General features: G+C 70.7%; 93 protein-coding genes, 1 tRNA gene and 3 pseudogenes (1 of these 97 running past the window's edge). 56 read left to right on the forward strand and 41 right to left on the reverse strand.

The window, feature by feature from the left end; genetic code table 11:
- Positions 1-197: 197 nt before the first annotated feature.
- On the reverse strand, positions 198-1,001 hold the full coding sequence (locus H537_RS0133730; RefSeq protein ID WP_029001411.1) for an IS5 family transposase: 804 nt from the start codon (positions 999-1,001) through the stop codon (positions 198-200).
- Positions 1,002-1,361: 360 nt separating this feature from the next.
- On the opposite strand from H537_RS0133730, the gene H537_RS55190 reads away from it, so the two are divergent.
- Positions 1,362-2,531: a PEP-CTERM sorting domain-containing protein gene (locus H537_RS55190; RefSeq protein ID WP_211235133.1), complete on the forward strand. Its 1,170-nt coding sequence runs from the start codon at positions 1,362-1,364 to the stop codon at positions 2,529-2,531.
- Positions 2,532-2,962: 431 nt separating this feature from the next.
- Here H537_RS55190 and H537_RS47055 read toward each other — a convergent pair.
- The 3 genes and pseudogenes from H537_RS47055 to H537_RS56080 all read right to left on the reverse strand — a co-directional run.
- Positions 2,963-3,987: pseudogene (locus tag H537_RS47055) on the reverse strand (IS110 family RNA-guided transposase).
- Between the two features lie 121 nt (positions 3,988-4,108).
- On the reverse strand, positions 4,109-4,447 hold the full coding sequence (locus H537_RS56075; protein ID WP_043461257.1) for a phosphatase PAP2 family protein: 339 nt from the start codon (positions 4,445-4,447) through the stop codon (positions 4,109-4,111).
- A 16-nt stretch (positions 4,448-4,463) separates the two neighbouring features.
- A pseudogene (locus tag H537_RS56080) lies at positions 4,464-4,595 on the reverse strand (hypothetical protein); the annotation flags it as partial.
- A gap of 41 nt (positions 4,596-4,636) precedes the next feature.
- Here H537_RS56080 and H537_RS0133755 point away from each other — a divergent pair.
- Entirely contained in the window at positions 4,637-4,912 is a 276-nt protein-coding gene (locus H537_RS0133755) for a type 2 periplasmic-binding domain-containing protein (RefSeq protein WP_043461259.1), read from the forward strand.
- Positions 4,913-5,161: 249 nt separating this feature from the next.
- Here the strand turns inward: H537_RS0133755 and H537_RS0133760 are convergent.
- Positions 5,162-5,246 (reverse strand) — tRNA-Leu (locus H537_RS0133760).
- A 242-nt stretch (positions 5,247-5,488) separates the two neighbouring features.
- On the opposite strand from H537_RS0133760, the gene H537_RS53785 reads away from it, so the two are divergent.
- The 3 genes from H537_RS53785 (at position 5,489) to H537_RS0133775 (ending at position 7,337) form a co-directional block, all read left to right on the forward strand.
- Positions 5,489-5,659: a hypothetical protein gene (locus tag H537_RS53785; RefSeq protein ID WP_156902114.1), complete on the forward strand. Its 171-nt coding sequence runs from the start codon at positions 5,489-5,491 to the stop codon at positions 5,657-5,659.
- Between the two features lie 358 nt (positions 5,660-6,017).
- Positions 6,018-6,356: a DUF4148 domain-containing protein gene (locus H537_RS0133770; protein ID WP_029001414.1), complete on the forward strand. Its 339-nt coding sequence runs from the start codon at positions 6,018-6,020 to the stop codon at positions 6,354-6,356.
- A 156-nt stretch (positions 6,357-6,512) separates the two neighbouring features.
- A complete protein-coding gene (locus H537_RS0133775) occupies positions 6,513-7,337 on the forward strand; it encodes a PEP-CTERM sorting domain-containing protein (RefSeq protein ID WP_238446911.1) in 825 nt (274 codons plus the stop codon).
- Between the two features lie 91 nt (positions 7,338-7,428).
- Here H537_RS0133775 and H537_RS47065 read toward each other — a convergent pair whose 3' ends face one another.
- The 3 genes from H537_RS47065 to H537_RS0133790 form a co-directional block, all read right to left on the reverse strand.
- Positions 7,429-8,718, reverse strand: coding sequence for an NRAMP family divalent metal transporter (locus H537_RS47065; protein ID WP_051244129.1), 1,290 nt, complete (start codon positions 8,716-8,718; stop codon positions 7,429-7,431).
- 138 nt (positions 8,719-8,856) lie between these two features.
- On the reverse strand, positions 8,857-9,039 hold the full coding sequence (locus H537_RS0133785; RefSeq protein WP_156902116.1) for a hypothetical protein: 183 nt from the start codon (positions 9,037-9,039) through the stop codon (positions 8,857-8,859).
- A gap of 293 nt (positions 9,040-9,332) precedes the next feature.
- Positions 9,333-9,629: a hypothetical protein gene (locus H537_RS0133790; RefSeq protein ID WP_029001417.1), complete on the reverse strand. Its 297-nt coding sequence runs from the start codon at positions 9,627-9,629 to the stop codon at positions 9,333-9,335.
- Between the two features lie 50 nt (positions 9,630-9,679).
- Here H537_RS0133790 and H537_RS49980 point away from each other — a divergent pair, with 50 nt between their 5' ends.
- Positions 9,680-13,231: a response regulator gene (locus tag H537_RS49980; protein WP_051244134.1), complete on the forward strand. Its 3,552-nt coding sequence runs from the start codon at positions 9,680-9,682 to the stop codon at positions 13,229-13,231.
- A 20-nt stretch (positions 13,232-13,251) separates the two neighbouring features.
- On the opposite strand, the gene pdxR is transcribed toward H537_RS49980, so the two are convergent.
- Positions 13,252-14,757, reverse strand: coding sequence for a MocR-like pyridoxine biosynthesis transcription factor PdxR (pdxR, locus tag H537_RS0133800; protein ID WP_029001418.1), 1,506 nt, complete (start codon positions 14,755-14,757; stop codon positions 13,252-13,254).
- 109 nt (positions 14,758-14,866) lie between these two features.
- On the opposite strand from pdxR, the gene pta reads away from it, so the two are divergent.
- Both pta and H537_RS0133810 read left to right on the forward strand, forming a co-directional pair.
- Positions 14,867-15,910 carry a phosphate acetyltransferase gene (gene pta / locus H537_RS0133805; protein WP_029001419.1) on the forward strand — a complete coding sequence of 348 codons (1,044 nt, stop codon included), beginning with the start codon at positions 14,867-14,869 and terminating at the stop codon, positions 15,908-15,910.
- Complete coding sequence (locus H537_RS0133810) at positions 15,907-16,668, forward strand: TSUP family transporter (RefSeq protein ID WP_029001420.1); 762 nt, start codon at positions 15,907-15,909, stop codon at positions 16,666-16,668. The genes pta and H537_RS0133810 overlap by 4 nt, the downstream gene beginning before the upstream one ends.
- A 99-nt stretch (positions 16,669-16,767) precedes the next feature.
- On the opposite strand, the gene sorB is transcribed toward H537_RS0133810, so the two are convergent.
- From sorB to H537_RS0133835, 5 genes are all read right to left on the reverse strand, one after another.
- Positions 16,768-17,109 (reverse strand): SorB family sulfite dehydrogenase c-type cytochrome subunit, encoded by a 342-nt coding sequence (sorB, locus tag H537_RS47075; RefSeq protein ID WP_043461261.1) that lies wholly within the window; start codon positions 17,107-17,109, stop codon positions 16,768-16,770.
- Between the two features lie 11 nt (positions 17,110-17,120).
- Complete coding sequence (gene sorA, locus H537_RS0133820) at positions 17,121-18,347, reverse strand: SorA family sulfite dehydrogenase catalytic subunit (protein ID WP_029001421.1); 1,227 nt, start codon at positions 18,345-18,347, stop codon at positions 17,121-17,123.
- 248 nt (positions 18,348-18,595) lie between these two features.
- Positions 18,596-20,284: a cobaltochelatase CobT-related protein gene (locus H537_RS0133825; RefSeq protein ID WP_043461263.1), complete on the reverse strand. Its 1,689-nt coding sequence runs from the start codon at positions 20,282-20,284 to the stop codon at positions 18,596-18,598.
- Positions 20,284-21,234 (reverse strand): AAA family ATPase, encoded by a 951-nt coding sequence (locus tag H537_RS0133830; protein WP_029001423.1) that lies wholly within the window; start codon positions 21,232-21,234, stop codon positions 20,284-20,286. Before H537_RS0133830 ends, H537_RS0133825 begins: the two co-directional genes overlap by 1 nt.
- Positions 21,235-21,273: 39 nt before the next feature.
- Positions 21,274-22,080, reverse strand: a complete 807-nt coding sequence (locus H537_RS0133835) for an IclR family transcriptional regulator (RefSeq protein WP_043461265.1) — start codon at positions 22,078-22,080, stop codon at positions 21,274-21,276.
- Between the two features lie 146 nt (positions 22,081-22,226).
- Here H537_RS0133835 and xsc point away from each other — a divergent pair, with 146 nt between their 5' ends.
- The 12 genes from xsc (at position 22,227) to H537_RS0133895 (ending at position 36,787) form a co-directional block, all read left to right on the forward strand.
- The gene (gene xsc, locus H537_RS0133840) at positions 22,227-24,032 is read left to right on the forward strand and encodes a sulfoacetaldehyde acetyltransferase (RefSeq protein ID WP_029001425.1); all 1,806 of its coding nucleotides are present in this window, start codon (positions 22,227-22,229) and stop codon (positions 24,030-24,032) included.
- Positions 24,033-24,138: 106 nt separating this feature from the next.
- Positions 24,139-25,170 carry a YeiH family protein gene (locus tag H537_RS0133845; protein ID WP_029001426.1) on the forward strand — a complete coding sequence of 344 codons (1,032 nt, stop codon included), beginning with the start codon at positions 24,139-24,141 and terminating at the stop codon, positions 25,168-25,170.
- Positions 25,171-25,278: 108 nt separating this feature from the next.
- Positions 25,279-25,683 carry a nuclear transport factor 2 family protein gene (locus H537_RS0133850; protein ID WP_029001427.1) on the forward strand — a complete coding sequence of 135 codons (405 nt, stop codon included), beginning with the start codon at positions 25,279-25,281 and terminating at the stop codon, positions 25,681-25,683.
- Positions 25,684-25,695: 12 nt separating this feature from the next.
- On the forward strand, positions 25,696-27,135 hold the full coding sequence (locus H537_RS0133855; RefSeq protein WP_029001428.1) for an NAD(P)/FAD-dependent oxidoreductase: 1,440 nt from the start codon (positions 25,696-25,698) through the stop codon (positions 27,133-27,135).
- Between the two features lie 125 nt (positions 27,136-27,260).
- Positions 27,261-28,301, forward strand: coding sequence for a taurine ABC transporter substrate-binding protein (tauA, locus tag H537_RS0133860; RefSeq protein WP_029001429.1), 1,041 nt, complete (start codon positions 27,261-27,263; stop codon positions 28,299-28,301).
- Between the two features lie 82 nt (positions 28,302-28,383).
- The gene (locus H537_RS0133865; protein ID WP_029001430.1) at positions 28,384-29,208 is read left to right on the forward strand and encodes a taurine ABC transporter ATP-binding protein; all 825 of its coding nucleotides are present in this window, start codon (positions 28,384-28,386) and stop codon (positions 29,206-29,208) included.
- 61 nt (positions 29,209-29,269) lie between these two features.
- Positions 29,270-30,097: an ABC transporter permease subunit gene (locus tag H537_RS0133870; RefSeq protein WP_029001431.1), complete on the forward strand. Its 828-nt coding sequence runs from the start codon at positions 29,270-29,272 to the stop codon at positions 30,095-30,097.
- Between the two features lie 285 nt (positions 30,098-30,382).
- A complete protein-coding gene (locus H537_RS0133875) occupies positions 30,383-31,570 on the forward strand; it encodes an MFS transporter (protein WP_259375255.1) in 1,188 nt (395 codons plus the stop codon).
- Between the two features lie 143 nt (positions 31,571-31,713).
- Positions 31,714-32,718, forward strand: a complete 1,005-nt coding sequence (locus tag H537_RS47080) for an acyl-CoA thioesterase (RefSeq protein WP_169517143.1) — start codon at positions 31,714-31,716, stop codon at positions 32,716-32,718.
- Positions 32,719-32,813: 95 nt separating this feature from the next.
- Positions 32,814-34,052 (forward strand): SGNH/GDSL hydrolase family protein, encoded by a 1,239-nt coding sequence (locus H537_RS0133885; protein WP_029001433.1) that lies wholly within the window; start codon positions 32,814-32,816, stop codon positions 34,050-34,052.
- A gap of 71 nt (positions 34,053-34,123) precedes the next feature.
- The gene (locus tag H537_RS47085; RefSeq protein ID WP_156902118.1) at positions 34,124-36,424 is read left to right on the forward strand and encodes a DNA topoisomerase; all 2,301 of its coding nucleotides are present in this window, start codon (positions 34,124-34,126) and stop codon (positions 36,422-36,424) included.
- A gap of 114 nt (positions 36,425-36,538) precedes the next feature.
- Complete coding sequence (locus tag H537_RS0133895; protein ID WP_029001434.1) at positions 36,539-36,787, forward strand: ribosome modulation factor; 249 nt, start codon at positions 36,539-36,541, stop codon at positions 36,785-36,787.
- 37 nt (positions 36,788-36,824) lie between these two features.
- Here H537_RS0133895 and H537_RS0133900 read toward each other — a convergent pair whose 3' ends face one another.
- Both H537_RS0133900 and H537_RS47090 read right to left on the reverse strand, forming a co-directional pair.
- Complete coding sequence (locus tag H537_RS0133900; protein ID WP_029001435.1) at positions 36,825-40,640, reverse strand: PAS domain-containing protein; 3,816 nt, start codon at positions 40,638-40,640, stop codon at positions 36,825-36,827.
- 111 nt (positions 40,641-40,751) lie between these two features.
- Positions 40,752-43,043 (reverse strand): heavy metal translocating P-type ATPase, encoded by a 2,292-nt coding sequence (locus H537_RS47090; protein ID WP_051244143.1) that lies wholly within the window; start codon positions 43,041-43,043, stop codon positions 40,752-40,754.
- A 90-nt stretch (positions 43,044-43,133) separates the two neighbouring features.
- On the opposite strand from H537_RS47090, the gene cadR reads away from it, so the two are divergent.
- Entirely contained in the window at positions 43,134-43,583 is a 450-nt protein-coding gene (gene cadR, locus H537_RS0133910; protein WP_029001436.1) for a Cd(II)/Pb(II)-responsive transcriptional regulator, read from the forward strand.
- On the opposite strand, the gene H537_RS0133915 is transcribed toward cadR, so the two are convergent.
- The 5 genes from H537_RS0133915 to H537_RS53790 form a co-directional block, all read right to left on the reverse strand.
- A complete protein-coding gene (locus tag H537_RS0133915; protein ID WP_029001437.1) occupies positions 43,539-43,979 on the reverse strand; it encodes a hypothetical protein in 441 nt (146 codons plus the stop codon). The two genes, cadR and H537_RS0133915, sit on opposite strands and share 45 nt — an antisense overlap.
- Before the next feature lie 113 nt (positions 43,980-44,092).
- Positions 44,093-44,488, reverse strand: coding sequence for a response regulator (locus H537_RS0133920; RefSeq protein WP_029001438.1), 396 nt, complete (start codon positions 44,486-44,488; stop codon positions 44,093-44,095).
- Positions 44,485-45,942, reverse strand: coding sequence for a DUF7125 family protein (locus tag H537_RS47095; RefSeq protein WP_051244147.1), 1,458 nt, complete (start codon positions 45,940-45,942; stop codon positions 44,485-44,487). The genes H537_RS0133920 and H537_RS47095 overlap by 4 nt, the downstream gene beginning before the upstream one ends.
- On the reverse strand, positions 45,939-48,782 hold the full coding sequence (locus H537_RS49985) for an ATP-binding protein (RefSeq protein ID WP_051244150.1): 2,844 nt from the start codon (positions 48,780-48,782) through the stop codon (positions 45,939-45,941). The genes H537_RS47095 and H537_RS49985 overlap by 4 nt, the downstream gene beginning before the upstream one ends.
- A gap of 157 nt (positions 48,783-48,939) precedes the next feature.
- A complete protein-coding gene (locus H537_RS53790) occupies positions 48,940-50,223 on the reverse strand; it encodes a replication initiation protein (RefSeq protein WP_156902119.1) in 1,284 nt (427 codons plus the stop codon).
- A 569-nt stretch (positions 50,224-50,792) separates the two neighbouring features.
- Between H537_RS53790 and H537_RS47105 the strand changes: the two genes are divergently transcribed.
- The 9 genes and pseudogenes from H537_RS47105 to H537_RS0133975 all read left to right on the forward strand — a co-directional run bounded on the left by H537_RS47105 (position 50,793) and on the right by H537_RS0133975 (position 59,413).
- A complete protein-coding gene (locus H537_RS47105; protein WP_043461269.1) occupies positions 50,793-51,986 on the forward strand; it encodes a ParA family protein in 1,194 nt (397 codons plus the stop codon).
- Between the two features lie 173 nt (positions 51,987-52,159).
- On the forward strand, positions 52,160-53,134 hold the full coding sequence (locus H537_RS47110) for a ParB/RepB/Spo0J family partition protein (RefSeq protein WP_169517144.1): 975 nt from the start codon (positions 52,160-52,162) through the stop codon (positions 53,132-53,134).
- Positions 53,135-53,556: 422 nt separating this feature from the next.
- Positions 53,557-53,652, forward strand: a pseudogene (locus H537_RS56940) (type II toxin-antitoxin system Phd/YefM family antitoxin); the annotation flags it as partial.
- A gap of 143 nt (positions 53,653-53,795) precedes the next feature.
- Positions 53,796-54,245 (forward strand): PIN domain-containing protein, encoded by a 450-nt coding sequence (locus H537_RS56085; RefSeq protein ID WP_029001440.1) that lies wholly within the window; start codon positions 53,796-53,798, stop codon positions 54,243-54,245.
- Positions 54,246-54,516: 271 nt separating this feature from the next.
- Positions 54,517-54,765, forward strand: coding sequence for a hypothetical protein (locus H537_RS56090; protein ID WP_043461272.1), 249 nt, complete (start codon positions 54,517-54,519; stop codon positions 54,763-54,765).
- On the forward strand, positions 54,762-55,532 hold the full coding sequence (locus H537_RS54690; RefSeq protein ID WP_238446904.1) for an ATPase: 771 nt from the start codon (positions 54,762-54,764) through the stop codon (positions 55,530-55,532). The genes H537_RS56090 and H537_RS54690 overlap by 4 nt, the downstream gene beginning before the upstream one ends.
- 302 nt (positions 55,533-55,834) lie before the next feature.
- Positions 55,835-57,109 carry a 3-methyl-2-oxobutanoate dehydrogenase (2-methylpropanoyl-transferring) subunit alpha gene (locus H537_RS47120; protein ID WP_051244156.1) on the forward strand — a complete coding sequence of 425 codons (1,275 nt, stop codon included), beginning with the start codon at positions 55,835-55,837 and terminating at the stop codon, positions 57,107-57,109.
- A 1-nt stretch (position 57,110) separates the two neighbouring features.
- On the forward strand, positions 57,111-58,124 hold the full coding sequence (locus H537_RS0133970) for an alpha-ketoacid dehydrogenase subunit beta (RefSeq protein WP_029001442.1): 1,014 nt from the start codon (positions 57,111-57,113) through the stop codon (positions 58,122-58,124).
- Between the two features lie 2 nt (positions 58,125-58,126).
- Entirely contained in the window at positions 58,127-59,413 is a 1,287-nt protein-coding gene (locus tag H537_RS0133975; RefSeq protein WP_029001443.1) for a dihydrolipoamide acetyltransferase family protein, read from the forward strand.
- Between the two features lie 88 nt (positions 59,414-59,501).
- Here the strand turns inward: H537_RS0133975 and msuE are convergent, their stop codons facing one another.
- From msuE to H537_RS47125, 9 genes are all read right to left on the reverse strand, one after another.
- Positions 59,502-60,071 (reverse strand): FMN reductase, encoded by a 570-nt coding sequence (msuE, locus tag H537_RS0133980; RefSeq protein WP_043461274.1) that lies wholly within the window; start codon positions 60,069-60,071, stop codon positions 59,502-59,504.
- 144 nt (positions 60,072-60,215) lie between these two features.
- Positions 60,216-61,412: a c-type cytochrome gene (locus H537_RS0133985; RefSeq protein WP_029001445.1), complete on the reverse strand. Its 1,197-nt coding sequence runs from the start codon at positions 61,410-61,412 to the stop codon at positions 60,216-60,218.
- 12 nt (positions 61,413-61,424) lie between these two features.
- Positions 61,425-62,228, reverse strand: a complete 804-nt coding sequence (locus H537_RS0133990) for an ABC transporter ATP-binding protein (protein WP_029001446.1) — start codon at positions 62,226-62,228, stop codon at positions 61,425-61,427.
- Positions 62,222-63,265, reverse strand: a complete 1,044-nt coding sequence (locus tag H537_RS0133995) for an ABC transporter permease (RefSeq protein ID WP_029001447.1) — start codon at positions 63,263-63,265, stop codon at positions 62,222-62,224. Before H537_RS0133995 ends, H537_RS0133990 begins: the two co-directional genes overlap by 7 nt.
- A 10-nt stretch (positions 63,266-63,275) precedes the next feature.
- Positions 63,276-64,301, reverse strand: a complete 1,026-nt coding sequence (locus H537_RS0134000; protein ID WP_043461276.1) for an ABC transporter substrate-binding protein — start codon at positions 64,299-64,301, stop codon at positions 63,276-63,278.
- Between the two features lie 121 nt (positions 64,302-64,422).
- Entirely contained in the window at positions 64,423-65,355 is a 933-nt protein-coding gene (locus H537_RS0134005; RefSeq protein ID WP_029001449.1) for a LysR family transcriptional regulator, read from the reverse strand.
- A 131-nt stretch (positions 65,356-65,486) separates the two neighbouring features.
- The gene (locus tag H537_RS0134010) at positions 65,487-67,103 is read right to left on the reverse strand and encodes a rhodanese homology domain-containing protein (RefSeq protein WP_051244160.1); all 1,617 of its coding nucleotides are present in this window, start codon (positions 67,101-67,103) and stop codon (positions 65,487-65,489) included.
- The gene (locus tag H537_RS0134015; RefSeq protein ID WP_238446913.1) at positions 67,103-67,645 is read right to left on the reverse strand and encodes a cysteine dioxygenase family protein; all 543 of its coding nucleotides are present in this window, start codon (positions 67,643-67,645) and stop codon (positions 67,103-67,105) included. The genes H537_RS0134010 and H537_RS0134015 overlap by 1 nt, the downstream gene beginning before the upstream one ends.
- 79 nt (positions 67,646-67,724) lie before the next feature.
- The gene (locus H537_RS47125; protein ID WP_084151164.1) at positions 67,725-68,960 is read right to left on the reverse strand and encodes an acyl-CoA dehydrogenase family protein; all 1,236 of its coding nucleotides are present in this window, start codon (positions 68,958-68,960) and stop codon (positions 67,725-67,727) included.
- A 173-nt stretch (positions 68,961-69,133) separates the two neighbouring features.
- Between H537_RS47125 and H537_RS0134025 the strand changes: the two genes are divergently transcribed.
- Both H537_RS0134025 and H537_RS47130 read left to right on the forward strand, forming a co-directional pair.
- Positions 69,134-70,240, forward strand: coding sequence for an LLM class flavin-dependent oxidoreductase (locus H537_RS0134025; protein WP_029001452.1), 1,107 nt, complete (start codon positions 69,134-69,136; stop codon positions 70,238-70,240).
- A gap of 156 nt (positions 70,241-70,396) precedes the next feature.
- Positions 70,397-73,324 carry a response regulator gene (locus tag H537_RS47130; protein ID WP_084151165.1) on the forward strand — a complete coding sequence of 976 codons (2,928 nt, stop codon included), beginning with the start codon at positions 70,397-70,399 and terminating at the stop codon, positions 73,322-73,324.
- 25 nt (positions 73,325-73,349) lie between these two features.
- On the opposite strand, the gene H537_RS56095 is transcribed toward H537_RS47130, so the two are convergent.
- A complete protein-coding gene (locus H537_RS56095; protein WP_051244165.1) occupies positions 73,350-74,450 on the reverse strand; it encodes a PEPxxWA-CTERM sorting domain-containing protein in 1,101 nt (366 codons plus the stop codon).
- A gap of 292 nt (positions 74,451-74,742) precedes the next feature.
- Here H537_RS56095 and H537_RS0134040 point away from each other — a divergent pair, with 292 nt between their 5' ends.
- Positions 74,743-77,127: a bifunctional diguanylate cyclase/phosphodiesterase gene (locus H537_RS0134040; protein WP_211235136.1), complete on the forward strand. Its 2,385-nt coding sequence runs from the start codon at positions 74,743-74,745 to the stop codon at positions 77,125-77,127.
- A gap of 73 nt (positions 77,128-77,200) precedes the next feature.
- A complete protein-coding gene (locus H537_RS55205) occupies positions 77,201-80,203 on the forward strand; it encodes a PAS domain-containing hybrid sensor histidine kinase/response regulator (protein WP_211235137.1) in 3,003 nt (1,000 codons plus the stop codon).
- 12 nt (positions 80,204-80,215) lie between these two features.
- On the opposite strand, the gene H537_RS0134050 is transcribed toward H537_RS55205, so the two are convergent.
- Complete coding sequence (locus H537_RS0134050) at positions 80,216-81,115, reverse strand: LysR family transcriptional regulator (RefSeq protein ID WP_029001454.1); 900 nt, start codon at positions 81,113-81,115, stop codon at positions 80,216-80,218.
- 99 nt (positions 81,116-81,214) lie between these two features.
- Between H537_RS0134050 and H537_RS0134055 the strand changes: the two genes are divergently transcribed.
- The 6 genes from H537_RS0134055 to H537_RS47145 all read left to right on the forward strand — a co-directional run bounded on the left by H537_RS0134055 (position 81,215) and on the right by H537_RS47145 (position 88,632).
- Positions 81,215-82,174, forward strand: coding sequence for a tripartite tricarboxylate transporter substrate binding protein (locus H537_RS0134055; RefSeq protein WP_029001455.1), 960 nt, complete (start codon positions 81,215-81,217; stop codon positions 82,172-82,174).
- Positions 82,175-82,188: 14 nt separating this feature from the next.
- A complete protein-coding gene (locus H537_RS0134060; protein ID WP_029001456.1) occupies positions 82,189-84,318 on the forward strand; it encodes an acetate--CoA ligase family protein in 2,130 nt (709 codons plus the stop codon).
- Positions 84,311-85,087 carry an enoyl-CoA hydratase/isomerase family protein gene (locus tag H537_RS0134065; protein WP_029001457.1) on the forward strand — a complete coding sequence of 259 codons (777 nt, stop codon included), beginning with the start codon at positions 84,311-84,313 and terminating at the stop codon, positions 85,085-85,087. Before H537_RS0134060 ends, H537_RS0134065 begins: the two co-directional genes overlap by 8 nt.
- A gap of 10 nt (positions 85,088-85,097) precedes the next feature.
- Entirely contained in the window at positions 85,098-86,543 is a 1,446-nt protein-coding gene (locus H537_RS0134070) for an aldehyde dehydrogenase family protein (protein WP_043461280.1), read from the forward strand.
- A gap of 4 nt (positions 86,544-86,547) precedes the next feature.
- A complete protein-coding gene (locus tag H537_RS0134075) occupies positions 86,548-87,360 on the forward strand; it encodes an enoyl-CoA hydratase (RefSeq protein ID WP_029001459.1) in 813 nt (270 codons plus the stop codon).
- Between the two features lie 219 nt (positions 87,361-87,579).
- Positions 87,580-88,632, forward strand: coding sequence for a cyanophycinase (locus H537_RS47145; protein WP_169517145.1), 1,053 nt, complete (start codon positions 87,580-87,582; stop codon positions 88,630-88,632).
- 42 nt (positions 88,633-88,674) lie between these two features.
- Here the strand turns inward: H537_RS47145 and dkgB are convergent, their stop codons facing one another.
- The 8 genes from dkgB to H537_RS53805 all read right to left on the reverse strand — a co-directional run bounded on the left by dkgB (position 88,675) and on the right by H537_RS53805 (position 97,120).
- Complete coding sequence (gene dkgB / locus H537_RS0134085; protein WP_029001460.1) at positions 88,675-89,481, reverse strand: 2,5-didehydrogluconate reductase DkgB; 807 nt, start codon at positions 89,479-89,481, stop codon at positions 88,675-88,677.
- A 44-nt stretch (positions 89,482-89,525) separates the two neighbouring features.
- Positions 89,526-90,728, reverse strand: a complete 1,203-nt coding sequence (locus H537_RS0134090; RefSeq protein ID WP_029001461.1) for an MFS transporter — start codon at positions 90,726-90,728, stop codon at positions 89,526-89,528.
- A 104-nt stretch (positions 90,729-90,832) separates the two neighbouring features.
- The gene (locus tag H537_RS47150) at positions 90,833-91,780 is read right to left on the reverse strand and encodes a LysR substrate-binding domain-containing protein (RefSeq protein WP_084151169.1); all 948 of its coding nucleotides are present in this window, start codon (positions 91,778-91,780) and stop codon (positions 90,833-90,835) included.
- Between the two features lie 19 nt (positions 91,781-91,799).
- Positions 91,800-92,480 carry a cellulose biosynthesis protein BcsS gene (gene bcsS / locus H537_RS0134100; RefSeq protein WP_156902120.1) on the reverse strand — a complete coding sequence of 227 codons (681 nt, stop codon included), beginning with the start codon at positions 92,478-92,480 and terminating at the stop codon, positions 91,800-91,802.
- 59 nt (positions 92,481-92,539) lie between these two features.
- On the reverse strand, positions 92,540-93,667 hold the full coding sequence (locus tag H537_RS0134105) for an acyltransferase family protein (protein ID WP_029001463.1): 1,128 nt from the start codon (positions 93,665-93,667) through the stop codon (positions 92,540-92,542).
- A 40-nt stretch (positions 93,668-93,707) separates the two neighbouring features.
- A complete protein-coding gene (locus H537_RS47155; RefSeq protein ID WP_084151171.1) occupies positions 93,708-95,843 on the reverse strand; it encodes a glycosyltransferase family 2 protein in 2,136 nt (711 codons plus the stop codon).
- Positions 95,844-96,213: 370 nt separating this feature from the next.
- Positions 96,214-96,555 carry a hypothetical protein gene (locus H537_RS53800; RefSeq protein ID WP_156902121.1) on the reverse strand — a complete coding sequence of 114 codons (342 nt, stop codon included), beginning with the start codon at positions 96,553-96,555 and terminating at the stop codon, positions 96,214-96,216.
- A gap of 409 nt (positions 96,556-96,964) precedes the next feature.
- Positions 96,965-97,120 (reverse strand): hypothetical protein, encoded by a 156-nt coding sequence (locus H537_RS53805; RefSeq protein ID WP_156902122.1) that lies wholly within the window; start codon positions 97,118-97,120, stop codon positions 96,965-96,967.
- A gap of 101 nt (positions 97,121-97,221) precedes the next feature.
- Here H537_RS53805 and H537_RS56100 point away from each other — a divergent pair, with 101 nt between their 5' ends.
- Entirely contained in the window at positions 97,222-97,974 is a 753-nt protein-coding gene (locus H537_RS56100) for a PEP-CTERM sorting domain-containing protein (RefSeq protein WP_238446905.1), read from the forward strand.
- A 170-nt stretch (positions 97,975-98,144) separates the two neighbouring features.
- Here H537_RS56100 and H537_RS50445 read toward each other — a convergent pair whose 3' ends face one another.
- Positions 98,145-98,489, reverse strand: a complete 345-nt coding sequence (locus H537_RS50445) for a hypothetical protein (RefSeq protein WP_064736097.1) — start codon at positions 98,487-98,489, stop codon at positions 98,145-98,147.
- A gap of 277 nt (positions 98,490-98,766) precedes the next feature.
- On the opposite strand from H537_RS50445, the gene H537_RS49995 reads away from it, so the two are divergent.
- The 15 genes from H537_RS49995 to H537_RS0134195 form a co-directional block, all read left to right on the forward strand.
- Entirely contained in the window at positions 98,767-99,912 is a 1,146-nt protein-coding gene (locus H537_RS49995; protein ID WP_156902123.1) for a BON domain-containing protein, read from the forward strand.
- A 190-nt stretch (positions 99,913-100,102) separates the two neighbouring features.
- Positions 100,103-100,606 carry a hypothetical protein gene (locus H537_RS0134130; protein WP_029001466.1) on the forward strand — a complete coding sequence of 168 codons (504 nt, stop codon included), beginning with the start codon at positions 100,103-100,105 and terminating at the stop codon, positions 100,604-100,606.
- Between the two features lie 73 nt (positions 100,607-100,679).
- Positions 100,680-101,636 (forward strand): LysR family transcriptional regulator, encoded by a 957-nt coding sequence (locus H537_RS0134135; protein ID WP_029001467.1) that lies wholly within the window; start codon positions 100,680-100,682, stop codon positions 101,634-101,636.
- Between the two features lie 197 nt (positions 101,637-101,833).
- A complete protein-coding gene (locus H537_RS0134140; protein WP_029001468.1) occupies positions 101,834-103,300 on the forward strand; it encodes an aldehyde dehydrogenase family protein in 1,467 nt (488 codons plus the stop codon).
- A gap of 25 nt (positions 103,301-103,325) precedes the next feature.
- Positions 103,326-104,291: a tripartite tricarboxylate transporter substrate binding protein gene (locus H537_RS0134145; RefSeq protein WP_043461288.1), complete on the forward strand. Its 966-nt coding sequence runs from the start codon at positions 103,326-103,328 to the stop codon at positions 104,289-104,291.
- 10 nt (positions 104,292-104,301) lie between these two features.
- Positions 104,302-105,363 (forward strand): maleylacetate reductase, encoded by a 1,062-nt coding sequence (locus H537_RS0134150; protein ID WP_029001470.1) that lies wholly within the window; start codon positions 104,302-104,304, stop codon positions 105,361-105,363.
- A 159-nt stretch (positions 105,364-105,522) separates the two neighbouring features.
- The gene (locus H537_RS0134155) at positions 105,523-106,896 is read left to right on the forward strand and encodes an alkaline phosphatase PhoX (protein ID WP_029001471.1); all 1,374 of its coding nucleotides are present in this window, start codon (positions 105,523-105,525) and stop codon (positions 106,894-106,896) included.
- 77 nt (positions 106,897-106,973) lie between these two features.
- A complete protein-coding gene (locus tag H537_RS0134160; protein ID WP_029001472.1) occupies positions 106,974-107,687 on the forward strand; it encodes a TetR/AcrR family transcriptional regulator in 714 nt (237 codons plus the stop codon).
- 119 nt (positions 107,688-107,806) lie between these two features.
- On the forward strand, positions 107,807-109,063 hold the full coding sequence (locus tag H537_RS0134165) for an alpha/beta fold hydrolase (RefSeq protein ID WP_029001473.1): 1,257 nt from the start codon (positions 107,807-107,809) through the stop codon (positions 109,061-109,063).
- A 31-nt stretch (positions 109,064-109,094) separates the two neighbouring features.
- Positions 109,095-109,973: a VOC family protein gene (locus H537_RS0134170; protein ID WP_029001474.1), complete on the forward strand. Its 879-nt coding sequence runs from the start codon at positions 109,095-109,097 to the stop codon at positions 109,971-109,973.
- A gap of 40 nt (positions 109,974-110,013) precedes the next feature.
- Positions 110,014-111,693 carry an AMP-binding protein gene (locus H537_RS0134175; protein ID WP_029001475.1) on the forward strand — a complete coding sequence of 560 codons (1,680 nt, stop codon included), beginning with the start codon at positions 110,014-110,016 and terminating at the stop codon, positions 111,691-111,693.
- Positions 111,690-112,169 carry an acyl-CoA thioesterase gene (locus H537_RS47170; protein ID WP_043461290.1) on the forward strand — a complete coding sequence of 160 codons (480 nt, stop codon included), beginning with the start codon at positions 111,690-111,692 and terminating at the stop codon, positions 112,167-112,169. The genes H537_RS0134175 and H537_RS47170 overlap by 4 nt, the downstream gene beginning before the upstream one ends.
- Positions 112,166-113,311, forward strand: coding sequence for an FAD-dependent monooxygenase (locus tag H537_RS0134185; RefSeq protein WP_029001476.1), 1,146 nt, complete (start codon positions 112,166-112,168; stop codon positions 113,309-113,311). The genes H537_RS47170 and H537_RS0134185 overlap by 4 nt, the downstream gene beginning before the upstream one ends.
- 31 nt (positions 113,312-113,342) lie before the next feature.
- Positions 113,343-114,326: a Bug family tripartite tricarboxylate transporter substrate binding protein gene (locus H537_RS0134190; protein ID WP_238446906.1), complete on the forward strand. Its 984-nt coding sequence runs from the start codon at positions 113,343-113,345 to the stop codon at positions 114,324-114,326.
- Positions 114,327-114,348: 22 nt separating this feature from the next.
- Positions 114,349-114,784, forward strand: partial view of a maleate cis-trans isomerase family protein gene (locus tag H537_RS0134195; RefSeq protein WP_029001478.1) — the 5' portion only. The gene runs 320 nt beyond the window's last position; the window shows 436 of its 756 coding nt (coding positions 1-436); its start codon is at positions 114,349-114,351; its stop codon lies beyond the right edge, outside the window.

Genomic DNA, 114,784 nt, shown 5'->3' on the forward strand with positions numbered 1-114,784 from the left:
GCCTACAGGGCTTGCCCATCAAGCGAGCCGTATACATGCGTGCAGACCAGTTCCATCACAACGTAGAGCTTGCAAAAGGCGTCGGCTCCATACATGCGGAAAAGTACGAGATCCCCGTCCATGGCCGTGCACGCCACCGGCAAAAGAGGCGGGTCCTGACAATTTCCACGGGACTTTAGAAGCTCTAACTTTTTGCCCTACGAAGGCAGCAAATGGTTCCAGCAAATGAGCGCGCAACCCAGGGTCAGAAAGGCCTGATGGATGTCGGCACGCCGCTCAAAGCGCGTGTGCAGCCGACGCATCTGGTGCAACCACGCGATCGTGCGCTCAACCACCCAACGTTGCTTTCCCAGACCGGAGCCATGAGGCGTGCGACGACGGGCAAGGCGAGGCCGCACGCGCAGGGCTCGCAGCCAGCGCCGGTGTGGCTCCGAGTCGTAGGCGCGGTCGCCCAGCAGCGCCTTGGGACGGCGGCGCGGGCGGCCACGCTTGCCGCGCACCGGCGGCACCGACTGAACGAGCGGGCGCAGCTGCGTGCTGTCGTGGCGGTTGGCACCCGTGATGTGCGCGGCCAGCGGCACGCCTTGCCCGTCAGTGAGGATGTGGTGCTTGCTGCCTTTTTTGCGCCTGTCCACAGGGCTTGGCCCCGTTTGCTCGCCTGCATGAACAGCACGCACCGAAGACGAGTCGATCACGGCACGGGACCAGTCAATGCGATCGGCCCCGCGCAGCCGGGCCAGCAGCTCAGCATGCAGCTTGTCCCACACACCCGCAGCATGCCAGTCGCGAAGGCGGCGCCAGCAAGTCATCCCGCACACGCCCATCTCAACGGGCACGTCCTCCCACTGGATGCCAGTCTTGAGGACAAAGACGATACCGGTCAGGCACCGCCGCGGGTCGGCCGGCTTGCGACCCGTGTGGTCCTTGCGGCGCGGTTTTGGCGGTGGCAGCAACGGCTCGATCACAGCCCAGAGTTCGTCATCAATCAGCGGCCTTGCCATGGTGGAACCTCACCCAGTAGACGCTCTCACTGGCATGCCAGCATCTACCATGCCCGCAAAAAGTTAGGGCTTCTTAACTGAACTTTAGGCGCCGAGGCGCACCCATCTGCACGGGAAGTGCGTCCACCCCGGGCAATGATTGAAAAGTCACTGTGACGTTTTGCGCCGAGTATTCAGCGCTGCGTGGCGATGCACGATCTGCAAAGTATTAAGTGAAATATCAGTATCAAATGACGGAACTGAGCCAGCTTATTCGAGGGCTGGCTGTTGGCGAGCGTGAAAAATAGACTGGCACCTTGCACCGGAGTTTCCTCTGGATGGGTATGCCCGCATGGCGGGCTTCATTGGATGGAGGTGCCAATGGTTGCACGTCATAGTCTGGTGGGCCTGGCCATTTCGGCTGCGCTGGCCCTGGTTGCGGCGGATGCCCAGGCTCAATTGCGTTATCGGCTCAAAGTTTTGAGCTTTGGGGTTCCTGTCGGCGAGGAAGAATTTTTCAACCCTGCCGCCATCAACAACCTCGGTGCGGTGGCCGGCACGGGGTACCGTGAGGGCGATGAGTGGTACGACCTCAACGCCATCGCCCACGTCGCCCTGGGCAAGACTGCAGTGCCCTTGCTGGGTGCCGAGGCGTTCACTGAATCTCAAGCCTACGGGATCAACGACCGCAACCAGATCGTCGGCAGTTACAGGCTGCCGGATACCGGCGACCGTGTTCCGTATCTTTACCAGGGTGGCCACTATCGGAATTTGCGCGTCGAAGACACGAAGGGCGATGACTTTGCGACGGATGTCAACGCCTCGGGCCAGGCCGTGGGACGCGCCAACGGACGAGCCTTCCTCTTCGACGGCGTGCGTTCGCGGTATATCGACGTGCCCGGTGCCGTCTCTTCGCAAGCCCTTGCGCTCAACGATCATGGGTCCGTGGTGGGCTCCGCTACCTTCAACGCGCCCGGTGGCGACTACGAAGACCGTGCCTTCGTGTACGACGGCCGTGAGGTGAGATTGCTGAGCAGCCCGCCGAATTCGCAGCCTGCTCAAGTGGTCACCATCAACAATCCCGGGCAAATGGCCACCATCGCCTACAACCCCGATGACAACGCCACCCGGTCCTTCATCTACGAGGCCGACGGCCAGGTGACGCAGATCGCCAGCCTGGCCACGCCGCCCGGGGAGCGGGAAGTGACCACCGTGACCGGCCTGAACAACCGGGGCTGGGCCGTGGGCCGCTCTGTCGGCAGCAATTGCACCGAATCGACCTGCTTCGAGGCCTTCCTGTGGCGCGACGGCAAGACCGTCAGCCTCAACGACCTCCTCGTGCCCTGGCAGGCCAAGCGTTGGCACCTGTCAGATGCCGTGGCCATCAACGACCGCGGGCAGATCACGGGCCGGGCATCGTTCGACTTCCTTGCCTTCGACACCTACGTGCTGACGCCCGTGCCCGAGCCGCAAGGCTGGGCGCTGTTGCTGGCCGGGCTAGGGCTCGTCGGCATGGTGGCGCGACCGCGGCAGCACCGTCCGGTGCCATAGCAAGGTCCCTTCAATGCCCTAGCAACAAGGGCCAGGCCTCTGCGGGCGCCGCTGAATCGGCTGTCCGTCCCGCTGGAAAGCCCTCATTCCCGCCGCCCGGGGCAGGGTAGACAGACTTTCCGTGCATGTATGGAGCCGACGATTTTGCAAGCCCTACGTTGTGATGGAACTGGTCTGCACGCATGTATCGGGCTCACTTGATGGGCAAGGCTGATTGCATGCCCGCAGCCTCGATAAGATCCGCGCATCCCGTCCTCAGCAAATTGGCGGCCTGATTGCTCAGCCGGCGCCGAAAACAGGTTCTCGGGATGCTGGTCTGACCGATCCGTCATCACGTGGCGTAGAACGTCGCAAACCTGCGCTGGGTGTGTTCCTTCTTGAGGTAATTGCTGCTGCCGGCCGTGTCCGAAGTCGGCGTGGCGGTGCCGAACTCAGGCGGCACCAGAACGCACGTACTCGCGATCGCTGCTGAGCAGCGACTGGCTCATCCTGGCGTTCTTGTTGGCCAGGGCGACCGCGGCACGGAGGTAGCCCCGGCGCGCGATGAGCTCGCACAGCCACCTGCTCTGCGCGTCGGCCTTGCCCGCGGCATACCTGAGCACCGATCTGGCGCCGTGGATGAGCAATGTCCGCAGGTAGCTGTCGCCGCGCTTGCCGATGCCGAATAACCGCGACTTGCCGCCCGACGAATACTGCCTCGGCACCAGACCGAGCCAGGCCGCCAGGTGCCGGCCGTTCCTGAATTTGCTGGCATCGCCAACAGCCACCACGATGGCAGTGGCCGTCACGGCGCCCACGCCGTCGATGGCGCTGATCTTCTTGCACAGCGCCGAACTGCGCATGAACGCCTTGATCTTCTGATCCGCCTCAGCGATGCGCGCCTCGACGCTGCGCAGGTGCTCTAGCAAGTCCATCAGCAGGTCGCAGCAGAACTGTGTGAGCTCAGCGTTGTCACTAGACAGCACAGCCAGCATCGCACGGTGAAACGCCGCCGGCGACTGCGCGATGATGATTCCGCGCTCCGCCAGGACGCCACGCATCTGGTTGATGATGGCGGTCGATTGATGCACCAGCAACTGACGCAGCCGGTGCAGTGCCTGCATGTCATGCTGCTCCTCCATCTTGACAGCCACGAAACGCATGGCCGGGCGGCTGGCGGCCTCGACAATGGCTTCTGCGTCGTTGCGATCGTTCTAGTTGATCTTCACGAACGGCGCGACGTACTGCGGGCTGATCAGCTTGGCTTCGATGCTCATCGCCTGTAGGCAGCGCGCCCAATGGTGCGCCGAGCTGCACGCCTCCATCACGACAAGCCGCGGCTTGAGCTGCGCGATGGCAGCCAGCAGTCCTGGACGGCAGACCTTGGAGCGGTGCAGCACCCCAGGCGGTTGCGGCGGGTTCCGTGCAGCTGGAAAACGTGCTTCGCCAGATCGATTCCAAGGACGTCGACTTCCATGATGGGCCTCCGTACCGAAGTCTGGAAATCCGGCAACAACTCCGCCCGAAGAAATGAGGCGTCGGCTCCATCACAGTAGATGGGTGCGGTAACTGCCATTTTTCAATGGCCGGACAAGCAATTACGGTGTCCACGCCAAGTCTGGCGCCGTGGCATCGTTGCCGTCGATGTCACCGTTGCGGAACGCGGTGGGCGGACGCCAGAATCCGTAGTGATGCTTCGCGTCGAACACGGCCACCAGCGTATCAGCCATGGCCATGTAGGCCCGTGCGAACAGCCTGGCGTTCTGCACCGGCGTGCGTTCGCCACGAGCCGCGAAGTCGCGCAGGATGGGGTTGCATGTCGGCGCCCCGGTGAGCGTACAGAACTGCGCAACAGGGGCTTCCGACTTCGGGGCGTGGGCCACCGCTGTTGCCGACATGCCGCGGCGCGCGGCGCCACTGGTGTACCAGGTTGGCATTGCGGCCGTGGGCCTGGGCCACAGCTGCCACCGACGCACCAGGCTCTTTGCAGGCCGCCAGCACGGCTGCCTTGAGCTCGGCGCCATGGCGCAGCCGGGGATTGTTCCTTGTACATAGACGTCCATCAACCGGTTTGATGGAAAGCATCGTTGGCGTCTGGCTTCAGCTACTCAAGATGGGAGAACTGGATGCTTACGTCCCGGCGCATCGAGGTCACGGTGTTCAGCTTCGCGGCCGTGCCGCACCTGGTGGTAGAGACGGGCAGCGTGGGCACCGTGCACACCCGGCTGGCGCACCCTGCGCAACGGTCGTTACCGCTGAAACTTTCTCGTGAGCTCGTACCCGTGCTCAAGATGCAGCAGGCGGTTCAATGGCACAAGTGCCGCACGCAGGCTCCCGCTCTGGTCTGGCTGCATGATCTGCTGCGTCAGTCGGTGCTGCTTACGGACGCACGGGCAGCTTGACAAGCCACTGCAAGGCAAGACGTTTGACGCGTTCGGCCGATCATCCCGATTGAGGATACGTCCGGCGTCATGGGTGTCATGGCCGCTGCCTGGTGCAGGGATCAACGTGCTGGGGCTGATGCTCGATCCGCGGCCGGTCTGCCAAACCTGGTGAACTGGCTGGATGTCAACGCCGACCCGCTGCACTGGAGCCAGCGCATGGCCTGATCGGCTGCACTTCGCGCAGCTCTGGGCTCGACTGCCGGATGCTGGTGCGCCTGGCCGGACTCGAACCGGCACGAGTTTCCTCACTGCCCCCTCAAGACAGCGCGTCTACCAATTTCGCCACAGGCGCGTGGGCCGGCCTGGAGCCGGCGGCTGAGATGCTGGCAGGGGCCGCGCCCGTTGAGACGCAGCGGCCTGACCAAGGCGCGAATGATACCCGAAGATGTCGATGCCGTTGAGGCCACATCGGTGCCCGTGTCGATTCGCGTGCATCGAGCGTCAGCCACCGCGGTGTCTGCTGAAGCAGCAGCTGACGCGAGCGCTGAGCCTGCTGGAGCGCGTCCAGCAAAGCGACCGTCGGGCCGCCGAGTCGTGTACCTCGCACTGCCGCTGCAGCAGCGCGCCTTGATGCCGCACCACCTCGAAGAGGAAGACACCGTGCTGTTGCCGCACACCGCTTGGCTGCTGATGGCAGAAAACTGGTCAAGCGTGGCGTCCCGGATGTCAACGGTGGTCGAACAGAAGCCGGCCGGCCGCCGTTGAGTAGCAGCACAAGAGCGCCTGGTGCGCTGCAGTCCGGAAGGCCAGCTTCGCATCGCAGGGCGTTGGCGGCATGTCGGCCACGAGAGGCGCGTCCGCGCCCGTACAGCCCGCGCAGGCGGCAAAAAAAGCCCCGGTCCTTGCGGAGCCGGGGGCTGTGAGGAAAGTCATCAATGAAGCGTAGCTGCGCTCCCGCAAGCTACGTCGCCATCTTGCCCGCCATGGCCGGCAAGGCCGTTGTGGGAATCCACAGGGTGCCGGAAAGGTATCCCTGCTCTCGCCGCCTGATTGCGCCAGCTCCCGCTGCAACTCCTACAGTGTGGGCAGCCGACTTCATACGAAAGCCGGCGAGGAGATGCCCATGAAGCTCTACATCCCGATGGCAGCGCTGGCCGTGGCTCTGGCTTCCACGGCAGTCTGGGCACAAGACCGGCCGCTCACGCGCGCCGAAGTGAAAGCCGAGCTCGAACGCGCACGCGCCGACGGCTCGCTGCAAAGGCTCAACAGCGATTACTCCAACTGGTGGGAAGGCACGAGCCAAGGCGCCACTCCAGCGGGCGCTGCCGGCCGCAGCTTCGACAGCGGCGCACCGGCCATGCAGGGCGCCAAGTCCCGCGCCGAGGTGAGGGAGGAACTGCGCCGTGCCCGCGACAGCGGTGAGCTGGAGAACCTTCGGGATAGCTACGTAGGGGGCCACTGAGCCGGCCGCCCGGCCGATGTGAGGCCGGGCGTTTCGGCCCGGCACGGGAAGTCCCTTGCATACGCGTTCGATCGATGAGGAACCGGCCGGCGCGCTGCTGCGGATGGCTTGAGGAGTTGTCCCACGAAAGCCTTGTCGTGGAGCCTGGCCGCCTTGGTGCTTCAAGGCGCGCAACCCCTGCCCGCGCAGGCCGCCCTGCCCTCCTACCGCATCGATCTCCTCGACGCCGCGCCCGCCGGTTTCACCTTCGGGCCCGCGTCGATGAACGACCGCGGCGCCATCGCCGGCCTGGCGACCGACAACAGCACCTTGCAGCAGCAGCTGGCGCTCTACCGCGGTGGCCGCTTCGAGTTCCTGGGCGCGCTGGACAGCCTGGGCGGCTTCAGCGACCTGCGCGAGGTGAACAACCGCGGCGAGGTGGTGGGCCACGTCTTCCGCAGCGAAGGGGTGCGGCCCTTCATTTACAGCCGCGGGCAGCTGTCGCTGCTGCCGCTGCCTGAAGACGCGCGCGGCCAGGCCCGGGTGCTGGACATCAACAACGCCGGCCAGCTCTTCGTCGGCTATTCGATCGACCGGGACAAGGACGCCAATGACGAATGGGGCGCCTATGTCTACGACAGCGGCCGCTACACCCTGGTGTCGGGCGGCAACTACTTCGGCGTGGACATGAACGAGAAGGGCCGGGCGGTCGGTGACTTCTTCGACGAGTCCGGCGACCCGATGATCTACGGCGCCAACCTGTTCGCCAGCGGCCAGTTCGCCACGCTCGACAGCCTCAAGCGCCCGAGCGACGTGCCGTGGCAGCTGCTGCAGACCTTCGCCATCGACAACCGCGGGCGCGTCCTGGGCTTGGGCAGCATCGCGGACAACGAGTACCGCTTCTTTCTCGCCACGCCGGTACCCGAGCCCGGGACCCTGGGCCTGATGCTGGCCGGCAGCACGCTGCTGGCTGCAGCCCACCGCCGCCGGCGCCCACGCTGAACCGGCAGCCCCGGCCCAGGCCGTCCCGGGCCGGACGCATCCAGAGACAAACTTGTGAAACGGTGGCGAGCGTCGAAGGTGCCGCCGGGCCTCACAGCGCCAGGCTCACCGCCGCCACCGCGAGCAACGCCGTGGTGAACCAGCCCAGGGCCTGCAGGCCGCGGCCCACCGTGAAGCCTCCCAGCAGCTGCTTCGAGCGCGCTGTCCACATCAGCGCCACAAGCAGCGGCACCGACACCACGCCGCTGATGATCGACGTGAGCACCAGCGCGCGCATGGGATTCACCTGCAGCAGCGTCATGGCGACACCCAGCGCCACGGCCAGCAGCATGACGAGGTAGAAGCCGCGGGCCGCGCGGAAGCGCCGCTCCAGGCCCCGCCGCCAGCCCAGGCCCTCGGCCAGCGCGTAGGCGGCGCTGCCCGCCAGCACCGGAATCGCCAGCAGCCCCGTGCCGATGATCCCGGCCGCAAACAGTGCAAAGGCCCCTGGACCCGCCAGCGGCTGCAGCGCCTGCGCCGCCTGTGCCGCGGTGTCGATGTCGCGTATGCCGCTGGCGTGCAGCGTCAGCGCCGTGGTGAGCACGATGAACCAGCCGATGCCGTTGGAAATGGCCATGCCCACCCCGGTGTCCAGCGCCGAACGCGAGAACTGGCGGCGCGCCTGCTGCGGTGCGGCCCGGATCGGCCGCTCATCCGGCGCAGCGCGCTGCTCCTCGACTTCCTGCGCCGACTGCCAGAAGAAGAGGTAGGGGCAGATGGTGGTGCCCAGCACGGCCACGAGCATCTGCGCGTACTCGCGCGAGAACTGGACCTGCGGCACCAGCGTGCGCCGCAGCACCTCATCCCAGGGCACGTTCACGGTGAATGCGGCGGCCACGTAGGCCAGCACGCTCAGCGTGAGCCATTTGAGGTAGCGCACGTAGCGGCTGTAGGGCACGGCCACCTGCAGCGCCACGGACACGGCGCCCATCCCCACGGCCCAGGCCTCGGCACGGCCAGGCAGCAGCAGCGTGGCGGCCTCGCCCATGATCATCAGGTCGGCGCCGATGGTCACCGCGTTGGTCAGGAAGAAGGCCAACAGCAGCGGCCACAGCAGCCAGCGCGGCAACACGCGCGCGAGGTTGGCGGCCAGCCCCCGGCCCGTCACCCGCGCCACGCGCGCGCAGATGGACTGCACCGCCACCATCAGCGGGTAAGTCAGGCCCATGGGCCACAGCATGGCCATGCCGAACTGCGCGCCGGCCTGGGCGTAGGTCCCGATGCCGCTGGGGTCGGCATCCGAGGCGCCGGTGATCAGGCCGGCAGCGAAGCGGCTGCGCTGGGTGGGCGCGCCGTCCGGCGGATCCGTCGCCGTGGCAAGCAATTGGGGTCGGGAAGCCATGCCCCGACTCGGCAACCGGAAAACCTGGGAAGGATTCCGAGCCTTGCGGGGTCAAACCGGCGTCATCTCATCCGCCCGCGCCCGCCTCACCTCAACGCTTGCTGCTGGCGCACGGCCGAGTGCCGGCCCTGCCCCAGGCTACGCCAGGCAGCCGTCCGGATGGCCGCAGCCGGCATTCATTGCCAGCGCGTCAGCCCTGCGATAGGACTCCAGGCGCGCGGCGAGGAAAGCCCGCTCTTCAACGGGCAGGTGCTGCTCACGCAGCTGATGCTCAAGCGCACTCAGCGCCGCGGCGGAGATGCGCTGCAGCTTGCGGCGCACGATGGATTCGACGCCGCAGCCGGCTTTGATTTCTGGTTCTTGCATGCGTGTACTGCGCGGGACCGATGAGCACCGGCACGGCCAATTCGACCAAGGTACTGAACCGGTCATGGAAAGCGTTCAAAGAGGAGTTTGGTCAGCTCGGCCGTTGCGCCGAGCGCTGACGTCACTGGATCGGCCTGGCCACACGAAGCTCATATCGTGCAGCCTGGAAAACCGTGAATTCTTGCCGCCATTGCCAACCTGGTCTATTCGGGGTTCCCTGGGGACACCGTACGGTGGCAGGTTGCCCTTCAAGCCGTGCGCAACGGCGCCTTCACGCTGAAGACGCTACCCCGGCCAGGCGGCCCGACCGCCTGGTGACGGCGCTGCACGCAAGCCGCCTCGATCTGCGGCGGCGCCTGTTTCATCAGCACCTGCCCCAGGCCGATGACGGCGTTGAGCGGCGTGCGGATCTCCTGGTTGGCCTCCAGGGCCGTGACGTCGCCGGTCCATCGGTTCCAGGCATCGAGCAGCGTTACTCCATCACGTTGCACCGTCTGGCCGCATCGCTGGAGCGGCTCAGCCCAGGCGGCGCTGCCGTGCGGCATCGACAATTCCTCAAGCCCCAAAGCCAGAAATCCCAGGCCTTTTCGCGACCATGACGTTCAACCGCCCCTCGCCCGCCCGCATTCTCCTTGTCGAGGACGAAGGCCTTGCCGCCCTTGAGCTGCAGCGGCTCCTCCAGGACCTGGGCTACCAGGTGGCTGGAAGAGCCCACGGCGGCGCGCAGGCGCTGGTGCTCGCGGCGAAGCTGCAGCCGGACCTGGTGCTCATGGACATCGACCTGCAAGCCCCCCTGGACGGCGTACAGGCGGCACTGCAGCTGCGCCAGGGCGATGCCCCGCCCGTAGTACTCCTCACGTCGCAGCTTGACCCCGACACGGTGGCCCGGGTGGCGCGGGCCGCACCCCACGGCCTGCTGACTCGGCCTTTCACGGCGGAGGCACTGCGGGCGGCCATCGAAGTCGCCCTGGCGCGCGCACGGCAGGAGAGGCACGCCACGGCCGAGCGGCAACAGGCCCAGGCGCAGCAGGCACGGCAGCTGCGCCAGGCCAACGAGGCGCTGCAGGTCCAGGGCCGGCACCTGGCCAATCTCAACGAAGCCTTGTGGCAGTCCGTGAACGGCACCGAGCCGGCCGCGGCGCCGGCGCCGGTACCCCTGGACGACCCGAGGCGGCTGGCGGCGCTGGCGCGCACGCAGCTCATGGACTCCGCGCCCGAGGAAGTCTTCGACGGCTTCACGCGGCTGGCCGCGGCCTCTCTGCAAGTGCCGGTGTGCCTGGTGAGCCTGGTGGACGACCGGCGCCAGTTCTTCAAGAGCGCCGTGGGGCTGCCCCCGCCCTGGGACACGCTGCGCCAGACGCCGCTGTCCCACAGCTTCTGCCAGCACGTGGTCAACTCGGGCGCGCCGCTGGTGGTGGAGGACGCGCTGCTGGACCCGCGCGTGCGCCACAACGGTGCCGTGCACGACTTGGGCGTGCGCGCCTACCTGGGCGTGCCGCTCGCCACGCCCGACGGCCAGGTGCTGGGCAGCTTCTGCGCCATCGACAGCCACACGCACCACTGGAGCGAGCACGACCGCGAGCTGCTGGAGCGCATCGCGCAGTCCGTGCTCGCCAGCATCGCGGTGCGCATGCAACTGCGCGCGCTGGAGCAGCGCGTGCAGGAGCGCACGGCGCAGGTGCGGGCGACGGAAACCAGGTACCGCGGCCTGTTCGACTCCATCGACGCGGGCCTGAGCATCATCGAGGTGCTGTTCGACGAGCACGACAAGCCCACCGACTTCCGCTTCCTGGAGGTCAACCCGGCCTTCGAGCGGCAGACCGGCCTTCGTGGCGCCGTCGGACGGCGCATGCGCGAGATCGTGCCGGCCCACGAGGACCACTGGTTCGAAGCCTACGGCCGCATCGCCCTCACGGGCGAGCCCATGCGCTTCGAGAACGAGGCGGCGCAGCTGCAGCGCTGGTACGAGGTCTACGCCTACCGGCACGGGGAACCGCAGCAGCGGCAGGTGGCCGTGCTCTTCAACGACATCACCGCACGGCGGCAGGCCGATGTCCAGCTCCAGGCGCTGGCCGCGACCCTGGAGCAGCGCGTGCAGGAGCGCACGGCCGAGCTGATCGCGGCACGCGACGCCGCCCATGCCGCCAGCCGGACCAAGAGCGCCTTCCTGGCCAACATGAGCCACGAGATCCGCACGCCGATGAACGGCATCATCGGCATGACCGAAGTGGTGCTGGACGGCAAGCTCGACAGGGACCAGCGCGAGCTGCTGGGCGTGGTGCGCGAGTCGGCGCAGTCGCTGCTGTCGGTCATCAACGACATCCTGGACTTCTCCAAGATCGAGGCCGGCCACCTGGACTTCGAGCACATCGGCTTCGACCTGCACGAGCAGGTGATCGCCACGGTGCGCACGCTGGCCGAGCCGGCACGCGAGAAGGGCCTGGCGCTGGAGTGGGTCATCGCGCGCGACGTGCCGCGCCGCGTGGTGGGCGACCCGCACCGGCTGCGCCAGGTGCTGCTGAACCTGCTGAGCAACGCCGTGAAGTTCACGCTGCACGGCGGCGTGACGCTGGTCGTTTCGCGCCGTCCCGAAGCCGAGAGCGAGGCCGGGCAGGGCTGCGTACTGCACCTGCGCGTGCGCGACACCGGCATCGGCATTGCGGGCGACAAGCTCCAGGCCGTGTTCGAGCCGTTCACGCAGGCCGACGCGTCGACCACGCGTCGCTTCGGCGGCACCGGGCTGGGACTGGCCATCTGCCAGCGCCTGGTGAGCCTGATGGGCGGCGAGCTGTGGGCCGAGAGCGAGCCGGGCCAGGGCAGCACGTTCCACTTCACGACCCGCCTGGGCCTGCAGGGCAGCGTGGAGGACGAGCTGCTGCGCGACGACGGCGCGGGCGAGCCGATGCCGCGCGTGCTGATCCTCGATGCGGCCCCGATGCAGGACGGCACCCTGCTGGCGACGCTGGCGCAGTGGCGGCTCAAGCCCGTGGCCGTGGCCGAGCTGGCGGAAGCGGTGCGGCTGATGGAGTCGACGGCGCGGCACCACCGCGCGATCCAGAGCGTGCTGGTGCGGGCCTCGATGCTGTCGCTGCAGCCGCTGCGAGACCTGGGGCAGCTGCTGCCGCGGCTGTGCGGCACCGCCGCCCACGGCCGCCCGGTCATCCTGCTGGAGGACGAGGCCCTGCCCGAGGCGCAGCGCAGCCTGTTCAAGGTGGCTATCGCGTGGCCCGGGGTGCCCTCGGCGCTCTTCGATGCGATGACCACGTTCGAGGGCTTCACCCACAGCGCCCTGGGCAGCGGCGACGCGGCAGCCACGGGCAGCGTGGGCGGCGCACCGGCACGGCACCGCATCCTGCTGGCCGAGGACAACCTGATCAACCAGCGGCTGGCCGTCCGGCTGCTCGAAGGCCTGGGGCACGAGGTGGTGGTGGTCGGCCATGGGCAGGAAGCCGTGCAGCGTGTGCAGGCCGAAGACTTCGACCTCGTCCTGATGGACGTGCAGATGCCGGTGATGGGCGGCTTCGAGGCCACGACCGCGCTGCGCGCCCTGGAGGCCCCGCTGGGCCGGCACACGCCGATCGTGGCGATGACGGCGCATGCCATGGCAGGCGACCGCGAGCGCTGCCTGGCGGCCGGCATGGACGGCTACCTCAGCAAGCCCATTTCCAAGGCCGAGCTCGCGCGCGCGGTGCAGGAGCACGCCCGGCGCCGCAAGGCGCCCCGGCAGGACGAAGCGGCGCCTTGCGCCGCCGGCCCGGCACAGGCGCCGGCCTCGCCCGCGGAGAAACCGGCCGGGCCGCTGTACGACCGACCCCGGGCCGTCGAGCTGCTGGGCGGCGACGAGGAGCTCTTTGACGACGTGGCGAGGCTGTTTGTGGCCCAGGCCGAGGCCGAGCGGCGGGCGCTGCGCGACACCCTGGGCGCAGGCGACCTGGAAGGCCTGGGCCGCGCGGCCCACGGCCTCAAGGGCAGCGCCGCCACGGTGGGCGCCGCGGCCACCAGCGAGCACGCTTCGGCGCTGGAACAGGCCTGCACGACGGGCCGCCCGGACGGGGTGCGCACGCTCGTGGATCAGCTGCTCCAGAGCCTGGATGCCCTGGAGACCCAGCTTCGGCAGGATCTGGGCGAGGCAGAACAGGCCCGGTAAGGACGCCTTGCGCCGTGGCGCTACATCTGGCGGATGAGCTCGCCCAGCGTCGCGATGCCGGGCTCGATGGCGGGCAGCGGGATGGCCGACCAGCCGATGCGCACGAAGTGCCGCGGCGCGGGCTCGGTCATGAAGAACACCTCGCCCGGCTCGATGAGCACACCGCGTTCGCGAGCGCGCGCCGCCAGCTCGCCGCCGTCCATGCCGTCGGGCAGTTGCACCCAGCAGGAGCTGCCGCCGGACACCGGCACCACCCGGCATCGCGGCGCATGCTGCGCCAGCGCCGACAGCACCGCGGCGGCCCGGTCGCGCCAGGCGGCGGCCTGCCGGCGCAGCAGGGAGTCGTGGTGCCCGAGTGACAGGAACAGCGCGAACGCCCGCTGCACCAGCGCGGACGGATGGCGCAGCTCCAGGCGGCGCAGCGCGCGCAGCTCGGCGATCAACTCGGCCGGGCCCACCACGTAGCCCATGCGCAGTCCCGGCGCCACGCTCTTGGAGAGGCTGCCGATGTAGATCACGCGGTCCTCGCGGTCCAGGCTCTTGAGGGCGGGGAACGGGTCGCCGTCGAAGCGGTTCTCGCTCTCGTAGTCGTCCTCGATGATCACGAAGTCGTGCTCCTGCGCCATGCGCAGCAGCGCCTGGCGCCGGTGCAGGGGCATGGTGACGGTGGTCGGGCACTGGTGGCTGGGCGTGGTGTAGATGTAGTCGCAACCAGCCAGTGCCGCTTCCACCGGCAGCCCGGCCTCGTCCACCGGTACCGGGCGCAGCATGCCGGTGCGGCTGGCGAAGATGTTGCGCGCGTCCGGATACCCCGGGTCCTCCATCGCCACGCGGCTGCCCTCGCGCATGAGCAGGTCCGCCAGCAAGTACAGCGCATGCTGCGCGCCCACCGTCACCACCACCTCCTCGGGCGCCGCCCACACGCCGCGCCGCGGCAGCACGCGCGAGCAGATCTGCTGCACCAGGCGCGGGTCGTCGCGCATGATCTGGTCGGGCCCCCAGTCGCGGATGTCCACCACGCTGAGCGTCTTGATCACGCACTCGCGCCAGTCGGCGGTGGGAAACAGCGCGGCATCGAACTGTCCATACAGGAACGGATACGGGTAGCGCTGCCAGTCCGCCGGCTTGACGATGCTGCGCAACGCCGAAGGGTGCTGCTTGAAGCGCGACGGCCAGTCGGGCCGCCGCGCTGACGCGGGCTCGGGCGATGCCGGCGCCGCGCCAGGCTCGGCGCGCACCCGGCCCGCGGTGATGTCGGGGCTCACGAAGTAGCCGCTGCGCTGGCGCGCCTGCACATAGCCCTCGTCGGCCAGCTGCTGGTAGGCCAGCACCACCGTGTTGCGCGCCACGCCCAGCGCCTGGGACAGCTCGCGGCTCGAAGGCAGCGGCGTGTGCGGCGGCAGCAAGCCGTCCAGGATGGCCCTCACCACCATCGCGCGCACCTGCGCCTGCAGGCCCTGCTGCTGCTGCTGGGCACCGTGCTGCAGCAACTGCTTCCACAGGGCGGCATCCAAGCGCTGTGCCATGACTGCTCCGTTCTGGACTCAACGATCGGCCGGATCTGGCCCTAACCGCAGGCGGCGGACGTGGCCACACTGCGCAGCCGGCAAGTGTCGCCCATTGCAAGGAACCTCCATGAAGCCGATCCACCGCATCATCGACCAGGCGCGCAGCGCGCCGCAACGCATCGTGCTGTGCGAGGGCGAGGACCCGCGCGTGCTGAGCGCCGCGACACGCGCCCGGCGCGAAGGCATCGCGCGGATCTCGCTGGTGGGCGACACGCGGCGCATCGTTGCGGCGGCACGCGCCTGCCGGGCCGACCTCGACGGCGTGGACCTCATCGATCCCGCGGCACCCGCGCACCTGCAGCCCCTGGCCGACGCCCTGCACCGGCTGCGCCAGGCCAAGGGCATGACGGCGCAGCAGGCCGTGCAGGAAGCGCGCAAGCCGTTGGTGGCCGCCAACCTCATGGTGCGCCTGGGACAGGCCGACGGGTCGGTGGCCGGCGCCGTGCACACCACGGCCGACGTGGTGCGCACCGCCCTGCAGATCATCGGCAGCGACGGGGCCTCCGGCCTGGTGTCGAGCTTCTTCCTGATGATGCTGTGCCAGCCCTTCCACAGCCTGCAGGGCGGGCTGATCTTCTCGGACTGCGCGCTGGTGGTGGAGCCCGACGCGGCGCAGCTGGCCCAGATTGCCGCCGCCGCGGCCGACAGCGCGCGCTCCCTGCTGATGGCCGAACCGCGCGTGGCCATGCTGTCGTTCTCCACCGACGGCAGCGCGCGCCATCCGGCCGTGGACAAGGTCACGGCGGCCACCGCGCAGCTGCGCCGGCTGCGCCCCGACATCGCCGCCGACGGCGACGTGCAGCTCGATGCCGCCCTCGTGGCCGAGATCGCGCAGCGCAAGCTGCCGGATTCGCAGGTGCAGGGCCGCGCCAACGTGCTGGTGTTCCCGAACCTGGAGGCCGGCAACATCGGCTACAAGCTCGCCGAGCGCCTGGGCGGCGCGGTGGCCATCGGGCCGCTGCTGCAGGGCCTGGCGCGGCCGGCCAACGACCTCTCCCGCGGCTGCAGCGCCGACGACATCTTCCACGTCATCGCCGTCACCGCCGTGCAGGCCCAGGCGACGGCGGCGCGGCGCAAGGCGCCGGGGCCTGCGGCGGCATGCTGTCCATGACGCTGCCGGACGGCACCTTCGCGCTGCTAATGCTGGTCGCGCTGGGCAGCTGGTTCCAGACGCTCACGGGCTTCGGGCTGGGGCTGATCGTGGTCGGCGCCGCCAGCGCCCTGGGCCTGCCGCTGGCCGGCGTGGCGACCTTCGTGAACCTGGTGTCGCTGCCGCAGAACGCGCTGGCACTGCGCGGCTGCGGCACGCACATCGACTGGCGCCTGGCCGCCGCCGCGACGCTGGGACTGCTGCCCGCCGTCGTGCTCGGGCTGCTCCTGCTGGAGCAGCTGGACGCCACCGCCGCGCTGGCGCTGCAGGCGCTGCTGGGAGCGCTCGTCCTGCACGCGGCGCTGGGGCTGCTGCGCCGGCCCCGGCCGCTGGCGCAGCCGTCGTCCACGCCCAGCTTCGTGCTCAGCGGCCTGGCCGGCGGCCTGATGGGCGGGCTCTTCGGCATGGCCGGTCCGCCGCTGATCCTGCACTTCTACCGGCAGCCGCTGGACGTGGCCCGTATCCGCAGCGCGCTGCTGGTGGTGTTCACCGCGATGTCCCTGTGGCGCACCCTGGCCAGCGCGGCGCAGGGCCATCTGGACACGACGCTGGCGCTGCAGGCCGGCGCCGCGCTGCCGGTGATGGCCGTGGCCACGCAACTGGCCCGGCGCCTTCCGCCGCCGCTGTCCCAGGCCGGGCTGCGGCGCCTGGCCTACGGGGTGCTGTGGGTGCTCGGGGCGTGGCTGCTCATCGACGCGCTGCGGCGGCTCGTGCCTTGACGGGCGGGAATCCGCCGGCGCGCCCCTTCGATCCAGGACGAACCCGCGCCGAAGTCGCCCGGCGCTTCGCGGCCCGGCCTTCGCCGGGCCGCCCTGCACCTACCGCGGCTGCTCGTTGCCGTAGGTCTTGACCAGGTACTCCACGATGGCGGGCATGTCGGCCTCGTCCACGGGTGCCTTGAACACCATCTTCATGCGCTTGACCATCGCCTCCCAATAGGGGCGCGCGGCCGTGGGCGGCTGGTAGGCCATGTACTCGGCCGAGTGGCAGGCCACGCAGTTCGCCTGCGCCTTGGCATAGCCCGGCAGCGTGCTGGGCTTGAGCTGCAGGCCGTCGGGCGGCAGCTCGATGCGTTTCACATCGGCCCGCGCCGCGCCGGCCGCGACACCGATCACCAGGGCCGCCACCGCGGCGGCCAGCGTCTTGACTGCTTGTCCCATGGCTGTCCTCCTCAAGCGGCGGTGACCTTGACCGACTCGACCACGTTGCGCATGTAGCCCGCGGGCTGCCACAGCGCCTGCATGGGCTGGCTCTGGCCCGAGCGGTTCCATGCGCGCACGCGCAGGTCGTGCGGGCCCTTGGCGGGCGTGAAGGCGAAGCTGAACTCGCGGAACGAGTAGCGCCCCAGGTCGTCGCCCAGCCGGGCGCCGCGCCAGCTCTGGCCGCCGTCGGTGGAATACGCCACCTCGCGCACGCCCTGCCCGCCGTCGAAGGCGATGCCGCGCACCACGGTCTCGCGCCCGGCGGCCAGCCGCGCACCGTCGGACAGCGAGGTGATGAAGGAGCGCACGTTGAAGCGCCCGATGGGCCGCGTGGCCGTCGGCGCCGTGCCCGGCTCGACGCAGGCGCAGTCGTTGTCGGGCACGCGGTAGGCCGGCTTCATCCAGAAGCCGTCGAACACCTGGTCGACGACCTGGATCTCCGACAGGTGCTTGACCCAGTAGGTGCCGTAGTGCCCCGGCACCACCAGCCGCACCGGGAAGCCGTTGAGCAGCGGGAGGTCGGCCCCGTTCATGCGGTAGGCGAGCATCACCTCGCCGTCCAGCGCGTGGTTCAGGTCCAGCGCCTTGACGAAGTCGCCGCCGCCAAAGAGCGCCGTGTCCAGCCCGTCGAAGGTGACCTGCCGCGCCGTGTCCTTGACTTCGGCGCGCGCCAGCACGTCCTTCAGCGGCACTCCCAGCCAGCGTGCGTTGCCCATGGCGCCGTTGCCCAGCTGGCCACCCGTCACGCGCGGCTCGAAGAGCCCGCGGCTGTTGCCCGAGCACTGGTTGACGGCGACGATTTCGACGGGTTTGAACTGCGAGCGCAGCTCGGCCATGCTCAGCTCGAAGGGCTTGCCCACCGCGTTGCCGCCGATGCGGATGACGTGCTTGTCGCCGTCGATGGCCGTCGGGATGCCGGCGTGGTGGTAGCGCACGAAGAACGCGTCGTTGGGCGTGAGCAGGCCGTCGTTGAAGACCTCGAACGGCGTCTCCAGCTGCGGCGGGCGCGAGGTCAGCACGATCAGCGGTCGCTTCTCCGGGTAGGCCACCAGGCGGCGGGCGCCGTTGGCGAAAGGCAGCTCGAAGGCCGCGCCCTGCGCCAGCGCAGTGCGAGCCAGGCCAGCGCCGGCCAGCAGCCCGGCGCCGCCGGTGAGGAGCCTGCGGCGCAGGCGGTTGATGGCGTCGTGATCACTCATGGGAATGTCTCCTCCTACAGGGGCAGGACAGGAACCGGGAAGCCTTCCCGGGCCGCGAGCCGGCGCCTTGCGCCGCCGGTGAAAAACAGGACGTGACTGGGCTCATTCCAGTTGGCGATTGCCGTAGAAGAATTCCGTCATGCCCGCGCAGGCGGGCATCCACGCTGACCGGGACGCCGCCCGGAGTTCGTGGACACCCGCCTTCGCGGGTGTGACGGAGTTCTTCAAGTCGGCATCAAGAACTGGGATCAGGCCCGGGCCACGCGCACGAGGGTGTCGATCACGCGGGCGACCAGCGCGCCGTTCAGGCCCTCGCCCAGGTCCGCCGCGACGCTGTGCCGGTACCACGCGCCCAGGTCCAGCCCCACGCCCACGCCGACGAGGGCGATGCCCGCGCGCTCCTGCTGCGCCACCACCTGCTGCAGGTGGTGGTCCAGGTAGCGGGCGTCGTTGGCCTGCTGCGTGGCGCTGTCCATGGGGCAGCCGTCGGACACCACGACCAGGATGCGCCGGCCTTCCGGGCGCGCGCGCAGGCGCTGCGCCGCCCAGGCCACTGCCTCGCCGTCCACGCCCTCGCGGAACAGGTCGCCCTTGAGCAGCGCCGCTACGGCCAGCCGGCTGCGGCGCCAGGATTGCGCGGCGTCCTTGAACACCAGGTGGCAGCGCTCGTTGAGCCGGCCCGGGTGGGGCGGGCGCCCTGCCGCGAGCCAGTCGGCGCGGGCACGGCCGCCGTTCCAGGCACCCGTGGTGTAGCCCAGCAGCTCGGTGCTTGCGCCGGCCTGCTCCAGGCAGCGCAGCAGCAGGTCCGCCAGCAGCGCCACCGCCTCGACGTGCCGGCGCATGGAGCCCGAGCAGTCGATCAGCAGGCTGACCGCGGCATCGACCCGCGGCCGCGGCGACTCCAGCCGGAACACCCGCCGCTGCGCCGGGCTGCTCACGAGCTGCGCCAGCCGCCGCCCGTCGACCCGGCCCGCCTCCAGGCCGAAATCCCAGTCGGGCGCGGCCGGCAGCGCCAGGCCGTGCCGCAGGCGTTGCGCCAACCGGCCCGGGTTGAGACCCAGCCGGGCCATGCGCTGGTCCATCTGCTCGCGCCAATCGCGCAGCAGCGCCGGGCGCACCAGCGTCGCGGCCTGCAGCTCGCGGTCGTAGGCCGTGGTGAACACGCGGTAGGCCGCGCCGGCGCCGTCCAGCAGCGGGCTGTGGCCGGCCGCGGGCGCCGGCAGCGCGGCCTCACTCTCGGTGGGCGGCAGCAGCGCCGACAGCGCCGCCTGCGCCCGCGCCTGGGCCTCGGGATGGCTGCCGGTCGGCGCAGCCCGGTCCGCCTCCAGCTGCGCGCCGGTCCAGCGCGCCAGCGCCAGCGCCGGCAGCGCGAAGGCCGCCTGGTCGTCCAGGCTGCGCTGCATCTGCAGGAGCCAGCCGCCGATGGCCGGCGTGATCCCGGCCCGGGTGGCCTCGATCAGCCCCTCGCTCTCCTCGGCCAGCGGCCGGCGGTTGAAGCGCGACCAGCACAGCTGCGCCAGCGTGTAGAGCAGCAGGCCGGCCGCGCTCTCGGCCAGGCCCTGTGCCAGCGCCGCACGCGACCAGGCCGCGAAGCGCGCGTGAACGTTGGCGGCCAGCCCCGGCAGCGACGCGGGCAGCCGGCTCTCGCAGCGCAGCTGCTCCAGCAGGTCGAACACCAAGCGCTCCACGGCCTCGGCGGGCGCGTCGCCCTCGTGCCGGCCCAGGTCGCCATGGCGCAGCCGCAGCGCGGTCGCGTCGCAGCAGCCGCGCTGCGCATGCAAGCCCTCTTCCGGCTGCAGCCGCAGGTGCGGCGCCTCGACGCGCAGCACCCGCCCGCGTTCGAGCAGCCGCCCGGCACGCGATTCCACACGGCGCGCGGACAGCGCGCGCAGCGCGGCGCCGCACAGCGCCTGCTCCCGTTGGCGGCGCGCTTCCATCAGGCCTGCAGCGCGGATTCGCGCAGCTCCAGGTCGAAGCAGCGCTGGAAGTACTCGGCCACCAGCGGCCGCTCGGCCTCGTCGCACTTGTTGAGGAAGCTCAGGCGGAAGGCCAGCGCGGGGTCGCCGAAGATCTGCTGGTTCTCGGCCCAGCTGATCACGGTGCGCGGCGACATCAGGCACGACAGGTCGCCCGCGGCGAAGCCCTGCCGCGTGAGGCCCGCCACCGCTACCATGCGCTCCACCAGGGTGCGGCCCGCCTCGTCGTCAAGCGCCGGCACGCGGGCGCGCACGATCGCCGCCTCCTGCGCCGGCGCCAGGTAGTCCAGCGTGGCGACGATGTTCCAGCGGTCCACCTGCGCGTGGTTGAGCAGCTGCGTGCCGTGGTAGAGGCCGTCGAGGTTGCCCAGGCCCACGGTGTTGGCCGTGGCGAAGAGCCTGAAGGCCAGGTGCGGGCGCAACACCCGGTTCTGGTCCAGCAGCGTGAAGGCGCCGTCGCGCTCCAGCAGGCGCTGGATCACGAACATCACGTCGGGCCGGCCGGCGTCGTACTCGTCGAACACCAGCGCCACCGGCCGCTGCAGCGCCCAGGGCACGATGCCTTCCTGGAACTCCGTCACCTGGCGGCCCTCGCGCAGCACGATGGCGTCGCGCCCGACCAGGTCGAGCCGGCCGACGTGGCCGTCGAGGTTCACGCGCACGCAGGGCCAGTTCAGCCGCGCCGCCACCTGCTCCACGTGGCTGCTCTTGCCCGTGCCGTGGCGCCCCTGCACCAGCACGCGGCGGTTGTGCGCGAAACCGGCCAGCAGCGCCAGCGTCACGTCGGGCTCGAAGTGGAAGGCCGGATCGACCTCCGGCACGTGCTCGTCGCGGTGGCTGAAGGCGGGCACCCGCAGCGGTACGTCGAGGCCGAAAAGCTCGCGCGCGGACAGCAGAAGGTCGGGTTGCATGGCGGCTCCTGGGTGGGACGGGAGTGGACGGCCTGGCGCTCAGGCGCTCTCGCGCGCCTCGCCCGGCTGCGGGGACTCGATGGCCGCCAGCGCGGCCGCGGCGCGCTGCAGCGCCGGCAAGTAATGCAGCGCCTTGGCGTTGTCCATGCGCATGGACGGCGCCTGGATCGCCACGCCCATGTTGGAGCGCCCGCTGGTGCCCACCAGCACCGCGATGCAGCGCAGGCCGGGCAGGAACTCCTCCTGGTCCAGCGCGTAGCCCTGCGCCTTGACCTGCTCGAGCTCGGCTTCGAGCTTCTCGAAGTCGGTGAGCGTGTGCGGGGTATAGGCCTCCAGCGGCACGTTGGCGAGCAGGCGGCGGCACTGCGCGGGGCTCATCTGCGCCAGGAACAGCTTGCCGCTGGCCGAGCAGTGCACAGGCACGCGCGAGCCCGGGTGCAGGTAGAAGCGCAGCGGCGCGGGCGTCTCCACCCGGTCCAGGTAGAGCACCTCGCTGCCCGAGAGCGCCGTGATGTTGCAGCTCTCGCCCACCTCGGCCACCAGCTGGCGCAGCACCGCGTGGCGCGCGCCGTGGCGGGTGTCGTTGAGCAGCAGCTGCTCGGCCAGGCGGCGCAGCCGCACGCCGGTGCTGTAGTGCCGGCCGTCGCCTTCGCGCTGCAGCATCCCCGCGGACTCCAGTTGCTGAAGCATCCGGTGCAGCGTTGGCTTCGGCACGCCCGTTTCCTCCACCAGCGTCTGCAGCGAGAACACCTCGCTGCGCGCGGCAATCACTTCCAGCAAGGCCAGCAGCCGCATGGTGGGCGTGTCCCCGTCGATGCGGGCGACGTCGTCGGGCAGTGAGTTCATGGCATCTCCTGAAGTTGGAACGAATCGTACCGGAAAACGAGATTTCTCATTGCCTTTTGCGAGATGGTCCACTACATTGGCTTCAACGTCTCGGAAATCAGAACAAAACGTTCCGAAAAAGAGGCGCACTTCAGCAGGAGACTTTCATGAGCGAGCAACGCAGCGTGGCCGTCGGGCCGCAGAAGATGACCCCGTCCGAGGCCTTCGTCGAAACCATGGTGGCCAACGGCGTCACGGACATGTTCGGGATCATGGGTTCGGCCTTCATGGACGCCATGGACATCTTTGCCCCCGCGGGCATCCGGCTGATCCCGGTGGTGCACGAGCAGGGCGCGGGGCACATGGCCGACGGCTACGCCCGCGTCTCGGGCCGCCACGGCGTGGTGATCGGGCAGAACGGCCCGGGCATCAGCAACTGCGTCACCGCCATCGCCGCGGCGTACTGGGCGCACACGCCGGTGGTCATCGTCACGCCCGAGGCCGGCACCATGGGCCAGGGGCTGGGCGGCTTCCAGGAAGCCAAGCAGCTGCCCATGTTCCAGGAGTTCACCAAGTACCAGGGCCACGTGACGCACCCGGCGCGCATGGCCGAGTTCACGGGCCGCTGCTTCGACCGCGCCATGAGCGAGATGGGGCCGACGCAGCTCAACATCCCGCGCGACTATTTCTATGGGCAGATCACGGCCGAGATCCCGCAGCCGCAGCGGCTGGACCGCGGCCCCGGCGGTGAGCAGAGCTTGAACGAGGCCGCCGAGCTGCTGGCGACGGCGAAGTTCCCGGTGATCATCGCCGGCGGCGGCGTGGTGATGGCCGACGGCGTCGAGGCTTGCCAAGCGCTGGCCGAGCGGCTGGGCGCACCGGTGGTCAACAGCTACCTGCACAACGACAGCTTCCCGGCCAGCCACCCGCTGTGGTGCGGCCCGCTGGGCTACCAGGGCTCCAAGGCGGCGATGAAGCTGATCTCGCGCGCCGACGTGGTGGTGGCGCTGGGCTCGCGCCTGGGGCCCTTCGGCACCCTGCCCCAGCACGGCATGGACTACTGGCCCAAGGAGGCCAAGATCATCCAGATCGATGCCGACCACAAGATGCTCGGCCTGGTGAAGAAGATCTCCGTGGGCATCTGCGGCGACGCCAAGGCCGCGGCCCAGGCGCTGGTGCAGCGCCTGGGCGAGCGCACGCTGGCGTGCGACGCCACGCGCGCCCAGCGCGGCGACGACATCGCCACCGAGAAGGCCGCCTGGGAGCGCGAGCTCGACGCCTGGACGCACGAGCGCGACCCCTTCAGCCTGGACATGATCGAGGAGGCCAAGGGCGAGCGCACGCCCTTCGGCGGCCACTACCTGCACCCGCGCCAGGTGCTGCGCGAGCTGGAGAAGGCCATGCCGCCCGACGTCATGGTCTCCACCGACATCGGCAACATCAACTCGGTGGCCAACAGCTACCTGCGCTTCGAGAAGCCGCGCAGCTTCTTCGCGGCGATGAGCTGGGGCAACTGCGGCTACGCCTTCCCCACCATCATCGGCGCCAAGGTGGCGGCGCCGCACCGCCCGGCCATCTCCTACGCCGGCGACGGCGCCTGGGGCATGAGCCTGATGGAGACGCTGACCTGCGTGCGCCACGACATCCCGGTGACGGCGGTGGTGTTCCACAACCGCCAGTGGGGCGCGGAGAAGAAGAACCAGGTGGACTTCTATAACCGCCGCTTCGTCGCCGGCGAGCTCGACAGCCCGAGCTTCGCGGGCATCGCCAAGGCCATGGGCGCCGAGGGCATCGTGGTGGACCGGCTCGAGGACGTGGGCCCGGCGCTCCAGCGCGCCGTGGACCTGCAGATGAACCACGGCAAGACCTGCATCGTCGAGATCATGTGCACGCGCGAGCTGGGCGACCCGTTCCGGCGCGACGCGCTGGCCAAGCCGGTGCGGCTGCTGGACAAGTACCAGGACTTCGTCTGAGCGAGTCCGCTCCCGCCCCGCCGCCGTCCTGGCGCCGCGGGGCCTGACCCGCCGGCCTCCCGCGTGGAGGCCGGGCCGGCGTCCCACGCCCCCTGTCGAGGTTCCGATGCACGCCCAACCTTCCCTGGCGCCGCCGCTGCTCGGCCAGCTGCGCGGCTTCCTGCCCGGCCTGATGCTGTGCGCCACCATCGCGCTGGCCGCCACCTTCGTGTCCGAGCACTACGGCGGTCCGCAGTTCCTGTACGCGCTGCTCATGGGCATCGCCTTCCACTTCCTGGCCGATACGCCCAAGTGCCAGCCCGGCATCGAGTTCGCGGCCAAGAAGTTAGTACGCATGGGCGTGGCGCTGCTGGGCGTGCGCATCGCCGCCAGCGACGTGGCGCACCTGGGCCTGGCCGGCGTGGGTGCGCTGGCCGGCGCGGTGGTGCTGACCATCGGCTTCGGGCTGCTGCTGGCGCGGCTGCTGCGGCTGCCGCCGGCGCTGGGCCTGCTCTCGGGCGGCGCCACCGGCATCTGCGGTATCTCGGCGGCGCTGGCCATCTCCTCCACCCTGCCCGCCACGCGCGAGAACGAGCGCTACACGCTGCTCACGGCCATCGGCATCGCCGCCTTCTCGACCCTGGCGATGGTGCTGTACCCGCTGCTGGTGTCGGGGCTGCACCTGTCCACGGCCGAGGCCGGCCTGTTCCTGGGCGGCTCCATCCACGACGTGGCGCAGGTGGTGGGCGCGGCGTTCATGATTTCCCCGCAGGTGGGCGACGCCGCCACGCTGGCCAAGATGTTCCGCGTGGCCCTGCTCATGCCGGTGGTGCTGGCGCTGGCGGTGCACGCCGGCCGCAACCGGGGCAGCGGCGGCGGCGCCCGCAACGGGCCGCTGATGCCGGTGTTCCTGCTGGTGTTCGCCGCCCTGGCCGCGGCCAACAGCCTGGGCTGGCTGCCGGCGTCCGCGGTGACGGTCGGCTCGGAGCTCTCGCGCTGGTGCCTGGTGGTGTCCATCGCCGCGCTGGGCGTGAAGACCTCGCTGGAGAAGCTCGCCGAACTGGGCTGGAAGCCGATCGCGCTGCTCTCAGGCGAGGCCGTCTTCGTCGCCGGCTACATGCTGCTGGTGGTCACCCTCATGCGCTGGTTCGCCGCCTGACGCCGTGGACCCATCGATAGGCCGCAACTGGCCCTAGGTCCCCGTGCACCCCCTGACTAATCTGGATCCAAGGCCCGCACCCACAGCGGCCCACACCAAGGAGACGACATGAAGCGAGACGACGACCTGCAGCCCGGCGTGGAGTTTCTCCAGGCCTTCGGCGACGCCTGGAACCGCCACGACATCGAGGCACTGATGGAGTTCATGGACAGCGAGTGCACCTTTCACGCCGTGGCCGGCCCGGACCTGATGGGCCGCAGCTTCGTGGGGCGCGACGAGGTGCGCCAGGGCTTCCTGCTGGCCTGGCAGACCTTCCCGGACGCGGCCTGGCTCGATGCCGACCACTTCGTGCAGGACGACCGCGGCGTGACGGAGAGCACCTTCTGCGGCACCCGTGCCGACGGCACCCGCGTCGAGGCGCGCATGGTGGACGTGTTCACCTTCCGCAACGGCAAGATCGCCATCAAGAACGCCTACCGCAAGGACCGCCCGCCGGTCCAAGCTGCGCGCTGAAGGAGCCGCGCCATGCAAGCCGTCGCTTCCCAGACGCTGCTGCGCACCGGCCACGCCACCGAGCCCGTGCGCCCCTACGACCCGGCCTATGACCCGCTGGTATCGCCCAACCCCGGACAGGGCCGCGACTACGCGCCCACCTACTGGATCGGCACCGCGGGCGCGCCGCCCGAGGACGACGGCCCGATCACGCACGACGTGGACGTGGACGTGGCCCTCATCGGCTCCGGCTTCACCGGGCTGTGCACCGCCATCCACCTCGCCCGCGACCACGGCATCAAGGCCACCGTGCTGGAAGCCAACCGCGTGAGCTGGGGCTGCAGCACGCGCAACGGCGGGCAGGCGCAGTGCGCCTCGGGCCGCCTCAAGCGCTCGCAGTGGATCGAGCGCTGGGGGCGGGACACCGCGCTGCGGCTGCACGAGGAGGTGTGCGCCGGCATGCAGACCTTCAAGGAGCTGATCGCCGACATCCCCTGCGACCCGCAGCCCGGCGGCCACCTCTACATCGCGCACCGCGCCAAGGCCATGCCCGCGCTGGAGAAGGAAGCCAGGCTGCTGCGCGAGGTCTTCAAGTACGACGCCCGCATCCTCGACGCCGACACCGTGCGCCGGGAGTACGTGGACGACCGCGAGGCGGCCGGCGCCATGCACGAGCCCGAAGGCATCGGCATCCATGCCGGCAAGCTGGCCTTCGGCTACCTGCGCAAGGCGCGCGCGCTGGGTGCCACCGTGCACCCGTCCAGCCCCGTGCTGGGCTGGGAGACGCGCGGCGGCGTGCACTACCTGCGCACGCCCGGCGGCGTGGTGCGCGCCCGTGCGGTGGGCGTGTGCACCGGCGGCTACACCTCGCAGGGCCTGCACCCGCAGCTGCGCAACCGGCTGCTGCCCATCCTGTCCAACTCGATCGTGACGCGCCCGCTCACGCCGCAGGAGATCGAAGCGTGCAACTTCCGCACGCACCAGGTGATCACGGACACGCGGGTGCTGCGCCACTACTACCGGCTCATGCCCGACGGCCGGGTGCAGATCGGCAGCCGCAGCGCCATCACCGGGCGCGACGCGCCTCAGGAGAAGTACCGCGCCTTCCTGGAACGCGACCTGGCGCGCAAGTTCCCGGCGCTGGCGGGCATCCGCATCGACTACTCGTGGTGGGGCTGGGTGGACGTGAGCCACGACATGATGCCCCGCATCCACCAGCCGCAGCCCGCGGAGTCCATCTACTACGCGCTGGGCTACGGCGGCAACGGCGTCATGTACTCGGCGCAGGCCGGCAAGCGGCTGGCGCAATGGATCGCCGGCCGGGGCCGCGAGTTGGACCTGCCCATCTTCACCTCGAAGCTGCCCTTCCCCAACGTGCGCGAGCTGGTGGAGTCGCAGGCCTTCGCGCCCTTCAGGCGCCTGGGCCAGCGCGTGCTCTACCGCTGGTACCACCTCCAGGACGAGGTGCTCTGAACACCTGACCGCATCCCACACGGCCGGCCCGCAAAGCACGGCGCCGCGCCACCCCAATCCACGATGGAGACCAAGGAGACGACATGAACCAGCCCATCAACACCCTGCGGCGCGTAGACGAGGACATGCCCGCACGCGGCCCCACGGCACCTTCGAGGCGGCGGCTGCTCGCCACCACCGCGCTGCTGGCGCTGTCCCTGGCCGCCGGCGCGGCCTCGGCCCAGCAGAAGGAGGTGACGATCGCCTACCAGCCCATCGCCAGCCCGCTGATCCTGGCCATCGCCACCGGCAGCATCGAGAAGGCCACCGGTTACAAGATCAACTGGCGCCAGTTCGACTCCGGCGCCAAGGTCGCCACGGCGATGACCTCGGGCGACGTGCAGCTCGGCGTGATCGGCTCCAGCCCGCTGGCCGCCGCGGTCAGCCGCGGCGTGGAGCTGCAGCTGGTGTGGATACTCACCGACATCAACGAGGCCGAGGCGATGGTGGCGCGCAACGGCGCGCGCATCGAGCAGCCGGCCGACCTCAAGGGCAAGCGCCTGGGCGTGCCCTTCGTCTCGACCACGCACTACCACACCATCTTTGCGCTGGAGCAGTGGGGCATCAAGCCGACGGAGGTGCAGCTGCTCAACATGCAGCCCAACCAGATCGCGGCAGCCTGGGAGCGCGGCGACATCGACGCGGCCTTCGTGTGGGACCCGGCCCTGGCGCGCATCAAGCAAAGCGGCAAGGTGCTGGTGACCTCCGGCGAGCTGAGCAAGAAGGGCCGCGCCACCTTCGACGGCGTGGCCGTCAACCGCAAGTGGGGCGAGGCCAACCCGGAGTTCATGGCCCGCTTCGTGAAGGCGGTGGCCGAGGCCGATGCCGCCTTCCGCGCCAACCCGCAGGCCTGGGACGCGGAGTCGCCCAATGCCAAGGCGATCTCCTCGCGCATCGGCGGCACGCCCAAGGACGCGGCCGACGCGCTGCACCTCTACGCCTTCCCGTCCGCCGAGCAGCAGGCCACGGCGCAGTGGCTGGGCGGCGGCAAGGACGGCGGCGCGGCCAAGGCGCTCAAGGCCACCGCGGAGTTCCTCAAGGCCCAGAAGCGCATCGACACCGTGCCGGCGGACTACTCGGCCTTCGTGGCGCCCAGGTATCTCGAAGCGGCGCTGAGCCTGAAGTGACGTCCCCGGCCTCGCGCCGGGCATCCAAACACCGGGCCCGCACAGCCGTCCAAGGCGGCGGCCCGGCGACAAGGGGTTGCTCATGTCCACTGAACATCAACTGCAAGTCCGGGACGTCAGCGTCATCTACCCGGGCCGCACGCAAAGCGAGCGCGTGCACGCGCTCGACCACATCGACCTCACCATCCATCGCGGCGATTTCGTCGTGGCGCTGGGCGCCTCGGGCTGCGGCAAGACCACGCTGCTGAGCCTGATGGCGGGCTTCATCGCGCCCTCGCAGGGCGAGATGCTGCTGGGCGGGCGCCGCGTCGAAGGCCCGGGCTCGGACCGCGGCGTCGTGTTCCAGAAGCACGCGCTGCTGCCCTGGCTCAACGTCATGGAGAACGCCGAGTTCGGGCTCAAGCTGCAGGGCGTGCCCAAGGCGGAGCGGCGCGAGCGCGCGGCGCGCAACCTGGCGCTGGTGGGCCTCAAGGACTTCCACCAGCACATGATCTACCAGCTCTCCGGCGGCATGCAGCAGCGCGTGGGCATCGCCCGGGCGCTGACCTGCAACCCGGCCATGCTGCTCATGGACGAGCCCATGGCCGCGCTGGACGCGCTCACGCGCGAGACCATCCAGGAGCTGCTGCTGGACGTGTGGCAGAAGACGCAGAAGATGTTCTTCTTCATCACGCACAGCGTGGAGGAAGCCCTCTTCCTGGCCAGCCACCTGATCGTGATGTCGCCGCGCCCCGGGCGCATCACGCACCGCTACGAGCTCGACTTCAACAAGCGCTTCCTGCAGACCCGCGACGCGCGCGCCATCAAGTCCAGCCCGGACTTCATCCGCATGCGCGAGGTGGTTCTCAACATCATCTATGGCGACGAGCGTGCCGGCGCCGCACACCAGGAGACGGCCCATGTCTAAGATCAGCAGCCTCCCCAACGTCGCCGCGCTGGACGTCGACCGCCACGCGGCCCCCGTGGCCATGAAGACCCGCCTGTTCGCCAAGCGCTCGGTACGGCCGGGCGAGCACTTCGGCGCGCCCGGCCAGGGCAGTGCCGCGGGCATCGCCAGCGCCACGGTGGCGGCGCTGCTGCTGCTTTGGTTCCTGGTGAGCAATGCCGGCTGGGTCAAGCCGCTGTTCCTGCCCACGCCACAGGCCGTGATCGAGAAGTTTCTGCTCGTGGCCACCGAGGGTTTCGCGGGCGCCACGCTGCTGGAGCACACGCTCACCAGCCTGTCGCGCGTGATGGGCGCCTTCGCGCTGGCCTGCGTCACGGCCATCCCGATCGGCGTGATGATGGGCGTGAGCCGCGTGGCGCGCGGCCTCTTCGACCCGCCCATCGAGTTCTACCGCCCGCTGCCGCCGCTGGCCTACCTGCCGATGGTCATCATCTGGTTCGGCATCGGCGAGTTCTCCAAGGTCTACCTGATCTTCCTGGCAATCTTCGCGCCCATGGCCATCGCCGCGCGCTCCGGCGTGCGCTCGGTGTCGATCGAGCAGATCCATGCCGCGTACTCGATGGGCGCCACGCGGCTGCAGGTGATCCGGCACGTGATCCTGAAGTCGGCGCTGCCCGAGATCTTCACCGGCATGCGCATCGGCATCGGCGTGGGCTGGACCACGCTGGTGGCCGGCGAGATGGTGGCCTCCACGCGCGGGCTGGGCTTCATGGTGCTCAACGCCGCGGAGTTCCTGGCCTCGGACGTGGTGATCATGGGGATCATCGTCATCGGCCTGTTCGCCTTTGCCTTCGACCTGATGATGCGGCACTTCGAGAAGGTGCTGGTGCCCTGGAAGGGCAAGGTCTGACCCCATCGCTGCACTGAGTGGGCGCGGCCGGCAGCAGCCGGCCGCCGACACGGTGCAGCCTGATTGAGCCGATGGCCGGTTGGCCGGGCGGTGGACCTGCACCACGTGCTGGGACACGGCCCGGCCCTTGCACAATGGCTGGGAAGCGGACCCTGGAGCCTTGAGGTTGCGGCTGGCAGGATGCCGGGTTGCTTTCGCTTGCCCGGCCTCGTCAATGATCCCTTCAGCCATGTCGCAGTACCTCAAGGGCCGCAAGGGTCTGGAAGCCTTGGTGCCGGGCTCGCGGTGACGCCCGCAGCACCTCACGACCGTGCCGGCCCGGACCTGGCGCGCCTCATCGCGGGGTACGTCGGCCTGCACGCGGCCATGGCCGGCGCCCGCATGGCCGCCCCGCTGCTGGCCTTGAGCCTCGGCCATGGCAAGGCCGCCATCGGCCTGCTGGTCGCGCTGTTCGCCCTGGCCCAGGTCTTCCTGGCGCTGCCGGTGGGCCGCCTGGCCGATCGCCGCGGCCTGAAGCTGCCGGTGGGCTGGAGCGTCATCGCCGCCACGGTCGGCGCGGGCCTGGCCGCGGCGTGGCCGGTGTATCCGGTCCTGTGCGCCAGTGCCCTGCTCACCGGCGGCGCCGTGGGCGCGGCCACCATCGCGCTGCAGCGGCACGTGGGCCGGGCGGCTTCATCGACACATCAGCTCCGTCAGGCCTTCGCCTGGCTGTCGACGGCGCCGGGACTCTCCAACTTCCTGGGGCCCTTCGCTGCCGGCCTGGTCATCGACCGCGCAGGCTACCGCGCCGCGTTCGGGCTGCTGGCCCTGTTGCCGCTCCTGGCCTGGCTGCTGATTCGCGCCGTGCAGGAGCTGCCCAACCAGCACGCGGCCGGTGCCGGCAAGTCCGGCACGTCCTGGAACCTCTGGCGCGACCCGATCTTCAGCCGCCTGCTGCTCATGAACTGGTGCATGGCCGCGGCCTGGGACGTCCACGGCTTCATGGTGCCGGTGCTCGGCCACGAGCGCGGCCTGTCGGCCTCGGTCATCGGCGGCATCCTGGGCACCTTCGCCGTGGCGGTGGTCGCGGTCCGGTTGGCCTTGCCCTTGATCGCGGCCCGGCTGCAGGAATGGGTGCTCATGGTCGGCGCCATGGCCGCCACGGGGGTCCTGCTGGTCCTCTATCCGCTGGCACAGTCACCGCTCGCGATGGCCGTGTGCTCGGCCTCGATCGGCATCTTCCTGGGCGCCGTGCAGCCCATGGTCATGAGCCTGCTGCACCAGATCACGCCGCCACACCGCCACGGAGAGGCCGTGGCCATGCGGCTCATGGTCATCAACGTCTCCAGCGTCGCGATGCCGCTGCTGTTCGGCGCCGCCGGCGGCCTCGTGGGCGTGAGCGGCGTGTTCTGGACCATGGGCCTGGTGGTGGGGCTCGGCAGCCGCCTCGGCCTGGGACTGCGCCACCGGGTCGGTGGCAGCATCGGCCACTGATCGATCCCGACACCAGAGACTGAACCGGCGCGTTGGTGACCGCTCCCCGCGCTCCATGAAGAAAGGAAGTTCCCCATGAGGACCAGAACCCCGGCCGTTGCATGGCACGGCACGCGCCGGCCCACGATCGCTGCGGGGCCGCGATGAGCCGGCCGCACCCGCCCCTCAACACGGTCCAGCCCGACCTGGGCAGCGCACGTCCGGGCTGGGACGGCGACGACCTGCTGGCGCTGCTGGTTCCCGAGCCCGACGAGGCCGGCGTGCTGACGAGCCAGCGCAGCGCGGCCAATTCCAACGGCGCCATCTTCGGCGGCCAGCTCATCGGCCAGGCCTTGATGGCGGCGGCCCACGGGCTGTCGCCCAGGCTGGCGGCGCACAGCTTGCAGCTGAACTTCCTGGCACCCGGGCTGACCGACAAGCCGCTGCAGTTTGACGTACGGCGCCTGCTGTCGGGGCTGAACTTCACGACCCAGCAGGTGATGGGGCGCCAGGGCGAGCGCCTGGTGTTCAGTGCCCACGTGTCCTTCCATCGTGGCGAGCCCGGGCCGGACTTCGCGCCCGCGCTGCCCCAAGGCGTGCCTGAGCCCGAGTCGCTGCCCACGCTGCGCGAGGCGGTACAGCGCTTTGCCGACCGCATCGACCCCGCGGCCCGTGAGCGCATCAGCGCTTCGCGCACGCTGGAGCTGCGCCCGCTGGACGCCGAGCGCTTCCTGCTGCAGCGCGAGCCCTCGGGCACCATGCGCTACTGGATCCGTGCTTGCGGCCCCCTGACCGACCGGCCCTGCCTGCACCAGGCGGCGCTGGGTTACCTCTCGGACTACTGGTTCCCGATGGCGGCGCTGTCGCCGCACCTGGGCGTGAAGGTCGGCACCGGGCTGTACGCGGCCAGCCTCAACCACGCGCTGTGGTTCCACGCCCCGGTGCAGGCCGACGACTGGTTGCTGGTGGAGGCCCAGGCGGTTTCCACCAGCCAAGCCCGTGGTCTCACCCAGGGCAAGGTCTGGAACCGCCGCGGCACGCTGGTGGCGAGCGTGGCCCAGGAGAGCCTGTTCCGCGGCTGGGTCGAGGAAGGCGGCACGCTCACGGCGCCCTACCGCGCCGGCCACGCACGTGTTGCAGCCCTGACCCTCAAGCCGCGACGCGGGTGAGCATCGCTCGCAGTGAGCCGGCACTTCGCTTGCCGGGGCCCAGCGCCTCGCGCACCCCCTTCACAGCCAGCGCGCAGGCATGACGGAGCCCAGCCATGCACTTCCGCCACTGCCACGCGCTCGCCCGGCGCCTTGCCTTCTTGTTGATGACCCTGGCGGCCTGCTCGCCGACCTGGTCGCAGGACACCGATCCCGACCCCGCCGAGCACTGGGTCGGGACCTGGAGCACCGCGATGCAGTACCCGGTCTTCCCGCCCATACGCAAGGGCTTTCCGGGGCAGACGATGCGCCAGATCGCGTTCACCAGCATCGGCGGCAACCGGGTGCGGGTGCGCTTCTCCAACATCTACGCCAGCGACCCGGTGACCATCGGCGAGGCGCGCATCGCGCTGCAGAGCAGCGGCCCGGCAGTCCAGCCCGGCACGGACCGGGTCCTGACCTTCGACGGCAAGCGCTCCATCACGATGGCGCCTGGCGCCCTCGTCGTGAGCGACCCGGTGGACTTCGAGGTGCCGGCACGGACATCGGTGGCCGTCAGTGCCTATTTCCCGGGCGCCACGGGCGCGCCTACGCTGCATTTCCGGGCCCGGCAGACCAACTACATCTCGCCGCCCGGCAACTTCACGGCCGCGGCCAGCATGCCGGTGGACTCCACCGAGTTCTGCGTCTTGCAGGGCGGGCGCCGCGTCTGCAGCTCGCCCTGGTACTTCCTGGACGGCATCGAAGTCCAGGCGCCAGCCGACGCGTCCTCCATCGTGGCCTTCGGCGACTCCATCACCTCCGGCGCCGGGACGCCGGTCAATGCGAACCGGCGCTGGCCCGATCAGCTGGCGCGGCGGCTGGTGAACCAGGGGCTGGTGCGCGGCGTGCTGAACCAGGGCATCGACGGCAACAAGCTGTGGTCCTCCTGGCTGAGCGAGAACGCCCAGTCCCGCTTCGGGCGCGACGCGCTGGACGCCACCGGCGTGCGCTACGTGATCATCCTGATCGGCATCAACGACCTGCGCGCCGGCGTGCCGGCCACGCGGGTCATCAGCGGACTGCAGCAGCTGGCCGCCCGCGCGAAGGCGCGAGGCCTGCGGGTCTACGGCGGCACCCTGCTGCCCAACGGGAAGGCGCCGGAGTCCGTGCAGGCGGAGCGCGAGGCCGTCAACCGCTGGATCCGCACCAGCGGCGCGTTCCATGCCGTGATCGACTTCGACGCCGCGCTGCGCGACCCGGCCGAGCCCCGGCGCCTGCGCGCGCTCTACGACAGCGGCGACTCGCTGCACCCCAACGGTGCCGGCCACGAAGCCATGGTAGGCGCCATCGACCTGTCCCTGTTCAGGCGCTGAGCGTGCGGGCGGCCGTGTAGTTCAGGCCGCCACCGAGGCCGGTGCCGGCGCCGGCCGACAATGGCGGCCTCATGAAAACGCTTATCGTCGCCGAGAAGCCCTCGGTGGCTGCCGACATCGCCCAGGCGCTCGGCGGCTTCACGCGCCGGGGCGGCTACTTCGAGCGCAGCGACCTGCTGGTGGCGGCCGCCCGCGGGCACCTGGTGCAGCTGGGCGTGCGCAAGGACGACGACCCCGGCTTCAACCTCGCGCGGCTGCCCGTCATCCCGCAGCGCTTCGCGCTGGAAGCCCTGCCGGACTCCAAGCAGGTGCTCGACCTGCTGCGCCAGCTCGCCGCCCGCCCCGACGTGGACCGCCTGATCAACGCCTGCGATGCCGGGCGCGAGGGCGAGCTGATCTTCCGCCTCATCGTGGAGTTCCTGCGCGTGCGCAAGCCCATCGAGCGCATGTGGCTGCAGACCATGACCTCCACCGGCATCAAGCAGGCCTATGCCCACCGGCGCAGCGACGCCGACATGCGCCCACTGGCCGCCGCGGCCCGCTCCCGGGCCGAGGCCGACTGGCTCGTGGGCGTCAACGCCACGCGGGCGCTGACCAAGGCCAACCTCGTGGCCCCGGGCGAGCTGGTGTCGGCCGGCCGCGTGCAGACGCCCACGCTGGCCCTGCTGGTGGACCGCGAGCACGAGATCCGCAACTTCGAGCCGCGGGACTTCTGGGAGGTGATCGCCACGCTGTCCGTGGCGGCCGGCGCCTGGCAGGCCAAGTGGTTCGACCCGGCGTTCAAGCCCGGCGACGACCCGGCGGCCCGGGCCGACCGCACCTTCGACCGCGCCGTGGCCGAGGCCGTGCAGCAGGCCTGCAGCGGCGTCGCGCCCAGCTCGGTCGTGGACAGCTCCAAGCCCGTGCGGCGCCACCCGCCCAAGCTCTACGACCTGACGACGCTGCAGCGGGAGGCGAATGCGCGCTACGGCTTGTCCGCCAAGACCACGCTGGCCCTGGCGCAGGCGCTGTACGAGCAGCACAAGGTGCTGACCTACCCGCGCACCGATTCGAACCACCTGCCCGAGGACTACCCGCCCAAGGTCGCCAAGGTGCTGCAGCTGCTGCCGGACAACGTCCAGCCCTTCGCGCAGGCCATCCTGGACCACGGCTGGGCCGCCCCGCGCCATCCCGTCTTCGACAACCGCAAGATCTCCGACCACTTCGCCATCATCCCCACCGGCAAGGCGCCGACGGGCCTCTCCGAGACCGAGGGCCGGATCTACGACATGGTCGTGCGCCGCTTCCTGGCCGCCTTCCACCCGCCGGCCGAGTACCTGGAGACGACGCGCCTGGCGGTGATCGCCGGCCACCGCTTCCGCGCCACGGGCCGCGTGCTGGTGTCGGCGGGCTGGCTGGCCGTCTATGGGGGCGAGGCCGCCGCCGTCGGCAAGGAAAAGGGCCGCGAAAACGGCAAGGAGAACGGAAAGGAGAAGGGCAAGGACGCCGACAAGGAGCCCGTGAACCTGCCGGCCATGCGGGCCGGCGAGCCGGTGTCCAACGACGCGGTCACGGTGCGCGCCGGCCAGACCACGCCCCCGCCCCGCTTCACCGAGGCCTCGCTGCTGGCGGCCATGGAGAACGCCGGCCGGCTGGTGGACGACGACGCGCTCGCCGCGGCGATGAAGGAGCGCGGCCTGGGCACGCCGGCCACCCGGGCCAACACCATCGAGGAGCTGCTGTCGGAGAAGAAGCACTACGTCGAGCGGCACAAGAAGGAGCTCGTGCCGACCGAGAAGGGCATCCGGCTCGTCCAGGCGCTGCGGGAGAACGGGCTGGTGTCCCTCGCCTCCCCGGAGCTCACGGGCGAATGGGAATCCCGGCTGGCGCGCATCGAGCGCGGCCAGGAGACGCGCGAGGCGTTCATGGCCGGCATCGCCGGCACCACGCAGGACCTGGTGGAGCGCATCCGGGCCAAGGCCGTGGCCGCGCCGGCGGGCGCCGGCGCCGGCAGCGGCGGCACCGAGACGGACATCGCCTGCCGCTGCGGGCAGTCCCGGCTGCAGGAGCGGCCCAAGAGCTGGAGCTGCCCGAAGTGCGGGCTCGCGATCTGGAAGGAAATCGCCGGCCGCAAGACGCGCAAGACCGACGCCAGGGTGCTCTGCAAGGCCGGCCACACCGCCGTGCTGGACGGCTTTACCAGCAAGGCAGGCAAGAAGTTCTCGGCCGCGCTGCGCCTGGTGGCCGGCCCGGACGGGGGCAAGGTCGAGTTCGACTTCGACGCCCCCAGGCCGGCGCCGGACGACGGCGCCGCCCCGGCCCGGCGGCCCCGGCGCGAGGCCGCCGGGCCACGGAGCGGGCGTCCGAGCCGTCCGGCCCCCCGGCAGCCCTGACGCGCCCTCGCTCCGACGCCCAGGTATCGATAGTGGGCTCCCATGACAAAGCTCCTGCCCACGGCAGTCGGGTTCTCACTGTCGTGCCGCGGCCGGGCTTCGTAGCCTGTGGCCATGAAGCACGATGACGACATGCAAACCGTGGACTCGACCATCTGGCAGCAGGGCTTCGCCGTGGGCGCGCAGTCCCCGGCCTGTGCCTGTCCGTTCCCCAGGCGCTCCCAGCAGGCCCGGAGCTGGCTGCTGGGCTGGGAGCAGGGCATCCAGCAGCTCCTGGCCCACGATCGCCGTGGCGAGCAGGCGGCGCTGGCCGCGGTGTCCACGCTGCACGCGCAGCCCGGCCAGCTGACCCGGCGCCACTGAAGCCAACCCTGCGCCGCACCGCGGCGACGCCTGAAGCTCACGCCGGCGGCGATCCCGCCGGGCCCTCGGCATCGGCCGTGGCAAACGGCAGCTGCACGTTGAAGGTGCTGCCCACGCCGGGCCGGCTTTCCAGGGTGAGCGTGCCGCCCATCATGCCCACCAGCCGCCGCACGATGGACAGCCCCAGGCCCGTGCCGCCGAAGCGGCGCGTGGTGGAGCTGTCGGCCTGCGTGAACGGCTCGAAGATGCGCCCCTGCTGATCGGCCGGGATGCCGATGCCGGTATCCGCGACGCTGAAGAGCACCCCCACCTGGCCCGGCTCGGCCACCGGTATGCGCACGCGCAGCGCGACGCTGCCGCTGGCCGTGAACTTCACCGCGTTGGACAGCAGGTTCAGAAGCACCTGGCGCAGCCGCAGCGGATCGCCCACGAGGCGTTGCGGCAGCGCCGGCGCGACGTCGGCCACCAGCGCCAATCCCTTGGCGTCGGCCTGCGGCCGTACCAGCGCCAGCACGGTGCCCAGCAGCGGCAGCGGCTCGAAGGGCACGGCTTCCAGGCGCATCTCGCCGGCCTCGATGCGCGAGAGGTCCAGCACGTCGTTCACCAGCGCCAGCAGCTGTTCGCCGGCGGCGTGGATATGGCCCACGAAGCGGCCGACGTCCTCGCCCAGCGGACGCTGCCGCAGCAACTGGCTCAGGCCGATCACGGCATTGAGCGGCGTGCGGATCTCGTGGCTCATGTGGGCCAGGAACGCGCTCTTGGCGTGGGTGGCGGCCTCGGCCGCGTCGCGCGCCGCGGCCAGCTCGTCGGTGCGCTCCCGCACCCGCTGCTCCAGCGTGGCGTTGAGGGCCTGGAGCTGCATTTCCGCCTGCTTGCGCTCGGTGATGTCCAGGTTGACGCCCACCATGCGCAGCGCCCGCCCCTGCTCGTCGCGCACGACCTGGGCCCGCCCCAGCAACCAGCGCAGCTCGCCATCGGCGCGCACCAGCCGCATCTCCATCTCGAAGGCGGCATCGCCTTCCAGCGCCTGGGCCACCGCCGCTTCGACCGCGGCGCGGTCCTGCGCGTGCACCATGGCCAGGAAGATGTCGCCGCACGCCAGGCCGTCCTCGCGCACCGGCAGTCCCAGCAGCTCGAACATCTGCGCATTCCAGTGCGACTCGCCCGTGGCCAGCGCCCAGTCCCACACGCCCATGCGGCCGGCGGTGAGCGCGATGTCCAGCCGCAGCTGCGCCTGCGCCAGCTGCTGCGTGCGCTCCTGCAAGGCTTCGCTGGCGCGGCGCTGCTGGTCGATGTCGTCCAGCACCATGAGCGCCCCGGTGACGGAGCCCAGGCCATGGCGCAGCGGCGTGGCCACCGCGCGGATCCAGACCTGGCGGCCGTCCGGCCGGTGGTAGAGCAGCTCCAGCTCGGGCCGCGTCTCGCCCGCGAGCGCGCGTGCCAGCACGTGCTCCTCGGCCTGCACGCGCCGGCCATCGGGATGGAAGGCGGGATAGGCGCCGTAATCCCGCGCGCCCAGCCCATCCGGCGCCGGGTGGCCGAGGATGGCCTCGACCTGGCGGTTGGCCTTGACGATGTGCCCGTCAGGCGCCTCGGCGAAGGCCAGTCCCACCGGCGCGGCTTCGAAGATGGCCCGCAGCAGGTCCTCGCTGGCGCGCAGCCGCTCGTCGGCTTCACGCCGGGCCGTGACGTCCTGGAAATACACGCCCAGCCCGTGCGGGGCGGGATAGGCGCGCACCTCCAGCCACATGCCCAGCCGCGGATAGAAGGCTTCGAAGGCCATCGCCACGCCCTGCACCATGGCGTGGCGGTACAGCCGCTCGAACACCGTCCCGACGATGTCCGGGAAGACCTCCCACACCACATGGCCCAGCACCTCCTCGCGTACCGCACCCGTCACCGCCAGCGCACGGTCGTTGACGTAGGTGAAGCGCCAGTCGCGGTCCAGCGCGAAGAACGCGTCGCTGATGGCCGCCAGCATGGACTCCACCTGCGCGCGGGCCGCGTGCTCGGCCTCGTACATGCGCGCTCGCTCCAGCGCCTGGGCGCACAGCTGCGCCAGCGCCCCCAGGTAGCCGAGCTCGGCTTCGCTCATCGCATGGTCCCGGTCCCAGTCGAAGGTCACGAAGCCCAGCACCGTGCCCTCCCGGTTTCCCGGCTGGGCCAGGGCCGTTGACAGCAGCAGCGGGAACGTGGCCGTGGCGCGGTAGTTGCCCATTTCCACGAGCTCGCCCAGTGCCGGATAGCGCGCCGCCAGTTCCGCGCCCGAGCCGATGACCACCGGCTGGCGCCGCGCCATGGCGTCGGCCGCCGGCGTGAACGCGTCGGCAGGCAGGCGGCGCCAGGCCCGCACGATGGCCTCGCCATAGCCGACGGCCGCCAGCAGCTCCATCGTGTCGCCTGGGAGCGCGCCATCCACGAGGCGGTACACCGAGCCCTGGCTGGCGCCGATGGAGCGCACGCCCGCCTGCAGCGTTGCCATGGCCACCTGCTGCGGCGTGCGCGCCGCCGACAGCGTGGCCGTGAGCCCCTGCAGCTGCTCGATGCGCTCGCGCGCCAGCGTCTCGGCCGCTAGCAGCTTCTCGCGCTCCATTTCAGCGGCACGCAGCGCGGTGACGTCGAGGGCCACCACCACGCCGCCGACCAGGCGGCCCTGCGCGTCGCGCACCGGCGCGGCGCTGTTGAGGAGGAAACGGGTGGGGCCGGCATCGAAAGGCTGGCATTGCACCAGCTGGCCCCGCACCACCTCGCCGCGCAGCAGCGAGCGCGCCAGCGCCCATTCGTGCGCCTGGACACGCTTCCCGCCGTCCGCGTGCCAGCCGACCCATTCGCCGTACTGCTGCCAGCGCGCGGTATCGGGCGGTCTGCCCCACAGCGCACGGTGCGCGGCGTTGTCTCGGGTCAGCCGGCCCTGCGCGTCGGCGATGGCCACGCCCACGGGCAGCGCGTCCAGCACGGCGCTCAGGTGGGCCTCGCTCGCGTCGCGCGCCCGCTCCGCACGCGCCCGCTCCACGGCCGCCCACAGGCGCTCGCACACCTGCTCCGCCAAGGCAACGTCGCCGGCCGTCCACTCGCGCGGCTCGGGATGGTGGATGAACAGCAGCGCCACCAGGCGCCCGTGCTTGACCAGCGGCACGTCCAGGATGCTGCGGGTGTGGATGCCGTCGTAGGCCGCCACCACCTCGGCCGCGCTGGTGCGCGCGTCGAGCCGGACGTCGCGGATGGCCACCGTGCGCCCAGCCTCGATGTCGCCCAGGTAAGCCGCGCCGAAATCCGGCAGGCACCAGGTGCCGACCACCGAGGGGATGCGCCCGTCGTTCCAGTCGCGATGCACCGTGATGCAGGGCGGCGCGCCGTCGATCTCGCCGTAGCCGACCTGCGCCACGCCCAGGTACGCACCCAGCGCAGCCGTGGCGGCATCCATCTGGTCCTGCGGCTCGGCCAGGTCGCGCAGGGTCTCGCTCACGGTGAGCAGGAAGCGCGCGCGCTGCTCCTGCTCGGCCAGCGCCTGCTCGGCGCGCACCATCTCGTCCACGTCGGTGGCCGAGCCGACCCAGCCGACGAGCACGCCCGCCGCGTCGTGCCGGGGCACCACGTGCACCAGGTGCCAGCGCCATTGCCCGTCATGGCGGCGAAGGCGCCGGCGCGAGGAAAACTCGACGCCGTCGGCCATCCGCTGCGCCCACTGGGCCTGCGCGGCGGCCAGGTCTTCGGGGTGGAGCAGCGGGTACCAGCCCTGCTCGGCCAGCTGCTGCGGCGTCAGGCCGCTGTATCGCAGCCAGCCCGCGCTGGCCCAGACGTTGGCGCCACCGGCATCAGCCTCGAACACCAGGTTGGGCAGGACGTCGACCAAGCCCTGGAATCGGCAACACGGCATGCAGCCCTCGTGACAGCCTTGACCAAAGCCCGCAGGTTACCCACGCCGGCGGGCCCGGCGTGGCGGAAGCGTCAAATCCGTAACGTTTCAGGCAGGGCGCCCGGACATTGCGCGTGTGGCGCCGCCGCTTGCCCGCCCGGCCGGCCTGGCCTTGAGCAGCCGCAGCCCGTTGGCCACGACGATCAGCGTCGCGCCCATGTCGGCGAACACCGCCATCCACATCGTGGCCGAGCCGAACACCGCCAGCACGAAGAACACGGCCTTCACGCCGATGGCGAACGCGATGTTCTGCCACAGCACGGCGCGCGTGCGGCGCGAGAGCCGGATGGCCTCCGGGATGCGGCGCAGGTCGTCGTTCATCACCACCACGTCGGCCGCTTCCATGGCGGTGTCGGTGCCCGCCGCGCCCATGGCGACGCCGATGTCCGCGCGCGCCAGCGCCGGCGCGTCGTTGATACCGTCACCCACCATCGCCACCGCGCCGCGCCGGCGCAGCGCCTCCACGGCGGCGAGCTTGTCCTCAGGCAGCAGGTTGGCGCTCACCTCGTCGATGCCGGCCTGCCGCGCGATGGTCTGCCCCGCAGCGGCGTTGTCGCCCGTGAGCAGCACCGGCGTGACGCCCAGCGCGCGCAGCTGCGCCACCGCCTCGCGCGAGCTGTCCTTGATCGTGTCGGCCACGGCGAACACCGCCAGCACGCCGTCGTCGCCCATGAGCAGCGTGACGCTGCACCCCTGCGACTCCTGGGCCTGCAGCCGCTGCTCCAGCGCGGCGCTGCACTGCCCGCGCTCCTCAGCCAGGCGATGGTTGCCCAGCACGACGCGCCGGCCCTCGACCACGCCTTCCACGCCCCGCCCGGCCAGCGCCTTGAACGCCGTGACGCCGTCGCCCTGCAACGCCAGGCCCTGCGCGATGGCTTGCGACACCGGGTGGTCCGAGCGCGCGGCCAGGCTTGCGGCCACCTGCGCGTTGGCGTCGCGCTCGCCCTGCAGGCTCTCCCAGTGCACGAGCTTCGGGCGGCCCTCGGTGAGGGTGCCGGTCTTGTCCAGCGCCACGACCTTGATTTCCCGGGCCTGCTCCAGGTAGGTGCCACCCTTGATCAGCACGCCGCGCCGCGCCGCCGCGGCCAGCGCGCTGACCACCGTCACCGGCGTGGAGATCACCAGCGCGCACGGGCAGCCGATGACCAGCAGCACCAGCGCCTTGTACAGCGCTTGCGTCCAGGTCGCGTCGGTGAGCCACGGCAGCAGCACGGCGGTGGCCAGGGCCAGCGCGAAGATGGCCGGGGTGTAGACCTGCGAGAAGCGGTCCACGAAGCGCTGCGTCGGCGCCCGCGCGCTCTGCGCCTGCTCGACGGCGTGGATGATCCGCGCCAGCGTGCTGTCGGCGGCCGGGGCCGTCACGCGCAGCTCGATCTCGCCGGTCTCGTTCACGCTGCCCGCGAAGACCGCATCGCCCGGCGCCTTGTCCACCGGGATGCTCTCGCCGGTGACGGGGGCCTGGTTCAGGGCGCTGCTGCCCCGCGTGACGACGCCATCCAGCGGCACGCGCCCGCCCGGGCGGATGCGCACCGTGTCGCCCACGGCCACATTGCCGGCGGGTACCGCGCGCCAGGTGCCATCGGCCTGGCGCACGTCGGCCTCCTCGGGCGCCAGCGCCATGAGGGTGCGGATCGCGTTGCGGGCCCGGTCCGCGGCGCGCGCCTCGACCAGCTCGGCAATGCCGTAGAGCGCCATCACCATGGCGGCCTCGGGCCACTGGCCGATGAGGAAGGCGCCGGTGACGGCCACCGACATCAGCGCGTTGATGGTGAGCCGGCCGCGGCGCAGCGCCGCGAAGCCCTTGGCGTAGGTCTCCAGGCCCGACAGCCCGATGGCGGCCAGCGCCAGCGCCATGCCGGCGGCTTCGAAAACCAGGGTGTGCGGCGCGAGGAGCTCGATGCCCTCGGCCACCAGGGCCAGCACGAGCGCCAGCGCCAGGCGCGGGATGCCGTAGCCCGCGTCGTGGCTGTGGTCGTGGTCGTGGCCGTGGTGCTCCTGCTTCGCCGCAGTGCTGCCGTCCTGCGGTGGCTGGTGCAGCGGCTGGGGCTTGAAGCCGGCGCGGGTGATGGCCTCCAGCGCCCGCGGCAGCACCGGCGCCGGGGCAGTGATGGCCAGCGTGCGCGCGCCGAGCTGGAAGTTGAGGGCGCGGATGCCGCTGACGCCTTCGAGCGCGCGGCGGATCTCGGCCTCCTCGACCGGGCAATCCATGGTCGGGATGCGGTAGACGGTCGTGCCGGCACGCGGCGTCGGCATGGGCAGGGCAGCGACGGTGGCGGCCGGGGCGCCGCCGCAGCAGGCGCCGCCGCTGCACGAAGAGGAAGGGGAGTCGTGGGGCTTCATGGTGGCTTTTCCGATCTGCCACCATTGGAAACCCTGTAGCAGGTACAGAGTCAAACGCCCCGGCCACGGAGCGTGAAGGGGGTAATGACGATGAAGATTTCCGAGCTTGCCAGCGCCACTGGCACACCGGTGGAGACCATCCGCTACTACGAGCGCGAGGGGCTGCTGGCCGCGCCCGAGCGGGCCGACAACAACTACCGCGTCTACGGGCCCGCGCACGTGGAGCGGCTGGCCTTCGTGCGGCACTGCCGCAACCTGGACATGACACTCGACGAGATCCGGGTGCTGCTGCGCTACAAGGACGCGCCGCAGGCGCACTGCGGCGAGGTCAACGCGCTGCTGGACGAGCACATCGGCCACGTGGCGCAGCGCATCCGCGAGCTGCGCTCGCTGGAGAAGGCGCTCAAGGAGCTGCGCCGGCAATGCGGCCAGTCGCAGCCCGCGCGCGACTGCGGCATCCTCCAGGAGCTCTCGCAGTCGGCCAGGCAGGTACCGTCACCCCGTTCGCAGCTGGCAGGCCACCCCAAGGGCAGCCACTGAAAGGCCCAGCTCGCTGCTGCCCGTGCACTGCGTTGCGCTCGAAGCCCTCGCCGCGGATGCCGGGTCCTGGGCATCGGGCCAGCGGTAGGTGCGCGTGAGCGTGCGGCCGTCGCTGGTACGGCACCGGCCGTGGCTGGGCACCAGGCCGGCGTCGGACAGCAGCTCGAACACCTTCACGGCTTCGGTCAGGCGCGTGGTCTCGACCACGTGCACGAGGTCGCCGTAGGCGTCCTCGATGCCGATGCGGATGGGCTTGGCTTCGGGATCGGCCGGAGGCTGGCGTCGCTGGATCTCCAGCAGGCGCAGCCGCAGCTCGATGCAGCCGGGCCAGTTGATGGTGCCCAGCGACAGCTCCGGGACCCGAAGCGCGATCCTGGATTTTTGGGTACTGCTCATGCCGGAACATTTGCAATCCCGGTTCCCGCCGCGGGGGTCGCACGCCCGGGCCGTTTCCATGCCGACCCGGGTTCGGAGGAGGGAACTTTGGCGATGGGCGCCGTGGCCCAGGCTCAGTTCTTCAACGACGGCAGGCCATCGAGCGGTCGGGTGAGCAGCGACTGCACCGCCTTGAGCAGCGCCTCGATGTCGAAGGGCTTGCGCAGGAAGGCGTCGAAGTGCTGCGCGTGCGCGCTCAAGGTCGATGCCGCGGCGCCGCTCATCAGCAGCACGGGCAGGTTGCGGTGTCGGGGCAACTGCCGCACCGCCCGCGCCAGCTCCACGCCGCTCATGCCCGGCATCATGTAGTCCGTGATGAGCAGGTCGGGCGCAGCCTGTTCGATGCGCTCCAGCGCCTGGCGGCCGTCACTCGCCACCGTGACCAGGAAACCTTCCTCATGCAGGATGAGCGCAAGCACCTCCGCGTTGGAAACCTCGTCATCCACCACAAGAATGCGCAGCGGGTTCACGCGTCGGTCCCGCCTTCAGCGTGGGTGGCGCCCACGGACGCCGCGGTGTCCTTGACCTCCAGGCCCGTGGACGTGAGCACCAGCTCGCGCACGCGCTGATCGCAGCGGCTGTTGCGCGCCTTGCCGATCCACATGCGGTGCTGCACGCTGTGCTCGACCTGCACGGCGAGCCGGATGATGTTGTCGCAAAGGGCCGACATCGTCGGCGTGTTGATCGGAAAGGACGAGTGCTCGGCGTCCGTCTCTTCCACCGTGATCAGCGAGGTCGCGCCCGAGCGCCTGAGCTCGTTGGACAGGCTCGCCAGGAAGCTGCCGTCCCGCGTCTGGTAGGCCGTTGCCGCGGCGAAGCCCCCCAGGCTGTCGACGACGACCCGCCGGGCGCCGGTCTGGCGTATGGCCTCCAGCAGCCGCGCGGCCAGCTCGTCGAGCAGGTTCTCGCCGAAGGGCTGCCACACGAAGTGCACGACGCCCGCATCCACCAAGGGTTGCAGGTCGTGGCCCAGCATCTGCGAGATCTGGAGCAGGAACTCCGGCGACTCGTAGAACCCGAAGTACAGCCCCGGCTCCTGGACGCTGGAGCGCGACAGGAAGTGCAAGGCCAGGCTGGTCTTGCCGCTGCCCGAGTAGCCCGACACGGCCGTGACGCTGGCCTCGGCCAAGCCGCCGATGTCGAACATGCGGTCCAGTCCGTCAATGCCGGTGGACAGGCCGCGCCCCTTGATGGCGGTGTGCGGCGAGTCGCGCCGAGCGGACTCCAGCCGCGGGTACACCGTGATGCCGTTGGGTCCGATCCGGAAGGAGTGGGTGCCGCGCAGCGTGTTGCTGCCGCGGAACTTCACCACGTCGATCCGGCGCTCGCGCCGGGGGCCCAGGGCGCATTCGCGCAGCAGCACGATGCCGTCCACCATCGTCTGCTCCGGCGACACGGGCCGGTCGGCGTCGTCGCTGGCCAGCAGCAGCGTCGTGCAGCCCGTCAGCGTGGAGTGCGCCTGGATGTCGCTGATGAACAGTTTCAGCGACTCCTCGGAGGCCGCGGCCTGGGCCGCGATCACCAGGCCATCGAGCACCAGCAGCCGGGCCTTGTGGGTGCGCATCTCGCCGCGCAGCAGGTTCACCACGCCGGGCAGGCCCGCGTCGCGCAAGGCGTTGAAGGCGCTGACGTAGTAGACGTTCTCCGGCACCAGGCTTTCGTCGAAGAACGAGAACGAGCCCATGTGCTGCATCAGCCGGGCATGCGACTCGGCCAGCATGGTGATGTAGACCACCCGCTCGCCCGCCGCGGCGAGGTTGAAGCCGATCTGGTTGGCCAGGATCGTCTTTCCCGCGCCCGGGGACCCTTGCACCATGTAGACGCCGGACTTGAGCAACCCGCCGCCGATCACCTCGTCCAGGCCGGCGATGCCGGTGGGCACGCGGGGCAGGCTCGGGGCGCGGGAGGTCTTGTCGGAAGTCATGTTGGAGCGGCCAGCGGTGGGCGGGCTGAGGTTGCAAAGACCGGGAGTTTGAGGCGAAAGATCGTGCCGCCCTGGGACCCGGCCTGCACATCGACCGTTCCGCCATGGGCGCGAACGATCTGCCCCACCAGCCACAAGCCGATTCCGAAGCCGCTCGTGGTGCTCGGTATCCCGACCACCCGCTCGAACTTCTCGTACAGCCGCAACGCCTGGGCGGGATCGATGCCCGGCCCTCGATCCGAAACCGACAGGCGGATGTGCCCGGCGTCCTCGCGGTCAACGCTCACCTCGACGGCCGTCCCCTCGCCGTGCTTGATGGCATTGGTGACCAGGTTGCACAGCACCTCCTCGACGGCGCGCGCATCCCAGTGCGCCATCAGGCCCGGTTCGACGGCAGCGTGGATCGGCGCGCCGCGAACGGCGGCCTCCTGTGCACAGGCGCCCACCACCCGCTCCACCAGCGCCGGCACGTCCACCGGCTCCACGTCGAGCTTGAACTGCCCGGCGTTGAGCCGGCTGACGTCGAGCAGCACGGTGGCGCGCTGCACGAAGCGCCGCAGGATGCGGCGGGCGCGGCCCAGCTCCTCCACCGCGCGCGAGCCGTGGCCGTGCGCCAGCATGCGTTCGACCGCATGCAGCTGCAGCGAGAGCGCGTTCATCGGGCTGCGCAGCTGGTGGCCGACGATGGCCAGGAAGTCGTCACGGGCGCGAACGCCCTCCTCCGCCTCGGCCAGGCGGCCCAACAGGATCTGGGCCAGCGGACGGCGGGCGTGGCTCCATTCCTTGCTGATCTCCGTGGTGGAGGACGCCGGCAACGGTTGTCCCGAGAGAGGGACCGGGGCCTTGCCCGACCCTGCAGCCGGCTCCGCGCCACCCTCCGCCGACGCCAGCGGCACGCGCCACAGGACCGTGGTCCCTGCGCCGGGTTGCGATTCGATGGCGAAGCTGCCGCCCAGGGCCTCAATGCGCTCCTGCATGCCCAGCAGTCCCCAGTGGATGCGGTTGGGCGCGGGAACCATGGCGTCGGCCGCATCGAAGCCGATGCCGTCGTCCTCGATGCTGGCCACGAGGTGGCGGCGGCGTCGCGCCAGGCTCACGCTCACCTGGGAAGCCTGCGCGTACTTGGCCACGTTGGTCAGCGCCTCCTGCACGACCCTGAAGGCGGCAGCCTGCACGTGGACCGGCAGCCGGACGTGGTCGAGCCCCTGCAGCTCCAGGTCGACCGCCACGCCGGTGAGCTCGGACCAGGTGCGCACATAGGCCTCCACGCCTTCGCTGAGCCCGCAGTCCTCCAGCGCCGTGGGCCTGAGGATGAAGACCAGGCGGTCGAGCTCGCGGTCCACGCGTTGCGTCTGGGCTTCCAGAACCTCCAGCTGCTGCCTTGCCGTCGGGTCGGTCAGCTCGCCCTTCAGGCCGTTGACGGCCAGCAGCAAGGACGCCAGGTACTGGCCCAGCGAGTCGTGCAGCTCGCGGGCGATGCGCCGGCGCTCGTCGTCCTGCACGGTCTCCACGCGCAGCAGCAGCTGGCGCAGGGCCTGCGTGCGCTCGGTGACGCGCTGCTCCAGCAGCTCACGCGACAGGCGCTGCTCGTGCACGTCAGTGGCCGAGCCAAGCCACTGCACGACCCGGCCGTCACGGTCGCGCAGCGGCTCCGCGCGCACCAGGTGCCAGCGAAAGCCGCCGTCGAAGCGCCGGATGCGGTGTTCGCTCTCCCACGCCTGCTCCTTCTGCATGGCCTTGTTCCGGCGCGACAGCACCTGCGGCAGGTCCTCGGGATGGACCGTCGAGTGCCAGCCCTCGCCCAGGTTCTGCGCCTCGTCCAGGCCGGTGTACTCCAGCCAGCGCCGGTTCACCCAGTCGGTACGGCCATGGGCATCGTCGCTCCAGAGCAGGTCGGGCACGAGGTTGGCGATGGCCCGGATGCGCGCCTCGCTCTCCTGCAACGCCTGTCTGGCTTGCCAGCGGGCCGTGAGATCCACCGTCACCGCCAGCAGCCGCGGCTCGCCGCCGTCCAGCGCATCCAGCCGCGTGAGGCTGCTCTGCGCCACGACCTGCGTGCCGTCCGGGCGCCGGTAGCGCTTCTCCAGGGTCGCGCTGCCTCCTGCCTCCAGCACCTGCAGGGTGGCAGCCAGGCTCGGGGCCACATCGTCCGGGTGGGTGACATCCGCGATCGCCACCTGGCACAGCACGTCGGGGCTGCGGCCGAGGATGCGGCCGAGCTCGGCGTTGGCCTGCAGGAAGTGTCCATCCGGGGCGATCTCGGACAGCCCCACCAGCGCCCGCTCGAAGAACACGGCCAAGCGGGCCTCGCTCTCGTGCCGTGCCGCCACGGCCCGGACCCGGGCCGTGGTCTCGACGGCGGTGACGCACACGCCCGCCACCGTCCCGCCCTCGTCGCGCAGCGCGCCCAGCGAGACGGTGAAGTACGCCGTCTCCCGGACGCTCCCGCGCTGCACCTCCAGGGGCACGTCCTCGCCAAGCGCCGGCTTGCCGCTGCGCAGGACCTGGTCGGCCAGCACAGCGAAGCCGTCCCAGAGGGGCCGCCAAGCCTGGCGCGCGGGCAGGCCCAGCGCCTGGTCCACCCCGCCGCCCAGGATGGACCGTGCCGCGTCGTTGTTGATCTGGACCAGCTCGGATCCCCAGCACACCACGCTGGCGAAGCCGCAGCCCAGGCAGGTGTCCACGGCCTGGCGCAGGCTTGCCGGCCAGGTCGCGATGGCGCCCAGCGGCGTGGCCGCCCAGTCGTGCGCCCGGATGCACGCGGCCATCTCGCCGTCGTCGGCAGGCCAGCCAGGCACCGCCGCGCTGGCGACGGCTTCGGCCATGAATCGCTCGGTCATGCGCAGGCTTCCATCGGACGGGTGAAGGACGGGCTCCCGCGTTGAGCGGGAGCCGTCGTCCGGAACACCGGTACCAGGAGCAGGCGGCTTGCCCTCCCGGGGCGCCTTGCCGGCCCGCGGCGTTGTGGGGCCTGAAAGCCTTGCCCGGCCGGCCTGCCTACGGCGCCTCGCGGTGGCTGGCGTAGAAGCGCAGCAGCCAGGAGCGAAGCGCGGGCGCCTGCCACTGCCCCGCGTCCAGCCGCGAGCGCAGCAGCGGCGTGAGCTGCACGCCGCGGGCCACCAGGTCCTCGCGCAGCCGCTTCAGCCAGCGGAACTGCTCGTCGCGCGGCAGCGCGGCAAAGGCCTGTTCCGCCTCCACCAGGTTGTCCTGCGCCGGCGTGGCCTGCGGCTGTGCCGCGGGCGCGGCCGGGGCAGGCGGCTTGGGCGAGGGCAGCACCGGACTGGCGGCTGCCGCCGGCCGCTTGTCCGGCACGCCGCCGAGGATCCATTTCAGGTGAGAGAGGCGGTTGACGATGGGCGCCTTGGCCGAGGCCACGTGCTGCGCCAGCGTGTCCAGCGCGCGCGCCACGGCCTCAGGGCCGTAGCGCTCGGCCAGGGCGTCGAAGTCCTGCTCGCGGATCTCCAGCGCCAGCGCCCTGCCCTGCGCCGTCACGTCCACCGGATGCTCGGCTTCCAGCGCCGCGGCGGGCTGCGGGTCCTTGCGCCGGACCAGGAACTGCACCTCGCCGGAAAACTTGCCGTTCTTCTTGTGCTCCACGAGCTCGATCTCGATCTCGGAGAGCTCGTTGATGTTGCGCACCGCGGGCGCCACGAACTCGTTCTTGAACTTGCGCCACTCGCGCAGCTTGGACTGGTCGGTGCCGCGTAGCACGGGCAGCCACCAGGTCCAGTCCTGGCGCATCGTCCGGCCCACGCCCTGGTAGCGCGCGCAGATCTCGTACAGCGCCACGGCGCAGTAGGTCCCCAGCCGGGCGACGGTCTCCAGGTTGACCTGGGCCCAGCGCTCGGGGTCCAGCATCTGGCGCTTGATGGCCGGGGGATACCACCACCGCACCCAGTTCTCGCGCCCGACCTTGTAGAAGTCTGCCTGCGACAGCAGCGTGAAGACCTGCTCCCGCTCCGCCTCGCCCGGCATGACGTCGCCGGGCGAGAGCTGCCGCCACTCGATGATGGTGGTCATCATCTCCTTGAGGTAGCGCTTGGCCGAGGCCGTGGCGGAGCTGTCGGTACCGGCGTGGTGAAGGATGGCGTGCAGCGGTGCGGCGTAGCCCTCCTCCCGCGTGTCGCCCGCGGCTTGCGCCAGCCGGCCCATCACGTTGTAGACCTTGCGCGCCGTGACGGTGAGCGAACGGTTGACCGGCACGATCGCCAGCGCGGACACCGGCTTGTTGAACGTGGTGCCCGCTTCTTGTGGCGGCGCCGGCCGGGGACGGGTAGACATGGGCACAAGTATATGTCCAGGGCTTCTTGGACAAGACCAGACATGGCCTGGTGTCGTCCCTGCGCTCACTCCGACTGAAAAAGCCGGACATGGCGGCACGCCGGATACCGCTCAAAGACTGGAAAAGCCGGACACGACCGGCTTGCGAAGTGACCGATCGGGCTGAAAAGCACGGACATGCAACCGGCCCAGAGGCCTGTCTGTGGTGTCGAGGCGACTTGTCCACAGCCTGATAGCCCCGGATCGGGCCGGACTGGAAAGGCCGGACCTTGAGCCTGAAAGGCCCGGACAGGCTGGCTGAAAATGCCGGACCCGCGGACTGGATTTGCCGGACATGAGATCAACGCAAGTCGTTGTCGTGCAATGGAAAAATCCGATTGTCCACAGGCCTAAAGGTATTGAAGGAGTTAAAGACTTCTTGAAGCCGAAGCCTTGAGACAGAGAGCCGAAAACATTCAGAAAGCTGTGGTGTGGCTTGAAAGATGCAGAAATAGCGTATTTCTGCGAATCCTGCATCTCCTCCTAGAATGCCGCAACACGCGTTGTGATCGCGCTGAAGGAGAAGAAACTTGGAAGTCACCCCGCTTGCCGCTACGGAAGACATCACGCTGCCGGCCATCCTGGAGCAGGCTGAGCGCGTGAAGGACGTCGTGGCCTATGCGCGCGAAACCATGCTGGCGCCTACCCAGCGCAAGAAGCCACCGGTGTTCTCGACCGCCAAGCTCATGGACCTCACCGGGCTGGAAAAGCCGCAGGTGGACTACCGGCTGCGGCGTGGTGAGCTGCCCAGCGGCCGGCTCACACCCAGCGGGGCCCGTCGCGAGTTCTCGCTGAACGAAGCCCGGGTGTGGGTTCGGGAAAGCCGCCGCAATGAACTGCGCCCGGCGGGCGCCACGGCCATCACCATTGCCATCGGCAATTTCAAGGGAGGCGTCAGCAAAACGACCACCGCAGCGACCCTGGCACAGGGGCTGAGCCTGCAGGGCCACAGCGTGCTGCTCATCGACTGCGACCCGCAGGGCAGTCTCACCACGCTCATGGGCATCCTGCCGGACTCCGAAGTGGAGCTGGACGACACCGTGATGCCGCTGTTCTCGGGCCGGCAGACGGACATCACCTACGCGGTCCGCAGCACGTACTGGGACGGTATCGACCTGGTGGCTGCCGCGCCCGTGCTCTTCGGCGCGGAGTTCGCGCTGCCGGCCCGGCAGACGCAGGAGCCGGGTTTCGAGTTCTGGAGCGTGCTCGACTACGGCCTGGATGCCGTGCGCGAGAAGTACGACTTCATCATCATCGACACGCCCCCTGCCCTGTCGTACACGACGATCAACGCGCTGATGGCGGCCAACGGGATCATCATGCCGCTGCCGCCCAACCCGCTGGACTTCGCGTCCTCAGCCCAGTTCTGGGACCTGTTCGGCGACCTCACGAACCAGCTCATCACGCAGCGCGGAGGCCATAAATCCTTTGCCTTCGTGGACGTGCTGCCCACCAAGGTCGAGTCCGCTGACCAGACCAGCCTGCTGGTGAAGAAGTGGATGGCCTCGGCCTATGGCGACAAGCTTGTGAGCGTCGAGATTCCCAAGACTGCGGCGGCCAACGCTTCGAGCGCGGAGTTCGGCACGGTGTACGACCAGGTCGAGAGCGGCTCTGCCCGGACCTTCAAGCGCGCCACCGACGCCTATGACCGGCTGGTCGAGCTGATCGAGGACCAGGCGCAGATGTTCTGGCACAAGCAGCTCGGACAAGGTGGAGGCGTGTGATGGTGATCAGGAAGAAGGGCCACGACGTCGACTGGAGCAACGTTCCGCGCCGTGCAGCGACGCCGGCGGCCGAGACGGCCGCAGCGCCCGTGATGCCGCTGTCGCCGCCCGCCGTGCCAGCAAGTCCTGCTGCCCCTGCGGTGCCGGTGGCCGAGCCTGCTGCGGCGGCTTCCGTGACCGGGCCGGCCCCTGCCGCGGCAGCCAGGCCCAGGACCGGACCCGGCTACAACGCGCTGCAGATCTTCACCGGCAACGCGCTGCAGGAGCGCATCACCGAGCTGGAGGAGGAGGTGCGCCGGGTGAGCGAGCAGCGTGGCGCCGTGGCACTCGATCCGCGCAGCGTCGTGCCCAGCCGCTGGGCCAACCGGCACGAGGCTTCCTATGCCGGCAAGGCGTTCGAGGAGTTGAAGGCGGAGATCAGGGATGCGGGCGCGAACGTGCAGCCGATCATGGTACGGCCCCTCCCGTCGCCGAAGGACGGTGCCCCGCAGTACGAGATCGTGTTCGGGCATCGGCGCCACCGCGCCTGCCTGGAGGTCGGCGTGCCGGTGCACGCGGTCATCAGGGAAGTCAGCGACCATGAGCTCTTCGGCTTCATGGAGCGCGAGAACCGCACGCGGCAGAACCTCTCCGCCTACGAGCAAGGGACGATGTACCGGCGGGCACTTGACGAGGGCCTGTTCCCGTCGCTGCGCCAGCTTGCGGCCCATATCGGAAGGGACCATGGCGACATCTCCAAGGCACTGCGCATCGCCGCGCTTCCGGCTGAGGTTGTCGCCGCTTTCGCGTCGCCCAACGACATCCAGTTCCGGTGGGCTTCCGTGCTCACGGACGCGCTAGAGCGGGACCGGGCGACGGTGCTGCGCGTTGCGGCCGATCCACTGCTCAAGGAACTGCCGCCTCGGCGGATCTTCGAATCGCTGATCGGCAAAAGTGGTGGACCGTCCACCACTGCGTCGGCCAGCGGCGCCGCGGAGGGTGATTCCGCAGCCGCCGCTCCGACTCCGCAAAGGTTCGACCTGGGCAAGGGCAGGGCGCTGGTCGTGCGCCAAGCGGGCAACCGCATGGTGTTGGAGATCGACGGCGCGTCACTGGCACCTGAACGCTGGGCGGAGCTGGCGTCCAAGCTGGGCCGGCTGCTTCGCTAAGCCTGGGCCCGCGCAGTGGTGGACCGTCCACCACTGCGTGGCTGGTGTCGCCAGGCAGACCACGTATCGCCTGCCCGCTTCAATCGGTTCTTGCGTGATCGGTTGGTGGACGGTCCACCACTGTGCCGCAGCGGACAGCGGCCGCGTGGGTCCCGTGGCACGCCATGCGCAGACTTCCTGGCTGCGGCGTCGCCAGGAAAGGGTGGTGGACCGTCCACCACTGCACGGCTGGAAGCCTCAACCCGAGTGCGCGTCACGTATCCAGTTCAATTGGTTCTTGTGGCCGGGCGGCGGTCGGTCCATCACTGTGCGGTAGCGGACAGCGTCTGCGCAGGCTTGCTCGTGCGCCATGCGCGGGCTTCTTGGCCGTGCGGTTGCCAAAGGCGGGTGGTGGACGGTCCACCACTGCTCGGTTGGAAGCCATGAAAACCGCATCGGCCGCCGACGCGAACCGGCAGTTCTCCAGCCTGCTGCGCGAGGTGGCGACTGGCGAGGTGGTGACGATCCTGGCGCGCGGCAAGCCCGTGGCAACCATGGCGCCGGCGCGGGCGGAGGAGGGGCCCAGGCAAGGCACCAAGGTGAACCTGCTGCAGCGGCTGCGCAGTCAACAGGCTTCCGGTGCGCGGGACTGGACCCGCGGCGAGTTCTACAGGACTGAGTGGTGCGGGTCGTTCTGGACACCAGCCTCCTGGCCTACACGGAGGGCCAGGGCGACGAGTCGCGCTGCGGCATGGCGCTGCGGCTGGTCGAGCAGCTGCCCGGCACGCAGGTCGTGCTGCCGGCGCAGGCGCTGGACGAACCCTTGCGCGTGCTGGCCGCCAAGGCCAGGCGTCCTGCCGCCGAGGTGCGCGAGGCGCTGCTGGGATGGGCCGACAGCTCCGAAGTGGCCGACTCCACGCAGCAGGCCTTCCAAGCAGCGCTGGACCTCACGGTCGATCACCAGTTGCCCATGTGGGACGCGCTCACCCTGTTCGTAGTGGCCGAGAGCCGCTGTTGGCTGCTGCTGAGCGAGGATCTCTCCAACGGCTTCACCTGGCGGGGCGTGACGGTCGTCAATCCCTTCGCGCCCCAGCGCGCCGAACTGCTCGGCCTGCTGCAGCCCGGCGCCTGAACCCGCATCGCGGCTGACGAGCCCATGCAAGTCCCTGTCGCGCTTGAAAGGCGCGTCACTCCAGTACCTGCAACGCAAATTGACGCCTGAAAACTGACCTGAGATTACTTCGATTAACCGTGTCTATAAATGATGTGCGATCGCTTTGCTGGGGCTCTGTCCAAGGCAGAGCACCACGGGCAGCCGGCATGCGCGAGGCCAACTTGGGCGCGCGCCGCAGGCTCTGGCAGCACAGGGGCACAATTCGTCCATGGCAGCCCAGGAGTCCCCGATGAAACCCCGTCCCGTCTTGAGCGAAGCGGCCATGCAGGACGCCGAGGCCCGGTTCCCCGAGCTGGCCGCCCAGGCCGGCCGTGCCGCACACCAGCGGGCGCTGCAGCGCCTGGGCAAGGTGGTGAAGGAGCAGGACGGCCAACTGGTCGAGGCGCGTGCCGACGGCACGGTGCAGGTACTCCATCCCTTGCCTGCAGCCACTGCGGTACAGCGCGGGATGGTGCTCAAGCGCCGCAGCGCCCGTTGAAGGGCCTGGCACTTCCCCGGCTGCGGGTGTTCGCCGGGCCCAACGGCTCGGGCAAGAGCACGATCCGCGAGCTGTTGCGCGAGGAATGGATCGGCGTCTACGTGAACGCCGACGAGATCGAGAAGGTGCTTCAGCGCGAGCGGGCCATCGACCTGGCCGACTTTGCATTGACCGACGCGACCGCTGGGTTGCAGCGGCGGCTCCACGGTTTCCTGCACGTGTCTGCATTGTGGCGACGGGCCGGGCTGGCCGGTGCCGTGGAAGAGCTGCAGATCGACGGCTGGAAGCTGGCCTTGGGCGCCGTGCCCGTCAATTCCTATGTCGCCGCCGTGCTGGCGGACTTCATCCGGCGCGAGCTGCTGGCCGCGGGCCTCTCGTTCACCTTCGAAACGGTGATGTCCTCGCCGGACAAGGTGGACTTCATGCGGCAGGCCCAGGCACAGGGATTCCGCACGTACCTGTACTTCGTGGCCACGGCCGACCCGGAGATCAACGTCGCCCGGGTCCGGCAGCGCGTGGCCGAGGGCGGCCACGACGTGCCCAGCGACAAGATCGTGCAGCGATACGGCCGTTCCATCGGCTTGCTGGGCCAGGCCTGCGACGCCGCCAACCGGGCCTACATCTTTGACAACTCGGGCGATCAGCACGTGCTGATCGCCGAGACCACCGATGGCGAGACGATGACGCTGCATGCCGACGCGGTGCCGCAATGGCTCACTGCAACGTCGCTGTGGCAGTCGTTCCAGCCGGATCGCTCGGACGCGTAGGCATCTGCACGAACGAGGTCTTGGACGTGGCCGCAACGCCGGCCGGGCGGCCGCTGGTATGCCCGCTGCCGCGGTTCGACAGCGCCACCCCGGGCTCGCACCGAGTTGCGCGCGGTGGACCACCTCGCCGTGACGGATGCCTTGACGAAGGGCCCGAACGTGCGATGGCACGTTGCGCTTGTAGTCGCCGAGTTCCTGGTGAAGCTTCCAGGAACCTGCATCTGCCAGCTCGTTGCGCTGCCGCGCTTCCGCTACGCTGTGTGACACAGCTGCGCGACACCATCGCGCCGAGGAGCCTGCGGATGACGAACAGACCGCGCGAGCCGCTGCGCCTGCATGTCCCGGAGCCCAGTGGGCGCCCCGGGCAGCACACCGATTTCTCCTACTTGCACCTGTTCCCGGCCGGCGTCGCGCGCCGGCCACCGATCGACGTCGCGCCGGCCGACACTGCCGACCTGAGCAACGCGCTGGTGCGCGTGCTCGACGACGAGGGCCGCGCCGTCGGCCCCTGGGCACCCACTGCCGACGCCGCGCTGCTCAAGCGCGGCCTCGTCGCGATGCTGCGCACCCGCGCCTTCGACGCGAAGATGTTGACCGCGCAGCGGCAGAAGAAGATCTCGTTCTACATGCAATGTCTCGGCGAGGAGGCCATCGCGACCGCGCATGCGCTGGCGCTCGAAGCGGGCGACATGTGCTTCCCGACCTATCGCCAGCAGGGGCTGCTGCTCGCGCGCGACGACATCCCGATGTCCGAGCTGATGTGCCAGCTCATGAGCAACGAGCGCGACCCGATGAAGGGCCGCCAGCTGCCGGTGATGTACTCGTACAAGCGGGCCGGCTTCTTCACGATCTCGGGCAACCTGGCGACGCAGTTCATCCAGGCGGTCGGCTGGGCGATGGCGTCTGCGATCAAGGGCGACACCCGGATCGCCTCCGGCTGGATCGGCGACGGCGCGACCGCCGAGGCCGACTTCCACACCGCGCTGACCTTCGCCCACGTCTACCGCGCGCCGGTGATCCTCAACGTCGTCAACAACCAGTGGGCCATCTCGACCTTCCAGGCGATCGCCGGCGGCGAGGCGACGACCTTCGCCGCGCGCGGCGTCGGTTGCGGCATTGCCAGCCTGCGCGTCGACGGCAATGACTTCCTCGCGGTGCTCGCCGCATCGCGCTGGGCCGCCGAGCGGGCGCGCAGCAACCTGGGCCCGACGCTGATCGAGTGGGTGACCTACCGCGCCGGCGCGCATTCGACCTCCGACGACCCGTCGCGCTACCGGCCCGCCGACGACTGGGAGCACTTCCCGCTGGGCGACCCGATCGAGCGGCTCAAGCGCCACCTGGTCAAACTCGGCGTCTGGAGCGACGACGAGCACGAGCGCACGCGCAAGGCCCTGGAGGCCGAGGTCGCGGCGGCGCAGAAGGAGGCCGAACGCCACGGGACGCTGCTGGACGGCCACATCCCGCCGCTGGAGTCGATGTTCGACGACGTCTTCGCGGCCATGCCGCCGCACCTACGCGACCAGCTGCGCCAGGCGCACGAGGCCGAGGCGGCGCGCCGCGCCGGCAAGGAGGCCTGACATGGCGCAGATGACGATGATCCAGGCGCTGCGCTCGGCGATGGACGTGATGCTCGGCCGCGATCCGAACGTCGTGGTCTTCGGTGAGGACGTGGGCTACTTCGGCGGCGTGTTCCGCTGCACCGAGGGGCTGCAGGCGAAGTACGGCCGCTCGCGCGTGTTCGACGCGCCGATCTCGGAGGGCGGGCTGGTCGGCGTGGCGGTCGGCATGGGCGCCTACGGGCTGAGGCCGGTGGTCGAGGTGCAGTTCGCCGACTACTTCTACCCGGCCTCGGACCAGATCGTTTCCGAGGCGGCGCGGCTGCGCTACCGCTCGGCCGGCGACTTCACGGCGCCGCTCACCATCCGCATGCCTTGCGGTGGCGGCATCTACGGCGGCCAGACGCACAGCCAGAGCCCGGAGGCGCTGTTCACGCATGTCTGCGGCATCCGTACCGTGATGCCGTCGACGCCCTACGACGCGAAGGGGCTGCTGATCTCGGCCATCGAGTGCGACGACCCGGTCATCTTTCTGGAGCCCAAGCGGCTCTACAACGGTCCCTTCGACGGCTATCCGGACAAGCCGGTCGTGCCGTGGGCCAGGCACCCGGCCAGCGAGGTGCCCGAGGGCCACTACACGGTGCCGCTGGAGTCGGCAGCGGTGTTCCGCCCGGGGCGCGACGTCACCGTGCTCGCCTACGGCACGATGGTCTTCGTCTCGGAGTCGGCGGTGCAAGAAAGCGGGGTCGATGCCGAGATCATCGACCTGCGCAGCCTGTGGCCGCTGGACCTGCCGGCCATCGTCGAGTCGGTGAAGAAGACGCGGCGCTGCGTCGTCGTCCACGAGGCGACGCGCACCAGCGGCTTCGGCGCAGAGCTGGCCGCGCTGGTGCAGGAGCATTGCTTCTACCACCTGGAGGCGCCGATCGAGCGCGTCACCGGCTGGGACACGCCGTACCCGCATGCGCTGGAATGGGCCTACTTCCCGGGCCCGGGGCGCATTGCAGCGGCGCTGCGCCGCGTGATGGAGGACTGAGCATGGCTGCACGTGTCGTCAAGGTGCCGGACGTGGGCGAAGGCATCGCCGAGGTCGAGGTCGTCGAGTGGCATGTGAAGTCGGGCGATGAGGTCGCCGAGGACCAGTCGCTCGTGACGCTGATGACCGACAAGGCCTCGATCGAGATTCCTTCGCCGTCCGCGGGTCGCGTCGCCGCGCTCGGGGGCGAGGTCGGGCAGATGCTCGCCGTCGGCTCGGTGCTGCTGCGCTTCGAGGACGCGGCCGGCGGCGAAGCGGGCGCGGCCGACCGGCTGCCGGCCGCCGGGGGTGCGCCGGCCGACCAGCCGGTGAAGGCACGGACGGCGCCCCCACCGCCTTCGGCCGGGCAGCGGGCCGAGCCGGCCGCGCCCAGCGCGGCGCTGGCTTCGGCGCCGCGCGACGAGCGCCCGATCGCGTCGCCCGCGGTGCGCCGCCGCGCCTGGGAGCTCGGCATCGAATTGAAGGACGTGCAACCCAGCGGCACCGCCGGCCGCATCGTGCACGCCGATCTCGATGCGCATGTCGCGCGTCACGGCCATCGGCCACCATCGACGCCGGCCGCGGCGCTGAGCGGTGCCGCCGCCCCGCGCGAGGACACCCAAGCGGTGCCGGTGAGCGGGCTGCGCCGGCGCATCGCGATGAAGATGCAGGAGGCGAAGCGGCGCATTCCCCATTTCAGCTATGTCGAGGAGGTCGACGTCACGGAGGTCGAGGCGCTGCGCGCGACGCTGAACGCGAAATGGGAACACGAGCGGCCGCGGCTGACGCTGCTCGCGTTCATCGCGCGCGCGATCGTGCTCGCCTGTGCCGAGTTCCCGCAGCTCAATGCGCGCTTCGACGACGAGGCCGGCGTCGTCACGCGCCACGGCGCGGTGCACCTCGGCGTCGCGACGCAGACCGCGCACGGCCTGATGGTGCCGGTGCTGCGCCATGCCGATACGCTGGACCTGTGGGCGATCGCCCGCGAGGTCACGCGCCTGGCCGAAGCGTCGCGCGCCGGGCACGTGACGCGCGACGAGCTCACCGGCTCGACCATCACGCTGACCAGCCTCGGTGCGCTCGGCGGCATCGTGTCCACGCCGATCATCAACCACCCGGAGGTCGCGATCGTGGGCGTCAACCGCATCGTCGAGCGGCCGGCGCTGCGCGGCGGCCTCGTCGTGCCGCGGCTGGCGATGAACCTGTCGTCGTCCTTCGACCATCGTGTCATCGACGGCGCCGACGCGGCGCGCTTCGTGCAGGCGATCCGCGGGTTCCTGGAGCAGCCGGCGACGCTGTTCATCGGCTGACGCGGCGCGCCGCTGGCCGGCGCCGCAGTGCCGAGCGTTGACCGGGCAACCCCGACATCGCGTCCAGGCGCGGCAAGGGGCTGGCCGCTCAGGCCACGGCGCGCAGCAGCGCCGGCGCCTGCTGGCGCGACTGCAGCAGCCGCGCCGCCTGGTCCACGGCCTCGTCGATGCGCGCGCTCAGCGCGTCGCTGTTCAAGGCGTAGCCGTCGAAGTCGCTTTCGGTGGCATAGACGGCCGAGGGCACGGTGAGCGCGCGGAAGAAGGCGAACAGCGGGCGCAGCTGGTGGTCGACCACCAGGGCATGGCGCGGGCTGCCGCCGTTGGCTGCCAGCAGCACCGGGCGATCGACCAGGGCCTCGGGATGGACCAGGTCGAACAGGTGCTTGAACAGGCCGCTGTACGAGCCCTTGTAGACCGGGCTCACGGCGATGACGAGGTCCGCAGTCTCGATGGCCTGCACGGCCGCGCGGCCGGCCGGCGGCAGCTCCTGCGTCGAGAGGCCCACGCCGATGGCGGGCGCGATGGCGTGGATTTCGAGCACGCGCAGCTGGATCGGCAGCCGTGCGGCCAGGGCATCGGCGATCGCCAGCGCCAACGCCTTGGTGCGCGAGCGTTCGCTGGTGTTGCCGATCGCGAGGGTGACTTGTCGAGTGTTCATGGGGGCTACCGTACCGTCAGCCCATGTGGCGCAGGAACGAATCAATGCGCAGATGAGAATTCAGGTTGAGCATGATTACGACGCACCACGATGCAAGAAAGCAATGTTTTCATCGTGGAGCCGCGCCGCGTCGGAGCTGACGTTTCAGTGCAGCCGCCCGCCCCGTACCGGCCGCACCGGCTCGGCGTCCATGCGCGCCAGCAGCTGGTCCAGGCCATCACCCTCGCTGGCGGCCACGCGCAGCGCCTGCGCCGGCCTGTCGCTGCCGTTGCCGCGGCACACCAGCATCGCGTCGCTCCAGGGCGCGTCGTCGGGACGGCGCCGCGCGCGCAGCCAGCCGCCGCGATCCAGCAGGAACTCGGTGCCCGCCAGTGCCTGGGACGGCACCCCGGCCGCCAGCGCGTAGGCCTGCCAGGCGGCCTCGGAGACGGCCAGGCAGCCTTCCTGCGCCCGCGCCACGGGGGAGAGCAGGACGGTCTGGAAGCGCGGGTCCTCGCGCGGCGCCGGCTGGCGTGGGCCCAGCGCGACGACGCGCAGCCGCTGGCCCCGCAGCGCCGTCAGTGGGCGCAGCGGGCCGCCGTCGCATTGCACCGACATCGGCGGTGCGGACAGCGGCAGTTGCCACTCGCCGGCACGGGCCAGCTGCTGGCCCGCGGCATGCAGCTGCAGCCAGCCCACGAGCTGCCACACCGCCTCGTCCGGCAGCTCTCCGGGCAGCGCGGGCATGGTGCTGCGGCCCTGCGCGTCGCGCATGCCGTGGCGGATGTGCCAGAACAGCTCCCCGTCGCTGCGCCGCCACAGCAGGCTGCGGTTGAAGGTCGGCGGCCAGCGCGGGCCCTCGGCCGCGCGCGGGCCGTCACCGTCGCCGTTCTCGCCGTGGCAGGCAAGGCAGTGCCGGGCGTAGAGGCCGGCGCCGTGCAGCGGGGCGCTGGCCGCGGCGGCTTCGGGCAGGCGGTGGAAGCTGGTCGGCATGGCCGGCGCCCACAGCAGCACCGGTGACGGCCATTGCCAGGCCGCGCTGCCCAGGCCCGTTGCCCCCAGGCCCAGCATCAGCGCCGCCGCACGACGCGCGCGCAGCGGCCAGCGCAGCAGCGCGGCCAGCAGCAGCGCCAGCGCGGCAAAAGCCAGGAGCAGCAGCACCGTGCCGACCTGGCGCGCGTGAGCGGCGTCCAGCGTGAGCATTGCCGCCGACACGCGCATGTCGAAGGGCCAGGCCGGCTGGCCATGGACCAGCGGCGCCAGCCCCAGGGCATGCAGGACGCGCAGCAGGCCCTGCTCCAGCTGCGTGATGGACGCCAGCAGGGCGTCCAGGCCGGAGCCGCGCCACCAACCGTTTTCCATGGAAGCCGACTCTCACCAGCTCTGGTCCAGCCCCAGCTGCCGCAGCGCCTCGTGCCGCAGCCGCGCCAGCGCCTCGTCGCCGCGGTGCCGCGGGTAGGGCAGGTCCACGCGCAGCTCGGCCAGCACGCGCGCTGGGCGCGGGCCCATCACCAGCACGCGCTGCGCCATGAACAGCGCTTCCTCCACGTCGTGCGTGACCATCAGCACGCTCAAGCCCGCGCGCTGCCACAGTGCGACAAGCTCGGCCTGCATCGCCAGCCGCGTGAGCGAGTCCAGCTTGCCCAGCGGCTCGTCCAGGATCAGCAGCGCCGGGTCGTTGACCAGCGCCCGCGCCAGCGCCGCGCGCTGCGCCATGCCGCCCGAGAGTTGATGCGGATAGCCCTGCGCGAACTCCGACAGGCCCACCAGCGCGAGCGCCTCGTCCACGCGGTGGCGCTGGCGGCCCAGCTCGCCGCGCGCCTGCAGGCCCAGCGCCACGTTCTCCCACACGGTGCGCCAGGGGTAGAGCGTCGGGTCCTGGAACACGACCACGCGCGAGGGCGCGGGGCGCAGGATGGGCCGGCCGTCGTGGTGGATGCTGCCGTTGCTGGCCGCCTCCAGTCCCGCCACCAGCCGCAGCAGCGTGCTCTTGCCGCAACCGCTGGGCCCCAGCAGCGCGACGAACTCGCCGGGGCGGATGTCGATGTCCAGCGCCTGAAGCACCGGCAGCGGGCCCTGCGGCCGCTCGAAGGCGTGGCTCACGCCCCGCACCGCGATGTGGGCGCCCGCGGCGCGCGCCGGCGCGGGGGCTTGTCGTTCCTGCGTGGCGTTCACCATTTCAGCGTCCCCTTCTGCCAGGCCAGCGCGCGGTCGCGCACGGCAAAGAGCGCGGTGATGAGGCCCGAGAACAGCGCCGCCATCACGAACAGCGCGGCAAACATGTTGGTGTAGGCGGCCCAGCCCTGGGCCCACGTGAGATACCAGCCCAGCCCGGCTTTCACGCCCATCATCTCGGCCGCCACCAGCACCGAGAAGCTGGCTCCGAGGCCCATGAAAAGGCCCACGAACACCTGCGGCAGCGCCGCGGGCACGGCCACGCGCCAGATCAGGAACCACTCGCTGGCGCCCAGCGTGCGTGCCACGTCGTAGTACTGGCGGTTGACGCTCGCCACGCCGGACCAGGTCAGCACCGTCACCGGGAAGCCCGTGGCCAGCGCGATCAGGAACGCGGCGGCCGACCAGCTCGACGGTGCCAGGAAGAAGGCCATGGGCAGCAGCGCCGTGGACGGGATGGGGCCGAGGAAGCGCAGCAGCGGGTGGATCCAGTAGCCGGCGCTGCGCGACCAGCCGATGGTCACGCCGGTGAGAAAGCCCGCCAGCGCGCCCACGGCCACGCCCGCCGAGAGCAGCAGCAGAGAGTGCGCGGCGCACTCGGCCAGGCGCTGGTAGTCGCCGCCGTAGACCTCGATGAGCGACTGCGGCGGCGCGAAGAAGGGCGCCGGCAGCCAGGCCAGCTTGGCCGTGAGCAGCTCCCACAGCGCCAGCAGCAGCGGCAGCGCCACCAGCCAGGGGCCGAGCCGGCGCAGCGCGGCGTCCGCCCGTGCCAGCCGCCCGCCCTGGGCGGCGGCCAGCGCCGGCAGCGTGGCCGCTACCACCAGCGCCAGCGCCGCCAGCAGCAGCGCGGCCACGCCCAGCTCCGTGGTGTAGGCCCACTCGCTGAAGCCCAGCTCCACGTTGGGCAGCCGCCAGGTCAGCAGCCCGAAGGCGGCCCAGGCCAGCGCGGACAGCGCCCCGGTCCACCACACCCGCAGCGGCCGGCGCGCGGCTTCGGGCCGCGGCAGCGCGGGCGAGAGCCCGGAAGAGAGGATGCTCATCGCCGCTCCCTCAGGCCAGCACGTCCGCCACCACGTGGCTGGCGAACTTCGCCGGGTCGGTGCCCGGCTTGAACACGCCGATGGACTTGAAGTCGCGGGCGTAGAACTCGATCTGCTGGCGCAGCGCGACGCCGGACGGATGGTGGTTGTGCGTGAGCGTGCCCAGCACGGCGCGCAGGTCGGCCTCGGGCACGGGCGAGAACTTCGAGAAGATGCGCGCGCTCTCGTTGGGGTTGTTGGCCACCCAGTCGCTGGCCTCGACGATGGCGCGCGTGAGCGCCGCCGAGGTGGCCTTGTCGCCGCGCACCAGCGAGCCGCGCACGCCCAGCACGCAGCAGGTCTTGTCGGCGTACTCGCCGGTGAGGTTCGTTGCGACCTCCACCAGGTCCTTGTGGCGCTTCTGGATCAGGTAGAGGTTGGGGTCGCTGTCGGCAATGGCCTGGATCTCTCCTTTCTCCGCCGCCAAGCCCAGCAGGTCCGCGGGGTACTGGCGCCACTGGACGTCCTTGTTCGGGTCGAGGCCGTGCTTGCTCAGCAGGATGGCGAAGAAGTTCTTGCCTGGGCTGGCGAGATCGCTCACGCCGATGGTCTTGCCCTTGAGCTTCTGCAGATCGGTGACGCCGGCCGCCTTGGAGCCCGCCAGCCGGGTGCAGCCGCCGTGCGAGGCGCCGGTGATCTTGACGTCGAAACCCTGCTCCAGCGCCTTGAGCCAGCGGTGCACCATGCCCACGCCGGCGTCGGCCTTGCCGGTGGCAATGGACTCCAGCAGCGCGTCCGTGGAGCCGCTGAAGTTGGTGAGTTCCACCTTCACGCCGTGCTTCCTGAAGAAACCCAGCTGGTCGGCCACCGGCACCGGGACCAGGCAGATGGCGTTGGCGTTCCAGGCCAGCGTCAGCGGCTTGCCGAGGCTCTGCGCCGCGGCGACGCGGTGTGCGCCCAAGCCCGCGCTGGCCGCCACCACGGCGGCGGCGCCGGCGCCACCGAGGAGCTGGCGGCGGGTCAGGGGGGCGCGCTCAGGAGCGGCTGGTGGATTCATCGTTCCTCCCGGAAGTTGCGTTGCGAGAGCGCATTGCACCGGGAGGATGTTCAGCAGGCAAATAATGTTTGGGTGGATTCATATGCAAGACGCATGAATCCGGCCGCCATGAAGGCTGACCTTACTTCTGGGGCCGATCGGCGGAGCGGGCTGCTGCCGGCTGTTCCGCGCCCATCCCCCGCACCAGCGCTGCGCCGAAGTGCTCGATGGCGCGCTGCAGGTTGCCCTGCGCGGCGGTGCTGACCATCCACACGTCCAGCGCCAGCGCGAAGTCGCGCACCGTCAGCACGTCCAGGGCCTCGGCATGGCCGCTGGCCTGCAGGGCCGGGCGCGAGACGAAGCCCAGGCCCAGGCCGGCGGCGACCAGGCCGAGCTGCAGCTCGCTGCCATGCGTCTCCAGGTTGAGCCGGAAGGGCAGGCCTTGCGCGGACAGCGCGCGCTGCAGCGCGGCACGGAAGCCGCAGCCGTCGGGGTTGAGGATCCAGCCCGCGTCGAAGATGTCCTTGAGCCGCACGCTGCCCTTCGCCAGCCGGCCCTTGGCGGCCACGACCAGCAGCTCCGTGGAGGCCAGCCGCTGCGCACTGAGCGTGTCGGGCCACACCTTGGAGGCCGGCATGAACACCGCCGCCGCGTCGAGCCGGCCCTGCTGGACCGCGTCCACCAGCCGGGTGCTCCAGTCGGTCGCCACCTGCAGCTGCACTTCGGGGAAGCTGCTCTTCATGTCCAGCAGCAGCGCCACCAGGCTGGACGCGCCCATCGAATGTGTCAGCCCCAGGCGCAGGCGGCCGCTGGGCATGGCGTCGGTGGTGACGAGGCCGCGCAGGGCATCGATCTCGCGCAGCGCGGCGCGGGTCTGCGCATGCACGCGCAAGCCCAGCGGCGAGGGCTTGGGGGGCTTGATGCTGCGGTCCAGCAGTTGCACGCCCAACGACTCCTCCAGGTTCTGGATGCGGCGCGTGGTGGCGGGCTGGGTCAGCCCGAGCTCGCGCGCGGCCAGGCTGATCGAGCCGTGGCGCACCACGGCGTCGAAGGCGCGCAGGTCTTCCGTTTTCATCGATGCATGCAGGGAGCGGGACTGGGGCGGCACTGTATCGCCTGTCCCTTGCGCTCCATGCCCGGGTTCGACGGCTTCGCCCGTGCCGTGCGCGCCGGCGACGGCCGGACACGACCCCGGGCGGTCGTCGCTCACGCGCCGCCCAGCACCTTGAAGCCGTGCGTGCCGTCGCGGCCCAGCTGCGCGACCAGCCCGAATTCCCAGTCCAGGTAGGCCTGCATCGCCTCGCGCGGCGCGTCGGTGCCCTCGTAGGGCCGGCGGTAGCGGTCGATGCGCGGGCTCGCCAGCCGCTGTTCGCCCGACTCCAGCGGCCGGCCCTCGGCGGCCCAGGCGGCGTTGCCGCCTTCCAGCACCGCCACCGGCACGTCGGTCAGCCGGGCCAGGTCCGCCGCGGCGAAGCGTGCCAGCGCGCTGCTGCCGCAGGTCAGCACGATGCGCCGCGGCGCCGGCAACGCCCGCAGCGCCTGCGGCAGTTGCGCGCGCAGCACCCACCACGCGCCCGGAATGTGGCCCTTGACGTGGTTGGCGCTGGTGGTGACGTTCAGCAGCAGCGTGCCGTCGCCCTGGGCGAGCTGGTCGGCCAGCTCGGCCGGGGTCACCGAGTCCACCGCCGGAAACGGCGCGTGCGGCGGCTGCCAGGCGCCGGTCTCGGTGAACTGCGCCGCGGCGACGTCGGTGAGCCAGCCCACTTCCCAGCCCAGCTGCGCCAGCCAGTGCGCCGTCATGGCCGCGCGTACGCCGTCGGACTCGCTGCCGCCGTCCGCCAGCACGATGCGCGCGCCGCGCACGGCGGCGAACACGTCGGTCTCCTGTACCAGCTGCCCGCCCGGCGCGCTGCCGAAGCCCGGCAGGTGGCCGGCGGCGTATTCCTCGGGCGTGCGCACGTCCCAGCTGTAGACGGTGCGCTGCCGGTCCAGCGTCCAGGCGGCCAGGCTGTCCCGCGTCAGGCGCAGCGCGCCCGCGCGGTCGGCCAGGGCCTGGGCGGCGGCCTGCGCGGCGCGGCGGCTGGACTCGCTGGCCGGGCCGAAGCGGCGCTGCGCGCCGTGGTCCAGCTCGAAGCCGGCCAGGGTCCAGCCGATGGTGCCGTTGCGCAGCGCGGCCACGGGGTTGGGAATGCCGGCGTTGACCAGGCTCTGCGTGCCGATGAGGCTGCGCGTGCGCCCGGCGCAGTTGACGATGACGCGCGTGGCCGGGTCGGGTGCGAGGTCGCGCACGCGCAGCGCCAGCTCGGCGCCGGGCACGCTGACGCCGCCCGGGATGCTCATGGTCTGGTACTCGTCGAAGCGGCGCGCGTCCAGCACCACCACGTCCGAGCCGGCATCCAGCAGCGCCTTGACCTCCTCGGCCGGCAGCGAGGGCGTGCCGCGCTCGTGCTCCACCAGCTCGCCGAAGGCCTTGCTGGGCACGTTCACGTCGCGGAACAGCTCGCCGCCGGCGTCGCGCCAGCCCTGCAGGCCGCCTTCGAGCAGGTGCACGCGGGTGTAGCCCAGCGCCTGCAGCCGCCGCGCCGCGGGCTCGGCCAGGCCCTCGCCGTCGTCGTACACGGCGATGTCGACGTCACGCCGCGGCAGCCGCCAGGGCGCGTCGAGCTCGATGCGGCCGGCCGAGATCTGCACCGCGAACAGCGGGTGTTCCTGGGCAAAGGGGTCCTCCTCGCGCACGTCGATCAGCGCGATCTCGCGCCTGGACAGCAGCGCGGCGCGCACGTCGGACGCGCCCAGGCGCGGCAGGTCGGGAGAGTCGGGCATCAGGTGGTCTCCTCGGAGCGGTCCCAGAGGTTGGGGACCCAGTTGTTGGAATAGCCGGAAACGAAGGGTTTACGGGTGCCGTCCGGGCCGTAGACCCAGCGGTGCACGGCGCCGATGTTGGCACCGTAGACGTGGATGGAAATGGAGGTCCGGTCGTCGAAGGCGTTGCTGACCTGGTGGATGTCGCCCAGCGTGGGCGACACCGCCTCGACGTCACCCGGGTGCAGCCGCTGCGGCGGCCCGGAGGGCACCAGGCAGCCCGCGGCGTCATGGGCGAAGCCCTGCGCGATCTCCTCGCCGCGCAGCATGCCGATGAGGCCCCAGACGGTGTGGTCGTGCACCGGCGTGCGCTGGCCCGGGCCCCAGACGAAGCTCACGACGGAGAAGCGCTCCAGCGGGTCGGCGTGCAGCAGGTACTGGCGGTAGTGCTGGGGATGCGGCTGGGCCAGTTCCTCGGGGAGCCAGTCGTCGCGCGCCACCAGGCGGGCGAGGGCGCCGCGTACGGCGGCCAGGCGCTCCGGCTCCGGGGCGTCGTGGTCCAGCGCGCGCGTGACCGCGACCACGAAGTCGCGCAAGGGTGTGGTGCTCAAGGGAGTCTCCTGAAGCTTCGGGAATGCGGGTTCAGCCCGCCGCGGCCGGCTGCATTGCAATGCGGCCGGCCGCCACCAGGGCGCTGTCCTCCTGCGGCGTGTGCACGCGCCCGCACAGCACGTCGCGGTGGTAGCGCTGCAGCGGGTTGGCGCGGTCCAGCCCGTGGTTGCCGGACTGGCGCAGCGCCAGCTCGGCCACGGCGATGGCGTTGCGCGTGACGGCGACCTTGAGCAGCCCGCTGTCCGCCACCGGCCAGGGCCGTCCCGCGTCCGCCGCGGCGGTGGCGGCGTCGAGCTGCGCCTGGCTGGCGAGCAGCAGCAGCTCGATCTCGCCCACGGCCTCCTGCACACGCGGCAGGCTCGCCAGCGGCGCGCCCAGGCTCGACGGCACGCGCCGGCGCAGGAAGTCCAGCAGCCAGTCGCGCGCGTTGCGCGCCACGGCGTCGTAGAGCGTGCCCAGCAGCACGTTCATCCAGGCCTGCTGCTCCGGATCGGGCCGCGTGATCCACTCGCCGGGCGCGCGCAGGTCCACCGCGTGATCCAGCGGAATCGGCACTTCGTCCAGCAGCACCTCGTCGCTGGCCGTGGCGCGCATGCCCAGGTGGTTCCAGCTGCGCTGCACGCGCAGGCCCGGTGCGTCGGCGGGCACCAGGAACTGACCCACGCGCGGCTCGGCCTCGTCGGTGCGGCCCCACACCACCAGCCAGCGCAGGCCGTCGATGCCGGTGGTGTAGAGCTTGTGGCCCGAGAGCCGCCAGCCGTCGGGCGTGTGCCGCGCCACGGTGCCGGGCAGGCCGCCGCGCGCGGGCGAGCCCAGCTCGGGTTCCACGCGCAGCTGGTTGCCCAGCGCGCCTTCGCGCACGGCGCTGCGCAGCACGCGCTCGCGCAGCGCCGCCGGCCAGCGGCAATCGGGCTGGCTCAGCAGCCGCGTGAGCAGCAGCTGCATCACCAGCACCAGCGCCGTGGCCGGCTCGCCGCGGGCGACAGCGGCGACCAGCTCGCGCGCCTCGGCCAGCCGCCCGCCGGCGCCGCCCAGCTCGCGCGGCACCACCAGGCCCGGCAGGCCGTGGCGGCGCAGCAGCTCGAAGTTGGCGTGCGGGAAGCTTGCGCTGGCGTCGTGCTCGGCCGCCGTGGCGGCCAGGGTGCGCGTGATGTGGGCCAGCAGCGCTGCATCGGGTCGGCCCGCCGGCGCAAAGGCGGGCTCGGGCGCCGTGTCCAAAGCCGGTGGAGCGCTTGCGCGCGCCGGTGCCAGGGTGTCGAGGCTCATGCGAAGTCCATGCGAGATCTGATCCGGCGGCCAGCGTAGAAGCGGACGGCCAGCCCGGTCAAACATGCAATGCAAGCATGAATAGCAGTTTTGATTATTTGCCTTGCCCGGAGCCGGCGCTCTACGGTGGCGGACCTTTCAACCTTCCGCACACCCCAGCAAGGAGCCCCTCCATGAACGTCGAGATCATCGGCATGATCACCACCCAGCTGCAGTCGGAGACGCTGCGCCCGCAGGGGCCGGTGATCGACCGCGACTACGTGCGCCGCTTCGCCCAGGCGCACGAGGCCGCGGGCTTCGACCGCATCCTGGTGCCGCAGCACTCGACCGGTCCGGATGCCAGCCAGGTCATCGCCTACGCCTCCAGCGTGACCGAGCGCGTGCACTTCCTGCTGGCGCACCGCCCGGGCTTCATCGGGCCGGCCTTCGCCGCGCGGCAGCTGGCCACGCTGGAGAACTTCACGGGCGGCCGGCTGGCGGTGCACATCATCTCCGGCGGCTCGGACGAGGAGCAGCGCCGCGACGGCGACTTCCTCGACCACGACCAGCGTTACGCCCGCACCGACGAGTACCTGCAGGTGCTGCGCCGCACCTGGACGGCCGAGGCGCCCTTCGACCACGAGGGGCCGCTGTACCGCTACGAGAAGGCCTTCTCCGAGGTCAAGCCGCTGCAGAAGCCGCACCTCCCGATCTACTTCGGCGGCGCCAGCGAGGCCGCGCTGCGCGTGGCCGGCAAGCATGTCGACGCCTACGCGCTGTGGGGCGAGTCGCTGGAGCAGACGCGCGAGCTGACGCAGCGCGTGCGGGCCGAGGCTGCCCGGCACGGGCGCGACATCCGCTTCTCGGTCTCGTTCCGTCCGATCCTGGCCGACACGGAAAGCCAGGCCTGGGAGAAGGCCGAACACATCCTGGCCGAGACGCGCCGCCTGCGCACCGAGGCGGGCTGGTCGCGCGGCGGTCCGCAGCAGAGCGAGGGCGCACGCCGTCTGCTCAGCGCGGCCGAGCGGGGTGACGTGGTGGACGAGCGGCTGTGGACGGCCGTGGCGCGCGAGACCGGCGCGCGCTCCAACAGCACGGCGCTGGTGGGCACGCCGGAGCAGGTGGCGCAGGCGCTGCTGAAGTACGTGGAGCTGGGCGTGGGCACGCTGCTTATCCGCGGCTTCGACCCGCTCGACGACGCCGTGGACTACGGGCGCGAGCTGATCCCGCGCGTGCGTGCCCTGGTCGCCGAGCGGGAAGCGCGGCAGGCCGCGAACGCGCCTGCGGCGGTGCTGGCGTGATGGCGGTGCCCGGCCTGCCGGCCGGGGCTGTCGAAGAGCCCGAAAAACGCTGACCCGCGAGCCGGCCGGGGCCGTGGCGTCACGGCGGGCGGCGTGAAAGGCCGGGCACGTGATGGCCCCCAGTGAGCACGCACTCCGCCTGGGCTACGCTGTCGCATGGACGTAGACAGCTCCAACGACAAGCCTGTTCCCCGTTGGCCGATCGCTGCCGGCGAGATGGCGCAACGTGTGCGCGAGTTCGACTGGGCTGCCACTGCACTGGGTCCCGCCGAGCAGTGGCCCGTGAGCCTGCGCACGACCGTCGAGACGGTGCTGGCCCATCCCTGGCCGACCATCGTGCTGTGGGGACGCGAGCTCATCCAGATCTACAACGACGCGTACCGGGGTTTCATGGGCATGGACCAGGCGGCGGGCCTTGGGGCTCCCGCCGGCGAGGTCGGCCCTGTCAACAGGGCCGTCTGCGAGCGGGTTTGGCAGGGCGAGTCGGTCAGCCTGGAGGAGACGCTGCTTCCCGTCACGCGTTCGGGCCAGCGGGAGGACGCCTGGGTCACGCTAGCCTGCAGCCCGGTGCGCGACGACTCGGGCCGCGTGGCCGGTGTGCTCCTGACCGCCATCAAGGCGGCGCCGCGGCTGCGCATGGAAGCCGCATGGCATGAAACCCAGGCGCGCCAGGCGTTCCTGCTGCGCCTGAGCGACGCGCTGCGCCCGCTGCAGGACGCGCAGGCGATCAAGCGGCAGGCCACGCGGCTGCTGGCCGAGCAGCTGGGCGTGAACCGGGCCTTCTATGCCGAGGTCCGGGGCGACGACTGGATCGTGGTCAAGGGCTACGAGCAGGGCGCAGTGTCGCTGCCCGATGGGGCGTACTCGGCTCGCACCTTCGGTGACTGGATCATGGCCACCTATGGCGCCGGCGAGTGCCTCGTGTTTCACGACAGCGGTACCGACCCGCGGTTCACGCCGGCGCAGCGCCAGGCGCACGCCGCCGTGCAGATCCTCGCCGCCGTGGGCGTGCCGCTGGTCAAGGAATGCGCGCTGGTGGCCATCCTGGCCGTGCACGGCGCCACGCCCCGGCGCTGGAGCGACGAAGACGTGGCGCTGGTGGAGGAGACGGCCGAGCGCACCTGGGCTGCCGTGGAGCGCGCACGCGCGGAAACCGCGCTGCGCAACAGCCGCGAGCAGCTGGGAATGGCCTTGCGGGCGGCCACCATGGGCGTCTTCGACTGGGACCCGGCGACGGACTGCCTCGGCCTCACCGACGAATCGGTCGAGCTCTTCGGCCTGGAGCCGGGCCTGCGCTTGCTTGGCATCGAGGAGTTCCTGAAGCTCATCCACCCCGACGACGCGGCGCGCTATCACGCTGCCTTGCTGGAGGCGGGCCAATGCGGCCACGACTGGCACAGCGAATACCGCGTGATTCGCCCGTGCGATGGCAGGCTCGTGCGGGTCGAGGAGCGGGGCCGGTGGGTGGTGGATGCCGCTACCGGCCGGCCACGCGTCAAGGGCGTGCACTGGGACGTCACGGCACGCCGGACCGCGCAGGAGCGGCTGCAGGGCGCGTTTTCGCTCGCCACGGTGGGCGTGTTGTTCTGGGGGGCCGGCTTCCGGCTCACGCAGGTCAACGACGCCTTCCTGCGCATGAGTGGCTTCACGCGCGAGGAGGCGCTGGGCCGTACCTGGCAGGACCTCACCCCGCCGGAGTTCCACGCTTTGTCATTGCACGCGGTGCAGGAAGTTCTCGCCCTGGGCGAGGCCACGCCTTACGAGAAACAGTACATCCGCAAGGACGGGTCGCGCTGGTGGGGCCTCTTTGCGGCCCGCAAGGTGGGCGACGAGGTGCTTGAGATCGCGATCGACGTCTCGGCACGCTACCGGGCCGAGGACGCCAGCCGCGCCAAGAGCGCGTTCCTGGCCAACATGAGCCACGAGATTCGCACACCCATGAACGCGATCCTCGGGCTGGCGCACCTGCTCGGCCAGGAGAGCCTGGCACCGCGCCAGGCCGAGCAGGTGGCCCGCATCGGGGACGCGGCGCGGCATCTGCTGTCCATCATCAACGACATCCTGGACCTCTCCCGGATCGAGGCCGGCAAGCTGCAGCTCGAAGAGCGCGACTTCGAACTGGCCTCGCTGCTGGAGCAGGTACGTTCCATCGTGGGTGCGGGTGCCGCCGCCAAGGGACTGCGCCTGGAGGCGGATGCCGGCACGTTGCCGCGGTGGCTGAGAGGCGACGAGACACGCGTGCGCCAGGCGCTGCTCAACTACGCGGGCAACGCCGTCAAGTTCACGCCGCAAGGTCACGTCGCGCTGCGCGCGCGGCAGCTGGATGAGCGCGACGGCAGGCTGCTGGTGCGCTTCGAGGTCGAGGACAGCGGCGTGGGCATCGATCCGGCGCAGTTGCTGCGGCTGTTCGAGGCCTTCGAGCAGGCCGACGCCTCCACCACGCGCGAGCATGGCGGCACCGGCCTGGGCCTGGCCATCACGCGGCGCCTTGCCGAGCTCATGGGCGGCAGTGCCGGCGCGCAACCGCGCGAAGGCGGCGGCAGCATCTTCTGGTTCACGGCATGGCTGGGCCGTGGCGCCGGTGTGCAGGCTCATGAGGAGGCCCGGCCGGCAAGGCCCGACGCCGAGCTGCGCCAGCGCCATGGCGGCACACGGGTGCTGGTGGCCGAGGACAACGACATCAACCGCGAGGTGGCGCTGGCGCTGCTGCGCGCCGTCGGGTTGCAGGTGGATTTCGCGGAAAACGGCCAGGCCGCCGTGGAGAAAGCCAGCCAGGCCCGCTACGCGCTGGTGCTCATGGACATGCAGATGCCCGTCATGGACGGATTGCAGGCCACGCGGGCACTGCGCGCGCTGCCCGGACTGCAGGCGCTGCCGATCCTGGCCATGACGGCCAACGCCTTCGACGAGGACCGCGACGCCTGCCTGGCCGCGGGCATGGACGACTTCGTGTCCAAGCCGGTGCAGCCGCAGGCCCTGTACGCGACGCTGCTGAAGTGGCTCGATCGCGGCTCGCCGACGCAGGCGGATGCCACCGCGAACCCTGGCTCCGCCAACCGAACCGTGCCACCGCGCCGGCGTTGAGCGCGCACAGCCGGCGCTCGCCGGCTCAGCCGTGGCGCCGGCGCGCCGCGGCCCCGACCACGCCCAGGCCGGCCAGCAGCATGGCCCAGGTCGAGGGCTCGGGGACGGGCGTGAGGACCAGCGTGCGGAAGGATTGCCAGGGCGTGTTGTTGCGGCTGTGGACCAGGATCTGGCCGGCGTCGTTGATGGCCACGGCATTGGTGATGTGGCGCAGCTCGCCGGCGTTGCCCCACAGCAGGCCGTTGAGGTCGTAGGTCTGGCCGTCGCGGTACAGGAAGCCGACATCGGAGATGTCCCGCGTGAAGAAGCTGCCCACCACCCAGCCGTCTTCGTTGATGTCGTTGGCCTGGCCCAGCACGCTGCCGGGCAGCGTCAGCGGCGTGATGGTATTGCCGCGGTACAGCACCGCCTGGCGCGTGCCGTCTTCGCCGGCCTGCCAGCTGTAGCCCACCATGTCGCCGGCGTTGTTGAGGGCCAGCACGCTGCTGTAGTCGCCGCCCAGCGTGGGCAGGTGGCGCAACTGGCCATCGCTGTAGGTGAAGCCTTCGAAGCCGCAGCAGCTGGTGAAGATCTCGCCCGCGACCACCCCGCGGTCGTTGATGGCGTTGGCCGTGTGGCTGCGCAGCGGCTCTTCGCTCAGGTAGCGCAGGCGCCCGTTGTCGTAGATGAAGGCGCGGCCGTTGCCCGCCGCGCCCACCACCTGCCCGGCCTGGTTGATGGCCTTGGCCTCGCCGCCCCAGCCGGGCGCCAGGCCTTCGAGCTCGATCACCCGACCGTCGCGGTAGAGGTAGGGCACCGAGCGGCCATCGCGCCCAAAGCTGCCGACGATATCGCCGCGGTCGTTGATGCCGAAGCCGCGCGAGGTGCTTTCGTTCAACGGCGCGATCTGCTGCAGCGTATGGTTGCCGTAAAGGAAGACCGAGCCGTAGCGAAATTGCTCGGGATCGTCGAAGCGGCTGTAGCCCGTGACCTGGCCCAGGTTGTTCATGGCCAAACCGTAGGTCATGCGTGCCACGGGGTCCGATCCCCCGACCACCTCCACGCGGTACTTGGGCGGCCCCGAGGGCGCGCTCCATGACGCCAGCGCCAGTGTTGACAGGGCAACGGCAAGGATGACGGTCTTCATGCAGTGGCTCCTTCGTGTTCGAAGCACCTCCCCGCGTCGGGAGGCGAGCCCTCTGCGCCCGGACCCCGGCGCCAGGACCCGCGTGCCGGGCCTGCGGCCCCACGGCGGGCCGGCGGCGGGCAGCAACCCATGAGCCCAAGACGTTGCGCAGCGCAAGCACGATGACCGGATGTAGTGTCGGCACGGCCCGACGCGCCGGCGTCGATGGTGGTGACGACTGACCAAAGAAGGAGTACAGCAGCGCCAGCGGCTGCTCGCAGCCTCCACCAGGGGCGCCATGATGAAAAACGCCTTGTCCAAACAGGACGAACAGCAATGCCTGGAGCGGGCGTTGCGCACGCTCAGCGGCTGCAACCGGGCCCTGTTGCGAGCCACGGAAGAGGCGGCCCTGTTGCAGGAGATCTGCCGCGTGGTGGTCGAGGAGGCCGGCTACTGCCTGGCCCGCGTCGGACGTGCCGAGCATGACGACGAGCGGACGGTCACGACGCTGGCGCATGCCGGGCGTAGCGCCGCTGCCGATACCGGGGCGCTGTGGTGGGACGACACCGAGCGCGGCCAAAGTGCCACCGGCACGGCCATCCGTACCGGCGCCGAGTGCCTGTTCAATGACGTGCAGTCGCAGGCCTACCCGCCCATGTGGCGCGAGTTCGCGCGCCGCCGCGGCCTGGGCTCGGTGCTGGCGCTGCCGCTGCACATCGGGGGCGAGCTGTTCGGGGCCCTGAGCATCGGGGCGCCCGAGGCCGACGCGTTCGGCCATCGGGAGCTGCAGGTGCTGCGCGAGGTGGCGGACGACGTGGCCTTCGGGCTGGAGTTCCTGCGGCTGCGCCAGCGACGCGAGCAGGCCGAGGCCGAGGTGCTGCGCCTGAACCGGGCGCTGCGCATCCGCGCGGCCATCAACCACGCGCTGACCCAGGCGCAGGACGAGGCCGTGCTGCTGCAGGAGGTCTGCCGCGTGGCCGTCGAGGAGTGCGGCTACCGGCTGGCCTGGGTGGGCTACATCGAGCCCGACGAGGCCCGGACGATGCGCCCCATGGCGCACGCCGGTTTCGAGGAGGGCTTCCTGAAGCTGCGGCGCAGCCTGGCCGCCTCGAAGATCGGCCGCACCATGGCGGCGTGCCTGGATGCGCAGCGGCCGATGGTCATGCACGACGTCGCCAACAACCCCGGGTACCCGTTCCGCGAGGAGGCACGCCGGCGGGGGTACGGGTCGGTGGTGACGCTGCCCTTGCGGGTGGACGGCGAGCTGGTGGGGTCGGTGCAGATCCTGGCGGCGGAAACCGACGGCTTCGACGAGCAGGAGGTGCAGCTGCTCACCGCCACAGTCGCCGATCTCGGTTACGGACTGGGCGCGCTGCGCCACCGCCTCAAGGCCGCGGCAGCCGAGGAAACCATCCGGCGCATGGCGTACTTCGACAGCGTGACCGGGCTGCCCAACCGGGTGCGCCTGTGCCAGCTGCTCGGCAGCGCCATCGACGTGGCCCGCGCCGGGCGCTGGCCGCTGGCCCTGGTGCGCATCGGCATGGCGCATCTGCAGGAGCTCAACGCGACGCTGGGCAGCGCGGAGGTCGACAAGCTGATGGTGGCCGTGGCCGACCGGCTGCAGCAGACGGTCGGCCACGCCGGCACGCTGGGCCGCCTGGCCGACGCCGAGTTCGCGGTGCTCATGCCGCGTTCGGGTGCGGAGCAGGCCATGGGGCTGGCGCAGCGGCTCCTGGCCGCGCTCGACGAGCCGGTCGATGTCGCGGGCGTGCTGCTCGATGCGCGCTCGAACGCGGGCGTCAGCCTGTTCCCGGGACATGCCGCGGACGCCGAAGGCATGTTGCGCCGCGCCGGCATAGCGCTGGCGCAGGCGCGCGCCATGGGTACGCCGGTGGTGCTGTTCAAGAGCGGCTTCGACCGCGACTGCGCGCAGCGCCTGGCGCTCATGGGCGACTTGCGCAAGGCCATCGAGCACGACGAGCTGATGCTGTACTGCCAGCCCAAGCTCAAGATCGCTTCCGCGCAGGTCTGCGGCGCCGAGGCCCTCGTGCGCTGGCAGCATGACCGCCTGGGCCAGGTGAATCCGGGCGAATTCATCGCGCTGGCCGAGCAGACCGGGCTGATCACGCGGCTGACCTACTGGATGCTGGAGGCCGCCCTGCGCCACAGCTATGCCTGGCGCGAGCAGGGCCGGGCACTGCCCCTGTCGGTGAACCTCTCGGCACGCGACCTGCACGACCCCAAGCTGCTCGGGCGCATCGAGGGCGCGCTGGCGACCTGGGGCGCCGAGCCGGACTGGATCGAGTTCGAGCTCACCGAAAGCGCGCTGATGCTCGACCCGGCGGCGGCGCTGGAAAAGCTGCAGCAGCTCAAGCGGCTGGACCTGCGGATCGCCATCGACGACTACGGCACCGGTTACTCCTCGCTGTCGTACCTGCAGCGCCTGCCGGTGGATGCCCTCAAGATCGACCAGACCTTCATCCGGGGCATGCGGCGCGACGCCGACTCGGCGGCGATCGTGCACTCCACGATCGACCTGGCGCACAGCCTGCGCCTGCTGGTCATCGCCGAGGGCGTGGAGGACGATGAGACCTTCAGCCATCTCGCGGCCATGGCCTGCGACCAGGCGCAGGGCTATTGCATCAGCCGGCCGCTGCCGGCCGACGAGTTCCAGGGCTGGTACATGGGCCGGGCTTGAGGGTGCTGTCCGAGTACGCATGCGGGCAGCGGCATTGCTGCAACCTGGGCACAGGCTCGGACGAGGCTTGCACGTGGACCTGAACCGATTCGACCGCGACTCCACCGGCTGGCCCTTCGCCGGTGGCGAGATGGCACGGCGCGTGCGCGAGCACGACTGGGCCGCCACCCCGCTGGGGGCCGCGCAGCGCTGGCCGGCCGTGCTGCGCACGACCGTGCAGCTGCTGCTGGCGCATCCCTTCGCCACCATCGTGCTGTGGGGGCCGCAGCTCATCCAGATCTACAACGACGCCTACCGCGACCTGATGGGCGTGAAGCATCCGGCCGGGCTGGGCCAGCCCACGCACGAGTGCTGGCCCGAGGTCTGGCACATCAACGCGCCGATCTACGAGCGGGTCTGGCAGGGCGAGTCGCTGGTGTTCGAGGACGCGCTGTACCCGCTGGCGCGCTCGGGCACGCTGGAAGACGTGTGGCTGTCGCTGACCTACAGCCCGGTGCGCGACGAGGCGGGCACGGTGAGGGGCGTGTTCATCACGGTCATCGAAACCACGCGCCGGCTGCACGCCGAAGCGGCGCAACGCCAGGTCGAGGCACGCCTGAACTCGATCTTCGAGCGGGCGCCGGTGGGGCTGTCCGAGATCGCGCCCGATGGGCGCCTCCTGCGCGTCAACCCGGAGCTGGCCCGCATCGTCGGCCGCGGTGCCCAGGCGCTGCTGGGGCTGACGATCGGGGACGTGACGCACCCTGACGACGTGCCCCGCAGCCTGGAAGCGGCTGCACGCGTGCTGGCGCAGGGCGGCAGCGTGACGCTGGAAAAGCGCTACCAGCGCCCGGACGGCACGCTGGTCATGGCCCAGAGCAGCCTCACGCGGCTGGAGCCCGAACCCGGTTCCGAGCCCCGCCTGCTGGCGGTCACGGTGGATCTCACGGCGCGCCGCCAAGCCGAAGCGGCCCTGCACGAGAGCGAGGCGCAGATGCGCGCCATCGCCGACCTCGTGCCCGACCTGCTCTGGAGCAACGGGCCCGGCGGCCAGGTCGATTGGTACAACAAGCGCTGGCACGAGTACACCGGACTGGGCACGTCCGACAGCACGGGCCAGGGCTGGACGTCGACGATCCATCCCGATGACCTGCCCGCCACCCAGGCGGTCTGGCGGCGCGCGCTGGCCACGCCCGGGCCAGTCATGCACGAGCACCGCATCCGCCGGCATGACAGACTGTACCGCTGGCACCTGCTGCGGGCCGAGCCGATCTTCGACACGCAAGGCCAGGTCGTGCGCTGGTTCGGCGCAGCCACCGACATCCACGAGCAGCGCACCGCGCGCGACAGGCTGGAGCAGCAGGTGCGCCAGCGCACGGCCGAGCTGGAAGCGCTGAGCGAGCGCGAGAAGGCCATCGTCGCGAGCGCCCGCATCGCCGTCATTTCCACGGACCTGGAAGGGCGCATCACCTCCTTCAACCCGGCCGCCGAGGCCATGTTCCGCAGCCCGGCGCAGCAGGTGCTGGGGCGCCTGGTGACGGAGTTCTGCGAGCCCGACGAGCTGACCTACAAGGCGCAGTTCTTCCCGCCCGACGTGCAGGCCGAGGGCTCGCGCATGCCCGCGGCGCTGATCGCCGGCCTGCTGCCCGAGCGGGCGCGCCCGGGCGAAGGCCCGCGCAACGAGTGGACGTACATGCGCGACGACGGCAGCTCCTTCCCCGGGCTGCTGCACCTGAGCGTGCTGCGCGACGCGCAGGGGCAGGCGCTGGGCTTCCTGGTGCTGCTGACCGACCTCACCGAGCGCAAGGCGCTCGAAGAGCAGCTGCGCGAGCGCACCCGGCAGGCCGAGGTGGCCAGCGCGGCCAAGACGGCCTTCCTGGCCAACATGAGCCACGAGATCCGCACGCCGATGAACGCCATCATCGGGCTCACCCACCTGCTGCTGCGCGACACCAGCGATCCGCTGCAGCAGCAGCGCCTGGGGCAGGTCGGGGATGCGGCCCGGCACCTGCTGCAGCTGATCAACGACATCCTGGACCTCTCCAAGATCGAGGCCGGCAAGATGGTGCTGGAGGACAGCGAGTTCTCGCTGGACGAGCTGCTGGGCCGCTCGCTGGACATCGTGCACGCCCTGGCGGCCGACAAGGGGCTGGCGCTGCGGCTGGACACCGACGACCTGCCCCGGCGCCTGCGCGGCGACCCCACGCGGCTGTCGCAGGTGCTGCTCAACCTGCTGTCCAACGCGGTGAAGTTCACGGCCCGGGGCTCGGTGCAGCTGCGCGGCCGGCTGCTGCGCGAGGACGGGCCGCGGCTGCTGGTGCGCTTCGAGGTGCAGGACACCGGACCGGGCATCCCGCCGGAGCGCCAGGAGGCCGTGTTCGAGGCCTTCGAGCAGGCCGACGGCTCGATCACCCGCCGCCATGGCGGCACCGGCCTGGGCCTGGCCCTGGTGCGCCACCTCGCCACGCTGATGGATGGCGAGGTGGGCCTGCACAGCGTGCCGGGGCAGGGCAGCACCTTCTGGTTCACCGCCTGGCTGGGCCGCGCGCGGCCGTCCGAGGCGCAGGGCGCGCCGGCGGCGGCCGGGGACCGGGGGGCACCGGCCGCCAGCGACGCGGCCGAGGCCGATGCGCTGCTGCAGGCGCTGCAGCAGCGCCGCGGCGAAACATCCGATCCGCTTTCCAGGGAAGCGTCGGAGGCCCTGCTGCGCTCGCGCCACGGCGGCCAGCGTGTGCTGCTGGTCGAGGACCACTTCGTCAACCGGGAAGTGGCGTCCGCCGTGTTGCGGGCCGTGTCGCTGGAAGTGGAAACCGCCGAGGACGGCCGCGGCGCGCTGGAGCTGGTGACCAGCAAGCCCTACGACCTCGTGCTGATGGACGTGCAGATGCCGGTCATGGACGGGCTGGAGGCGACGCGGCAGATACGCCGGCGCATCGGCGCGGCACTTCCGATCATCGCCATGACCGCCAATGCGTTCGAGGAGGACCGGCAGGCCTGCCTGGACGCCGGCATGAACGACCACGTCGCCAAGCCGGTGGAGCCCGCGCGGCTGTACGCGACCTTGCTGCAGTGGCTGCCGCGGCCCACGGGCTCGTGAAGCGCCGCGGCGTCAGTCCTTCACTACCTCCGACGCCAGCTGCCGCAGCCGCGTCGCCACGAAGCGCGCGGCCCGGGACAGCGGCCGGTGCGTGCTCAGGCTCAGCGCGATGGTGCGCGGGATCTCGGGAGCCACCACGCGGCTCGCGCCCAGCGTGCCCGCCTTCAGCTCCTCGCCGAGGGCCATGAGCGGCAGCAGCGTGAAGGCGTGGCCGCTCATGGCCACGTCCTTCATGGCCGAGGCGGTGTCCACCTCCATCACGGTCTCCAGCGCCACGCCGTGCTTGTGCGAGAGCTGCTCCAGCACGCTGCGCATGCCGTTGGGCATGGCGGGCAGCACCAGCGGCAGGCCAGCCAGCGCGGCGAAGTCCACGGTCGGGCCGGACAGCGCCGCATGGCCGGGCCGGCCGGTCAGGAAGGTCTGCACCGTGGCCAGCACGTCCTCGCCGCGCTGGGCCGCGGCGCCGTAGCGGTTCACCACCATCATGTCCAGCAGCCCCGACGCCAGCGCTTCGTCGAGGTGGCCGCTGAAGCCCTCGACGACGTGCAGGCGCACGCCCGGCGCCTGCGTGCGGATGTCGGCGATCAGGCGCGGCAGCAGCGGGCGCGACATCGAGGGCAGCACGCCCACGTGCACCGTGCCGGTCAGCGCGCCCGCGCTCTCGTGCGCCACGCTCTCCAGGCGCTGTACCTGGTCCAGCACCCGCTTGGCCTCGCCCAGCATGCGGCGGCCGAAGTCCGACAGTGCCATGCCGCGCCCCGTGCGCTCGAAGAGGCGGTCGCCCCACTCGGCCTCCAGCAGCGCCACCTGGCGGCTCACCAGCGAGGGCGCCATGTCCAGCGTCGTGGCCGCGCGCGACAGCGAGCCCAGCTCGGCCACCAGCACGAAGGTCTGCAGCTGCTTCAGGTGCATGGTTTCACTTTAGTCGAAACCTGAAATCTGCCATTTCCACTTTTTCGCAAGCGGCCGGCTGCCTACGCTGTGGGATACCGATTCGAAAGGAGACAGCCCATGAAGCTCTTGATTCCGTTCGTCGCCCTGGCCGCGCTGGCGCCGCCAGCCCAGGCCCAGGCCTTTCCCCGGCAGCCGGTGGCGCTGGTGGTGCCTTTCCCGGCCGGCGGCCCGACCGACGCCATGGCGCGCCTGCTGGCGCAGAAGCTGGGCGAGCGCCTGGGCCAGCAGGTGGTGGTGGACAACCGCGGCGGCGCCGGCGGCACCCTGGCCGCGGAAGCGGTGGCGCGGGCCAGGCCGGACGGCCACACGCTGTTCTTCGGCACCACCGGCACGCTGGCCATCAACCCGAGCCTGTACCCGAAGCTGCGCTACGACCCGGTGAAGGACTTCGCGCCGGTCAGCCTGATGGCGACCACGATGAACGTGCTGGTGGTCCACCCCGGCGTGCCGGCGCAGAGCCTGGGCGAGCTGGTCAAGCTGGCGCAGGCCAAGCCCGGCGACATGACTTACGCCTCGGCGGGCAACGGCAGCTCCAACCACCTGTCGGGAGAGCTGTTCAAGGCCCGCGCCGGCATCCAGCTCACGCACGTGCCCTACAAGGGCTCGGCGCCGGCGCTGGTGGACCTGTTCGGCGGCCGGGTGTCGATGATGTTCGACACCGTGGCGCAGCAGGCGCCGCACATCGGCGCCGGCAAGGTGCGCGCGCTGGCCGTGACCGGACCGAAGCGCTCGCCGCTGCTGCCCGGGGTGCCGACGGCGCAGGAGGCCGGGCTCAAGGACTTCGACGTGACGATCTGGTTCGGCGTGCTGGCGCCGGCCGCCACGCCGGCACCGGTGGTGGAGCGCCTGAACCGCGAGATCGTGGCCGTGATGTCCACGGACGAGATGAAGCAGCGCATGCAGGCCGAGGGCGCCGAGGCCCGTCCCACCACGCCGGCCGAGTTCACCGCGCTGATCCGGCACGACATCGCCCAATGGGCCCCGGTCGTCAAGGCCTCGGGCGCCACTCTTGAATGACTGCTCCAGACGCCATGAACACGCTTGATTCCCGCCTCGCGCGCGCCTTCGCGCCGCGTTCCGTCGCCGTCGTCGGCGCCACCGAGGACCGCAACAAGGTCGGCGGCCGGCCACTGCACTACCTGCAGCGCTTCGGCTTCGCCGGCGCCGTCTACCCGATCAACCCGCGGCGCGACAGCGTGCAGGGCCTGGCCGCCTGGCCCTCGCTGGCGGCGCTGCCCGAGGCGCCCGACGTCGCCGTCGTGGCCGTGGGCCAGGAGCAGGTGGCCGAGGTGATCCGCCAGTGCGCCGCCCGTGGCGTGGGCACCGCCGTCGTCATGAGCTCGGGCTTTGGCGAGACCGGCGCCGAGGGGCTGGCGCGGCAGCGCGCGCTGGTGGAGGAGGCGCGGCGGCTGGGCGTGCGCCTGATCGGGCCCAACGCCCAGGGCATCGCCAACTTCGGCAGCGGCGCGGTGCTGAACTTCAGCACCATGTTCATGGAGGTAGCGCCGCAGGACGGGCCGGTGGCCATCGTCAGCCAGAGCGGCGCGGCCAGCGTCATGCCCTACGCCCTGCTGCGCGAGCGCGGCATCGGCGTGCGCTACCTGGTGGCCTCGGGCAACGACGCCGACGCCTCGGTGGGCGAGCTGGCCCTCGTGGCGGCGGCGGACCCAGACATCCGCGTCGTGCTGCTCTACATCGAGTCGCTGTCCGACCCGGCGACGCTGGCCGAGGTGGCGCGGCTGGCCAATGCGCGTGGCGCGGCGGTCGTGGCCCTCAAGTCGGGCCGCAGCGCGCGCGGCGCCCAGGCCGCGGCCTCGCACACCGGCGCGCTGGTGCATGACGACGTGGTGGTCGATGCCTTCCTGGAGCGCCACGGCATCTGGCGCGCCGCCGACGTGCACGGCCTGGTCAACGCCGTCGAACTGGTCCTGGCCGCCGGTCTGCACCCGGCCGAGCGGCTGGTGGTGATGAGCCACAGCGGCGCCGTGGGCGTGCTCAGTGCCGACACCGCCGAGCAGCTGAAGCTGCCGCTGGCCGAGCTGGCGCCGGCGACGCTGCAGGCGCTGGCGCGCGTCATGCCGGGCTTCGCCACGGCCGGCAACCCGGTGGACCTGACGGCCTCGCTGCTCACCGACGGCGGCATGTTCGCCGCGACGCTGGAGGCGCTGGCGGCCGACCCGCAGGCGGACCTGTTCCTCATCGGCGTGCCCGTGGCGGGCGAGGGCTACGACGTGGAAGGCATGGCGCGCGACACCGCGCGCTTCATGGCCGCCCACGGCAAGCCGACCGCCGTCTCGGCCCCACAGGCTTCGGTGCGCGACGCCTTCGGGCGTGCCGGCGTCCCGGTGTTCGGGCACGAGACCGACGCCCTGGCCGCGCTGCACCAGCTCAGCCGCCACGCCCGGCTGCAGCAGCAGGCGCTGCGCCGCTCGGCCGCCGTGGAGGCGCTGCCGTCGCTGCCGGCGCTGCAGGGTGTCGCCACGCGCTCCGGCCCTGCCACGCTCAGCGAGGCGGACAGCCTGGCCGTGCTGGGCCACGCCGGCATCCCGCTGGCACCGCACCGCCCATGCCGCACGGCGCAGGAGGCCGTCGCTGCCTGGCGCGAGCTGGGCCCAGAGGTGGTGCTGAAAGCCTGCTCGGCCCACATCCCGCACAAGTCCGAGCACGGGCTGGTGTTCCTGGGCCTGGACAGCGAAGGGGCGGTGGCCGAGGCCTTCGAGCACTGTGCGGCCCGCGTCCGCGCGCTGGAGCTGCCGCTGGAGGGCGTGATCGTGGCCCGGCGCGTGCGCGGGCGGCGCGAGTTCGCCCTGGGCGTGCGCCAGGACCCGGCCTTCGGCGCGGTGGTCATGGTCAGCGACGGCGGGAAGTACGTGGAAGCGCTGCGCGACTTCGCGGTGCTGCTGCACCCCTTCACCGAGCAGGACGTGCTGGAGAAGCTGGCGGGGCTGCGCATCGCGCCGATCCTGGCCGGCGTGCGCGGCGAGCCGCCGGTGGATCGGGCCGTCGTGGCGCGCTGCGCCGTGGCGCTGGGCCGGCTGGCGGCGGCGCACCCGCGGGACATCGCCGCCATCGACCTCAACCCGCTGATCGTCGGCAGCGCCGGCGAGGGCGGCTGGGCCGTGGACGCCGTGGTCGAGCTGACGGGAGGCCGCCATGCGTGAGGAACCCACCGTGACCGTGGAGATCACGGACCGCATCGCCGTCGTGCGGCTGCACCGGCCCGCGGTGATGAACGCGGTCAATGACGCGCTGCGGCGCGAGCTGGGCGCGGCGCTGCGCGAGCTGGATGCCGGCGACGCGGCGGATGCCCTCGTGCTCACCGGCAGCGGCGAGCGTGCCTTCTGTGCCGGGCAGGACCTGGAGGAGTCGGCGGCGGTGGACACCACCACGCTGGCCGGCTGGCTCAACCGGCAGCACGCCATGTACCAGGCGCTGCGCGACGTGGACAAGCCGCTGGTGGCGGCGATCAACGGCACGGCCGTGGGCGCGGGATTCCAGATGGCGCTGCTGTGCGACCTGCGCGTGGCGCATGCGGACCTGCGCATGGGCCAGCCGGAGGTGAAGGCGGGCCTGGCCAGCGTCGTGGGCTCGTACCTGATGTCGCTGCAGATCGGCCACTCGCTGAACCAGCAGCTCTCGCTCACCGGCGAGCTGGTCAGCGGCGAGCGCGCGCACGTGCTGGGCCTGGTCAACGACCTGGTGGCGCCGGCGCAGGTGCTGCAGCGGGCAGTCGAGCGCGCCCGCGCCCTGGCTGCGCTGCCCGGTGCCGCGCTGCGCATGACCAAGCGGCGCTTTCGCGAGCGCACGCAGGCCGGCTTCGAGGAGGCCTGCAACGCGGGCATCCGCTACCAGCTGGAGTGCTACGCCACCGGCGAGCCCACCCGCGTGATGCAGGCCTTCCTGGCGCGCCGCAACGCCGCCCATTCCTGAGGACACACCCATGAACCAAGAGCAGATCTACATCGACGGCGCCTGGACGCCGGCCGGCGGCACGGCCCTGACGCCGGTGACCGACAGCTGGACCGAGCAGCCCTTCGCGGCCTACCGCAGCGCCTGCGCCGCGGACGTGGACCGGGCGGTCCGGGCCGCGCGCCGGGCCTTCGGCACCTGGTCCGCGACGCCGGTGGCCGAGCGGGCCGCCGTCGTGCGCCGGATCGCCGCGGCGCTGCGTGAGCGCGGCGACGAGCTCACGCGCGTGATCTCGCGCGAGGTCGGCATGCCGGCGAAGCTGGCCGCGCGCATCCAGGTCGGGGCGCCGATCGCCGCCTGGGACGCTTATGCCCGGCTCGCCGATGAAGTGGAGTGGGAGACGCGCCTGGGCCACTCGCTGGTGCAGCAGGTGCCGGTGGGCGTGGTGGCCTGCATCACGCCCTGGAACTACCCGCTGCACCAGGTCACGGCCAAGGTGGCGCCGGCGCTGCTGGCGGGCTGCACCGTCGTGCTCAAGCCCTCGGAGCTGGCGCCGTCGAGCGCCTTCCTGCTGGCGCAGGCCATCGAGCAGGCGGGGGTGCCGGCGGGCGTGTTCAACCTCGTGCACGGCACCGGGCCGGAGGTGGGCGAGGCGCTGGTGCGGCATGCGGAGGTGGACATGGTGTCCTTCACCGGCTCCACGCGCGCCGGCCGGCACATCGCCGCGCTGGCCGGGCAGGACGTCAAGCGCGTGGCGCTGGAGCTGGGCGGCAAGTCCGCCGCGCTGGTGCTGCCCGGCGCCGACCTGGGCGCGGCGGTGAAGGCGACGCTGGCCGGCTGCTTCCTCAACTCCGGCCAGACCTGCTCGGCGACGACGCGGCTGCTGGTGCCGCGCGACCAGTACGAGCGTGCCGCCGCGCTGCTGCGCGAGGGCGCGGCGGGCTACCGCATGGGCGATCCGGCCGATGGCGCGACGCGCTTGGGGCCGCTGATCTCGGCGGCCCAGCGGCAGCGGGTGCTGGGCCTGGTCGAGCAGGCGCTGGGCGAGGGTGCCACGCGGCTGAGCCCGGACGTGGCGCTGCCGCCGCACGGCTTCTTCGTCGCGCCCACCGTGCTGGGGAACGTGCGGCCCGACAGCGCCATTGCCCAGGAAGAGGTGTTCGGCCCGGTGCTGGTGCTGCTGCCCTACGAGGGCGTGGAGGAGGGCGTCGCGCTGGCCAACGGCACCGCCTACGGGCTGGCGGCCAGCGTCTGGGGGCCGACGCCGGCGGCGGCGCTGGCCGTGGCGCGGCGGCTGCGCGCGGGCCAGGTGGACGTCAACGGCGCGCCCTTCAACTCGGCCGCGCCCTTCGGCGGCTTCGGGCAGTCCGGCCTGGGGCGGGAGAACGGGCGCCACGGCCTCGAGGAGTTCCTGGAGCCGGTGTCGATCCAGATGCCGCCCGCGTACTTCGACACCCCGTCCACGAACCAGGAGTGAAGCCATGGACTACCAGCAACTGACCTATTCCACCGAGGGCGCGACCGCCGTCATCACCCTGAACCGGGCCGAGCGCATGAACGCGCTGACCAAGGTGCTGGAGGCCGAGCTGCGTGCGGCCATGGAGCGGGCCGGGCGCGACCCCGCGGTGCGCGCCATCGTGCTCACCGGCGCCGGGCGCGCCTTCTGCGCCGGCATGGACATCGACGAGCTGGAGGTGCTGCCGCCGGAGGACATCCGCGCCCAGGAGTGGATGCGGCCCTACGACATGAACCGGCGCGCCGACTACCAGACGCGCTACTCGTACTTCCCGGCGATCGCCAAGCCCGTGATCTGCGCCATCAACGGCGCCGCGGCGGGCCTGGGGCTGGTGATGGCGCTCTACAGCGACTTCCGCCTCGCCGCCAGCACGGCGGCCTTCGCCACCGCCTTTGCCAAGCGTGGGCTGATCGCGGAGCACGGCATCGCCTGGATGCTGCCGCGCATCGTGGGCCACGCGCATGCGACGGACCTGCTGCTGACCTCGCGCAAGGTCGGCGCCGAGGAGGCGCTGGCGATGGGGCTGGTGCACCGCGTGGTGGAGCCGCAGGCGCTGCTGTCCACCGCGCTGGAGCTGGCGCGCACGCTCTCCACCGAGGTGTCGCCCCGTTCGGTGGCGGTGGTGAAGCGCCAGCTCTGGGAGTCGCCCTACCAGTCGCTGGGAGAGGCCGTGGCGCTGGCCAACGCCGAGATGTTCACCAGCCTGCAAAGCGAGGACTTCAGGGAGGGCGTGGCGCACTTCCAGGAGCGCCGCGCGCCGCGCTTCACGGGGCGCTGAGCGGGAGATGAGGTGACGTAGCCGCCCGGTCGTGCAGGAGGCGGCTTCGCTGCGAGGTGGTCCAGCGCGAGCCGCGGCTCGACAGCTGGCAGCGCCAGCGTTCGCTCCACACGGCGCTGCACGGCGGAAAGTGAAGGGAGCAAACTCCGTCATCTTCCACAGGAGGAGATCCGCATGTCTCTGATGCGTTCGTCCTTGTCCTGGCCTGTCGCCACGCGGGTGCTGCTGGCGGCCCTTGCCGCAACTTCGGTCCTCGGCGCCGTACCGGCGCAGGCCGGCGCCAAGGCGCCTGATCTTTCCACGAAGGGTTACGACTACTACCTCACCGGCAGCGCCACCGACGTCGCGCTCCTGCCGCCCGGCTCGCAGATGGTCGTGCTGATGGGCGGCGAAAACGATATCGCCGAGCCCCTGCGGCGCCTGGTCGACAAGGCAAGGGGCAGCTCCAGCGCGAAGGTGGATGTGGTTGTCATCCGCACCTCGGGTGCGGACGACTACAACGTGAGCTTCTCGGCGCTGGCGGGGGTCGATTCGGTGGAGACGCTGGTGCTCAAGAAGCAGGCGGCGGCCAGCGACCCGGAGGTCAACCGCATCGTGCGCAATGCCGACGTGCTGTTCATCGCCGGCGGTGACCAGTCCAACTACATCGCGCTGTGGAAGGGCACGCCATTGGAGGCCTCGCTCGGCCACCTGCGCAGCCGCCGGGTACCCATCGGGGGCAGCAGCGCCGGCATGGCGGTGCTGGGCGATGTCGACTACACGGGCGAGAACGGCAGTGTCACTTCCGCCGAGGCGCTGGCCGATCCGTATGACAAGCGCATCACGCTGAGCACGACGTTCATCACTGGGCTGCCCGGACTGGCCGGCACCACCACCGATACCCACTTTCATGTGCGCGACCGCATGGGCCGCCTGGTGACCTTCCTGGCGCGGACGATCCGAGAGGGCCTGGCGGGGCTGGACGTTGTCCGGGGCATCGGCGTGGACGAGAAGACCGCGGTGGTGGCGGACGACGGCATCGCCACCGTGGTGGGCAGCGGCGCCGCGTACTTCCTGCGTCCCACCCAGGCTGCCGACACCATCGCGGCGAAGACGCCGCTGGCGTTTCGCAACGTGCAGGTTCACAAGGTGGCCGCGTCGCCGTCCGACGCCACCACGACCGTGCGGTTCAATCTCACGAACTGGACGCGCAGTGACGACACCCCGCCGTACTACCTGGATGCCCTGAGCGGAAGCCTGACCTCGACGCAGGCAGGCGGCCTAGTGTACTGAGGCGCCGCGGACGGGGTGCGGCGGGCAGTTCGCTGCATGGCGTCAATCCCAGCGCGGCGCCAGCCCCTGCGGATCGACGAGGCGCTCGCCCCGGTCCAGCGTGGCGATGCGGGCCATGTCCTCGTCGCCCAGGCGCAGTGCCCGAGCCTGGAGATTCGAGGCCAGGTGGGCGCGCTGCGTGGAGGAAGGGATCACGGCGTGGCCCAGCTGCAGCGCCCACGCCAGGACCACCTGCGCCGGCGTCGCCTGGTGGCGTTGCGCCAGGGCCTGGATGACGGGGTCCTGCAGCACCTTGCCGTAGCCCAGCGTCATGTAAGAGGTGATCCGGACACCGGCCGCCCGTGCGGCCTCGACGACCGCACGGTTCTGCAGATACGGGTGCAGCTCCACCTGGTTGGTGGCGATCGCGCCGGGGCCGGCCGCGGCCACCGCCTGCCGCATCAGCGCCACGTTGAAGTTCGACACGCCGATCTGGCGCGTCAGGCCTTCGCGCCTGGCCTGCGCCAGCGCATCCAGGGTTTCGGCGAGCGGCACGGCGCCGTCGGGCGACGGCCAGTGGATCAGCGTCAGGTCCACGTGGTCGGTGCGCAGCTTGTGCAGGCTCTGCTTGAGGCTGGGCACGAGCCGGTCCCGCGACAGGTGCTCGGTCCAGATCTTCGTGGTCAGGAAGAGCGCCTGCCGGGCCACGCCGCTGCCGGCGATGGCCTGGCCCACGGCCTCCTCGTTGTCGTAGATCTGGGCCGTGTCGATGGCCCGGTAGCCCAGCTCCAGCGCGGTGCTCACGGAGTCGATGGCGGCCTGGCCTTTCAGGCGGAAGGTGCCCAGGCCGAAGTCAGGAATGGCTTGCATGGTGTGTCAGTCCTCGTGAACGGAAGGGGTGATGAAGGCCCGGCTCAGCAGCGGCTCGACAGGGCGCCGCGTGCGGCGTGGGTTACGGTGTCGCGGCGGTCCAGGTGTCCGCTGAGCTTCGTCAGCGCCAGCGACAGCAGCACCACCAGGGCGCCGATCCAGGGCGTGTGCATGAGGCCCAGCCGCTCGACGATCAGGCCGCCGCCCCAGGCCGCGGCCGCAATGCCGAGGTTGAAGGCCGCGATGTTCAGGCCCGAGGCCACGTCCACGGCCTGGGGCTCGAAGCGCTCGGCCTGCTGGACCACGTACACCTGCAGCCCCGGCACGTTGCCGAAGGCCACGGCGCCCCAGGCCAGCACCGTCAGCACCACCAGCCAGGGGCTGTGCGCCGTGAAGGTCAGCAGCATCAGCACGCCGGCCAGCGCCGCGAAGATCAGCTGCAGGGCCGGGATCGGTCCCTTGCGGTCGGCCAGGCGGCCGCCCCAGACGTTGCCGATGGCCACGGAGACGCCGTAGGCCAGCAGCACCCACGCCACGGCGCCCTGGCTGAAGCCGGCGACGTCCTGCAGGATCGGCGCGAGGAAGGTGAAGGGGATGAACGAGCCGCCGTAGCCGATGGCTGTCTTCGCGTACACCAGCAGCAGCCGTGGTTGCGCCAGCACCCGGGCCTGGCTGCGCAGCGAGGCCGGCGGCGCATGCCGGATGCCGTGCGGCACGGCGAGCAGGCTGGCCAGGAAGGCCAGCAGGCCCAGCGCGGCGACGGCCAGGAAGGTCTCGCGCCAGCCGAAGTGCTGGCCGATGAAGGTGCCCAACGGCACGCCGGTGACCAGCGCCACCGTCAGCCCGGTGAACATGGTGGCGATGGCGCTGGCGGCCTTGTCCTTGGCGACCAGGCTGGTGGCGATGGTCGAGCCGATGGAGAAGAACACGCCGTGCGCCAGCCCGGTGAGCACCCGCGCCAGGACCAGCGACTCGTAGCCCGGCGCCTGCCACGCGAGCAGGTTGCCCGCCGTGAACAGCGCCATCAGCGCCAGCAGCAGCGTCTTGCGCGGCAGGCGCCCGGTGAGGGCGGTGAGCACGGGCGCGCCGATGGCGACGCCCAGCGCGTAGAGGCTGACCAGCAGGCTGGCCGAGGGCAGGCTGACTTGGAGGTCGGCGGCGATGGTCGGGATGAGGCCGACAATGACGAATTCCGTCGTTCCTATGGCGAAGGCGCTGACGGTGAGCGCGAGCAGTGCAAGGGGCATGGGCAGCTCCAACAACAGGTTGGGCGCCACTGTGGGCCCGCAGGCCCGGCGGAAACAGCCGTGCCGGGGCAGATGATTCTTGACGCCGAGTCAAGAGCCGGCGGTCAGCCGGCCGCCGGCTTGCGCGCGCGTCCCCTGGCGGGCGCGGCCTCGCACAGCTCCTCGTCCGTGGACAGCCGCTCGCTCACGAAGTCCAGGAAGCAGGTGATGCGCGCGGCCAGCTGGGCGTTGCGGTAATAGACCGCGTTGATCGGCTGGCGCACCTCCCGCGTGTGCGGCTCCAGCAGCTGCACCAGGCGGCCTTGCCGGCGGTCGGCCTGCGTCATGAAGTCGGAGAGGCAGGCGATGCCCAGGCCTTGCAGCGCGAGCTGGCGCAGCGTCTCGCCGCTGGAGGCGGTGAGCGTGGGCACGATGGGCCATTCGTCGCCATGCTCGCCGTGCAGCGGCCAGCGGTTGAGCGACTCGGGCTGGGTGAAGCCCAGCAGCACGTGGCGCGTGAGGGCCTCGACCGTGGCCGGGCGCCCGTGGCGCTCGATGTAGGCGGGGCTGGCCAGCACCCGGATGCGGCTGCTGGCCAGCGGCCGGGCGTGCAGCGTGGAGTCCTGCAGCGCACCGATGCGGATGGCGACGTCGGTGCGCCGCTCCAGCAGGTCGATGTTGAGATCGTCCGTGTCCAGCTCCAGGCGGATGCGCGGGTACTTCAAATGGAAGGCCGGCAGCAGCGGCACGATGGCGTGCAGCATGAAAGGCGTCGCGGCATTGACGCGCAGGCGGCCGGCGGGCTGGCGCCGGCGTGCGGCCATCTGTTCCTCGGCCTGGTCCACCGCGGCCAGGATCGCGCGGGCGTGGCCGAGGAACGCCGCGCCCTCGTCGGTGATCGCGATGCGCCGCGTCGTGCGCCGCAGCAGCGTGGTCTCCAGCTTGCGCTCCAGGCGGCCCAGGGCGCGGCTGATGCCCGAGACGGTCTGGCCCAGCTGCTCGGCCGCGGCGGTGATCGAGCCGGTGTCCACGACGGTGGTGAAGGCCTGCAGTTCTTCGAGGGTGGTCTTCATGGGGGAGCCATGATGCCGGTCAGAACGCCATGCGGGCATTCACGCCCACGTGGCGTGCCTGCTGGCCGTCCTGGTTCCTCAGCCAACCCAGTGACAGGCTGGCTTGCACGGGCCCCGCACGGATGCCGGACAGATGCATGCCGAGGCGGGACTCGCGGTAGTCCGGCGCCTGCATCCAGGCGAACTCCGGCCCGGTGGAAAGGCCGTGAGGCAGGCCGATGCCGAGGTTGGCATACAGGTTCTTCGTGCGGTTGGCGGACGAGTAGCTTGCGAGCGCGAAGCCGGACAGCGCCTGTTCGGCGCTGAAGTACCCCGACACCGTTGCCTTGGCTCCCAGTTTGCTGCCTGCGCCGTCGCCGGGCGACCGGTAGGAAAGGTCCTTGGTGTAGAGCGACGGACCCAGGGCCGCCATGAAGCCGTAGGCGGCCTTGTTGTGCTCATAGCCCAGCAGGACGCTGACGTCCGAGTAGCGGCCGCGAACGACGCCCTGCGGGGCCGCGTTCAGGGCGTAGCGGTAGTAGCCCCGCTGCGCCACGCCCTGGACACGCCATCCCGGGCGGTCGTTCGGGGTCACCGGGGCGAAGGTCAGCATGGCGCCAAGGCTGCCTGTGTGGAGTGCGCTCGCACCGATCCAGGCCTCGCCTGCCATGCGGCTGTCGCGGGCCTGGACGGCCGGCGCGTGGCCCAGCAGCAGGGCCACGAGCAGGCCTGTGCCCGGGGGTGCGAGACGCCGCACCCAGTGCTTGTGTCGCGCCGGCATCAGGGCTCGCTCCGGGCTTGTGCCGTGGCGGCCGACGTCATGGCCCATGTCCGGCCGGGCTCGGGACGGCTGCTGCCTTCCGGGCCCGGCTCATCGGCCGCGTGCTGGCGCTGCTTGAAGTAGGGCAGCTCAAGCCATCGGTACGAAACGCCTGCCAGCGCGGCACTGGCCAGCAGCGAGACAAGCATCAGCACGCCGGAATGGACGGGGAGCGGCAGCGAAGCCCATCGAGGTCCCAGGTGGTCCACCACCACAACGATCATCAGGCCGTGCAGCAGGTAGAGGCTGTAGGACCAGTTTCCGAGGCAGCGCAGCAGCGGAGCGTTGAAGCACCGGGCCAGCAGGCCGTCGCCGGCGATGGCCTTGGCCACCAGCAGCCCGCAGACAACCGCATAAGGCCAGGAGAAGAGGTTGTAGTTCTGCGTGAACGAGAACAGCAGCGTCACGCCCAGGTACGGCAGCAGCACGGCCCAGTCGGGCAGCAGGCTTGTCCAGCGCCTCAACGTGCCCGGCGGCAGCGCGGCCATCCATGCCCCGGCGAAGAACATGACGAAGCGCGCGTAGTGCGACCCCAGCAGAATCGCGGCCAGCGGCACCAGCAGCCCGGCCCAGGCCACGTGGGCCGGCCGCAGCGCCGCATGCCAGCGCCGGATGGCCAGCAGCAGGGGCGGCATCGCGAGGTAGAACAGCCACTCGAAGCTCAAGGACCAGCTCGCCACCAGGATGGCCTTGATGCCCAGCTCCGGGATGCCGTGAAGCATCAAGGCGTTCTGGAGCAGCAGCTTCCAGTCGTAGGTCACGTTCCAGAAAGTCGCGTGGTAGGCGGTGTAGATCAGCAGCCAGACCGCAAACGCCGGATACAGCCGGGCCAGCCGATTCCACAGGAAGCGGCCATAGCGGAATTCCGGCCGTGCGACCAGCCTGAAAATCAGGAATCCGCTGAGCAGGAAGAACAGGTCCACGCCGTAGTGCGACGCCCACAGGTAGTGGGCCAGCGCAGGGCCGATGCCTGGCGCATCGAGGATGCTGGAGTGCTCGAAATCCGGGCCACCGTAGCGGCGCACGTAGTGATCCGCGAAATGGACGAGGAACACGAGCACGACGGCGTAGCCGCGCAGCCCTTCCATGCCCGTGATGCGCTCGCGTGGCGGCGCGCTCGTGCACGGCTCAGTCCGCATTGGCAGAGGCGGCCGGGATCCGGTGCAGCGAAGCAGACCGCTCTGGCGCGGGAAGGGCCTTCGGCTCCTGGGCGCCAGCGCCGGCCTGACGAGCGGGAATATGTCTCGCACTGGCGCGGTACCAGGTTGCGCAGCCGAGCTTCAGGTCGTTCCAGGCTTCGCGCATGCCGATGAAGCGGACGACGCCCCAAGCCAGGCACAGCGCGTTGAAGCCGGCGAAGGCCGCCAGGAAGAGCTGATCCGCCTGTGCTGCCGCCACCGCGCTGGCCGAGGCCATGGCCGGAAGGCCGAGCTGGGTGGCCACGTGCAGGGCGGGTGAAGCCGTGCGGTCGCCCACCTTGGGCGTGCGCGCGAAGGCCGACTTGCGCCGCATGACGATCTGCCGCACGGACTGCAGCACCCCGGCAGCGTTGACCGGGATGAGCATCAGGTTGAGCGCATAGACGCGCCAGAAGTCGAGCCACGAGTAGCCGCAACGCCGCAGGTCGCGCGCATACACCAGGAGGTAGGGCAGTGCTGCGGCGGCCAGCCAGGGGCTCGCCAGTGCCGGGTCCATCGGCAGCAGGGCGAGTAGCAGCACCCCGATGCTGGAAAGGGTGGGCGACAGCAGGTAGTGCGTGCGCACGAAGAGCTCCAGCAGCCCGGGCCGCCGGCCCTGCGGACGCATCACGTAGCGCAGCAGGTCCGCCAGGATCAGCAGCCCGCCGTTGGCCCAGCGCCGCCGCTGGATGATCAGCGCGCCGAAGTCCGGCGGCGTGGCGCTGAATGCCAGACGCTCAGGGTGGTTGTGCAGCGTCCAGCCGTGGCGCACGAGGTCCAGCGTCGATCCCGTGTCCTCGATCACGGTCTTGTCCTGGATGAAGACGGGTACCTGGAAGCCCCGTTCCTGCGCCGTCTGGCGGATGTCGTTCAGCGCCTTCACCCGCAACAGCGCGTTGGCGCCGACCCAGTACGTCGCGCCGAAGAACGTGAAGCCCTGGTGCACCAGGTACTGGATGTCCGTCTGCGCGCCGGCGCAGCGCTCCACGAGGCTCGCCGCGTGCGGATGCGCCGAGTACGGCGTCTGCACCACGGCCATGCGCGGGTCGGCCGCCATGATGGGGGCGAGCTTGAGCAGGTAGTCATGCCGCACCAGGCTGTCGGCGTCCAGCGTGAGCAGGAAGTCCTCTGCCGGCACGACGAAGTCGGCTTCGCCGGTGGCGCATTCCACCAGGTGGCAGCCGTCTGCCCTCGCGTGCTCCTTGAAGCTGCGACCGAGCAGGCCGATGTAGCTGTTGAGGTTCATGGCCTTGCTGGGCGCATGCGACAGGTTGCGGTAGCGCTTGCGCTCGAAGCGCGTGATCTGCGTGCGCAGCAGCGATGCCAGCCGCTGGTACTCGGCCCACAAGGCGTCGCGGTCGAGTGCCGCACCGCTGAGCAGTCGCTGAGACCGCTCGCGATGCAGGCGCGCCAAGGGCAAGACGATCTCGTCGTTGAAGAAGCGGTCCACATGCGCAAAGGCATTCCCGCTCATTGGCTCGGCCAACTGCTCCACCCAATCGGCCAGGCTGGCATACAGCGTGGCGACCCGGCGTGTTTCCGCGCCCAGGTCCAATGCCTGCCCGCCATCGGCACGGTGCATGAAGTCGGTGAACGCCAGCTGGTAGCGCCGGCACTCGTCGCGGAAACAAGCATGGAGAGAAGCGATCAGCTGCCTTGTCGCCTCCAGCGCTTCGCGATCCACCCCCGGTCCGGAACATGGATCGTCGACCAGCACGACGATGCGCTTGGACGGGTACTCGCTCAGGGCTGCGGACACCACGGTCTGCCGGATGACGCGCAGCTCCTCCTTGTACGAAGGCACGAGCACGCAGACCCGGGGCGTCCGGACCGCGCTGGAGATGGGGGCCGCCCGCTCCCTGCACTGAGGTGAGCCGTGTTGTTGACGACGCAGCCATCCGATACGGGACAGCAGATAAACCGCGCTGCCGTAGGTGAAGCCGGAGAACAGCGCCAGGACCAGCACGGCTTGCCACACGGCGAGGCCTTGCATGGCGTGCACTTGCGCCAGGACATGCCCTGCCGCCAGCGCGAAGGCAACAGCAGTGGCTACCATCGCCAGGATGGTGACAAACATCTCTCTCATCGATTGGATCCCTCGGTACTGAAGCGCGGCCTTGGCCGGCTTCGAGTCACTTGCACGGACTGGCCTGCGTGAAAGCAGGCGCGTGCTTCTTTGTTTGCGTCACGCGCTCAGTGATGCGGCGTGGACGCCAAGAGGGAATCTACGGATTGAAGTTGCCAGAGCGGACGCTAACTGGCGATGGGGTTGATACGGTGCCGTCAGTAATCGGATCAGAACCGCTCGTCCGTATCCAACCTGTAATCACTACAACGTTCATGCAGCCATCGAGTCATTCGATGCGTGAACAACTGGTTGAGAAGTCATTGCTCTGCAGATGGCAGCGGCCGGTCGAGCCAGCCGTGCCAGCGCGCGCCGGATGACATCGGGTCGCTCAGGGCTGAGGCAACACGAGGTGGGTTTGTGCCGAGCGGCCGGGAGAGGCCAGCTGCAATCCATACAGGCAGGAGCCGGCATGGCACTCGTCCAGCCGCTGTTCCCTTGACCGTCGCAGTGCCGTGGTCTGGAGGCCAGGGAGGACCGGTGCATCTTGCTGATGCTGTGCCGCTTGGAGTCCTGGATGGGAAGAAAAGCGCACGTCCTTCGCCGGATCGTCAGCCGTGATGGACTTGGCCGACAGGAATACTGCCGCTCCAACGATGCCGATACAAAACGCCGTCGGCACAAAGAAAAGGCAATCCCTCGCAAAAAGAGCCGCCTCGATCATGGCGTTCAACTGCCTGCTCACAATCGCCTCCCCATTGAAAAGCTCTTTTTGAGCTTGGATTGCAGGTGACCGGCTGCAGATTCAGGCCGGTAAACATGCATTATCGATGCGTTATCGCAAAACGTATCTTTTGAATCCAAAAAATATTTCATTTGGTAAACATCGTCACCTGCTCACCCTTGGGCCGGGTGTGCGGCTTGACGGTGACGACTCAAGCTGGTCAACAGCCCGCTTGGGCCGGGGCATCAGCCGGACCTCCAAATCCGGTCTCGGCGCTCTGCGGCGCTGCCGCTTTCCGCGGTGCGGCCGGGACGCTTGCAGCCATGCCGTGATGACCAGTCGCCGCGCACCGTTCCCGCTGCAGCTCCAGGCACTGGTCCACACCCTCTGGCGCCACCGACCGGTGCGTCGGTTTTCTTTACAGGCTGCAGTCGGCCTCGATGAGCGTCATATCGATTGCCGGCCGGCTATTTGAGATTGCCGGTTCCTGGCGCGCCATCGTGTCGTTGCTGGGTTCATGGAACCCTGCAACCAGGGGGTGCTTTATTTTTATTTCGTTGGTATGGAAATCCATCCTTAAATGCTATATGTATCTTGATTATTCCGGCGGTTTACAAATAATGTCGCGGCCTTTTACACGTGGTCCGGCGGAGGCAGAAGGATTCTTCTAAGCGCTTGATCTGCAAAAGAAAATCGTTTTGGCATAACTGCTGCTATTGCGTGGCGCCACTGTGCAATTTCGACACTGGCAAGCCAAGCAAGGGAGTTGATGTGTCTAAAAGAATCCAACTGGCAATTCGACAAGCCGCAGCAGCGGTAGCGTGGTCGTTGTCGGCCGCAACGGCTGCCATCGCAGCCCCGGTGCATTTCGACGTGCAGGCGACGGCGCTTGCGCTGGGGCCGGGTTATGGCAGCACTGCCGGCCGGCTCGGCATGCAGGTCTCGTTGACCGATGCATCGCTGCACCACTTGGCCGATCTGGCCACGGGGCAGTCCTTCAGCTTCGAGGTGGGCAGCCTGAAGTTGAAAGACGAAGGCGGTGCCAGCAGCAATGCCACCATCGATGCCAACGAAACGGATGGCCTGGAAGTCAGCGCCAGCTTCGTTTTCAGCAACCCTGTGAGCGATTCCTACTTCGTCACGGCCACCGGCACGGCCACTACCGGTGGCATCAATGACGCCGGCGTCGACTTGTCCATCGCCTGGAATCCCTTGCTGCTGGACTTCGGCATCGGGGGGCAGTTCCGCCTGACGATGAACACCTTGAACTTCACGCTCAACGACCAGACGTTGCAGCAGTACGCCACGCTCACGCTGGTGAGCGAGCCCGTGTCTCCGCCCAATAACGCCGTGCCCGAGCCCGGCTCGCTGGCCCTGACTGGCCTGGCCTTGGCGGGCCTGGCCTTCGCGCGTCGCCGCCAGCAGTAAGGCCGCTTGCGCGGCTGAAGGCTCAGTCTGTCCGGCAGAGCGGGCCGCTGCAAAATGGGACCGCGTGTGTCGCCCGGGGTGATGCGCAGCATCACCCCGGCCTTCCAGACCGCATCAACGCGAGCAGCTTGGAACCATCCTTCAGCGAAGCCGCGTGTTCGCTGGGCCCACTACCGCAGGTGAAAGGTCCCGTTGATCGTGATACCGGCCGGTGCCATGGGCAACCCGATCTGTACCGGGACAGGGACCGGCACGGCGCGGTAGTGCACGGGCGGGGGTGCGTAGACCGGCGCGGGAGCGTAGTACACGGGAGCCGCTGCCCTGCACTTGCGCTCCTCCTTGTAGCCCCCGTCCTTGTACTTGCGCTTGACCTTGCAACTTCCGTCCCAGAACTCCTCCTTGTACTCGCCGCGACCATGAGCCTGGGCAGAAACGGAGACAGCCAGCAAGGCCACCGACAGCAGGGACAGCACCTGGAATTTCATCTTCAACTTGACGACATCGCGGGGCGCCATGGTAGGTGCTGGCCCTGCGCGTTTTGGCCGGCAGGCGCTCACCATGACGTTGAAGGTGTTACCAAGTCGCTCTCTTGCATGTGAGCGCTGGCCGAGCCATCTACACGCCGATTTCAATCGTTGAGCTGACGCGGTACCGGTGCCAGGGCGCAGCGCAAGGGGTCGCTGTTCCCCATTCAGGCAACGCTGCGTTGCCCCGGAGGTCGCCCAGTCGGGAACGAGTTTTGCACTCGCGGTGGGCCGCTGATGTGGCAGCGGCTGACTCAAGAGGCCTCCGATGAAACGCACATTGACAGTCCTGGGCATGCTCACCGCAGGTGCGGCAGCGCTGTACCTGACCGATCCCCAACATGGCCGCCGCCGCAGGATGGCGTTGCAACACCAGGTCGCCGACGCGTCCCGGGAGGCCGGGGAGACCATGGAAGGTGCAGGCAGCCAGGCCCTGGACCGCCTGCAAGACCTTGGCGACAAGAGCCGGCAGTCGGGCCATCGAGCCGCAGACCGGCTGCAGGCCTGGGCCGATGAAGGCCGGCATGCCGGGCGCAGGACCTGGTACCGGGCCAAGGCCCTGGCCCGCGAAGGCCGGGACAGACTTTCAGCGGCGCATGACACCGAGCCGCCGGAGCCTCGCCGCTCCGGCATGAGCCGCCCGCTGCTGACGGCCGTGGGCGGCATTGCCGTCGGGGCGGCTGCGCTGCTGCTGCTCGATCCGCAGCAGCGCAGCCGGCGCTGGGCACAGCTGCGTGACCAAGCCCTGCGGCTGGGCCGCAGCGGCGCTGGCCTCGTCGGCGTGGATCCGGACGACCTGGGCGAGCGCGCCCGGGGGCTGGTCTCGCGCGCGGCCGGTCTGCTGCAGCGCAGTCCGCCGGACGACGCCGTGCTCGTGCAGCGCGTGCGTGCCGCGCTGGAGCGCTCGCTGTCGCATCCGGATGCGATCCGCATCACGGCGGACTCGGGCTGCGTCAGCGTTGGCGGCGCAGTGCTGGCGGAGGAACTGGCTCGGCTGTTCGAGTCCGCGGCTTCTGTGCGTGGCGTGCGCAGGGTCCAGGAGGCAGGACTGGAGGTGCATGCCTCGCCCGACGAGGTGCCAGAACTCCAGGGCGGCTCATCCCGCGACACCGATGCCGTCTCGCTGCAGGTGTACGACACCGACGGCTCGCGGCTGGCGGCCCTGGCCGGCGGTGCGGCGCTGGTGCTCTACGGGGCCTCGCGGCGTGGCCTTCCCGGCCTGGTCGCAGCCACCGCGGGCCTCGGCCTGGCGCTGCGGGCCGCACGCAACGAGGGCCTGCGCGAGCAGACCGCTCGGCTGGTGCCCAAGATGAATGCCCTGGTCCAGCGCGTCCGCTCGTCGCGGGAGAGCGAGCCGGCCGAGTTGCAGCCGCTGGGCTTGCCGGCGCCGGGCGGTGGTGCAGCGCTGCACTGACGGTACACGGGCGCCGCGGCGGGCCGGCTGCCTGGGCAGCCGGCCTTCTTCATTAAGATGCCCGAGCGAATACCTGTTTGCGCTTTCCGTGCCGTGATCCCGAGCCCGTCACGGCAGCCGTTTCTGGAACCGGGCTCCCAGAACACAGTCAGGCACATCTGTGAGTACTGCCTACACGCTTTTCAGTCAGGTGTTCAGCCTGCACTCGGTCTTCTCCGACGCCATGCTCAACGGGGTCAGCTCGACGGCCATGCAGGAGCTGGAGTTCTGTGCAACGGCCTCCGCCTTCGGGCTCCTCATTGCCGTTGCAGCCGCCCTGCTGCTGCTGGTGCCGGCGATCGCCGGAGCCGTCATGCATGAAGGCGAGCTGGCCGGCATTGCCGGCCTGGGATTCGCCAGCATCTTCGTGCTCGGCCGCCAGTCCCGCCGCTGCGCAGGCTGGCGTGCGCTGATCCACGCTTGCCAGCCGCTGTCGCGGGACCTCGACGAGCTCACCACGTCCGTGGCGGCGCAAGCAGAGGTGCAGGAACTTTCGTTCCTGTCCCCCGGCGCGCGCGACTACCTGGAGCGGGTGCGCACCCAACGCGCCCTGCGCTGGGGCGACCTGTGGGTGGCCCGTGACCTGGCCTGGCAGCCCGCCGACGCGCGCAAGAATGGCGAGACGGGGCTTTCGCTGCGGCATGCGATCGCCTGAGCGTTCTCGCTGAATTTGTAGCCGGATAGTGTCCGTGCCGTGAGCGCCATGCCCGGCCCGGCAGGGAGGGCCCATGGACCGCTTTCTGTGCATCGAAGCCTTCGTGCGCGTTGCCGAGACGCAGAGCTTCGCCGAGGCGGCACGGCAGCTGCGGCTGTCCAAATCGGTCGTGACCACGCGGGTTCAGCAATTGGAAGAGATGCTGGGCGACGCGCTTTTCCATCGCACCACGCGCACGGTGCGCCTGTCCGAGATGGGAAAGGTCTTCTACCGCGACTGCAGCGAGCTGGTGGCGCGTACCAATGAGCTGGTGGACCAGATGCGCGAGGTGCGCGGCACGCCCGCCGGCACGCTGCGCGTGCACGCGCTCACCGGCTTCATGCTCGGCCACGCCGCCGGCCTGCTGCGCCAGTTCCAGCAGCGCTACCCGGAGATCGTGCTGGACCTCTTCGTCAGCGACGTCGTGATCGACCCGATCAAGCAGGGCTTTGACGTGGCGCTGCAGATCTTCCGGCCGGTGTCGGAGGAACTGGTCTCGCGGCGTGTCTTTCCCGTGCGGCGCCTGTTCTGCGCGTCGCCAGAGTACCTGGACCGGCATGGCATGCCACGGCTGCCGGCTGACCTCTTCGGTCACCGCTTGGCGCTGTACTCGGGCTATCCCTCGCGCGACCGCTGGACCTTCCACCGTGAAGGCGAGGAACCACTGACGCTGGAGCTCAAGCCCATGGTGATGAGCAACTCCGTGCACCTGCTGCGCGACTACGCCTGCGAGCACGCCGGCATCGCCTGCCTGCCGACGCTGGTGGCCTCGGACGCGATCTGCGACGGCCGGCTGCGCGTGGTGCTGCCGGAGTTCCAGCTTTCCTCGTTCTGGCTCTGCGCCGTGTACGCGCGCACGCAGCGCGGCACCTTCAAGCTGCGCCTGTTCATTGAAAGCCTCAGTGCCGCTTTCGGTGGCGAGCCGCCCTGGGACCAGGCGCTCATCGAGCGCGGCCTGCTGCCATCAGAGCTGCTGGAGGATCCGGGTTGACCCGGGGCATTGTTCGGGTTTCGCAAATGATCTGCTCGTGTCCTGCCGGCTACCGGCGCGCAGGGGTGGTTCCTAGACTCTACGCACCGATCCACCCCCAGCCTCGAGCCGCTGAGCCGCCCCGCCGCGGCGGCCCTTCCAGGAGTTCTCACATGCATCTCGCGGACCTTCAGGCCGCGGTGGGCTTGCGCACGCCCATACGCCACCAGCTCTTCATCGACGGCCAGTTCGTGGACGCGGCCTCCGGCCAGACGCTGCCCACGCTGAACCCGCACGACAACAGCGTCATTGCCCAGGTCGCCATGGCCGGACGCGACGACGTGGACCGCGCCGTGGCCGCAGCGCAGCGCGCCTTCCCGGCCTGGAGCCGCCGGGCTGCGGCCGATCGCGGGCGCATCCTGCTGCGTCTGGCCGAGCTGATCGAGATGCACGCCGACGAGCTGGCGACGCTGGAGTCGCTGGACACCGGCCACCCGCTGCGCGACTCCAGGCACCTCGACGTGCCGCGCACCGCGGCCTGCTTCCGCTACTTCGGCGGCATGGCGGACAAGTTCCAGGGCGAGACCATTCCGGTGGAAGCCGGATTCCTGAACTACACGCTGCGCGAGCCGCTGGGCGTGGTGGGGCAGGTGGTGCCGTGGAACTTCCCGCTGATGTTCACGGCCTGGAAGATGGCGCCGGCGCTGGCCGCGGGCAACTGCGTGGTGCTCAAGCCCGCGGAGATCACGCCGCTGTCGGCGCTGCGCATCGCCGAGCTGATGGCCGAGGCGGGCATGCCCGACGGGGTGGTGAACGTGCTGCCGGGGCTGGGCGGCGTGGCGGGGCAGTACATCGCCGAACACCCGGCCATCGCCAAGGTGGCGTTCACCGGCAGCACGGCCATCGGGCGGCGCATCGTGCAGGCCTCGGCGGGCAACCTCAAGAAGGTGCAGCTCGAGCTCGGCGGCAAGGGCGCCAACATCGTCTTCGAGGACGCCGACCTGGATGCGGCCGTCAACGGCAGCGCCTGGGCCATCTTCCACAACCAGGGCCAGGCCTGCATCGCCGGCTCGCGGCTGATGCTGCACGAGCGCATCGCCGACGCGTTCCTGGACCGCTTCATCCCCCTGGCGCGGTCGGTGCGCCTGGGCAACCCGCTGGACGCGTCCACCGAGATGGGCCCGCTCACCAGCGCGCAGCACCGCGACCGCGTGCTGGGCTACGTCGAGGAGGCGCGCGCGCAGGGCGGCGAGGTGCTCAGCGGCGGCCGGCCGCCGGTTGATGCGGCGCTGTCCGCGGGCTGCTACATCGAGCCCACCATCGTGCATGCGCGCAGCGAGCGCGACCGCATCGCGCAGGAGGAGGTGTTCGGCCCGTTCGTGACCGTGCTCACCTTCAGGGACGACGATCAGGCGCTGGCCATGGCCAACGCCACCGAGTACGGGCTGGGCAGCGGGCTGTGGACCGCCAGGCTGCAGCGCGCGCACCGCTTCGCGCGCGAGCTGCACGCGGGCATGGTCTGGATCAACAGCTACAAGCGCGTGAACCCGGGCTCGCCCTTCGGCGGCACCGGCGCCAGCGGCTACGGCCGCGAGATGGGCTTCGAGGCCATGCGCGAGTACACGCAGGTCAAGAGCGTGTGGGTCAACGTCGATGCGCAGGTCCCGCCGTGGTATGCGCGCTGAACCGTTGTCAAAGCAGGAGCAAGCCATGAAGACCATTTCCTCCTTCGTCGTCGCGGGCGCCCTGGCCTTGGCCGGGGCCGCGGCATCGGCGCAAGCCTGGCCGTCCAAGCCGGTGCGCATCGTCGTGCCGTTCCCGCCGGGCGGCATCGTGGACACGGTGGCCCGGCAGCTGCAGCCCGGGCTGCAGCAGGCGCTGGGACAGGTGGTGCTCATCGACAACAAGGCCGGCGCCGGCGGCTCGGTGGGCGCGGCGGAAGTGGCCCGCGCGCCGAACGACGGCCACACGCTGCTGATGGTGTTCGACTCCTACGTGACCTATCCGCTGGTGTATCCGAAGGTGGGCGAGAACATCCTGCGCAGCCTGGCGCCCGTCACCCAGATCGTCAGCAACCCGCTGGTGCTGGTGGTGAGCCCGAAAGTGCAGGCGGCCGACCTGAAGTCGCTGGTGGCGCTGGCGCGCAGCCAACCGGACAAGCTCAACTACGCCACCACCGGCGCGGGCAGCAGCAACCACCTGACGGCCGAGTACTTCAAGAGCGTCTCAGGCACGCGCATCACGCACGTTCCCTACCGCGGCGGCGGCCCGGCGCAGCAAGACCTGCTGGGCGGACAGGTGGACATGATGTTCCTGTCGGCGGTGCTGGCGCAGCCGCACGTCAAGGGCGGCAAGCTGCGCGCGCTGGCGCAGACCGGCGCCACCCGCTCCGCGGCCTACGCCGACGTGCCTACCGTCGCCGAGTCGGGCTACCCGGGGTTCCAGGTGGAGTCGTGGGTGGGGATGCTGGCCCCCACCGGCACGCCGGCTCCCGTCATCACGCGGCTGCAGGCGGAGATCGCCAAAATCGTTGCGGCGCCAGCCTTCAGGGCGCGCCTGGAGGAACAGGGGCTCAAGGGCATCGCCAGCACGCCCGAGCAGTTCGCCCAGACCCTGTCCTCGGAGCGCCAGCGCTGGACGCGCCTGGTGGCTGACCGCAACCTGCCGCTCGAATGAGGCTTTACCCATGAACGTTTTCACCTTCGATGCCCACCTGCCGCGCGTCCTGTTCGGCCCCGGCGTGCTGGCGCAACTGCCTGCCGAGATCGAGCGCCTGGGCGCGCGCAAGGCGCTGGTGCTGTCCACGCCCGAGCAGGCGCAAGAGGCACGGCGCGTGGCGGAGATGCTGGGCGAGCGTGGCGCGGGCGTGTTCCCGCGGGCCGTGATGCACGTGCCGGTGGAGGTGGCGCGCGAGGCTGCCGCGGAGGCGCGGCGCCTGGGCGCAGACTGCGCCGTCGCCATCGGCGGCGGCTCCACCACCGGCCTGGGCAAAGCCATCGCGTTGGACAGCGGGCTGCCCATCGTTGCCATTCCAACCACCTACGCCGGCAGTGAGATGACGCCGATCTACGGCCTCACCGAGGCGGGCCTGAAGAAGACCGGGCGCGACCCCCGGGTGCTGCCGCGCACCGTGCTGTACGACCCGCAGCTGTCCATGACGCTGCCCGTGGGCCTGAGCATCACCAGCGGCCTCAACGCCATCGCGCACGCAGCCGAAGGGCTGTACGCGCACGACGGCAACCCGATCGTGGCAATGATGGCCGAGGAGGGCATTGGCGCCCTGGCGCGGGCGCTGCCCGCGCTGCATGCCGACGGCCACGACGAGGCCGCGCGCAGCGACGCGCTCTACGGTGCCTGGCTGTGCGGCGCCGTCCTGGGCCACGTGGCGATGGGGCTGCACCACAAGCTCTGCCACACGCTGGGCGGCAGCTTCAACCTGCCGCACGCCGAGGTGCACACCGTCGTGCTGCCGCACGCGCTGGCCTACAACGCCCCCATGGCGCCGCAGGCCATGGCGCGCATTGCGCGGGCGCTGGGCGTGGACGATGCGCCGCTGGGGCTGCAGCAACTGGCCAGGCAACTGGGCGCGCCCACGGCGCTCAGGGACATCGGCATGCCCGCCGATGGCCTGGACCGCGCCGCCGACCTGGCCGCCTCCGCGCCGTACCCGAATCCGCGTGCGCTGGAGCGGGCCGCCTTGCGCGCACTGCTGCAGCGCGCCTGGGAAGGTGCGCCGCCTGCCGCCTGACATGCTTGAAACAAGGCGTGACTCCTGTTGAGCGGGCAACGGGCGTCACGGGAACGTCATTCGCGCTTCCTATGGTGGCCGCGGTGCAGGGGATGCGGGCGCGGCGAGCCGCGCGGCAGCCGCCTGCCGCAGACGATGCCACCCTATGGAGTTTGTTGAATGACCTCGTCCCGCCGCAGTTTCATGCGCATGCTGGGTGCCGGCACCCTGACCGCGCCGCTGGCCACCCTCTACAGCCGCACGGCGCAAGGCGCACCCGCCTTCGGCCCCGGTTTCGGACCGCTGCAACCCAGGCTGCCGCTCAACACCGAGGACGTGGTCCTGCCCGGTGCCTTCGACTACCGCGGCCAGCCGCTGATTTCCCTGCCGGAAGGCTTCCGCTACTGGGCCGTCTCCATCACCGGCCAGACCATGAGCGACGGCACGCTGGTGCCGGGCGACCATGACGGCATGGCCTGCTTCCGCGGGCACGACGGCACGACGATCCTCGTGCGCAACCACGAGCTCAGCAACCGCGAGTCCAAGTTCGGCAACCCTCGTGGCGTGGACGTGGCCGACGCGCTGAAGTTCGACCCCTGGGCCAACGGCGGCACGACCACGCTGGTGCTCGACCCCGAGGGCCGGCTGCTGCGCCACTACGCCTCGCTGGGCGGTACCAACAACAACTGCGCCGGCGGTCCCACGCCCTGGGGCACCTGGCTGAGCTGCGAGGAGACGACCAGCCTCGCCGCGCCCGGCACCTTCCAGCAACGCCACGGCTACGTCTTCGAGGTGCCGGCCGTGGCCTTCGGGCCGACGCGCGCTCAGCCCATCGTGGGCATGGGCCGCTTCAGCCACGAAGCCACCGCCACCGACCCGCGCACCGGTGTCGTCTACGAGACCGAGGACACCGGCGACAGCCTGTTCTACCGCTACGTGCCAAAGGAACCGGGCCAGCTGCTGGCCGGCGGCACGCTGCAGGCGCTCAAGCTCAAGGAGTCCGCGGCCTCGGTGGACACCTCGACCGGCTTCCTGGGCCGGCTGAACCAGCCGATCCCGGTGGAATGGGTGACGATCGACAACCCCGACCCGGCGGACAACGTCTTCGCCAACAGCACGCGCGCCCAGGGCCAGGCCAAGGGCGCGGCGCGCTTTCGCCGCGGCGAGGGGGCGTGGTACGGCAACGGGCTGGTGTACTTCTGCTGCACCAGCGGCGGCAACCTCGGCGCCGGCCAGGTGTGGGCCTACGACCCGGTGGCCCAGACGCTGGCGCTGGTGGTGGAGTCCACCGACCGGGCGGTGCTGGAGGCGCCGGACAACATCACGCTGGGCCCGGACGGGCGGCTCTACATGTACGAGGACGGTGCCGGCGGCAACAACATCGTCGGAGTGAACTCGCAAGGGGAGCTGTTCCGCGTGGCGGAGAACCGCATCAACGACAGCGAGTTCTGCGGCGGCTGCTTCTCGCACAACGGCCGCTTCATGTTCGTCAACATCCAGTCGCCCGGCATCACGCTGGTGATCGAGGGTCCCTGGCGCAAGGGACAGCGCTGAGAGAAGCGCCCGCGGCGGGGCATCCGGGCTGCCGCCGCGGATGCCCCGTGGCAAGCTCCTGCAAAAACGGAGATGCCATGCCCAAGGCCACCACCCCGACCAAGACCCGTTCGCAAACGCGTGGCGAGATCAATCGCCAGTCGATCCTCAATGCGGCCTCGCTGCTGTTCATCGACAAGGGATTCGGCGGTACCAACATCAACGACATCGCCGATGCGCTGGGCGCGACGCGCACAGCCGTCTATTACTACTTCCAGAGCAAGGAAGCGATCCTGGAAGCGCTCACCGAGGAGGTGACGGAACAGGCCGGCGAGCTCGCGCGCAGCGTCAGCGGCCACGACGAGCTGCCGGCCGAGCAGGCGTTGCGCCAACTGGTGATGCAGCACGCCACGCTGATCCTGACCCACCCGCTGCAGTTCCGGGTCGTGGAACGCAGCGAGAGCAGCCTGCCCGAGCCGCGGCGCGCCGCGGCGCGCGCGGCCCGCCACTCGGTGCTCGACCACTTCGTGCACGTCATCCAGCGCGGCATCGACGCGGGCGTCTTCGTCGCGCCCGATGCGCGCACGGCCGCCCTGGCCGTCATCGGCATGTGCAACTGGAGCGCCTGGTGGTTCGAACCGGAGGGCAATGCGGTCGAGCCCGTGGCGCAAGCGCTCACCGAGCTGGCGCTGCGCAGCGTGGTCCGCGACCAGCAGCGTCACCTGCGCCCGGCGTCGGCGGCGGAGTCGATCCGCCTGTTGCGCGAACACCTCGACCTGCTGGAGGCCCAGGTGCGCCAGTCGCCGCCCTGAGCAGAAAGGTTCGGGAAAATCCTGATCTGACGCAAACGTCAAACATTTGACGTTGTCGTCAATGACGCCTATCGTTGATGCATGTCAACGAGAGGCGCCGCTGCCGCGGCGATCGGACGATGCGTCAGACCCTGGCCCAGCCCACCGCCGGCTTTCTCAACACCGACTGGAACCCGCGCGACATCCCGAGCGGCACGGCGACGCGCAACGTGGTGCTGCGCACCGCGGACGGCGCGGCCACCGGGGGCTCGCTGTACACGCCGGCCGGCGGCAGCCGCACCGTGGTGTGCGTCATGCACCCGCGCGAGTTCATGGCGTGCCACTACCTGATCCCGGACATCGTCGGGGCAGGGTATGCGGCCTGGTCGCAGTCGCCGCGCTCGGTGGGCAACGACCTGCGCCTGGAGCACGAACTCGCGCTGCATGACGTGGCCGCAGGCCTGGCGTTCCTGCGCTCGCAAGGCTTCGAGCGCATCGTGCTGCTGGGCAACTCGGGCGGGGCGGGGCTGTATGCCTTCTACGTCCAGCAGTCCTCGCTGCCCGGGAGCGAGCGCATCGCGCGCACGCCGGGCGGCCGGCCGACGCAGCTGGCCGAGCTGGACATGCCGACGGTGGACGGCCTGGTCTTCGTCGGCCCGCACCCGGGGCAGGGCGCGCTGCTGATGAACTGCATCGACCCCTCGGTCAGCGACGAAGGCAATGCGCTGTCGGTCGATGCGTCGCTGGATCCGCTGAACCCCGACAACGGCTACCGCGGCCGCGAGGGCACGCGCTATGCGCCAGCCTTCATCGAGCGCTACCGCGCCGCGCAGCGCGCACGCGTCGAGCGCCTCGACGCCCTGGCGCGCGAGCTCATCGCGGCGCGCCTGGCCGCGCGCAAGCGCATCAAGGACATGGGTGATGCAGCTCCGGTCGCGGACCGGCGCATGGCCGCGCACACGCCCATCATCAACGTCTGGCGCACCGACGCGGACCTGCGCTGCTTCGACCTCTCGCTCGACCCCTCGGAGCGCCGGTTCGGCTCGCTCTGGGGCAGCGACCCCTTCGCGTCGAACTACGGCGCCGTGGGCTTCGCTCGCCAGTGCACGCCCGAGAGCTGGCTCTCGACCTGGTCGGGCCTGAGCTCCAACGCCACGCTGGAGAAGACCGCCGCGGCGCTGGTGCAGCCCACGCTGGTGGTCGAGTACACGGGCGACCAGGCGTGCTTCCCCGGCGACGTGCGGCGCATCGTCGAGGCCATCGCTTCCTCGGACAAGCAGCACTTGCGCGTGCGCGGCGACCACCACGGCCGCGCCCTCTCGCCCGGCGAGGAACCGGGCCGCCTGGCCGCAGGTCGCCATCTGGCCGACTGGCTGCGCCAGACCTTCCCGCGCTGATTCCCTTCCCTCAGTCCTTCAGGAGACTTTCATGTCGGCTCAATTTCCCGTGCCGTCGCGGCTGGTGCTGCGCGGCGTGGACCACACCGCGCGCCCCACCTGGAAGCTGCGCGAGACGGTCGAGTTCTATCGCGACACGCTGGGCCTGCCGCTGGTGCACGTCATCTCCGCCCGCGGCTGGGGCCCGGCCACGCATCCGGACTTCCTGCACTTGTTCTTCGACAGCGGCAACGGCAGCACCATCGCCTTCTTCTACTACCTGGGCAGCGACGAGCCGGCGTCGCTGCAGGGCCGGGCCCAGCGTTCGCCGCTGCCCGAGGATCATGTCTTCGACGCCACCCACACCGCGTGGCTGGTCCAGGACGCCGCGGAACTGCGCGCCTGGAAGGAACGGCTGGAATCCCGGGGCCTGAACGTCTCGGTGGAAACCACGCACGAGGTCATCGAGTCGATCTACGTGCGCGATCCCAACGGCTATTTCATCGAGTTCACACGCAAGCTGCGTCCGCTCACCGCGGTTGACGCTGCCGATGCGGCACTGACGCTGCAGGCCGCCATGGAGGCCGAGGACCAGGCCGCGCACGCCGGCCGGCGTGTCACGCGCATCGACGAGGTCTGGGCGCGCAAGGGAGCGCTGCTTGACGGCGAGCGCGGCGCGGGCGTGCGTCTTTTCGTGCCGCAGGTGGAGGAGTTCGCCGCGCTGGTGCGGGCCGCGCGCGCCCGAAGCACTTGCCGCGTCGGCGAGGCGCCGGGCTACCACGTCATCGAGGCCGACGCGCCCGTCGAATTCGGCCGCCGGGAGCTGGGCCTCAAGCCGGCCGTCTGGTGGGGGCTCTTCACCGGGGGCCTGCACGGAACCATCGAAGCCTTCGACCGCGACCACGTGCGCATCGTGCCGCAGGCGGCCTGAGACACCGGTCGATCCAGCGCATCACCCGAGGAGACAAGCCATGTCCGGCCCCCTGAACGCCATCGAGGGCGTCATCTACCACCGTGCCGAGGACGCCCGCCGCTGGCTGGCCGACGGTGCCTGGATCGACCGTACCGTCGGCGACGCGCTGCGCGACACCGCGCGCCGCCACCCCGACCGCGTCGCCTTCGCCAGCGACGAGCGCAGCATCACGTTTCGCGAGCTCGACGAGGCGACGGACCGGCTGGGCGCCGCGTTGCTCGCGCTGGGGCTGGAGGCGGGCGACCGGGCGATCTTCCAGCTCGGCACGACGGTGGAAACGGCGCTCGTGCTGCTCGCCTGCTTCAAGGCGGGCGTCGTGCCGGTGTGCTCGCTGCCCCAGCACCGGGAGGTCGAGATCGGCCAGCTGGCACGCCAGAGCGGTGCGCGCGGCTACTTCGTGCAGGCCGACTTCGGCAGCTTCGACCTCGTGGGCTTTGCCCGGCAGATGGCGCAGCAGTTGCCCGCGCTGCGGCACCTGGTGGTCGTGCGCGGCCGTGCCGAGGGCTTGCCGGACCTGCAGGCGCTGATCGATGCCATGCCGCTGGAAGAGGGTCGCCGGCGCCTGCGCGACGTGCCCCTGGGCCCCGAGGACGTGCTGAGCTTCCAGCTCTCCGGCGGCACCACCGGCCTGCCCAAGATCATCCCGCGCTTCCACGCGGAGTACCTGGGCCACGCCGCGGGCTGGATGCGCACCTACGGCATCGATGCCGACAGCCGCGTGATCTGGTCGCTGCCGCTGCTGCACAACGCCGGCCAGCTCTATGCCCTGGTCCCGGTCGCGCTGCTGGGCATCACGACGGTGCTGATGCCCCGCGTGGACATCCGCCGCATGCTGGAGCTGATCGAGCGGCACCGCGTCACGCATGCGCTGTCCATCGGTCCCATCGCGCCGCAGCTGCTGGCCTACACCGAGCTGGCGCGCCACGACCTGTCCTCCCTGCGCCTGTTTGCGACGATGAGCCGCGCCGACAGCCTGGAGGCTCACCTGGGGCTGCCGTGCTCGAACCTGTACGGCATCACCGAAGGGCTGCTGCTGGGCTCCGGGCCGGACGCAAGTGCCTTTCGCCGCCATCACACGCAGGGCGCCTCGGGCTGCGCCCAGGACGAGGTCCGCCTGCTGGAGCCGGGCTTGGAGACGCCCGTGGCCCCCGGCGCCATGGGCGAGCTGTGCTTCCGCGGCCCCGCGACGCTGCCCGGCTTCTTCGACGCGCCCGAGGCCAATGCCCAGGCCTTCACCTCGGACGGCTTCTACCGCACCGGCGACATGATGAGCGCGCACCTGGTGGACGGTGTCACCTGCTATGCCTTCGAAGGACGGCTGCGCGACAACGTCAACCGCGGCGGCGAGAAGATCGGCTGCGAGGAGGTGGAAGCCTTCGTGAGCCGGCACCCGGCCGTGGCCGATGCCAAGCTCGTGGCCATGCCCGACCCGTTCTACGGCGAGAAGGGCTGCATCTTCATCATCCCGCGCCCGGGCCAGCGCTCGCCCGACGTGGCCGAGCTGGCGCGCTTCCTGGTGGCCCAGGGCCTGGCCAAGTACAAGTGCCCGGAGCGCGTCGAGACCGTCGAGGCCTTCCCGGTCACGCGTGTGGGCAAGCTCGACAAGCCGGCGCTCAAGCGCCAGATCGCCGAGACCCTGGAGCGCGAGGCCGCCGCGGCCGAGGGGAGCCGGCCGTGATCAGCACCGAACACGTCGCGAGCCTCATGCCGCTGGTGGTGCGCCGGCGCGTGCGCTGGGGCGAATGCGACCCCGCCGGCGTCGTCTACACCGCCGCCTTCGCCGACTACGTCATCAGCGCCGCCGAGCTGTTCTACGGCGCGCTGTTCGACACCACGCCGCAGCGGGCCAAGCACGAGCAGGGCTTCGGCACGCCGACCCGGGCGCTGGACTTCGACTTCCAGCGCTCGCTGCGGCCCGACGACCTCTTCGACATGACGGTGACGGTGGCCGCCATCAACGAGCGCAGCTACGTGCTCGACGTCACGGCCCGCACGCCGGAAGGCGAGGTGGTCTTCGTGGCGCGCCTCACGCCGGTGTGCGTGGCGCGCGACGAGCGCCGCTCGATCCCGATCCCGGCGGCCTTCCGAACGGCCCTGCAGCGCTACCAGGCCGACTGCCGCCTTCACGCATCCCACCAGGAGACCACCCCATGAAGATTGCCGTCATCGGCGCCGGCCCGGCCGGCCTGTACTTCTCGCTGCTGGCCAAGAAGCACGACCCGCGGCACGAGATCCATGTCGTCGAGCAGAACCCGCGCGATGCCACCTACGGCTGGGGCGTGGTGTTCTCCGACGTGGGCCTGGGCTTCCTGCGCGAGGCCGATCCCGACTTCTTCACCGAGTTCACGGCGCACCACGAGCGCTGCGACTACATGGAGATCGTGCACCGCGGCACGCGCGTGCAGGTGCACGGCAACCACTTCTCGCGCACCTCGCGCATCGACATGCTGGGGGTGCTGCAGCGCGCCTGCGAGCGCCAGGGCATCCACGTGGAGTACGGGCGCCGCATCGAGGACGTGGAGGCGCTCTCGCGCGAGGTGGACCTCGTGATCGCGGCCGACGGCGGCAACAGCGCCGTGCGCCGGCAGTATGCGCAGCACTTCAGGCCCAGCTTCGAGAAGCGGCGCAACAAGTTTGCCTGGTACGGCACGCGCCAGCGCTTCCACCCGGTGTCGCTCATCTTCCGCGAGACCGAGCACGGCGTCTTCATCGCGCACAGCTACCAGTACAGCCCGGAGCTCAGCACCTTCCTGGTCGAGGTCGATCCGCACACGTGGCAGCGCGCCGGCCTGGACCGCATGAGCGAGGACGAGAGCCGGCGCTACTGCGCGCAGGTGTTCACCGCCGACCTGGGCAGCAACGAGCTGCTGACCAACCGCTCGCTCTGGTTCGAGGCCAACATCGTCAAGAACGAGCGCTGGACGCACCGCAACATCGTGCTGCTCGGCGACGCCCTGCGCACCGTGCACTTTTCGCTCGGGTCGGGCACGCGCATGGCGATGCAGGACGCGATCGCGTTGCACCACGCCATCGCCGAGCAGCCCTCGGACCTGGAGGCGGCCTTCGCGGCCTTCGAGGGCACCCGGCGCCCCGCGTCGTCCACGTTCCAGGCCGCCGCGGCCCGCAGCCTCGACTGGTACGAGAACGTCGCAGGCCGCCTGCACCTGGACCCGGTGAGCTTCGCCTACGACTACATGCGCCGCACGGGCCAGGTCACGCACGAGGACCTGCGCCGGCGCGATCCGCACTTCACGGCGGCCTATGAGCAGCTGCACCCGCAAGCCGCGGCTGCCTGACGACATGACCCACCCAACCGGAGACAAGACCGTGACGACATCGCTGAAACATCGCCGGCTGTACGCCGGCGCCGTCCTGGCCCTGGGCCTGGCGGCCCAGGCCGCGGCGCAGACCTTTCCCGCCAAGGCGGTGCGGGCGGTGCTGCCGTACTCCGCGGGCAGCGGTCCCGACGCCGTGGTGCGCCAGGTGGGCGAGAAGCTGGGCAAGGACTGGGGCCGTCAGGTCATCGTGGACAACAAGCCCGGTGCCAACGGCTGGCTGGCGGTGGGCGACGTCAAGCGCGCGCCAGCGGACGGCTACACCCTGCTGGCCGTGGACAACACCCACGTGACGCTGCAGCCGCACCTGTACAAGCAGCTGCCGTTCTCGCCCACGAAGGACTTCGAGCCGGTGGCGCCGCTGTACTCGACGTACTTCTTCATCGTCGTGCCGGGCAACTCGCCCTGGAAGACGGTGGCCGACCTGGTGGCGGCAGCCAAGGCCGAAGACGGCAGGCTCACCTACGGCACCTGGGGCATGGGCAGCGTCGCCCATGTGGGCACCTCGATGCTGGAGTCCGCCACCGGCACCCGCATGACGCACGTGCCGTTCAAGGAACTGCCCCAGCTCTACTCGGCCGTGGCCACCGGCGAGGTGGCGTGGGCCTTCGGCACCGCCGCCACCGTGGGGCCGCTCCACAAGGCCGGGAAGGTCCGGCTGCTGGCTGTGGCAGCGCCCAAGCGCCTGCCCGGCTACGCCGAGGTGCCCACGGTGGCCGAGGCCGCCGGACCGGCCGGCTTCGAGCTCAAGACCTGGGTGGCGCTGTTCGCACCCAGGAGCACGCCCAGGGCCGTAGTCGAGAAGATCAACGCCGGCGTCGGCAGTGCGCTGATGACCCCCGAGGTCCGCGAGCGCCTGGCCGTCTTCGGTTTCGAGCCGTGGGGCGGGGCGCCTTCGGACGTTGCCGCCGCCATCGATGCCGACACCCGCCGCTTTGCCGACATCGTCAAGCAGGCCCGCATCCAGCTCGACTGACCCAGCACCCGTAGGAAACGACATGAATGCACGGACCTACCGCATCGGCCAGATCGTGCCGAGCTCCAACACCACGATGGAGACCGAGATCCCCGCGATGCTGCGCGCCCGCGAGGCGCTGCGGCCCGAGGTGCGCTTCACCTTCCATTCCAGCCGCATGCGCATGCACAAGGTGACGAGGGAAGAGCTCGAAGCCATGAACCGCGAGGCGGTGCGCTGCGCGGCGGAGCTGGCCGACGCCCGCGTGGACGTGATGAGCACGGCCTGCCTGGTGGCCATCATGGCCATGGGACTGGGGTACCACCGGCAGGTGGAGCACGAGCTCACCGAGATCGCGCGCATGAACCACTCGCTGGCGCCGGTGATGACCTCCGCCGGCGCGCTGGTCGACGGGCTCAAGGCGCTGGGTGCCCGGCGGGTGTCGCTGATGGCGCCCTACATGCGGCCGCTCACCGAGC

Source organism: Azohydromonas australica DSM 1124, assembly GCF_000430725.1.
Lineage (GTDB): Bacteria > Pseudomonadota > Gammaproteobacteria > Burkholderiales > Burkholderiaceae_C > Azohydromonas > Azohydromonas australica.

What these genes read in the sequence shown, in the direction of transcription:
- H537_RS0133730 (WP_029001411.1), bottom strand. Translation starts at nt 1,001, where the DNA reads ATGGCAAGGCCGCTGATTGATGACGAACTCTGGGCTGTGATCGAGCCG.
- H537_RS55190 (WP_211235133.1), top strand. Translation starts at nt 1,362, where the DNA reads ATGGTTGCACGTCATAGTCTGGTGGGCCTGGCCATTTCGGCTGCGCTG.
- H537_RS56075 (WP_043461257.1), bottom strand. Translation starts at nt 4,447, where the DNA reads ATGCCAACCTGGTACACCAGTGGCGCCGCGCGCCGCGGCATGTCGGCA.
- H537_RS0133755 (WP_043461259.1), top strand. Translation starts at nt 4,637, where the DNA reads ATGCTTACGTCCCGGCGCATCGAGGTCACGGTGTTCAGCTTCGCGGCC.
- H537_RS0133770 (WP_029001414.1), top strand. Translation starts at nt 6,018, where the DNA reads ATGAAGCTCTACATCCCGATGGCAGCGCTGGCCGTGGCTCTGGCTTCC.
- H537_RS47065 (WP_051244129.1), bottom strand. Translation starts at nt 8,718, where the DNA reads ATGGCTTCCCGACCCCAATTGCTTGCCACGGCGACGGATCCGCCGGAC.
- H537_RS0133790 (WP_029001417.1), bottom strand. Translation starts at nt 9,629, where the DNA reads ATGCCGCACGGCAGCGCCGCCTGGGCTGAGCCGCTCCAGCGATGCGGC.
- H537_RS49980 (WP_051244134.1), top strand. Translation starts at nt 9,680, where the DNA reads ATGACGTTCAACCGCCCCTCGCCCGCCCGCATTCTCCTTGTCGAGGAC.
- pdxR (WP_029001418.1), bottom strand. Translation starts at nt 14,757, where the DNA reads ATGGCACAGCGCTTGGATGCCGCCCTGTGGAAGCAGTTGCTGCAGCAC.
- pta (WP_029001419.1), top strand. Translation starts at nt 14,867, where the DNA reads ATGAAGCCGATCCACCGCATCATCGACCAGGCGCGCAGCGCGCCGCAA.
- H537_RS0133810 (WP_029001420.1), top strand. Translation starts at nt 15,907, where the DNA reads ATGACGCTGCCGGACGGCACCTTCGCGCTGCTAATGCTGGTCGCGCTG.
- sorB (WP_043461261.1), bottom strand. Translation starts at nt 17,109, where the DNA reads ATGGGACAAGCAGTCAAGACGCTGGCCGCCGCGGTGGCGGCCCTGGTG.
- sorA (WP_029001421.1), bottom strand. Translation starts at nt 18,347, where the DNA reads ATGAGTGATCACGACGCCATCAACCGCCTGCGCCGCAGGCTCCTCACC.
- H537_RS0133825 (WP_043461263.1), bottom strand. Translation starts at nt 20,284, where the DNA reads ATGGAAGCGCGCCGCCAACGGGAGCAGGCGCTGTGCGGCGCCGCGCTG.
- H537_RS0133830 (WP_029001423.1), bottom strand. Translation starts at nt 21,234, where the DNA reads ATGCAACCCGACCTTCTGCTGTCCGCGCGCGAGCTTTTCGGCCTCGAC.
- H537_RS0133835 (WP_043461265.1), bottom strand. Translation starts at nt 22,080, where the DNA reads ATGAACTCACTGCCCGACGACGTCGCCCGCATCGACGGGGACACGCCC.
- xsc (WP_029001425.1), top strand. Translation starts at nt 22,227, where the DNA reads ATGAGCGAGCAACGCAGCGTGGCCGTCGGGCCGCAGAAGATGACCCCG.
- H537_RS0133845 (WP_029001426.1), top strand. Translation starts at nt 24,139, where the DNA reads ATGCACGCCCAACCTTCCCTGGCGCCGCCGCTGCTCGGCCAGCTGCGC.
- H537_RS0133850 (WP_029001427.1), top strand. Translation starts at nt 25,279, where the DNA reads ATGAAGCGAGACGACGACCTGCAGCCCGGCGTGGAGTTTCTCCAGGCC.
- H537_RS0133855 (WP_029001428.1), top strand. Translation starts at nt 25,696, where the DNA reads ATGCAAGCCGTCGCTTCCCAGACGCTGCTGCGCACCGGCCACGCCACC.
- tauA (WP_029001429.1), top strand. Translation starts at nt 27,261, where the DNA reads ATGCCCGCACGCGGCCCCACGGCACCTTCGAGGCGGCGGCTGCTCGCC.
- H537_RS0133865 (WP_029001430.1), top strand. Translation starts at nt 28,384, where the DNA reads ATGTCCACTGAACATCAACTGCAAGTCCGGGACGTCAGCGTCATCTAC.
- H537_RS0133870 (WP_029001431.1), top strand. Translation starts at nt 29,270, where the DNA reads ATGAAGACCCGCCTGTTCGCCAAGCGCTCGGTACGGCCGGGCGAGCAC.
- H537_RS47080 (WP_169517143.1), top strand. Translation starts at nt 31,714, where the DNA reads ATGAGCCGGCCGCACCCGCCCCTCAACACGGTCCAGCCCGACCTGGGC.
- H537_RS0133885 (WP_029001433.1), top strand. Translation starts at nt 32,814, where the DNA reads ATGCACTTCCGCCACTGCCACGCGCTCGCCCGGCGCCTTGCCTTCTTG.
- H537_RS47085 (WP_156902118.1), top strand. Translation starts at nt 34,124, where the DNA reads ATGAAAACGCTTATCGTCGCCGAGAAGCCCTCGGTGGCTGCCGACATC.
- H537_RS0133895 (WP_029001434.1), top strand. Translation starts at nt 36,539, where the DNA reads ATGAAGCACGATGACGACATGCAAACCGTGGACTCGACCATCTGGCAG.
- H537_RS47090 (WP_051244143.1), bottom strand. Translation starts at nt 43,043, where the DNA reads ATGAAGCCCCACGACTCCCCTTCCTCTTCGTGCAGCGGCGGCGCCTGC.
- cadR (WP_029001436.1), top strand. Translation starts at nt 43,134, where the DNA reads ATGAAGATTTCCGAGCTTGCCAGCGCCACTGGCACACCGGTGGAGACC.
- H537_RS0133915 (WP_029001437.1), bottom strand. Translation starts at nt 43,979, where the DNA reads ATGAGCAGTACCCAAAAATCCAGGATCGCGCTTCGGGTCCCGGAGCTG.
- H537_RS47095 (WP_051244147.1), bottom strand. Translation starts at nt 45,942, where the DNA reads ATGACTTCCGACAAGACCTCCCGCGCCCCGAGCCTGCCCCGCGTGCCC.
- H537_RS49985 (WP_051244150.1), bottom strand. Translation starts at nt 48,782, where the DNA reads ATGACCGAGCGATTCATGGCCGAAGCCGTCGCCAGCGCGGCGGTGCCT.
- H537_RS53790 (WP_156902119.1), bottom strand. Translation starts at nt 50,223, where the DNA reads ATGTCTACCCGTCCCCGGCCGGCGCCGCCACAAGAAGCGGGCACCACG.
- H537_RS56090 (WP_043461272.1), top strand. Translation starts at nt 54,517, where the DNA reads ATGAAACCCCGTCCCGTCTTGAGCGAAGCGGCCATGCAGGACGCCGAG.
- H537_RS47120 (WP_051244156.1), top strand. Translation starts at nt 55,835, where the DNA reads ATGACGAACAGACCGCGCGAGCCGCTGCGCCTGCATGTCCCGGAGCCC.
- H537_RS0133970 (WP_029001442.1), top strand. Translation starts at nt 57,111, where the DNA reads ATGGCGCAGATGACGATGATCCAGGCGCTGCGCTCGGCGATGGACGTG.
- H537_RS0133975 (WP_029001443.1), top strand. Translation starts at nt 58,127, where the DNA reads ATGGCTGCACGTGTCGTCAAGGTGCCGGACGTGGGCGAAGGCATCGCC.
- msuE (WP_043461274.1), bottom strand. Translation starts at nt 60,071, where the DNA reads ATGAACACTCGACAAGTCACCCTCGCGATCGGCAACACCAGCGAACGC.
- H537_RS0133985 (WP_029001445.1), bottom strand. Translation starts at nt 61,412, where the DNA reads ATGGAAAACGGTTGGTGGCGCGGCTCCGGCCTGGACGCCCTGCTGGCG.
- H537_RS0133990 (WP_029001446.1), bottom strand. Translation starts at nt 62,228, where the DNA reads ATGGTGAACGCCACGCAGGAACGACAAGCCCCCGCGCCGGCGCGCGCC.
- H537_RS0133995 (WP_029001447.1), bottom strand. Translation starts at nt 63,265, where the DNA reads ATGAGCATCCTCTCTTCCGGGCTCTCGCCCGCGCTGCCGCGGCCCGAA.
- H537_RS0134000 (WP_043461276.1), bottom strand. Translation starts at nt 64,301, where the DNA reads ATGAATCCACCAGCCGCTCCTGAGCGCGCCCCCCTGACCCGCCGCCAG.
- H537_RS0134005 (WP_029001449.1), bottom strand. Translation starts at nt 65,355, where the DNA reads ATGAAAACGGAAGACCTGCGCGCCTTCGACGCCGTGGTGCGCCACGGC.
- H537_RS0134010 (WP_051244160.1), bottom strand. Translation starts at nt 67,103, where the DNA reads ATGCCCGACTCTCCCGACCTGCCGCGCCTGGGCGCGTCCGACGTGCGC.
- H537_RS47125 (WP_084151164.1), bottom strand. Translation starts at nt 68,960, where the DNA reads ATGAGCCTCGACACCCTGGCACCGGCGCGCGCAAGCGCTCCACCGGCT.
- H537_RS0134025 (WP_029001452.1), top strand. Translation starts at nt 69,134, where the DNA reads ATGAACGTCGAGATCATCGGCATGATCACCACCCAGCTGCAGTCGGAG.
- H537_RS47130 (WP_084151165.1), top strand. Translation starts at nt 70,397, where the DNA reads ATGGACGTAGACAGCTCCAACGACAAGCCTGTTCCCCGTTGGCCGATC.
- H537_RS56095 (WP_051244165.1), bottom strand. Translation starts at nt 74,450, where the DNA reads ATGAAGACCGTCATCCTTGCCGTTGCCCTGTCAACACTGGCGCTGGCG.
- H537_RS0134050 (WP_029001454.1), bottom strand. Translation starts at nt 81,115, where the DNA reads ATGCACCTGAAGCAGCTGCAGACCTTCGTGCTGGTGGCCGAGCTGGGC.
- H537_RS0134055 (WP_029001455.1), top strand. Translation starts at nt 81,215, where the DNA reads ATGAAGCTCTTGATTCCGTTCGTCGCCCTGGCCGCGCTGGCGCCGCCA.
- H537_RS0134060 (WP_029001456.1), top strand. Translation starts at nt 82,189, where the DNA reads ATGAACACGCTTGATTCCCGCCTCGCGCGCGCCTTCGCGCCGCGTTCC.
- H537_RS0134065 (WP_029001457.1), top strand. Translation starts at nt 84,311, where the DNA reads ATGCGTGAGGAACCCACCGTGACCGTGGAGATCACGGACCGCATCGCC.
- H537_RS0134070 (WP_043461280.1), top strand. Translation starts at nt 85,098, where the DNA reads ATGAACCAAGAGCAGATCTACATCGACGGCGCCTGGACGCCGGCCGGC.
- H537_RS0134075 (WP_029001459.1), top strand. Translation starts at nt 86,548, where the DNA reads ATGGACTACCAGCAACTGACCTATTCCACCGAGGGCGCGACCGCCGTC.
- dkgB (WP_029001460.1), bottom strand. Translation starts at nt 89,481, where the DNA reads ATGCAAGCCATTCCTGACTTCGGCCTGGGCACCTTCCGCCTGAAAGGC.
- H537_RS0134090 (WP_029001461.1), bottom strand. Translation starts at nt 90,728, where the DNA reads ATGCCCCTTGCACTGCTCGCGCTCACCGTCAGCGCCTTCGCCATAGGA.
- H537_RS47150 (WP_084151169.1), bottom strand. Translation starts at nt 91,780, where the DNA reads ATGAAGACCACCCTCGAAGAACTGCAGGCCTTCACCACCGTCGTGGAC.
- H537_RS0134105 (WP_029001463.1), bottom strand. Translation starts at nt 93,667, where the DNA reads ATGGAAGGGCTGCGCGGCTACGCCGTCGTGCTCGTGTTCCTCGTCCAT.
- H537_RS47155 (WP_084151171.1), bottom strand. Translation starts at nt 95,843, where the DNA reads ATGAGAGAGATGTTTGTCACCATCCTGGCGATGGTAGCCACTGCTGTT.
- H537_RS53805 (WP_156902122.1), bottom strand. Translation starts at nt 97,120, where the DNA reads ATGGATTTCCATACCAACGAAATAAAAATAAAGCACCCCCTGGTTGCA.
- H537_RS50445 (WP_064736097.1), bottom strand. Translation starts at nt 98,489, where the DNA reads ATGGCGCCCCGCGATGTCGTCAAGTTGAAGATGAAATTCCAGGTGCTG.
- H537_RS49995 (WP_156902123.1), top strand. Translation starts at nt 98,767, where the DNA reads ATGAAACGCACATTGACAGTCCTGGGCATGCTCACCGCAGGTGCGGCA.
- H537_RS0134135 (WP_029001467.1), top strand. Translation starts at nt 100,680, where the DNA reads ATGGACCGCTTTCTGTGCATCGAAGCCTTCGTGCGCGTTGCCGAGACG.
- H537_RS0134145 (WP_043461288.1), top strand. Translation starts at nt 103,326, where the DNA reads ATGAAGACCATTTCCTCCTTCGTCGTCGCGGGCGCCCTGGCCTTGGCC.
- H537_RS0134150 (WP_029001470.1), top strand. Translation starts at nt 104,302, where the DNA reads ATGAACGTTTTCACCTTCGATGCCCACCTGCCGCGCGTCCTGTTCGGC.
- H537_RS0134155 (WP_029001471.1), top strand. Translation starts at nt 105,523, where the DNA reads ATGACCTCGTCCCGCCGCAGTTTCATGCGCATGCTGGGTGCCGGCACC.
- H537_RS0134160 (WP_029001472.1), top strand. Translation starts at nt 106,974, where the DNA reads ATGCCCAAGGCCACCACCCCGACCAAGACCCGTTCGCAAACGCGTGGC.
- H537_RS0134165 (WP_029001473.1), top strand. Translation starts at nt 107,807, where the DNA reads ATGCGTCAGACCCTGGCCCAGCCCACCGCCGGCTTTCTCAACACCGAC.
- H537_RS0134170 (WP_029001474.1), top strand. Translation starts at nt 109,095, where the DNA reads ATGTCGGCTCAATTTCCCGTGCCGTCGCGGCTGGTGCTGCGCGGCGTG.
- H537_RS0134175 (WP_029001475.1), top strand. Translation starts at nt 110,014, where the DNA reads ATGTCCGGCCCCCTGAACGCCATCGAGGGCGTCATCTACCACCGTGCC.
- H537_RS0134185 (WP_029001476.1), top strand. Translation starts at nt 112,166, where the DNA reads ATGAAGATTGCCGTCATCGGCGCCGGCCCGGCCGGCCTGTACTTCTCG.